A 113280-nucleotide genomic window follows, 5' to 3' on the forward strand; every position below is an offset into this window, starting at 1 on the left:
TTTCGGGGGATTTCATCAGGGTCCAGTCGATCATGCGACCACCTCCGGGGTATAGCTGGGCAGAGCCACCGGGCCGTCTTCGGTGACATGGATCGGGGCGGGATGGATCACCTCCTCGGCCTCGGGCGGCGCGGGCCAGGGGAGGATTACCGGCTGCTGAGCTTCTTGCGTGAGATTGACGACGACCAGATCATTATTCTCGTGTCCAAGCTTGACCGCCACCGGCAGGACGATGGTGGCCAGCCAGCGCGCGCGATCCAAAGAACCGCTTCGACGAACAGCCGTGGATCGGGGCCGGTGCGCCCGGGATCGCACTCCCGGCCAAGACAATGCGGAGCGATGGCAGCCCACTGAGTGTCGGTCAGAACGGTGCGGATCAAGCTTGCCTCCCCTGTTGGCAAGCTTGAATCAGACAGAGGCCGATTTGGGAATCCTCAAACATAAACAGACCCTAGTTCATTTGCGCTCGACCAGTAGGTAAGGTCTTGCCTCTCTCGACTCGAAAAGTTCCACTGTCATAACCGCCCTTCCTTGTTCGCCAGACGAAACAACCTAGGCGAAAAGTTGGGTTCCACGGCGTTGGCGGCCTCGATCTCGTCCCGCGCCTTGTCCCGTCTTTTTCGGGCCCCGGCGAAGCGCGGCCCTGTTCGCAAATGGGCAGGCCCGGTTTCGGACGCCCCCAACACTTGACCTTTGCCCTGACGCCACCGCGCAACGCAACCGTGAAGCATCATTCACAGCAGACATAGCTTTGTCAGGAAGGGGTAGTGCAAGTTCGCCCTAAAACGCAGCGTGACACAAGCGTTTCACTAAACAATGCATACAACGTGCGATGCCTGAATGGGGGAAGAGATGGGGGACTAAAAATCCAAGAGCCGCCCATTTTTCTGAAATATCATTAACTTACGTGTCAGGTCTGGTGGAGCAGAGGGGGATCGAACCCCTGACCTCGTCATTGCGAACGACGCGCTCTCCCAACTGAGCTACTGCCCCTCGACCTGACGGCTGTTTCGCCGATGGCGGTGGGATTGTCAAGGGTGCTCGACGTTTTTGCGCAAGGCGGATGGTGAAGCGGAAGCAGCGCGCAAGTACCTGCAGACTAACAAGGATTCACGCCCACCACCGCGAACGATGGTGGGCGTGAATGGGGCAGCGCACAGACCGCGCCCTTGAACGGCTCAGACAGAGGCCGGGGCGTTCTGGCGCACGAACGCAATGATGTCGGCGGCGGGGCGGGCACCAGCCAGCCGGGCCACTTCGCGGCCACGATGATAGAGCACCAACGCCGGGATACCTTGAATCCGGGCACGCCCGGCGATGTCGGGGTGATCTTGCGTGTTCAGCTTGGCCAAGCGTGCCTGGGGCGCCAAAGCCTTGGCCGCTTTGGAAAATTCCGGTGCCATCATCCGGCAGGGGCCGCACCAGGGCGCCCAGTAATCCACCAGCAGCGGCAATTCGTCACCGCGTATGGCCTTGTCATGGCCCGGCCCGTCCAACTCATGCACCCGGCCATCCAGCAGCGGCTCACCGCAGGATCCGCATTTCGGCGCCTCGGCCAGTCGCGCGCGGGGCACGCGGTTCATCTGGCCACAAGTCGCGCAGGTCAGTTTCACGGCATCGCTCATCGCACCCTCCAACACATTCTGTTACGCGAATATATTGGGATGTAAGCGCCGCGCCGCAAGGGGCTAGATCCCCGCGAAGGCGATCCCGTAGGCCAGCGCCCCGCCCAAGGTTGCCAGCACGACCGAGCGCTGCCAGACCCACAGCCCCAGCACCGCTGCACAGCCGATCCACAGCGGGCCCTGATCCATCAGTGGCCCGCGCAACAGCGGCAGGACCGAGGCCACAAACAGCGTGGCAATTGCGGCAGGCCCGGTGGCCGCCAGCAGGCGCGACAGCCAGCCGTGCGGCGCCAGCCCCGAAAGATCGAAGCGCAGCGGCAGATACCGGAAGGCCCAGGTCGCCGCACCGACCATGAGCGCCAGCGCCACAACGTCGGCCCTCATCGCGCCCTCCGCGCCAGCCCGGACAGTGCGCCCGCGATCATCCCCGCCAGAATCCCGGTGGTGGCCGATCCGGCCAGGGTCACAGCCACCGTCACCGCGCCCGCCACCGCGATCACCGGCAGGTGCGCCCGCGTCAGGATCGACAGCAGCAACGCCAGAAACAAGGCGGTGAGCATGAAGCCCAGCCCCGCCTCCACCGCAGGATAGCCCGCCAGCGCGCCACCCCCGGCCAAGGCCCCCGCCAACGTGCCCGAGACCCAGGCCGCATAGGCGCCAAGACCCAGGCCGAGCATGAACGGCTCGGAAAACCGCGCCCTGCCACGGGCCATTTCACCCAGCGCCGCGCCGAACACCTCGTCCGTCAGGCCAAAGGCCCAGACCCAGGCGCGCCGCGTGCTGGCCCCCTGCCCCGCCAGCTTCAGCAGCGCCGGTCCATAGATCAGATGGCGCAGCCCCATGGCGATCAGCGTGAAGGCCGCCACCAGCAACGGCGCCCCGCCCGCCACCAGCGCCACCGCCAGAAACTGCGCCGCCCCCGAATAGATGATGACCGAAAACACCATCGCCTCGCCCGCGCTCAACCCGGCATGGGTCGCCCCCACGCCGAAGGAAAACGCGATGGGAAAATAGCCAAGCGCAATCGGCAGCGCGGCAAGGATTCCGTCCAGAAAAGGGGGGCGTGACTGTGGCATGGCGGGGTGCTAACGCGCGGCGCAGGCCCGGTCAATCCATATGCAGGCATACAAATGGCAGGGGCGCCCGCAGGCGCCCCCCCCCCTCTGTCATTCTGCCGCCTCGGCATAGCTTTCGACCGGCGGGCAAATGCAGATCAGGTTGCGGTCGCCATAGACGTTATCCACCCGCCCGACGGGCGGCCAGTATTTGTCCACCCGGAAAGCGCCCGGCGGGAAGCACCCCTGTTCGCGCGGATATTTGCGCGTCCAGTCCGCCACCAGATCTTCCACCGTATGGGGGGCGTGGCGCAGCGGGCTGTCTTCGGCGGCAATCTCGCCCGCCTCTACCGCCTTGATCTCGGCGCGGATGGCCAGAAGGGCCGTGATGAAACGGTCGATCTCGGCCTTGGTCTCGCTTTCGGTCGGTTCCACCATCAGCGTGCCTGCCACCGGCCAGCTCATCGTCGGCGCATGGAAACCGTTGTCGATCAGGCGCTTGGCGATGTCATCCACCGTCACACCGGCTTCGGCGAAGGGCCGCGTGTCGAGGATACATTCATGCGCCACGCGACCGCGGTTGCCCATGAACAGCACCGGATAGGCGCCGCGCAGCCGGGCCGCGATGTAATTGGCGTTCAGGATCGCCACGCGCGTCGCCTGTGTCAGCCCCTCGCCCCCCATCATCAGGCAATAGGCCCAGGAAATCAGCAGGATCGAGGCGCTGCCATAAGGCGCCGCACTCACCGGCCCTTCGGAGCCACCCGTTTCAGGATGCCCCGGCAGATAGGGCGCCAGATGCGCCTTCACGCCAATCGGCCCCATGCCGGGGCCCCCACCGCCATGCGGAATGGCGAAGGTCTTGTGCAGGTTCAGGTGGCTGACATCGCCGCCAATCTCGCCCGGCTTCACCAGCCCGACCATGGCGTTCATGTTCGCGCCGTCGATATAGACCTGCCCGCCATACTGATGGGTGATCGCGCAGATCTCGCGCACGGTTTCCTCGAACACGCCGTGGGTGCTGGGATAGGTGATCATGCAGGCCGCCAGTGTGTCGCCCGCCGCCGCTGCCTTCTCGCGGAAATCCTCCACATCCACGTCGCCATTGGGCGAGGATTTCACCACCACAACCTTCATCCCCGCCATCTGCGCCGAAGCCGGGTTGGTGCCATGGGCGCTGACCGGGATCAGACAGACAGACCGATGCCCCTCGCCCCGCGCGCGGTGATAGGCCTGAATCGTCAGCAGCCCCGCATATTCGCCCTGCGCGCCGCTGTTGGGCTGCATCGACATCGCGTCATAGCCGGTGATCGTGCACAGCTTTTCCGACAGATCGGCAATCGCCTCGGCATAGCCTTCGGCCTGATTGGCGGGCGCGAAGGGATGCAGAGAGCCGAATTCCGGCCAGGTGATCGGCATCATCTCGGCCGCCGCGTTCAGCTTCATGGTGCAAGACCCCAGCGGGATCATCGCCCGGTCCAGCGCCAGATCGCGGTCCGACAGGCGGCGCATGTAGCGCATCATCTCGGATTCCGCGCGGTTCATGTGGAACACCGGATGGGTGAGATAGGGCGTCTGCCGCAGCATCGCTTCGGGGAAGCCCAGATCGCCCGACATTGGCGCCGCCTCGTGGATGCCAAAGGCATCCAGCAGCCGCGTGATCACATCTTCGCCCGTCGTTTCGTCCAAGCTGATGCCCACCCGGTCGCGGCCCACCTTGCGCAGGTTGATGCCGCGATGCCGCGCCGCCGCCATGATGCCTTGCTGGCCCACCCCCACCTCGACGGTGATCGTGTCAAAGAACGCCCCGGGAGCCACCTTCGCCCCCGCCGCCCGCAGCGCCTCGGCCACGCGGACGGTGTTGAAATGCACCCGCTCCGCAATCGCCCGCAAGCCGTTCGGCCCGTGGAACACGGCATAGAAGCTGGCCATCACCGCCAGCAATGCCTGCGCCGTGCAGACGTTGGAGGTGGCCTTTTCGCGCCGGATATGCTGCTCGCGCGTCTGCAACGACAGGCGATACGCCTTGTTGCCCCGCGCGTCGATGGACACCCCGACAATCCGCCCCGGCATCGACCGTTTCAGATCGTCGCGGCACGACATGAAGGCCGCATGCGGCCCGCCATAGCCCATCGGCACACCAAAGCGCTGCGCCGACCCCACGGCGATATCCGCCCCCATCTCGCCCGGCGATTTCAGCAGACACAGCGCCAGAAGATCCGTCGCCACCACGGCAATCGCCTTGGCCTCGTGCAGCGCGTCGATCGCATCGGCGAAATCCGTCACATGACCATAGGTGCCCGGATACTGGAAGATCGCACCGAACACCTCGCCAGGGATCAGCTCTTTCGGCGACCCAACGATCACCTCGATGCCCAGCGGCAGGGCGCGGGTGCGGATCACCTCCACCGTCTGCGGATGGCAGTTGCGGTCCACGAAGAACGCCCGCGCCTTGGATTTCGCGCTGCGCTCGGCCATGGTCATCGCCTCGGCCGCCGCCGTCGCCTCGTCCAGCAGGCTGGCATTGGCCACCGGCAGGCCGGTCAGATCGGCCACCATGGTCTGATAGTTCAGCAGCGCCTCCAGCCGGCCTTGCGCGATTTCCGGCTGATAGGGCGTGTAGGCTGTATACCAGGCCGGGTTTTCCAGAATGTTGCGCTGGATCGCGGGCGGCGTGACCGTCCCGTAATAGCCTTGTCCGATCAGGCTGGTCATCACGCGGTTCTTCGCAGCCACGGCGCGCATCTTCGCCAGCAGCTCATGCTCGGCCAGCGGCGCCCAATCCAGCGGCTCCTCCTGCCGGATCGCGGCGGGGATCGTCTCCTCGATCAGTTGATCAAGGCTTTTCACCCCTACCGCCTTCAGCATCTCGTCCATTTCCGAGGGCGAGGGGCCGATATGGCGGCGGTTGGCGAAATCATAGGGGTTATAGTCGGTCGGCGTGAAACGCATGGCAGCCCATCCCGTGCACCGGGGCCTGCAGGAATTTTCTGCGAAAATTCCTGCCCCCGATTTTTCGCAGAAAAATCGGCTGCTCAGCCGATCAGCTCATTGTACTCGTCTTCATCCATGAAATCGTCGAGCACGCTCAGGTCATCGAGTTTCATCTTGAAGAACCAGCCCGCGCCCAGCGGGTCTTCGTTCACCAGCCCCGGGTTGTCGGCCAGCTTGTCATTCACCTCGACGATCTCGCCATCGACCGGAGCCAGGATGTCCGACGCCGCCTTGACGCTTTCGATCACCACCACCTCATCGCCCGAAGCGACCATGGTTTCCGGCTCGGGCAGTTCGACGAACACCACGTCGCCCAACTGGGTCGCCGCATGTTCGGTGATGCCCACCACCACCACATCGCCCTCGACGCGCAGCCATTCATGTTCCTGGGTGTATTTCATCGTCTTGCCTCAGCGTTTGTAGGTTGTCGGGTTGAACGGCATGGCGGCCACCGTCAGCGGCAGCTTCTTGCCCCGCACCTCGCCTTGCAGCGGGGTGCCAATCTCGGCATGGGCGCGGGCGACATAGCCCATCGCAACCGGCGCCTCGACCGAAGGGCCAAACCCGCCCGAGGTCACGCGGCCGATCGGCGTGTCATCCGGCGCGAACAGATCCACCCCTTCGCGCATCGGCGCCCGGCCTTCGGGACGCAGGCCCACGCGCAGACGCTCTGGCCCTTCGGCCAGTTCGTGCAGGATGCGCGTCGCGCCCGGAAAGCCGCCCGCGCGCGTGCCACCGGCCCGCCGGGCCTTCTGGATCGCCCAGGTCAGCCCCGCCTCGACCGGGCTGGTGCTTTCGTCAATGTCATGGCCATAAAGGCACAGCCCCGCCTCCAGCCGCAGACTGTCACGCGCGCCCAGCCCGATGGCCTCCACCTCGTCCATCGCCAGCAGCGCGCGGGCCAGCCCTTCAACGCCCCCATCGGGCACCGAAATCTCGAACCCGTCTTCGCCGGTATAGCCAGACCGTGAAATCCACAGCGCGCCGAACAGCGTATCGACCACCGCCACATCCATGAAGCGCATCGCCATCACCTGCGGCACCAGCCGCGCCAGCGCCTCCTCGGCCTTCGGCCCCTGCAGTGCCAGAAGCGCCCGGTCGGTGATCGCCACCACCTCGGTCGTGGCCGACAGATGCGCCACCATATGGGCCACATCCGCCACTTTGCAGGCCGCATTCACCACGACGAACAGATGATCGCCCCGGTTGGCGAACATCAGGTCGTCCAGAATACCGCCCGTCTCGTTGGTGAACAGCCCATAGCGCTGGCGGCCCTCGGCCAGACCCAGCACATCGACCGGCATCAGCGCCTCGAAGGCACGTGCGGTCTCCTCATATGTGCCCTTGGGCCGCAGGATCACCTGCCCCATATGGCTGACATCGAACAGGCCAGCGGCGGCGCGGGTGTGAAGATGTTCCTTCATCACCCCCAGCCCGTATTGCACGGGCATTTCATAACCGGCGAAGGGCACCATCTTGCCCCCCAACTCTACATGCAGGTCATGCAGACCCAAGCGCAACAGATCGCTCACGCGCTCTCCCTTTCCGCCGGTCATGCGTCTCCGGCACCGAATGGACAGACCAATCCCTGCCCCACGATGCCCCCTCTGTCCCTACCCTTGCGGGCGCCTGAGATCGTTATCCCTTCGGCGGGCGCGAACGCCACTCTCCAGAGCTTCCTTGTCAGAACGGTCCCTTGCGCCTGAGAGTTTACCGGGGCGGTTGCTCCTTCGGCACCGGCCAAGGGGTTGGACCCCCGCCGGATTCTCCCGATCCTGACGGGGCAAGGGTTAGCCTGCCACCGCGCAGGCTGGCAAGCGAAAAATGCGAAACCGACCGGATGCAACGTAAAACCGACATTCAGAATGTCGCTGCCCGCCTGTCAATCACACGCAACGCCAGAAAAACCGCCAGAATCCCGAAGACGATCCCGCCCACCGCCTGCCCGATCAACACGCCCTGCGGCCCCCAATACATCGCCATCCACAGCGCAAACGGCACCGTGCCCAGCGTATGCCGCCCCCAGTTCACCAGCGTGGACTGGAAGGCCGCCCCAAGGTTGTTGCACAGCGCATTGGCCACGAAGATCAAGGCGTTGAAGAAGAACAGCAGGCTCAGCGGCCCGCAGAACAGATAGACCAGATCACGCGTCAACCCCTGCGCATGGAACAGATCGGCGATCAGCCCCCGGCACAGGAACAGCAGCGCCGACATGGCCAGAATCACCAGCCCCGCAAACAGGATCGCATCCCAGAAACCGCGGCGCACCCGGTCCATCCGCCCCGCCCCCATGTTCTGGCCGATGATCGGCCCGATGGCGCCCGACAGCGCAAAGATCATGCCAAAAGCCACCGGCGTCAGCCGCCCGGCAATCGCCATGCCCGCCACTGCCGCCTCGCCATAGCCCGCCACCATCCGCGTGATCACCGCCTGCCCGACCGGCGTCGCCAGTTGCGTCAGGATCGCCGCACCTGAAATGGCAAACAGCGGTGCCACACCCGCGCGCAGGCTGCGCCCGCTCACCGGCACAAAGCCGCCGCGATGCCTCCAGATCGGCCACAGCGCCATGCCCGCGATCACCGCGCGCGAGCCCCAGCCCGCCAGCGCCGCCCCGGTCAGCCCCAGATCGGCCCACAGGATCAGCACCGGGTCCAGCACCGCCAGCGCAATCGCCCCCCAGACCGTCACCATCATCGCCCGCCGCGCGTCGCCATGGCTGCGCAGGATGCCGCCGCCAATCATCCCGATCATCAGCAAGGGCTGCGAGGGCGTGACCAGCCGCAAATACCACAGCGTTTCCTCTGCCGTGCGCCCCTCGGCCCCCAGCAGGTTCACGATCCCCGGCAGCAGCAGCCAGACCACCGCCGCAAACAGCACCCCGAACAGAGCGCCCAGCAGCAGCCCCTCGGTCGCCCGTTCGCGTGCCAGCGCCATGTCGCGCCCGCCAATCGCCCGCGCCACCAGCGCCGACACCCCGACCGACAGCCCGATTCCGAAGGCGGTGGTGAAGAACAGCACCGCCCCGGCATAGCCGATTGCCGCCGTTTTCACCTCGTCCTGCAACCACGAGATATAGACCATGTTGATCAGATCGACGACGAAGATCGCCATCAGCCCGACCGAGGAGGTCAGCGACATCACCGCCACATGGCGGAACAGATTGCCTTCAACAAACTTCGCCTGCACCATCACACCCGTTCAAAACAGCAAAAGGGGCGTCCCAACGCCCCTTCATCTTGGTTCAAATATCCTCGGGGGGCGGGCCGCAGGCCCGTGGGGGGCAGACAGCCCCCCGTCCGCCCTTACAGCCCGCGCACCACCTGCAGCAGCGGCATCACGTCAGCCATTTCCGGCCCATGCGCCTGCCCGGTCAGCGCCTTGCGCAGCGGCATGAACAGCCCCTTGCCCTTGCGGCCCGTCGCCTCTTTCACCGCTGCCGTCCACTCGCCCCAGGTCTTTTCCGTCCAGGGCTGCGGCGGCAGCATCGCCAGCGCCTGCGCGATGAATTCGCGGTCCTCATCCTCCACCATCGGCTCGGCGCCGTTGCGGAACAGATCCCACCAGCCGGCCAGATCGTCCAGCACGGTGATATTGTCCTTGGCCACCCGCCAGAACGCCGCCGCCTTGTCGGCCGGCACGCCCAGTGCGGCGATGCGATCCGCCACCGCATCCAGCGGCAGGCCCTGCACATAGGCGCGGGTCAGCGGGAACAGGTCTTCGGCGTCAAACTTGGTCGGCGCGGTGCCGAAACTGCCCACCTCGAACCCCTCTGCCAGCTCGTCCAGATCGCTGACCAGCGCCACCGGCTTCGACGACCCCAGCCGCGCCATCAGGCTCAGCAGCGCCGCAGGTTCCACCCCCCGCGCCCGCAGATCGCGCAGCGACAGCGTGCCCAGACGTTTCGACAGCTCTTCCCCCTTCGCGCCGGTCAGCAGCGAGTGGTGGGCAAAGGCGGGCGGCGTGCCACCCATGGCCTCCATGATCTGGATCTGCGTCGCGGTATTGGTCACATGGTCGGCGCCGCGCACGATATGCGTCACGCCCATGTCGATGTCATCCACCGAACTGGCGAAGGTATACAGCACCTGCCCATCGGCGCGGATCAGCACCGGATCGGACACGCTGGCCGCATCAATCGACACCGGGCCGATGATGCCATCCGCCCATTCGATCCGCGTCTGGTTCAGCAGAAAGCGCCAATAGCCCTCGCGCCCCTCGGCCCGCATCTTTGCCTTTTCATCGTCCGACAGATGCAGCGAGGCCCGGTCATAGACCGGCGGCTTGTGCATGTTCAGCTGCTTCTTGCGCTTCAGATCCAGCTCTACCGGGCTTTCAAAGCATTCGTAGAACCGCGCCTTGGCCTTCAGATCCTCGGCTGCCTCACGATACCGCTCCAGCCGCAGCGACTGTTTTTCGATCCGGTCCCAGTGCAGGCCCAGCCATTCCAGATCGCGCATGATGCCATCCGCGTATTCCTGCTTGCTGCGCTCCTGGTCGGTATCGTCAAGCCGCAGGATGAACTGGCCGCCGCTTTTGCGGGCGATCAGATAGTTCATCAGCGCGGTGCGCAGATTGCCGACATGGATATAGCCGGTCGGCGAGGGGGCGAAGCGGGTAATGGTGGTCATGGGCATTCTCCTGAACCCGGCACCTGTCGCACGGGGCGGGCGTTTTGTCCATATCGCGCCCTTTCGCCGCGTGCAGGGCTGGCCTATCCTGCCTGCATGACCCATGCCTCTGCCGCCACCATCGCGCCCGACCTCGCCCTGATCGAACAGCTTGCCCATGCGGCGGTGATGGCCCTGCCCGAACCGTGGCGCAAGGCGGCCACGCATGTCGTGCTGCGGGTTGAGGATTTCGCGCCTCAGGACATTCTGGATGCCATGGAGATCGCCGATCCGTTCGAACTGACCGGGCTTTACGAAGGCACGCCGCTGACCGAGAAATCGGTGATGGATCAGCCGACCGGCCCCGATGTGATCTGGCTGTTCCGTCGCCCGATCCTGGATGAATGGCTGGACCGGGGCGATGTGTCGCTGGGCGAGATGGTGGCGCATGTCATGGTGCATGAACTCGCCCATCATTTCGGCTGGTCGGACGAGGATATTGCCGTGATCGACCCGTGGTGGGAATGACGCATCCGTGATTGGGCGGCACGAAAACCGCGCTACCTTTGGTCACATCAACCGAGGGAGAGCCGCCATGACCGACTTCCGCCTGACCCGCCGCACCGCCTTTCTGGCCGGGGCAAGCCTGCCCTTCGTGGGCGCTCTGGCCCCTGCGGCCCATGCTGCCGCCGGGATGCTGGGCGCCGCGCAGGCGCCGTTCCATCGCTTCAAACTGGGCGATTTCGAGGTGACGGCCCTGTTGGCTGGCACCCGTGTCAGCGACAAACCGCAGGAAACCTTTGGCCTGAACGCCACGCCCGAAGAATTCAAGTCCTTGGCGGAGGACAATTTCCTACCCGCCGACAAGACCCGAAACTTCTTTACCCCGACGCTGGTGAACACCGGCGCAGAGCTGGTGCTGTTCGATACCGGCCTTGCGCCAGAAGGCATCACCGGCGCGCTGGCGGCGGCGGGCTATACCCCCGATCAGGTGGATGTGGTGGTGCTGACCCATATGCACGGCGATCATATCGGCGGTCTTGCGGGGGATGCCGGACCCACTTTTGCCAAGGCCCGCTATGTGACCGGCGCGGTTGAACACAACCACTGGTCGGGCGCCGGGAACGAGGGGTTTGATGCCAAGGTCAGGCCGCTGAACGAAAAAATGGCGATGCTGGACGATGGCGGAACCGTCGCGCCGGGCATCACCGCGCTGGCAGCGTTCGGGCACAGCCCGGGCCATATGGCCTATATGATTGAAAGTGCCGGGAAATCTTTGGTTCTGACCGCCGACACGGTGAACCACTATGTCTTTTCGCTGCAACGCCCCGATTGGGAAGTGCGCTTTGACATGGACAAGGCGCAGGCGGCGGCGACGCGGGGCAAGGTGCTGGGCATGATCGCGGCGGACCGGCTGCCCTTCATCGGCTATCACATGCCCTTCCCCGCGCTGGGGTATCTGGAGCCGAAAGAGGCGGGCTTCCGCTTCGTTCCGGCCAGCTATCAGATGGCGCTGGAGGGTTGAAATGCAAAGGGGCGGCCCGAAAGCCGCCCCTTTTCAACATGTTGCCGGATCAGGCTTTCAGCTTGGCCGCCATTTCGACCAGACGCTTGGCCTGATGGCCGATCGCGGCCTTTTCGTTCTCGCCGAACTCTTTGCCCTGCGTGTGGCTGTAGCCATAAGGGTTGCCGCCTGCGGCAGAGATCGACGCATCGGTGAAGCCCGGTGCCACGATGACCGAGCCCCAGTGCATGAACGTGGTGTAAAGGCCCAGAATCGTTGCCTCTTGCCCGCCATGCGGGTTCTGCGCCGAGGTCATCGCCGACACGGCCTTGTTGGCCAGCTTACCCTGGAACCACACGCCGCCCAGCGTGTCGATGAAGGCGCGCATCTGCGAGCTGGCCTGACCGAAGCGGGTCGGGCTGGAGAACAGATAGGCATCCGCCCATTCCATGTCTGCCGCAGTGGCTACCGGAAGATCCGCAATCTTTTCAGCGGTTTGCTTCCAGGCATCCTGGCTGGCCACCACCGCTTCGGGCGCGGTTTCGGCGACGCGCAGCAGGCGCACTTCGGCACCGGCGGCGGTGGCGGCTTCGGCGGCGAGTTTGGCCATTTCGTAGTTGGTGGAGTAGGTGGAGTAGAAGATGACGGCGAGTTTGACAGCGGACATTTGAGATTTTCCTAACGCAGCGGGTGGGAGTGGATGCAGCCCGTTCCGGGGCCTGTGAGGGGAAACTAGGCTTGGGGGGGATTCGGTTCCATTCGGCACCGGCGCGAATGACTTGTGCAGCCATGCACAATGCGGCGATGCGGCGTTAGCGCCCGCATTGCAGGATGGCGCGGGCTCTGGCACTCTGCCTGCGAAAGGTGCCCGATGACCCCGATCCTGACCCTGACGCTGAACCCCGCGCTGGACCTTGCGACCCAGACCGCCGAGGTGATCCCCGGCCCCAAGCTGCGCTGCACGGCGCCGCGCGTCGATCCGGGCGGCGGCGGCATCAATGTGGCCCGCGCGATCCGCATTCTGGGCGGCACGGCGCGGGCGCTGGTGGCGCTGGGCGGCACCACCGGGCAGCGGCTGGCGCAGGCCCTGAAGGCCGAGGGCATCGCCCATACCTCGATCGCGGCCCCGGGCGAGACGCGCGAAAGCTTTGCGGTGACCGAAACCAACAGCGGACAACAGTTCCGTTTCGTGCTGCCCGGCGCGGAATGGGCGCGGGTGGATATAGATCATCTACTTGAAATGACGCGACAAACCGTGCCGGAAGGCGCGTTTGTGGTGATGAGCGGCAGCCAGCCGCCCGGCGTGCCTGCCCGCTTTGCCGCGGCGGTGCAGGCGGCGCTGCCGCAGGGCGCGCGGCTGGTGCTGGACACGTCAGGCCCGGCGCTTCATGCGGTGGTGGATCAGCCGATCCCCGGCCTTGCCCTGCTGCGGATGGATGATGCCGAGGCGGAGGAGCTGGCCGGGCGGCGCTTTGCCGACCGGCGCGATGCTGCGGATTTCGCGGCGGGGCTGGTGGCGCGTGGCGTGGCGCAGAGGGTGATCGTGGCGCGGGGGGCCGAAGGGTCGGTTCTGGCGGATGGCGCGGGGCGGCTGTTCGGCGCGGCGCCCCGGGTCGAGGTGGTCAGCGCGGTCGGCGCAGGGGATACGTTCGTGGGGGCGCTGGTGCTGGCGCTGGCAAGGGGAGAACCGCGCGACTGTGCATTGGCGCAGGGTGTGGCGGCAGCGGCGGCGGCCTGCATCACCCCGGCAACCGAGTTGTGCCATGCCGAGGATGTGGTCCGGCTGTTAACACAGGTTAACGTCGAAACGCTGTAAAATTAACACTTTCAGGGGGGTGACATCGGTACACCCCCTGTCGGCCTTCGGTGCTGCCCGCGTCGGACGGTTCAGCCGCGCGGCGCGAACAGGATGACGGCGGTTCCGGCCAGTGCGAGGGCGGCGCCCAGCAGATCAAACCTGTCGGGGCGCATCCCTTCGGCGGCCCACATCCAGATCAGGCTGGCCACGATATAGATGCCGCCATAGGCGGCAAAGCTGCGGCCCGCCGCCTCGGGTGGGGTCAGCGCCAGCAGGAAGGCGAAAGCGGCCAGCGACAGCCCGCCCGGCAGCAGCCAGAGCGCCGAGGCCCCGGCCCGCCACCACATCCAGACGGCGAAACAGCCCGCGATTTCGGCGGCGGCGGCGAGGGCGTAAAGCGCAAGCGTCACGACGGGTCGCGGAAACGGTTGGCGATGGGATAGCGGCGGTCCAGCCAGAAGGCGCGCGGGGTCAGGCGGGTGCCGGGGGCGGACTGGAAGCGCTTGTATTCGGAGATGTAGAGCAGGTGTTCCACCCGCTTCACCGTGGCGCGATCAAAGCCCTTGGCGACCAGATCGGCCACCGAGAGTTCGTGATCGACCAGCCCTTCGAGGATGGCATCCAGCACCTCATAGGGCGGCAGGCTGTCATCGTCGCGCTGGTTGGGGCGCAGTTCGGCGGTGGGGGGTTTGGTGATGACGCGTTCGGGGATCACGGCACCTGCGGGGCCCTTCATCCACGGGCGGTGATGGTCGTTGCGCCAGCGGCAGGTTTCAAAGACGCGGGTTTTATACATGTCCTTGATCGGGTTATAGCCGCCATTCATGTCGCCATAGATGGTGCAATAGCCCACCGCGACCTCGGACTTGTTGCCAGTGGTCAGCAGCATCGCGCCGAATTTGTTGGACAGCGCCATGAGCATGACGCCGCGCAGGCGCGACTGGATGTTTTCTTCGGTGATGCCGGGCTCGGTGCCTGCAAACAGCGGCGCCAGCGCCGCGCCCACCGCCGCCTGTGCGCCGCCGATCGGCACGGTATCAAGGCGGCAGCCAAGATTGCGCGCCACCTCGCCCGCATCCTCCAGCGAATGTTCGGAGGTATAGGCCGAGGGCAGCATCAAGCAATGCACGTTGTCCGGCCCCAGCGCATCGGCGGCGATGGTGGCGACGATGGCGGAATCAATCCCGCCCGACAGGCCCAGCACGACCTTGGTGAAGCCGGTTTTCGCCATGTAATCGGCCAGACCCATGACGCAGGCGCGGTAATCCGCCTCCCAGATCTTCGGGATTTCGGCCATCAGGCCGGGTTCGGCGCGCCAGCCTTCGGCGGTGCGGGTGAAATCGACATGGGTCAGGCAGGCATCGAATTGCGGCATCTGCACCGCCAGTTGCCCGCCGGGGTTCAGCACCATCGACGAGCCGTCGAACACCTGATCATCCTGCCCGCCGACCATGTTCAGATAGACCAGCGGCAGCCCGGTTTCGACCACGCGGGCCACCATCAGGTTCAGCCGCAGGTCGGGCTTGCCGCGATGATAGGGCGAGCCATTGGGCACCAGCAGGATCTCGGCCCCGGTTTCGGCCAGGGTTTCGGTGACATCGGGGTGCCAGGCATCCTCGCAGATCGGGGTGCCGATGCGGATTGGGCCGACGCGGTAGGGGCCGTTCACCTCGGCCGCCGTAAACAGGCGCTTTTCGTCGAAGACATCGCTGTTGGGCAGATGGTGTTTCAGCACCGTGGCGGTGATCGCCCCGCCTTGCAGGATGTAATAGGCATTGTGCAGCGTCAGGCCCGACAGCGCCGGGCCGCCGATGCCGATGGCCGGGCCGTCGGCGCAATCGCGCGCAAGCTGTTCGATGGCGGCGATGGCCTCGCGCACGAAGACCGGCTTCAGGATCAGATCCTGGGTCTGGTAGCCGGTGATGAACATCTCTGTCAGCGCCAGCATGTCGGCGCCTGCGGCCTTGGCCTGTGCCCAGGCCTCGCGGGCCTGCGCGGCATTGGCGGTGATGGCGCCCACCGTGGGGTTGAGCTGCGCAAGGGTGAGGCGGAAACGGTCTGCCATAGGCGGGCTCTCCGGCTGGGGCGGGAGCGGCGTCCCGAGGATTTGTCTTGCTTTCTAGCAGACTGACGGCCAAGGAAAAGGCAGAAGCTTCAGCGGGTCGCGGGGGATTGGGTCATGCGCAAGGTGGTGGGACGGGCGGTCATCGGGGTGGCGCTGGCGGGGCTTGTGGCCAGTGCGCAGGCGCAGGAGACCGCGGGCGCGGTGGTGACCAAGCAGTATGATGACGGATCTGTCTATGAGGGCACGTTCCGCGACGGGGTGCAGAACGGCACGGGCACCTACCGGCTGCCCAATGGCTATGAATACAGCGGCGCATGGGTGGCGGGCGAGATCCGCGGCCAGGGCGTGGCGCGCTATCCTGACGGATCGGTCTATGAGGGGGATTTTCTGGGCGGCAAGCCTTACGGGCGCGGCAAGATCACCTATGCGGATGGCGGCAGCTATGAGGGCGACTGGGTGGATGGCCAGATCACCGGCGATGGCGTGGCGCGCTATGCGGATGGATCGGTCTATGACGGGCAGTTCGAGGCGGCGGTGCATCAGGGCCAGGGCAAGCTGACCTCGCCGGGTGGCGCGGTGTATGAGGGCGGCTGGGTCGCCGGGCTGAAGGAGGGGGCGGGGGTGTTCCGCTATCCCGACGGCACGGTCTATGAGGGCGGCATGAAGGCCGGGCTGCGGGCGGGCAAGGGCAAGCTGACCCTGCCGGACGGGCTGATCTATGACGGCGACTGGGCCGAGGGGCAGATCAACGGGCAAGGCAAGCTGACGCAGCCGAATGGCGATGTGTATGAGGGCGGCTTTGTCGGCGGCGAGCGGCAGGGCCAGGGCCGGATGACCTACAAGACCGGTGCGGTTTATGAGGGCGGCTTTGCCGGCGATGCGCGGGCGGGCAAGGGCAGCTTCCGGGCGCCGGATGGCTATGCTTACACCGGCGACTGGGTGGCGGGCCGGATGGAGGGCATGGGCAAGCTGACCTATGCCGATGGCGCGGTCTATGAGGGCGCGTTCAAGGCCGATCTGCCCGAGGGGCGCGGCAAGATCACCTATCGCGACGGCGCGGGCTATGAGGGCACTTGGGTGGCGGGGCGGATCGAGGGCAAGGGCCGCGCCAGCTATGCCGATGGTGCGGTGTATGACGGCGCTTTCGTGAATGGCGAGGCGACGGGGCAAGGCGTGCTGACCCGGCCCGACGGCTATCGCTATGAGGGCACCTGGACGGCGGGCAAGCGCACCGGCAAGGGCAAGGCGACCTACCCCGATGGCAGCACATATTCCGGCGATTTTGTCGATGGGGTGCGGCAGGGCACGGGCGCGTTCGTGATGGGCGACGGGTTCCGCTATGTCGGCCAATGGGACAAGGGCGAGATGACCGGCAAGGGCATCGCCACCTATGCCAATGGCGATGTGTATGAGGGCGCGTTCGTGGCGGGCAAGCGGCAGGGCGCGGGGGTGCTGCGCTATGCCGATGGCAAGGAAAGCGCGGGCACCTGGCTGAACGGGATTCTGGTGGAAGCGCCGCCCGTGCCGGAGGGGGCCGCCGCCCCGGCCCCGGCTGCCCCCGGAGCAGCGGCTGCCCCGGCTGAGGCCCCTGCCCCGGCGAATCCGCCCCCGGCGGCAGACGCACCTGCCGCAGCGACGCCCGCCCCGGTGGAGACCGCGCCCAAGCCCTGATCCCGGGGTGCGCGGGGCCGGTCTGGCCCCGGCCGTTTTCGAGGGATCGGTGCCCCCGATGGTCAACGCAAGGTGGTCAATTGCGGGTGACGCGGGCGATCACCTCCAGCAAGCGCTGGCGCGAGAAGGGTTTGCTGACGTGATCGGCAAAGCCTGCGGCCAGATATTCGGCCACCTGATGGCGCATCGCATTGGCGGTGATCGCCACGGCGGGCGGCATGGCCCGGCCCCGCGCCGCATGATCGGCGCGGATGGCGCGCAGGGCGGCGATGCCGTCCACGGTTGGCATCGAGATGTCGAGCAACAGCAGGTTGAAATCATCGCGCGCCGCAGCAAGGATCGCCTCGCGCCCGTCGCCGACCAGCGCCACCCCGGCGCCGCTGCGCGCCAGCATCGCGGCGAGGATTTTGCGGTTGGTGGCATTGTCATCGGCGGCGAGGATGCGCAGCCCGGCCAGATCTTCGGGCGGTGGATCGGGTTCGGGCGGCGGGGTGGTCAGCATCGCCTCCTCGGCTTCGGGCAGCGGCAGGGTGATGCGGATGCGGGTGCCAAAGCCGGGCTGCGACAGGGCCGAAATCTCGCCCCGCATCATCTCGACCAGTTTCTTCACGATGGACATGCCCAGCCCGGTGCCGCCAAAGCGCCGCGTCACCGTGGCATCGGCCTGCTGAAAATCCTCGAACATCCGCGCCAGTTGGTCCGGCGTCATGCCGATGCCGGTATCCATAACGTCAATGAGCATCGGCCGCCCGGCCGGACAGGTGAGCAGCACGCGAATCTCGCCCGTCTCGGTGAACTTGATGGCATTGCCCAGCAGGTTGTGCAGGATCTGCGCGATGCGATGCGGATCGCCCAGCCGCAGCCGCGCGGCATCGGCGCTGGCGAGAATGGCGAAGGACAGGCCCTTTTCCTGCGCGCGCAGCGAATGTAGCGCCTCGACCCGCGCCACGATGTCGGCAGGGCGGAAGGGCACCGCCTCCAGCTCCAGCTTGCCGGCGTCGATCTTGCTGAGATCGAGAATGTCGTTCAGCACCCGCAGCAGCATTTCACCGGAATCGCGGATGGTGGCGATCATGTGCCGGTGTTCGGCATCGGTCAGCAAGCCGTCGAGCAGTTCGGCCATGCCCAGCACGCCATTCAGCGGCGTGCGGATCTCGTGGCTCATATTGGCGAGGAACATGCTTTTGGCAGCATTCGCCGCCTCGGCCTGCTGGCGCGCGCGATCCAGATCAGCGGTGCGCAGCCGCACCTCGGTTTCCAGATTGCGGGCCTGATCTTCCAGCGCGCGATTGGCCTCGAACAATTCGCGGCTTTTCTGTTCCAGCAGTTGTTCGGCCTCCTCTCGGGCCAGCAGCGCGCGGTCGTATCGTCGGCGCGAGACGGGATCGGTGGGGATGGCGGTCATCAGGTGTAGCGGATGGTGAATTCGGCCCGCGCGGCATCGGGGGTGGAGCGATCTGCGGTGGTGATGCTGGCCGGGGTGCCGAAATGATCGACGCAGCCTTCGATCAGCCCCTGACAGAAGGGCACCAGCGGGCGGGTGGAGCTGTAATCCATGCGCAGCGCATCGGGGGCGAGGCGTTCGGTGGCGAAGGTGGGCAGTTCGGCATTGGGATAGATCTTGCGCACCTCGACATGCACCTCGCCCTCGATCGCCTCCAGCATGGCCAGCACATCGGGTTTGCTGTCGAAAAAGCCGGGGTAATAGGTCTTGAAGGCGTTCATCATCCAATGGCCGAACTGGCGCTGCAATTCGGCGCCGGGCACGGTGGTGGCCTGCGAGAAGGCGCTGACCAGCGCCACCAGATCGGAGCAGGGATAATCGCCGACCGCCGTGAAGGCGCCGCCGGTGGACAGGGGTGTGGCATCCAGCACAGCATCCACCGCCGCCTCCCCCACCAGATCTTCGGCCATTTTCAGAAGTTCGACGAAAACGATGCCCTTCATGCCTGCCCCCTTTTGCTGTCTGACCCAGATCTCGCACGCGAAAGTTAAGGAAGCGCTAGCGGCGTCGGGTTTTCAGCGGCGGCGATCTGGTCTATCGCCACGCGCTTGCCGCAGGAGCCGCCCGTGACCCAAAGCCATGCCACCACCACCGTTGCGCAACTGATCGCCGAGGGGCTGGCCCCGCCCGAGGCGCAGGCGGCGTTGGAGCAGGTGGCAGAGACGTTTCGCATTCGTCTGACACCGCAGATGCGGGCGGTGGCGGGGGCCGAGGGGATCGCGCGGCAGTTCGTGCCGGGGGCGGAGGAGCTGGTGGTGCGGCCCGAGGAACTGGCCGATCCGATTGGCGACCATGCCTTCAGCCCGGCCCCCGGCCTGACCCATCGCTACCCCGACCGGGTGATTCTGGCGGCGACGCAGACCTGCGAGGTCTATTGCCGCTTCTGTTTCCGGCGCGAGACGGTGGGCAGCGATGGCGCCCTGCCCGAGGCCGATCTGGCGCAGGCGCTGGACCATGTGGCGCGGCACCCCGAGATCTGGGAGGTGATCCTGACCGGGGGCGACCCGCTGTCGCTGTCGCCCCGGCGCATCGCGGCGCTGCTGGCGCGGATCGCGGCGATCCCGCATGTGCAGGTGGTGCGCTTTCATACCCGCGTGCCGGTGGTGGCGCCGGAGCGGATCACGCCCGCGCTGATCGAGGCGCTGGAGGTGCGGCCTGCGGTCTATGTGGTGGTGCATTGCAACCACCCCGACGAGCTGACCGAAGCGGCGGGGGACGCGCTGCGGCGGCTGAGCCGGGCGGGGGTGCCGCTGCTGGCGCAGACCGTGCTGCTGCGCGGGGTGAACGACCGGGCGGAGGTGCTGGAGGCGCTGTTTCGCGGGCTGATCGCGCGGCGGGTGAAGCCCTATTACCTGCATCACTGCGATCTGGCCAAGGGCACCGGGCATTTCCGCACCACGCTGGCCGAGGGGCAGGCGCTGATGGCGGCGCTGCGCGGGCGGCTGTCGGGGATCTGCCTGCCGACCTATGTGCTGGACCTGCCGGGCGGCGCGGGCAAGGTGCCGGTCGGGCCGAACTATCTGGCGCCGGGGGACGCGGCGGGCGAACATCTGGTAACGGATTGGCAAGGCGGGGTGCATCGCTACCGCGATCCGGGGTGAGGCCTCAGCGGCGGCGGATGAACTGCTGTTCGATGACCTCGCGCCCCCATTGGCTGCCCGGCTTTTCATCGGCCAGCACGAAACCGGCCTGTTCATACAGATGCCGCGCGGCATCGAGCCCCCGGAAGGTCCACAGATGGGTTTCGCCGTAACCGGCGGCATCGGCGAAGGCCAGCGCCTGCTGCACCAATGCGCGGCCCAGCCCGGCGCCGCGCAGTTCGGCATCCAGGATGAACCAGCGCAGATGGGCGATGCCGGGGCCAAGATCTTCACCGTCGATGGCGATGGTGCCCAGCACGCGGTCCTGCCGCATCACCCGCCAGAACCGGTTGCAGGGCCGATCCATCCGCCCGGCGAAATCGGCCAGACCGGCGGCCAGAACCGCCTCGAACGGGCGGCCAAAACCGGCAAAAGCGGCATAATGGCGGGCGTGCAATTCGATGCAGCGGGCCAGCGCGCCGGGCAGATAGCCGGTTTCGATGACCGCAGGCGGCAGCGGCGCATCCGTCAGGGCCGTGGCGTAAAGGCCAAGCCCGGTGCGGACCTGAAGCGCCTCGGCCTCGGTCAGGCGGGCCAGCGCGCTGGCGACCTGGGCCCGGCCAAAGGCGTGGATGGCGGCGCAGCGGTCCTGCCCCTGCGGGGTCAGGCTCAGCCATTTCAGCCGCCCGTCCGCCTCGCCCGGTTCTTCGCGCACATCGCCCCGGGCCACCAGCCGCCGCAGCATCCGGCTGACCGACGAGCGGTCAAGCTGCAGCACCGTTGCCAGAACCCCCGCCGTCAGACGCCCCCGCGCGCCGATTTCCAGCAGGGCATGGACGGCAGAGGCCGGCAGATCGGTGCCCGCCAGCCCCGACCGCAGGAAGCCCAGGGCGCGGACCACCTGACGCGAGGCGTCGCGGATCGGTTCGATATGGGTGGCAGAGGGCTGGGTCATCGGCGGGCCAATCAGTTGCATCATGCAACAGTCTAGCGGGATGAAACAGAAAATCTACCGGATTTCTGCGCGGTATGGTCGGTGGGCGTGCGCCAGCCATGGGGCCAGACGCTGCGGACGCGGGAGGCTTGCGCGACGGGGGGAGGACGGGCACAACTGCGGGATGCGGGGGGGGCTCGGATGGCGCGGTTGAGGACGGTTCAGGAGTTTCTGGCGCTGGAAGGGGATGAGGCCCCGACGCCTGCGGAACTGAAGTTGGTTGAGGCGTGCCGGGCGGGGGAACAGTGTGTGCTGGGGGATGGCACGCGCCCCGAGGTGGACAGCCCGGAACGGCGGGTAAGGGCGGAATTGCTGCGGCTGCTGATTTTGGGCGGGACGGAGGGGTGTGGGCTGCATGAGTCCGGGGTCTGGATGGAAGGGGCTTGGATCACTGGGACGCTGGATTTGCGGTTTGTGCAAGGGCGCGGGAGGGTGGTGTTGAACGCGTGCTTTTTTGTGGAAAAGCCCGTTTTCGACCATTCAACGCTTTCTTTGCTGTCGATGAATGACAGCATATTCCCCGGCTTGTCAGCGTCAAACCTGAGAGTCTCAAGCGATTTCTTGCTGTGCAATGCGAAAGTGCGAGGGAACATCACGCTGACCAAGGCACAGATCGGCGGCAACGCAAGTCTGACCAAGGCTCACTTTGACGTAGACCACGTCGATTGGAATGATGTGAGCGCATTTTATGCGCAGGGGATCAGTATCGGAGGAAGTCTGATCCTTCAAGGTGTGAACATTCATAGTGGGTCTGTGGACATCAATGCTGCCGAGATTGCAGGCCAAGTTGATTTCTCTGGAGCCAAGATTTTCGGGAACAGGAAGGAAAAGAATCTATCTGGCAGGAACAATACAAACCAGCGCGTTGCAGCCAGAACAATTCGCCACGAAGGGAGTGTCACACACGAGGACAACACCATACGCGTCCTGACGCCGACCAAAACCCGGCTTCATTCTGATCCCGCCGGGAAGTCCATCTTCGCGCAGGCTGCTCAAATTGGGGGCAGCCTATTGCTCAACAGGGCACAACTTTACGGCAGCTTGGATTTGAACGCGGCAGTGATCGGTGGGCAGCTATCATGTACACGACTGAATATCGACGGACATGGAGGACTCGCAATCAATGCGCAGGGTCTGTGTGTAGCTGGTGATGTAATACTCTGTGAAGCCGAGATCGAGGCGGGGGACATTTACCTGGCGGCGGCTCAGTTCGGCGGCCTGACAGACGACGTGGCGAGTTGGGAGAAATCCAAAGGCAGCGCGATGCTCGATGGCTTCACCTATGGCAGGATTTCAGGCGCACCCGTTGATGCTGAGTCGCGGCTGAAATGGCTGGGCAGATTCTCGACTTACGAGGGCAAGTTCTTTCCACAACCCTACACCCAACTTGCCAAGGTGCTGCGTGAGATGGGCCACAATCGAGCCGCGAGGCGGGTGTTGGCAGAGCGTGAGCGATTGTTGGGAGAGGCACAGTTCCGCGAGGACAAGGCACAACTGGCACAGTTATGGTCTCGCAGTCAGGCGGACGATCAACGTCTGGCGCAGACTGTTAAGAGCAATATTGGCAACCAGTGGATCAAAACCTGGTCCTCCCGGTGCTGGAACAAGACCATCGGCGCCTTGGTCGGATATGGCTATCTGCCGGAACGCGCGTTGATCTGGGCAACGGGGGCCACATTTCTGGCAATGCTGATCTACTTCGTCACTTGGCGCGCGGGCGGGATCGTGCCGGATTCGGATGTTGTGATGGTGTCGGCGGAATGGCACGCCGCGATGAAGGCCGATCCGGTGGCGCCTTCGGTGGTCTGGGCCAACGGCCCCAGCGGCACGCATTACGAGACGTTCAACGCCGGGGCCTATGCGCTGGATATTTTTCTGCCGATCATCGAGTTGGGGCAGGATGCGGCATGGGCCTCGACCACGACCTCGTGGCCGAAAACGCTTGTCTGGGGCTTTACATGGGGGCTGCAACTGTTCGGCTGGATTGTCAGCGCCCTTGGCGTGGCGGCGATCACCGGGATCATGCAGCGGGATCGGGAGTGAGTTTTTTGGCTTTTCTTTTCCCGCCGCCTCCGTATAGTCCGGCCCCATGAACACGGGTTTCCATATCGCTTCCAGCGCGCGCATCGGCGCCCCGGCCACCCGTGGCCTGCTTCTCCTTAGCTGCCTCTGAGCGTGCCCTTGGGTGCGACCGCTCGGAGGTGACCAGCGCCCAGGGATTGAAGCACGAGACAGAGACCAAGGATCACAGACATGACCACCGACAAAAGCGCGCAGCCCCGCGTATTGATTTTTGACACCACGTTGCGCGATGGCGAACAGTCGCCGGGTGCCACCATGACCCATGCCGAAAAGCTGGAAATCGCCCAGATGCTGGACGAGATGGGCGTGGACATCATCGAGGCGGGCTTTCCCATCGCCTCGGAAGGCGATTTCGCGGCGGTGAGCGAGATTGCCAAACGCAGCCAGAATTCGGTCATCTGCGGGCTGGCGCGGGCGAATTACAAGGATATCGACCGCTGCTGGGAGGCGGTGAAACACGCCGCCAAGCCGCGCATCCATACCTTCATCGGCACCTCGCCGCTGCACCGCGCCATTCCGAACCTGACCATGGACGAGATGGCCGAACGCATCCACGACACCGTGACCCATGCGCGCAACCTGTGCGACAATGTGCAATGGTCGGCGATGGATGCGACGCGGACCGAGCATGACTATCTGTGCCGGGTGGTGGAGATCGCGATCAAGGCGGGCGCCACCACGATCAACGTGCCCGACACCGTGGGCTATACCGCGCCGCGCGAAAGTGCCGATCTGATCCGCATGTTGCTGGAGCGGGTGCCGGGCGCGGACGGGGTGATCTTCTCGACCCATTGCCACAACGATCTGGGCATGGCGACGGCCAACAGTCTGGCGGCGGTGGAGGCCGGGGCGCGGCAGGTGGAATGCACCATCAACGGGCTGGGCGAACGCGCGGGCAATGCGGCGCTGGAAGAGGTGGTGATGGCGCTGAAGGTCAGGAATGACATCATGCCCTACCGCACCGGCATCGACACGACCAAGATTTTGAACCTGAGCCGCCGGGTTTCGACGGTTTCGGGCTTTGCGGTGCAGTTCAACAAGGCGATCGTGGGCAAGAATGCGTTTCTGCATGAAAGCGGCATCCATCAGGATGGCGTGCTGAAGAATGTGGAGACCTTCGAGATCATGCGGCCCGAGGATATCGGCCTGTTCGCCAAGAACATCGCCATGGGCAAGCATTCGGGCCGGGCAGCGCTGCGCGCCAAGCTGAAAGAGCTGGGGTTCGAGCTGGCCGACAACCAGTTGAACGATGTCTTCGTGCGGTTCAAGGCTTTGGCCGACCGCAAGAAAGAGGTCTATGACGACGATCTGGTGGCGTTGATGCAGGATCAGGGCACGTCGGAGGCGCATGACACCTTGCAGGTGAAGCGGCTGCGCGTGGTCTGTGGCACCGAAGGGCCGCAGGAAGCCGAGCTGACGCTGAGCATCGACGGGGTGGACCATGCGATTGACGCCACGGGCGACGGGCCGGTGGATGCGGCATTCAATGCGGTGAAGATGCTGTATCCCCACGGGGCGCGGCTGCAACTGTATCAGGTGCATGCGGTGACCGAGGGCACCGATGCGCAGGCCACGGTGTCGGTGCGGATCGAGGAGGAGGGTCGGATTGCCACCGGCCAGTCGGCGGATACCGATACTGTGGTGGCCAGCGTGAAGGCCTATGTCAACGCGCTGAACCGGCTGATCGAGCGGCGCAAGAAGAGCAATCCGGGCGACGATACCAAGTCGGTCAACTACCGCGACGCCTCGTAAGGGGATCTGGCAGAGCGGGCAGGCAGGCCTGCCCGCGCGACTTTTCTCCGGGGGTGCGGCGTTGCCGCGCCCCCGGTTTCGTTTGAGTATTTGGGCCAGGGTGAAAGGGATTGGCGGAGGTTATTCGATTTGTGCAGTTTTGTAGCGATTATGGTGTCAGATTTTGGCTTTAATGTTTGAAAAATGCAGGCCCTTGCGGCACACGCGGAATTGTGCCGCAGGTGCAGGAAGCAGGGTTTCGCTGCGGCTGCGCTGTCTTTATATGAAGGCGCCCGGCTTGGAATGACCTGAGTCGCGGGCCAAACCGCTTTTGCAATTGAAGGACCCTGTCCGCATGTCACTCACCGGCCTGTTCTCGTCGGATATGGCGATCGACCTCGGCACCGCGAATACGCTGGTGTATATCCGCGGCAAGGGGATCGTTCTGAACGAGCCTTCCGTGGTCGCCTATCATGTGAAGGACGGCAAGAAACAGGTTCTGGCCGTGGGCGAGGATGCCAAGCTGATGCTGGGACGCACGCCCGGCTCCATCGAGGCGATCCGGCCGATGCGCGACGGGGTGATTGCCGATTTCGACAGCGCGGAGGAAATGATCAAGCATTTCATCCGCAAGGTGCACAAGCGCACGACCTTCAGCAAGCCGAAGATCATCGTCTGCGTGCCGCATGGCGCAACGCCGGTGGAAAAGCGGGCGATCCGCAATTCGGTGTTGCAGGCGGGGGCGCGGCGCGCCGGGCTGATTGCCGAGCCGATTGCGGCAGCGATTGGCGCAGGGATGCCGATCACCGAACCCACCGGCAGCATGGTGGTGGATATTGGCGGCGGCACGACCGAAGTGGCGGTGCTGTCGTTGGGCGACATCGTTTATGCGCGGTCTGTGCGCGTCGGCGGCGACCGGATGGATGAGGCGATCATCAGCTATCTGCGCCGCCACATGAACCTGCTGATCGGGGAATCGACCGCCGAGCGGATCAAGACCTCCATCGGCACGGCGCGGATGCCCGATGACGGGCGCGGCGCCAGCCTGACCATTCGCGGGCGCGACCTGCTGAACGGTGTGCCGAAAGAGACGGAAATCAATCAGGCGCAGGTGGCCGAGGCGCTGGCCGAACCCGTGCAGCAGATCTGCGATGCGGTGATGCAGGCGCTGGAAACCACGCCGCCCGATCTGGCGGCGGATATCGTGGACCGGGGCGTGATGCTGACCGGCGGCGGCGCGCTGCTGGGCGATCTGGATCTGGCGCTGCGCGAGCAGACCGGGTTGTCGATCTCGGTCGCCAACGAGCCGCTGAACTGCGTGGCGCTGGGCACCGGCAAGGCGCTGGAATATGAAAAGCAACTGCGCCACGTCATCGACTACGACAGCTGATCGCACCAGACCCCTAGCCGTGTGAGGGCCGAGAGTGGCACGCAACCGGACATCACCGGAAGATTTCGTCCGCCCGGTCCGGCGCATCCTGATCGGGTTGCTGGCGCTGGTGCTACTGGCGCTGTTCCTGCTGTGGCGCATCGACAGCCCGCGGGTGGAGCGGTTCCGCACCGCGCTGGTGGACCGGGTGGTGCCCAGTTTCGACTGGGCGATGCTGCCGGTAACCAAGGCGGCGGAAATGGTGCAGGGCTTTCAGTCCTATACCAAGCTGTATGAACAGAATCAGGATCTGCGGCAGGAATTGCAGCAGATGCGGGTGTGGAAAGAGGCCGCGCTGCGGCTGGAGCAGCAGAATGCCAAGCTGCTGGGCCTCAATCAGGTGCGGCTGGACCCGAAGCTGACCCATATCACCGGGGTGGTGCTGGCCGATAGCGGCAGCCCGTTCCGGCAATCGGTGCTGCTGAACGTGGGCGCGCGCGACGGGGTGCGCGACGGTTGGGCGGCGATGGATGGCATCGGGCTGGTGGGGCGGATTTCCGGCGTGGGGCGGCAGACCAGCCGGGTGATCCTGCTGACCGACTCCAACAGCCGGATTCCGGTGGTGGTGCAGCCTTCGGGGCAAAAGGCGATGCTGTCGGGCGACAACACCCCTGCCCCGCCGCTGGATTATCTGGAAAAGCCCGATCTGGTGCGCCCCGGCGATCAGGTGGTGACCTCGGGCGATGGCGGGGTGTTTCCGGCGGGCTTGCTGGTCGGCGCCGTGGCGCAGGGGCCGGACCGGCGGCTGCGGGTGCTGTTAAGCGCGGATTACGAGCGGCTGGAGTTTTTGCGCGTGCTGCGCAGCCATGAGCTGGCGCCGCTGACCGACCCCGGGAGCCTTGTCGCACCGCCGCTGGCGCCCGAGGTGATCGGGCCGCAGCCGCCCGAGGCGGAAGTGGATGCCGAGCAGGCCGAGGGCGACAATGGTTGACCCGCTGCGCCGCGACGTGCTGCTGCATCGCGGGATTTTTGTTGCGGTGGCGCTGGTGCTGATCTTCCTGCGGCTGCTGCCGATGGGCAGCGAGGCAGGGCGGTTGCCGGGGCCTGATCTGCTGATGTGCCTGATCCTGGCCTGGGTGCAGCGGCGCCCCGATTACCTGCCCGCGCTGCTGATCGTGGCGGTGGTGCTGTTCGAGGATCTGCTGCTGATGCGCCCGCCGGGGCTGTGGACGGCGATGATGTTGCTGGGCACCGAGGTGCTGCGCTCGCGGCTCGCACTGACGCGTGAGTTGAGTTTTCTCGTGGAATGGCTTTTCATTTCAGCGCTGATGCTGGCGATGTTTCTGGGCTATCGCATGGGCTTTGCGATGACCTTCCTGCCACAGGTCGGGTTTGGCTATGCGCTGGCGCAGGTGGTGGCCTCGATCCTGTTCTATCCGCTGGTCGTATGGCTGAGCCATGTGACGCTGGGGGTGCACAAGCCGGGGATGGGGGAAGTGGACGAGATGGGACGCAGGCTATGAGACGCACGCCGCGCGATACCGAGGAAAGCGCCCGCAAGATCCGCCGCCGCGCCCTGCTGATGGGTGGGGCGATGGCAGGATTCGTCGCCGTGCTGGGCGGGCGGATGCGCTATCTGCAGATCGACCAGGCGGATGAATTCCGGCTGCTGGCCGAGGAAAACCGCATCAACATCCGGCTGATTCCGCCGGCGCGCGGGTTGATTCTGGATCGCAACGGCAAGCTTATTGCCGGGAACGAGCAGAATTACCGCGTGGTGATCACCCGCGAGGCGGCGGGCGATGTGGAACTGGTGCTGAAGCGGCTGGCGACCATCGTGCCGCTGACAGAGGACGAGATCGGCAAGACGCTGAAAGAAGTGGAGCGGCGGTCGTCCTTCGTGCCGATCACCGTGGCGGACCGGCTGAGCTGGGACGATTTCTCGAAGATCTCGATCAACGCGCCCACCCTGCCCGGCGTCACCCCCGAGGTGGGGTTGAGCCGGGTCTATCCGCTGGACAGCGATTTCGCGCATGTGGTGGGCTATGTCGGCCCGGTGTCGGAAAAGGATCTGGCGGGGATCGAAAATCCCGATCCGGTGTTGCAGATCCCCAAGTTCCAGATCGGCAAGATCGGGGTTGAACGCTGGCAGGAAGATGTGCTGCGCGGCCATGCCGGGCAGAAGCGCATCGAGGTGAACCATGTCGGCCGCGTCATGCGCGAGCTGGAGCGGCAGGAGGGCACGCCGGGCGCCAATATCCGGCTGACCATCGACGCCGATATCCAGAATTTCGCGCAGGTCCGGCTGGGCGAGGAGAGTGCGGCGGCGGTGGCGATGGATGTGCAGAATGGCGACATTCTGGCCATCGCCTCGGCGCCCTCGTTCGACCCGAACCTGTTCGTGCGCGGCATCAGCCAGGCCGATTATTCGGTGCTGATGGAGAATGACCACCGCCCGCTGGCCAACAAGGCGGTGCAGGGCGCCTATCCGCCGGGATCGACCTTCAAGATGGTCACCGGGCTGGCGGCGCTGGCAGCGGGGGCGATCACGCCGCAGACCTCTGTCTATTGCCCGGGGCATTACGAGGTGGGCACGCGGCGCTTTCACTGCTGGAAGCGCGGCGGGCATGGCACCGTGGCGCTGAATGACGCGCTGGGGCAAAGCTGCGACGTGTATTTCTATGACATCGCGCAGCGGGTGGGCATCGACAAGATCGCCGAGATGGGCCGGTTGCTGGGGCTGGGGCAGCGCCATGCGCTGCCGATGTCGGCGATCACCGACGGGGTGATGCCGGACAAGGCGTGGAAGCAACAGCGCTATGGCCAGGACTGGCGGGTGGGGGACACGATCAACGCCTCGATCGGGCAAGGCTATGTGCTGGCCTCGCCGCTGCAACTGGCGGTGATGGCGGCGCGGATTGCCAGCGGGCGGGCGGTGGAGCCGCGGCTGATCCATATGGTGGACAATACGCCGGTGGCGGTGGCCGAGGCGGCGGTGCTGCCGGTGGAACCGGGGTTCCTCGATGGCGTGCGGCGCGGCATGTACGAGGTGATGAACGGCGCGCGGGGCACGGCGAAATCGTCGCGCATCGCCGATGACAGCCTGTTGATGGCGGGCAAGACCGGCACGGCGCAGGTGCGCAACATCTCCACCGCCGAACGCGCCTCGGGCGTGGTGTCGAACGACCAGTTGCCCTGGGAGCGGCGCGACCATGCGCTGTTCGTCTGCTATGCGCCCTATGACAATCCGCGCGTGGCGGTGTCGGTGGTGGTGGAACATGGCGGCGGCGGGTCAACCGTGGCGGCGCCGATCGCGCGGGATATCCTGCTGCGCTGCCTGACCGGCGGCATCCCGCCGCTGAGCGCCTATCCGGCGGCGCAGCGCGGGCGGATCGAGACGCAGTTCAAGGAAATGAAGCTGCGCGACACGGGCGAAGCGGCCCCCGTCAAATCGCGCGCGTGAGGCCGGCATGAGCTTTCTGGAATATCGCATCAAGACCGCGCCGACCGGGCTGCGCAAGGTGCTGCATCTGAACTGGCCGCTGGTGCTGCTGATCACCGCCGTCTCGTCGGTGGGGTTCCTGATGCTCTATTCGATTTCGGGCGGCCGGATCGAGGTCTGGGCCGAGCCGCAGATGAAGCGCTTCGGCGTGGGCATGGCGCTGATGTTCATCGTGGCCTTCACGCCGATCTGGTTCTGGCGCAACATGTCGGTGCTGGCCTATCTGGTGTCCCTGGCGCTGCTGCTGGTGGTGGAGTTCTTCGGGCGCGTCGGCATGGGGGCGCAGCGCTGGATCGAGCTTGGGCCGCTGGTCTTGCAGCCGTCCGAGATGATGAAGTTCACGCTGGTGATGATGCTGGCGGCCTATTACGACTGGCTGGACCCGAAGAAAGTGTCGCGCCCGCTGTGGGTGCTGCTGCCGGTGGTGCTGACGGTGGTGCCGACGATCCTCGTGCTGATGCAGCCGAACCTTGGCACCTCGATCATGCTGCTGCTGGCGGGGGCGGCGGTGATGTTCTGCGCCGGGGTCAGCTTCTGGTATTTCGCGGGGGTGGCGGGGCTGGCGGGCAGCGCGATCTTCGGGGTGTTCTATTTCCGCGGCACGCCCTGGCAGTTCCTGCATGATTACCAGTATCGCCGGATCGACACCTTCCTTGACCCCACGGCGGACCCGCTGGGGGCGGGCTACAACATCATTCAGGCCCAGATCGCGCTGGGATCGGGGGGCTGGGCCGGCAAGGGGTTCATGCAGGGCACGCAGTCGCGGCTGAACTTCCTGCCGGAAAAGCATACCGACTTCATCTTCACCACGCTGGCCGAGGAATTCGGGTTCGTGGGGGCGTTCTCCTTGCTGGCGCTGTATGCCGGGATCATCGCCTTCTGCGTGATTTCGGCGCTGCAGAACCGCGACCGCTATTCACAACTGCTGATCCTCGGCGTCGCCGCCAACCTGTTCTTCTATATCGCGGTGAACCTGTCGATGGTGATGGGCATGGCGCCGGTGGTGGGGGTGCCGCTGCCCTTGCTGTCTTACGGCGGCTCGGCCATGCTGGTGCTGCTGGTGGGCTTCGGGCTGGTGCAAAGCGCCCATGTGCATCGCCCGCGCTGAGCGGCGCAAGAAAGAATGAGTATTTGGGCCAGGGTGAATAGGCAAACCGCGTCCTTTTCATCCTGGCAAAAATACTCAAAAAAAGCGGGCCGGGCCGGGGGCGCCGGTGGCAGTGAGGGAACAACAGATGACAGTCGTGCTGTTTGCGGCGGGGGCGGCGCTTTGGCCGGAATATGAGGCGCCGCTGCGGCGGGCGCTGGCCGAGGCCGGGCTGGCGGTGGATCTGGTCTGCGCGGCGGCACCGGAGGCGGTGGATTACATCATCTATGCGCCGGGCAGCCCCGTGCAGGATTTCACGCCCTACACCCGCTGCAAGGCGGTGCTGAACCTCTGGGCGGGGGTGGAGCGGATCGTGGGCAATGCGACGCTGGTGCAGCCGCTGTGCCGGATGGTCGATCCGGGGCTGACCGAGGGCATGGTGGAATATGTGGTGGGGCATGTGCTGCGCCATCATCTGGGGATGGATCGTTATATTCTGGGCGCCAAAGGCTGGGAGCAGATCGTGCCGCCCCTGGCGCGCGAGCGTCGGGTGGCGGTGCTGGGTCTGGGCGCATTGGGGCTGGCCTGCGCGCGGGCGCTGGCGGCACTGAATTTCGCGGTGGAGGGCTGGAGCCGCAGCGCAAAGCCGGGGCTGGGGATTGCTGCGGCGCATGGTGACGCGGGGCTGGAGGCGGTGTTGCGCCGGGCCGAGATCGTGGTGACGTTGTTGCCGAAGACGGCAGAGACGGAAAACCTGCTGGATGCGCGGCGGCTGGGCTGGTTGCCGGAGGGCGCGGTGATCATCAATCCGGGGCGCGGCGCGCTGATCGACGATGACGCCTTGCTGGCGGCGCTGGAGGCCGGGCGGCTGGGCCATGCGACGCTGGATGTGTTCCGGGTGGAGCCCTTGCCCGAGGATCATCCGTTCCGCGCCCATCCGCGCGTGACGGTGACGCCGCATATCGCCGCCGACACGCGGGCCAGTTCGGCGGCGCGGGTGGTGGTGGAGAATATCCGCCGGGGCGAGGCGGGTCTGCCGCTGCTGCATGTGGTGGACCGCGCGCGGGGCTATTGAACGCGGCGCGGCGTGGGCCTAGATTGGCGCTGCGCAGGGTGCGCTGATGGAGCTTTGATGCCGGAGATTGTGGGAAACCTCTGAGCCCCTCGGGGAATTGAGGGGCAAGGACTGACGGGCCGGGCCGCGGCATGCGGGCGGGCGCGTGGTTTTGCATATCCACAGGCATCTTCCATGAATATCTCCAGACTTGAACAGCGGGTGCTTCATGCGCTCGCCCAAGGCGGTTGCATCCGCCACGAACGCGGCGCCGGGCGCCGGATCGCAGAGGTGTTGTGCGTCACGCGCGACGGGCTGATTCTGGCCGATTGCACGCTGGCGCTGTTTCACACGCTGCGGCGCAAGCGGCTGATCGGATCGGAACAGGGCGCGCCCTATCGCATCACGCGGTTGGGCCGGATTTCGGTGCGGTCACAACCCGACAACCGCTGACGCGGACGGGACAGACGCCCCCTGCCCTGCCCGCCATGGTGGCGGCGCGCGGCAGGGGGCGGATGATGCGATACGGAACGGGTGTGGCGTTGGTGGTGCTGGCCGGGGTGGTCTGGTCGGTGCAGGGGCTGATCGTGCGCAACATCGCCGAGGCGGGCACCTGGGCGGTGCTGTTCTGGCGGTCGCTGGGCATGGTGCCGGTGTTGGTGGCCTTTATCGGCTGGCGGTCGGGCGGTCGGGTGATCGCGGCGATGCGGGCGGCGGGGCTGACCGGGGTGCTGGGCGGGCTGGCGCTGGTCTTTGCCTTTGGTGGCGCGATCTATGCCTTGCAGACCACGACCGTCGCCATGGCGGTGTTCCTGTTTTCCGCCTCGCCCTTTGCGGCGGCGGTGCTGGGCTGGCTGGTGCTGCGCGAGCCGGTGCGCGGCGCCACCTGGGGGGCAATCGGGCTGGCGGCCTTTGGCATCCTGTTGATGGTGCGCGAAGGGCTGGCGATGGGGGCGATGGCGGGCAATGTCGCGGCGCTGCTGTCGGGACTGGGCTTTGCCGGGTTCACCGTGACGCTGCGCTGGGGCAAGCTGGCCGACATGATGCCTGCCGCCGTCTGGGGCGGGGTGTTTTCGGCGGCGAGCAGTGCGCTGGTGGTGCTGGCACTGCCGGGCGAGACGCTGGCCGCCCCGGTGCCTGATATTGCGCTGTCGATCGCCATGGGGGCGGTGACGCTGGCCGGGGGCATGGTGCTGTATACGCTGGGCAGCCGGGTGTTGCCTGCGGCGGAGTTGACGCTGCTGAGCCTGATCGAGGTGATGCTGGCGCCGGTCTGGGTCTGGCTGGCGCTGGACGAGGTGGCAAGCCGGGGCACGCTGATCGGTGGTGCGGTGCTGATGGCAGCGGTACTGGTCAATGCCGGGTCGGGGATGATGCGGCGCAAGTCCCCGGCGGCAGGGCTGACCTGACGCCGGTTCTGGCCTGCGCGGCCACTCGGCGCACGCATGGCTGCCCGAGATTGTATCGCAGGCTGAATCGGGCCATGCTGGTGGCGTGAAGATGCAGGAGAGCGCTATGGTCGAGGTCACGCTGCGGCTGAACAGCCCCGGATTTCATTTTGATGTCCGCCAGATCAATCTGAGCGAAGCCCATTTTCAGAGCGATGCGGTGTCGCTGACGGACCGGACCGGCGAGACCTTGGGGCCGGTGGATCTGGCCGGAGTTCTGGAATGGTCTTTCGTTGCGTCGGACAGTCTGACGCGCCAAGGGCTGTGGAATGTGCAGGACTTCGTGTTCGGCCCGGGCAATACGCTTGCCGGGGGCACGATCACCGAGTTTCTGACCCTGCGCCAGATCGGTGCCGCGCCGGTGACCGTGGTGGACATGGTGATGCGCGGGCTGTCGATTTCGGCGGTGGCGTTTCAGGCGGCGATCGACACGGTGGATGATCCGCTGGACGACCGGGCGCTGTTTGCGGCGGCTCTGGCCGGGGATGATGTGATCCGGCTGGGCGACCACAATGACCGTTTTGCCGGGATGGGCGGGGATGACTATCTGCGCGGGCATGGTGGCACGGATCGCCTGTTCGGCGGCGCAGGCGCCGATCTGCTGGTGGGCGACGGCGGCAATGACGTGCTGAAGGGTGGCAAAGGGTATGACCTGTTCGACGGCGGCGCCGGGGCAGATGTGATCGTGACCGGCGCCGGGCGTGACGATGTGCTGCTGTGGGCCGATAGCGGCTGGGATGTTGTGACCGATTTCACAGATCAGCGCGACCAGATCAGGATGGACATCCGCCGCGCGGATTTCGGTGATGTCCACATCGCAGACGGGGCCGAGGGCGCTGTCATCAGCTATGGCGCGGCGCAGCTGACGCTGCTGGGGGTTGATGCCGACCGTATCGACATACACGACTTCTTCTTCATCGGCTGAGCGTCTGGCGCGGCCGTGCCGCCGAAGGGTCAGCGCGCCCGGCGGAAGAAGCGCGAGCGGTCATACAGCGCCTCCAGCCGTTTCAGGCGGCCTTCGGTCTGATCCCATGTCAGGGTCTGCACCGAGGCGAGCAGGGTTTCCACCAGAACCGAGATCGACACCGTGCTGTCCCAGGCGCTTGGCGCCTCGATATGGCAGGCCAGGGTGTGGCGGGCATGGGCGGCGGCGGGGCTGACCCAGCGGTCGGTGAGCAGGATGACCTCGGCCCCCTGTTCCACCGCCAGTTCCACCAGTTGCAGGACAGAGTTTTCATAGCGGCGGATGTCGAACACCAGCAGCACATCGCCGCGCTGCATGTCCAGCAGCGCGGGCGGCCAGGTGTTGGACAGGCCCGACAGCAGCGTGACCGAGGGGCGGACCACCTTCATCAGCGTCACGAAGTAATCGGCCAGCGCATGGGTGATGCGCCCGCCCATGGCAAAGACCGCGCGGTTGCGGTCGGCCAGCAGGGCGGCGGCGGCGTCGAACTCGGCATGGTCGATCTGGCCCAGCGTGGCTTGCAGGTTGGACACCACGGCATCGGCGAAACGGTTGAGGATATGGGTATCGGGCACGCCCCCGGCCCAACGGTCATGCTTGGCAAGCGGCGAGACGAGCATCGCCTCCACCTCGCCGCGCAGGGCGTTCTGGTAATCGGGGTAGCCCTTGTAGCCCAGCTTCTGGCACAGGCGCACGACGGTGGGGGTGGAGACTTCGGCCGCCTTGGCCAGCGCGGTGATCGAGCCCAGCGCGGCGACGGGGAAGTTTTTCAGGATATGAGTGGCAAGCTGCCGTTCGGCCCGCGTCAGATCAGGCAGCGCGCTGCGCATGATGTCTTCGATGGTCAGTTCCACACCCATCGCGCCCCCTTTGCGCTGCGTTCTGCGGCCAGTCTGCACCGGCCAGTCTGCACCGGATCGGAAAACTTTGTAACAGAAAATCAGCAGAAGAAAAATTCTTGACAGAGACCGGGGCGACGGTGGACGCTGGGCAGGTCAACAGGGAAGACTCGCAGCAATGACTGCACCGGAACCGGATCAGAACGGGCTGTTTCAGCCCGTTATCGAGATATGCGCGACGGGCGGGGATGTGATCCTGGTCTGCGAGCATGCGTGCAACGCCTTTCCCGCGCCCTGGGGCGACCTGGGGCTGAGCGGCGCCGAACGGCAGGCGCATATCGCCTGGGATCCGGGCGCGCTGGGGCTGATGCGCGGGCTGGCGCGGCGGCTGGGGGCAACCACGGTTCATGCGACGGTCAGCCGGTTGATCTATGATTGCAACCGCGCGCCCGACATGGCCGGGGCGATGCCCGCGCGGTCGGAAACCTTTGCCGTGCCGGGCAATGCCGCGATCAGCGCGGCGGAACGGGCGGCGCGGACGGCGGCGATCTATGTGCCGTTCCACGCCGGGCTTCATGCGCTGATCGTGCAGCGGATCGCGCTGGGGCGGCGGCCGGTGGTGATCACCATCCACAGCTTTACCCCGGTCTATTTCGGGCAGCGGCGCGATGTGGAATTCGGCGTGATCCATGATGCCGACCCGGCGCTGGCCCGGACGATTCTGGCCGAGGCGGAGGCGCGCGGCGGTCTGGTCTGCGGGCTGAACGCCCCCTATTCGGCGGCGGATGATGTGACCCATACGCTGCGCCTGCAGGCCACGCCTTACGGGCTGGCCAATGCCATGCTGGAGATCCGCAACGATCTGATCGCCAGCCCCGCGGCAGAGGAGGCGATGGCCGAACGGCTGGCCCCTGCCCTTTCCGCGGCGATTGCCGCTTTGACCGCAACCGCAAAGGCAGGGTGACAGATGCCGCGATGGAGTGTTGCTTTCGTCAGGATCGTGGACCGGATGAATTACGGGGTCGGGCGGTTCGCCATGTACCTGTTGTTCGTGCTGATGGGCATCCTGATGTGGTCCACCATTTCCAAGGTGGCGTTCACGCCGTCTTACTGGACGCTGGAAATGGCGCAGTTCGCCATGGTCGCCTATTACATTCTGGGCGGGCCTTATTCGATGCAACTGGCCAGCCATGTGCGCATGGATCTGGCCTATGCGAAATGGAGCGCGCGCAAGCGGGCCTGGGTGGATGCCTTCACCATTTTCGCGCTGATCGTCTATCTGGGGGTGATGCTGTGGGGGGCGCTTGACAGCCTTGGCTATTCGCTGGGCCTGACCTGGGAGGGCGGGGTGCCGCAGATCGGGCGGCTGGAACGCTCGCCCACCGCGTGGCGGCCCTACATGTGGCCGATCAAGAGCATCCTCTGCGTGGGGTTCCTGCTGATGCTGCTGCAATCCATCGCCTATTTCATTCGTGACATCGCCACCCTGCGCGGTGCGCCCATCCCCGGAGGCGACATCTGATGCCGCAGGAAATGATTGCCCTGCTGATGTTTTCGACCATGCTGCTGATGATGATCACCGGGCAGCGGGTGTTCGGGATCATCGGCTTTGTCGCCGTGGTCGCCTCGTTGGCGCTGTGGGGCACCGGGGCGCAGACCATGGGCTTTTCGGCGTCGATGAAGCTGATGAAATGGTATCCGATGCTGACGCTGCCGATGTTCGTCTTCATGGGCTATGTGATGAGCGAGACGCGGCTGGCCGAAGATCTGTACCGCATGTTCCATGTATGGTTCGGGCCGGTGCCGGGCGGGTTGGCGATTGGCACGATCCTGTTGATGGTGCTGATTTCGGCGATGAACGGGCTGTCGGTGGCGGGGATGGCGATCGGATCGACCATCGCGCTGCCGGAACTGCTGCGGCGGGGCTATGACAAGAAGATGGTGTCGGGGGTGATTCAGGCCGGGTCGAGCCTGGGTATCCTGATACCGCCTTCGGTGGTGCTGGTGCTGTATGCGATGATCGCGCGGGCGCCGGTGTCGCAGTTGTGGCTGGCGGGCATCGTGCCGGGGCTGCTGATGGCGGGGCTGTTCATCGTCTATATCTGGCTGCGCTGCACCTTGCAGCCGCAGCTTGGCCCGGCCCTGCCGCCGGACGAGCGGGCGATGATCACCTGGGGCGAGCGGTTCCGGCTGCTGAGCGCGGGCATCCTGCCGCTGCTGATCTTTGCTGCGATGATGATTCCGTTCATCATGGGCAAGACGAGCCTTGTGGAAAGTTCCGTCGTGGGCGTGGTGGTGACGGTGATTGCTGCGGTGATCAAGGGGCGCTTCACCCGGCAGGTGTTCGAGATCGCCACGCGGTCCACCCTTGCGATTTCGTGCATGTTCATGTGGATCATCCTTGCGGCGCTGTCGTTCGGGGCGGTGTTCGATGGGCTGGGCGCAGTGAAGGCCATTGAAGGGCTGTTCGTCGATCAGTTGCATATGGGCCCCTGGACGATCCTGATCCTGATGCAGCTCAGCTTTCTGGTCATGGGGATGTTTCTGGACGATACGGCGATGCTGGTGATCGTGGCGCCGCTGTATGTGCCGCTGGTGGCGACGCTGGATCTGGGGCTGCCGCAGGATCAGGTGCTGATCTGGTACGGGGTGCTGTATACGATCACCTGCCAGATTGCTTATCTGACGCCGCCCTTCGGCTATAACCTGTTCCTGATGCGGGCCTTTGCGCCGCCGGAAATCACCATGGGCGACATCTACAGTTCGGTCACGCCCTTCGTGCTGCTGATGGTCGCGGCGCTGGTGCTGGTGATGGTGTTCCCGCAGACGGCACTTTGGCTGCCGCAATATCTTTACCCGAAATGAAACGCGAAGGGTGGGCCAACCGCCCCCGAGGCAATTGCAAACCAACGGAGGTTCACGATGACGACGAGACGGAAGTTCCTGACCACCGGCGCGCTGGCCGGGGCCGCATCCCTTGCCGCCCCCGCCGTGGTGCGCGCCCAGGCGCCGATCAAATGGCGGATGCAGACCTATGCGGGTGCCGCCCTGGGCGAACATGTGATCAAGCCCGCGATCGAGGCATTCAACACCATTGCCAATGGCCAGATGGAGATCGAGCTTTACTATGCCGACCAGCTTGTGCCCACCGCCGAGCTGTTTCAGGCGATGCAATCAGGCACCATCGACTGCGTGCAGTCGGATGATGACAGCATGGCCTCGCCCACCGATGTGACGGTGTTCGGCGGCTATTTCCCGCTGGCGCTGCGCTATAGCCTCGATGTGCCGGCGCTGTTCACCAAATACGGGCTTAAGGCGATCTGGGAAGAAGAATATGCCAAGGTGGGCGTCAAGCACATCTCGGCCGGGTCTTGGGATCCGTGCAACTTTTCCACCAAGAAGCCGATCAACAGCCTGAAGGATCTGGAAGGGCTGCGCATCTTCACCTTCCCGACGGCCGGGCGGTTCCTGACGCAGTTCGGCGTGGTGCCGGTGACGCTGCCGTGGGAGGATGTGGAGGTCGCGCTGCAAACGGGCGAGCTGGACGGGCTGGCCTGGTCGGGGATCACCGAGGTTTACACGGTGGGCTGGGCCAATGTGACCGACTACTTCCTGACCAACAACATCTCGGGCGCGTGGATCGGGCATTTCTTCGCCAATATGGACCGCTGGAACGAAGTGCCGCCGCATCTGCAGAAGATGCTGGAGACGTGTTTCGAGCAGTCGCACTACTATCGCCAGCACTGGTATTGGGCGGGCGAGGCCGATCTGCGGATCAATGGCGGCAAGCTGAAGCTGACCACGATCCCGGATGCGGAATGGGCGACGGTGCAGGATGCCGCCGTGAAGTTCTGGGACGAGATCGCCGCCGAAAGCCCGGTGAAGGCCAAGGTGGTGGAAATCATCAAGAAGTACAACGAGACGATGGTGCAGGCAGGCCCGCCCTATCGCTATTGAGCGCCGTTCTGAACACGAGGGGGTGCGCATTGATTGCGCGCCCTCGCATTGCAAGATATGATCAAATTCAGGCCACATCGCGTGGCCGGAGGAGAGGAAGATGGCCGCTGATCTGCGCCCGGCCTCGTGGCCGCGAAAGCCGGAATTCGGAGGGGGTGCGCCGCGCGTAACCCTGAACCCTTCCCTTTTCCTTTGAAATAAAGAGGCCAAGATGCCTGCCAACCTGACCCTTGACGCCCTGAAAGCCGCCGTTGCCAGCGGCGAGATCGACACCGTGGCCGCCTGCCTTGTGGATATGCAGGGCCGCCTGATGGGCAAGCGCTTTCACGCGCAGCATTTCCTCGACAGTGCGTTCGACGAGACGCATTGCTGCAACTACCTGCTGGCCACCGACATGGAGATGAACACGGTGCCGGGTTACCGGGCCACCTCCTGGGCGGCGGGCTATGGCGATTATGTGATGAAGCCCGATCTGGCGACGCTGCGCCGCCTGCCCTGGGTGCCGGGCACCGCGCTGGTGATGTGCGACGTGCTGGACCATCACACGCATGAGCCGGTGCCGCACGCGCCGCGGTCCATCCTGAAGAAACAGGTGGAGCGTGCCCGCGCCATGGGGTTCGAGCCGATGATGGCGACGGAACTGGAGTTCTTCCTGTTCGAGGAAAGCTTTTCCAGCCTGTTCGACAGCGGCTATCGCCAGATGACCGCGATGGCGCGGCACAATGTCGATTATTCGATCTGGGGCACCTCGCGCGACGAGCCGATCATGCGCGACATCCGCTGCAAGCTGTGGGATGCGGGCATCCCGATCGAATGTTCCAAGGGCGAGGCGGATGCCGGGCAGGAAGAGGTGAATGCCCGCTATTCCGACGCGATGGACACGGCGGACATGCACAGCATCATCAAGCTGGGGGTGAAGCAGATCGCGCAGGAGCATGGCGCGAGCGTCACCTTCATGGCGAAATATGACCATCGGCGCGCCGGATCGTCCAGCCATGTGCACCAATCGCTGTGGCGCGACGGCAAGCCCGCCTTCCGCGACGAGGCCGATGCCCATGGCATGAGCCAGGTGATGAAGCACTACATGGCCGGGCAACTGGCCCATGCGGCGGACATCACCTATTTTCTGGCACCCTATGTGAACAGCTACAAACGCTTCGTGGTGGGGATGTTCGCGCCGACCAAGGCGGTCTGGTCGCTGGACAACCGCACGGCGGGCTTCCGCGTCTGCGGTGCGGATACCAAGGCGGTGCGGGTGGAATGTCGCATTGGGGGCGCCGATCTGAACCCCTATCTTGCCTGTGCGGCGCTGCTGGCCGCCGGGCTGGACGGGATCGAGAAGGAAATGGCGCTGGAACCGGAAACCACCGGCGACATCTATCAGGCGGGGGCGGTGCGCGAGATTCCGAAAACGCTGGGCGAGGCGGCGGCGGCGCTGCGCGGATCGGCGCTGCTGCGGGCGGCGTTTGGCGACGAGGTGGTGGAGCATTACGCCCATGCCGCCGAATGGGAAATCGCCGAACACAACCGCGTGGTGACGGATTGGGAACGCGCGCGCGGCTTTGACCGGGCCTAAGCGTTCGGGCGTAAGAAATTCGGGCGGGGGTTCCCCGCCCCGGACAGAAATGGCAGGGAGGCCCCTGCCCTGTGAGGACGACGAAGATGAAACCCATTCAACTGATCTCGCCGGTGGACGGCTCGGTCTGGATCGAGCGGATGCCGCTGGCGCGCGAGGCGGCCTTTGCCGCTGCGGCCCGGGCGAAAGCCGCGCAAAAGGCCTGGGCCGCGCGCCCGCTGGAGGAACGCATCGCGCTGGTGAAGGCCGGTGTCGCCAAGCTGATGGAAAAGAAGGACCAGTTGGTCGAGGAACTGGCCTGGCAGATGGGCCGCCCGGTGCGGTTCGGCGGCGAATGGGGCGGCGTGAATGACCGCACCAACTATATGGCCGATATTGCCGCCAAGACGCTGGCCCCCGAAATCATCGAGGACGGCGCCACCTTCAAACGCTATCTGGCGCGCGAGGCGGTGGGCGTGGTGTTCATCGTGGCGCCGTGGAACTACCCCTATCTGACCACGATCAACACGCTGGCCCCGGCGCTGATCGCGGGCAATACCGTGATCCTGAAACACGCCTCGCAAACCCTGAGGGTGGGCGAGCGTCTGGCCGAGGCCTTCCACGCGGCGGGCATCCCCGAAGATGTGTTCCAGAATGTCGTGCTGGATCACGACACGACCGAGGCGCTGATTCAGGCGCGCTGCTTCAACTTCGTGAACTTCACCGGGTCTGTGCGCGGCGGCGTGGCGATGGAGAAGGCGGCGGCGGGCACCTTTACCGGGCTGGGGCTGGAACTGGGCGGCAAGGATCCGGGCTATGTGCGCGCCGATGCCGATCTGGACGCGGCGGTGGACAGCCTGATGGACGGCGCGATGTATAACGCGGGCCAGTGCTGCTGCGGGATCGAGCGCATCTATGTGCATGAAAGCCTGTATGACGCCTTTGTGGAAAAGGCGGTGGCCTGGGTCGGCGGATTGAAACTGGGCAACCCGTTCGATGCCGCCTCCACCCTTGGGCCGATGGCAAATGCCCGCTTTGCCGCCGTGGTGCGCGGCCAGATCGCCGAGGCGATTGCGGCAGGTGCCAAGCCGCTGATCGACCCTGCCGCCTTCCCCGCCGATGATGGCGGCGCCTATCTTGCGCCGCAGATTCTGGTGAATGTCGATCACTCGATGCGGGTGATGATGGAAGAAAGCTTTGGCCCGGTCGTCGGCATCATGCCGGTGAAGGATGATGCCGAGGCGATCAAGCTGATGAACGACAGCCCCTATGGGCTGACCTGTTCGATCTGGACCACGGATGCCGAGGCTGCGGCTGAAATCGGCGGGCAGATCGAAACCGGCACGGTGTTCATGAACCGTTGCGATTACCTTGACCCGGCACTGTGCTGGACAGGGTGCAAGGATACGGGCCGGGGCGGCTCGTTGTCCTATCTGGGCTTCCATTCGGTGACCCGGCCGAAATCCTACCATCTGAAAAAGGTGACGAAATGAGCCATAGCGTTCCGAACCGGAACTGGTCTTACCCGACGGCGATCAAGTTCGGCGTGGGCCGGATTGCCGAACTGGCCGAACATTGCCTGAGCGCGGGCATCCGCAAGCCGCTGCTGGTGACCGACAAGGCGCTGGCCGGGCTGCCGATCACCGCCGATGCGCGCGGGATTCTGGCGGCGGCGGGTCTGGGCGACGCCGTGTTTTCCGAGGTTGACCCCAACCCGAACGAGAAGAACATGGAGGCCGGGATCGAGGTCTACCTTGCGGGCGACCATGACGGGGTGGTGTGTTTCGGCGGCGGCTCGGCCCTTGATCTGGGCAAGATGATCGCGCTGATGGCCGGGCAACCGGCCAATCTGTCGGTCTGGGAGTTGGAGGACATCGACGACTGGTATACCCGCGCCGATGCCGACCGGATCGCGCCGATCATCGCGGTGCCGACCACGGCAGGCACCGGATCGGAAGTCGGGCGGGCGGGTGTGCTGACCAACAGCGCCACGCACAAGAAGAAGATCATCTTCCACCCCAAGCTGATGCCCGCCGTCACCATCTGTGACCCGGCGCTGACCGTGGGGATGCCGAAGTTCATCACCGCCGGCACCGGCATGGACGCGCTGGCGCATTGTCTGGAGGCCTATTGCAGCCCGTTCTATCACCCGATGTCGCAGGGCATCGCGCTGGAAGGGATGCGGCTGGTGTTCGAGAACCTTGTCGAGGTTTACGAGAACCCCGGCAATCTGGACGCCCGCGCGCATATGATGTCTGCGGCGGCCATGGGCGCCGTGGCGTTCCAGAAGGGGCTGGGCGCGATTCACAGCCTCAGCCATCCGGTGGGCGCGGTGTATAACACCCATCACGGCACCACCAATGCCGTGGTCATGCCGATGGTGCTGGAATTCAACCGGTCGGCCATCGAGGACCGGATCGTGAAAGCGGCGGCCTATCTGGGCTTTGACGGCGGGTTCGCGGGCTTCCACGACCAGATCATGGAACTGCGCAGCAAGCTGAACATCCCGGAAAACCTGAGCGCGATGGGCGTGCAGTTTGCCGATCTGGACATGCTGACCGACATGGCGCTGGAAGATCCGTCCTGCGGTGGCAATCCGATTGCGATGACGCGCGAAAATACCCGCGCGCTTTACGACGCCTGCATGTAAGAGGGAGGGCCGGGTGCCACAGGGGTGCCCGGCCTGACCGGATGAGGCCATGAGCGCACATTATACGACCGATATCGCCGTGATCGGCGCAGGCGCCGTGGGCATGGCTTGCGCGCTGCAGCTGGCCACTGACGGGCACGCGGTCGTGATGATCGACCCCGGCGCGCCGGGGATGGGGGCCTCTTACGGCAATGCGGGCACGATTGCCGACTATGCGGTGCTGCCCGTGGGCACGCCGGATGTGCTGAAAAACCTGCCGTCGCTGCTGTTCAACCGCAATTCGCCGCTGTCGATCCGCCATGCGGCGCTGCCCACGCTGATGCCATGGCTGCTGCGCTTTGCGCGGCAAAGCCTGCCTGCGGCGGCGGCGCGCAATGCAGCGGCGATTGCGGCGCTGCTGGCCAGCGCGAACGGATCGTGGAAGGAATTTGCCGCCGAGATCGGCGGGGCGGAGATTCTGCAGCATCGCGGCTGCCTGTATCTGTATGAAACCGCTGCGGCGTTTCGGGCGGCAGAGGCCGATATGGCCGGGCGGCGCGCCCTTGGCATCGCGGTGGAGCTGCTGCGCCCCGAGGCGCTGGCGGCGATGGAGCCGGGCCTGCCCGGCGTTGCGGGCGGGGCGGCGTTCTTTCCGCAGGCGATCTTTCTGGATGATCCCGGCGCGATGATGCGGCGGCTGGCGGCACGTCTGGCGCAGATGGGCGTGGCGCATCTGCCGCACCGGATTGCCCGGCTGGAACGGCAGGCGGCGGGTGTGGTGCTGGAGGGGCCGGGGCTGCGCGTCCATGCGCGGCGGGTGGTGATCGCGGCGGGCGCCCATTCGCGCGCGCTGGCGGCGCAGGCGGGCGACCGGGTGCCGCTGGATACCGAGCGCGGCTATCATGTGGAATGGGATATGGAAGTGCCGCGCCTGACGCGCCCCGCCTGCCCCACCACGCGCGGCTTCTATCTGTGCCCGATGGCGGGACGGTTGCGGGTGGCGGGCACGGTAGAGCTGGGCGGGCTGACCGCGCCGCCCTCGCCCCACCGGGTGCAGCGGCTGATCGAGGGCGCGCGGGCGATCTTTCCCGATCTGGGCGAACCGTCGCGCGACTGGATGGGGTTCCGCCCGTCGATGCCCGACAGCCTGCCGGTGATTTCGGCGTCAAGCAGCGGGCCGGATGTGATTCATGCCTTTGGCCATGGCCATATCGGCTTGACATTGGCGCCGATCACGGCACGGATCGTCGCCGATCTGATCGCGGGGCGGGGGCCGGAACTGGATCTGGCGCCCTATCGGGTGGGCCGGTTCTGAGACGGCGCCGCCGGGGGTTTCACACCCCCGGACCCCCGTGGGATATTTGGGCCAAGATGAAGGACGTCAGCGTGCGCAAGGCTTTTGTGACCGGCTCTGCCGGGTTTATCGGGTTTCATCTGTGCCAGCGGTTGTTGGCCGAGGGCTGGCAGGTGCTGGGCCTGGACGGGATGAGCGATTATTACGACGTGACGCTGAAGCAGCGCCGCCATCAGATGCTGCTGCAATCGCCGGGCTTCCGGGCGGTGGAGGGCTTGCTGGAGGCGCCGGGGCTGGTGCGCGGGCTGGTGGAGGAGTTTCGCCCCGATGTGATCGTGCATCTGGCAGCACAAGCGGGGGTGCGCTATTCGATCGACGCGCCGCGATCCTATGTCGAAGCCAATCTGATCGGCACCTTCGAGGTGCTGGAGGCGGCACGCGCCTTTCCGCCGGCGCATATGCTGCTTGCCTCTACCTCTTCGGTGTTCGGGGCGAATACCGAGATGCCCTATGCCGAGACGCACAAGGCCGACCATCAGATGAGCTTCTATGCCGCCACCAAGAAGGCGGGCGAGGCGATGGCGCATAGCTATGCGCATCTGTATGGGCTGCCGACCACGATGTTCCGCTTCTTCACCGTTTACGGGCCCTGGGGGCGGCCGGACATGGCGCTGTTCAAGTTCGTGAAGGCGATCTTGCAGGGCGAGCCGATCGACATCTACAACCACGGCGACATGCGGCGCGATTTCACTTATGTCGAGGATCTGGTGGAAGGGATCGTGCGGCTGATCGACGCCGTGCCGGGGGCGGCGCCGGTGGGGGATTTCGACAGCCTGTCGCCGGTGGCGCCGTGGCGGGTGGTGAATATCGGCAATGGCGCGCCGGTGCCGCTGATGGAATTCGTGGCGGCCATCGAGGCGGCGACAGGCCGGGTGGCCGAAAAGCGCCTGCTGCCGATGCAGCCGGGCGATGTGCCGGCCACCTGGGCCGATGCCACGCTGATCGAGGCGCTGACCGGCGCCCTGCCCCGCACCGACATTCGCGACGGCGTGGCGCGCTTTGTGGACTGGTATCGCAGCTATTACGCCGTCTGAGCCTGCGATTCGGCGGGGCGCGGCATGGCTTGCCGCCCCGCCCATAAATTCATCATTCAAATCATGGGGTTGCGCGCTACGGCTGTGGTGGCGCTAACAATGCTGGGCCGCCGCAAGATTCTTGCGCGTGCAGCATTGTTTCATCTTGCGGTCGGTATGCGAAAGTATACTGCGTCACATCGCATGATTTGAGAGGAGAAACCCCATGGACCCGATCCATGACAAAATCCTGGCCGACCCGAGGTTCCGCGAGCTGGTGAGCCGCCGCAACCGCTTTTCCTTCACCCTCGCCGTGATCGTTCTGGCGGTCTATGCGGGCTTCGTTTCGGTGGCGGTGTTCAACCCGGCACTGTTCGCCTCGTCCTTTGCCGGGCAATCGGCCTGGGCCTGGGGGTTGATCGCCGGGTTCTGCATCCAGGGCTTCGCCTTCGTGATGACCGGGATCTACACGCGCCGCGCCAATGGCGAATTCGACCGGCTGGCGCAGGATGCGATCCGGGGGGGGAAAGCCGCATGAAACGGAGTGTCACGCTTGCAACCGCCGCCCTGATCGCGGCGCCCGGTCTGGCATGGGCCGCGGGTGGTGCCATCGAGGGTGAGGTTGCCAAACGATCTGTCAACGTGACCGCCATCGGCATGTTCCTGTTCTTCGTGCTGGCGACGCTGGTGCTGACGGCCTGGGCGGCGCGGCGCACCAAATCGACCTCGGATTTCTACACCGCAGGTGGTGGCATCACCGGCTTCCAGAACGGGCTGGCCATCGCGGGCGACTACATGTCGGCGGCGGCGTTTCTGGGCGTGTCGGGCATGGTGTTCACCAAGGGCGTGGACGGCGTGTTCTACACGGTGGGCTGGACGGTGGGCTGGCCGCTGATCCTGTTTCTGATCGCCGAGCGGCTGCGCAATCTGGGCCGGTTCACCTTTGCCGATGTCGCCTCGTTCCGTTTTGATCAGAACCGCATCCGCACGCTGAGCGCGTTTGGCGCGCTGACCGTGGTGATCTTTTACCTGATCGCGCAGATGGTGGGGGCGGGCAAGCTGATCCAACTGCTGTTCGGGCTGGATTATGCCTATGCGGTGGTGCTGGTGGGCGTGCTGATGGTGGCCTATGTGACCTTTGGCGGGATGCTGGCCACGACCTGGGTGCAGATCGTGAAGGCGGTGCTGCTGCTGGGGGGCTGCACGATTCTGGTGGTGCTGGGGCTGGCGCAGTTCGGCTTTTCGCCCGAGGCGATGATGCAGGCGGCGCTGGACAATCATACGCTGCATGAGGCGATCCGCGCGCCTTCGGCCTCGATCTCTGACCCGATCACGGCGGTGTCGCTGGGGCTGGCGCTGATGTGTGGCCCGGCGGGGCTGCCGCATATCCTGATGCGGTTCTTCACGGTGCCCGATGCCAAGGCAGCGCGGAAATCGGTGTTCTTTGCCACCGGGTTCATCGGCTATTTCTTCGTGCTGGCGGTGACCATCGGCTTCCTGGCCATCACGCTGGTCGGCACGAACCCGGCCTATCTGGACCCGGCGGGCAAGATCATCGGCGGCGCCAATATGGCGGCGATCCACCTGTCGGAAGTGGTGGGGGGCAATGTGTTCCTGGGCTTCATTTCGGCGGTGGCCTTTGCCACGATTCTGGCCGTGGTGTCGGGGCTGGCGCTGTCGGGTGCCTCGGCGGTCAGCCATGATCTGTATGCCCGCGTGCTGATGAAGGGCAAGGCGAGCGACAAGTCCGAGATGAAGGTGACGCGCTTTGCCACGCTGGTTCTGGGCGCACTGGCCATCGTGCTGGGGCTGGCCTTCGAGGATCAGAACATCGCCTTCATGGTGGGTCTGGCTTTCGGTCTGGCGGCGTCGGTCAACTTCCCGGTGCTGATCATGTCGATCTTCTGGCGCGGCATGACGACGCGCGGCGCCTTTGTCGGCGGGCTGCTGGGCCTTGTGTCGGCGGTGGCCTGTGTGGTGCTGGGCCCGACGGTCTGGGTGACGGTGCTGGGCTTCGAGACGGCGATCTTCCCGTGGGAGCAGTACGCGCTGTTCTCGATGAGCATCGCCTTTGCCGGGATCTGGCTGTTCTCGGTCACCGACAGCAGCAAACGCGCGGCGCTGGACAGGGCCGGGTTCGATGCGCAATTCGTGCGGTCGGAAACCGGGCATGGCGCCTCGGGGGCCGTGGCGCATTGATCGCCACAGGATGAGACGGGACAGGCCCGGAGGGGAAACCTCCGGGCCTTTTCGTTTGGGCGGGCCGCCCGCGCCAAAGGAAAAGCGCGGCCCGTGCAGGCCGCGCTTCATCCGGTGCAGAAGGGTCAGGGGCTTACAGCATCCCCGGCACGACCTGATCCGGCGGGCGGTGGCCGTCGGCGAAGGTCTTGATGTTGAGGATGACCTTCTCGCCCATCTCCACCCGGCCTTCGACGGTGGCCGAGCCCATATGCGGCAGCAGCACCACGTTGGGCAGTTCGCGCAGGCGGGGGTTGATCTCGTGGCCATGTTCGAACACGTCGAGACCGGCGCCCGCGATTTCACCGGCGCGCAAGCCGCGCGTCAGGGCGTTTTCGTCGATCACCTCGCCGCGCGAGGTGTTCACCACCACGGCGGTCGGCTTCAGCAGTTTCAGGCGCCGTGCGTTCAGCAGGTGGAAGGTCGAGGGCGTGTGCGGGCAGTTGACCGAGATGATGTCCATCCGCGCCATCATCTGATCGAGGCTTTCCCAATAGGTCGCCTCCACCTCGGCCTCCACCTCGGGGCGCAGGCGACGGCGGTTGTGGTAGTGGATCTGCATCCCGAAGGCGCGGGCGCGCCGCGCCACTGCCTGCCCGATCCGCCCCATGCCGAGGATGCCCAGCCGCCGCCCGCCGACGCGACCGCCCAGGTGCCCCATCGGCGACCAGCCGGTCCAGCGGCCCGCCTGCATTTCCGCCATACCCTCGGGGATGCGGCGCACCACGCCGAGGATCAACGCCATCACCATGTCGGCGGTATCTTCAGCGCCCACACCCGGCGTGTTCGACACCAGAACCCCGCGGGCCCGTGCGGTGGCAACGTCAATGTGATCGACCCCGGCGCCGTAATTGGCGATCAGCTTCAACCGCTCCCCCGCCTGCGCCAGCAGGGTTGCGTCGATCAGATCGGTCACACAGGGCACCAGCACATCGCAACGCTTTACCGCATCGGCCAGTTCTTCCCGGGTCATCCGCGTATCGGGGTCGCGCAGTTCGACATCGAACAGTTCTTTCATCCGGGTCTCGACGACCTCAGGCAGACGCCGCGTGACGACGACACTCAGACGTTTGGCGGGCATTGGCTTCCTCCCAGGAGACTGCGACCGTGGCACTTCCAAATCGAAGCGCTTGCTGGCAAAGTGCCGTCTTGCGGGGCGAGGCACAAGCCCTCGGTAACAAAGTTGCGGCGCAAACATGCGGTGCAGGGGCAGAAGACCGGCTCAACCGACGCCCTTTGGGGTGGCGGGGGCCGGAAAGGGGCGAAGGACATGGTGAAATCCTTGTCGATCTTGGGCTTGGCGGCCTGTCTTGGGATGGCGCTGGTCAGCGGATCGCAGATGGGCGCGCTTTGGGCGCAGACGGTGGTGATGGATGAGGAGACCGGCGGCACAAGCTCGCAGGAGCCTGCGCTGAGCGAGGAAGATACCGGCGGGCTGGTGGGGGGCCCTGTGGATGTGGGTTCTGCCGCGCCTGCCGTCTCGCCCTTGCCCACGGCACGCCCGGTGCCGGGTGGTGCGGCGGCAGAGCCGCTGCCGCTGGAGACCCTGCCCGCCGACCCGCTGGCGCTGCCCGGCACGCAGACTGACCCCGGCAAGGGGCCGGTGACCAACCTGCCACTGCCGCGCTATGTGACGCTGAAGACCGGCGAGGGCAATGCGCGGCGCGGGCCGGGCCTGTCGAACCGCATCGACTGGGTGTTCACCCGCGCCGGGATGCCGCTGCGGGTGACGGCGGAATACGAGAACTGGCGCCGGGTCGAGGATACCGAGGGGCTGGGCGGCTGGGTGCATTATTCGCTGCTGTCGGGGGTGCGCTCGGTGCTGATTCAGGCGGAAATGGCCGAGTTCCGCGCCGCACCGGACAGCGAGGCCGAGGTGGTGCTGCGCGCCGAGCGCAATGTGATCGGCCGGATTCTGGAGTGCAATCCCGACTGGTGCCGGTTGAGCGTGGAGGGCGAAAAGGGCTGGGTCAGCAAGGCCGCCCTTTGGGGCGTGGACCCGGGCGAGGTGATCGAATGACCGGCCAAGCGGGGCTGAACGATGCGCTTTGATCTGGAGACGCTGGACCCGGGGATGGGCTACAAGCTGCTGGCGGCGACGGTGGTGCCACGCCCGATTGCCTGGGTGACGACGCAAAGCGCCGAAGGCGCGGTGAATTGCGCGCCGTTCAGCTTTTTCAACGCGATGGGGGGCAACCCGCCGATCGTGACACTGGGCCTTCTGGCCGATGCGGCGCGGGGCTGGAAGGATACGCCGCGCAATATCCTCGAAACCGGCGAGTTTGTGGTGAATCTGGTGCCCTATCGGCTGGCGGAACAGATGAACATCACCTGCGTCGATGCCCCGAACGGCGTGAACGAGCTGGAGTTGGCCGGGCTGACCGCAGCCCCTTCGGCCCATGTGCGCCCGCCGCGCATTGCCGAAAGCCCGATCAGCTTTGAGGCGCGGGTGATGCAGACGTTGGAAACCGGGCCGCATCAGTTGCTGGTGGTGGGTCAGGTGCTGGCGGTGCATGTGGACGACGATCTGGTGAAGGACGCCGCGCGCGGCCATATCGAAACACGCAAGCTGGACCTGATCGCGCGGGGCGGCGGGGCGGATTATTACCGCGAGGGGCCGACCTTCCAGATGACGCGGCCCCGCTGGGCCGATCTGGCGCCGAAGGGTTAAGGCCGCAGCAGTTTCGCGGCGCCCATCCAGCCCATCAGGATGGCGGGCGCATTGGTGTTGCCCGCGATCAGGTTGGGGAAGCTGGAGGCGTCGATCACCCGCAACCCCTCGACCCCGCGCACGCGCAGATCCGGATCCAGCACAGAAGTTGCCGGATCGGCCCCCATGCGGCAGGTGCAGGACGGGTGATAGACGGTGCCCGAGCGCTGGCGGAAATCGGCGATCAGATCGGCGTCGCTGGTGATCTGCGGGCCAGGGCGCAGTTCTTCGGCGATCAGCCGGGCCAAGGCAGGTTGCGCGGCCAGATGGCGCAGGAATTTCACCGCCAGCAGCATCTCGGCCACGTCATGGTCGGTGGCAAAGGCATTAGCGGTGATGGCGGGATGGGCCAGCGGATCGGGGCTGCGCAGCCGGACATGCCCGCGCGAGGTGGGGCGGCAGTTCGACAGGCCCAGCGACATGCCGGAAAACGGATCGGGGGTCAGGATCGGGCGCTCGCCCTCGCGCGGGATCAGGGTAGAAAACGCCTGCATGTAAAGCTGCATGTTGGGGCGCGGCTCGTCCGGCGCGGTGCGGAAGAACCCGCCCGCATGGTTGATGGATTTCGCCAGCGGCCCGGCCCCCGCCAGAACATACTGCAGCCCCGCCCGCAGCTTGCCCCACCACGGGCGCAGCGCGTCGTTATAGGTCGGCACATTCATGCGGAAGGTGTAGTTGATGCCCTGATGGTCTGACAGATGCGCGCCGACATCGGGGTTATCGTACAGCACCGGCAGGCCCAGCCCCTGCAACAGCGCGCCCGGCCCGATGCCCGACAATTGCAGAAGCTGCGGCGAGTTGATCGCCCCGCCCGACAGGATCACCTCGGCCCGCGCACGCGCTTGATGGGGCGTGCCATTGCGCAGGTATTCCACCCCCACGGCGCGGCGCCCGTCGAACAGCACCCGCGTCACCTGCGCCTGCGGGATCACCCGCAGGTTGGGCCGCATCATGGCAGGGCGCAGAAAGGCGCGGGCGGTGGAATTGCGACGGGCACCCTTGATCGTCATCTGATAGACACCGGCTCCCTCTTGCTGCGCGCCGTTGAAATCGGGGTTGGGCGGCAGCCCGGCTTCGGCACAGGCGCGCAGATAATCCTGCACCAGCGGATGCAGCCCCCGGCGATTGGCCGAAATGAACAGCGGCCCGCCCTGCCCGCGATAATCATCCGCCCCGGCCTCGGTATCTTCCAGCGCGCGATAGGCGGGCAGCACATCGTCCCAGCCCCAGCCGGGCGCCGCCTGCCCCCAATCGTCATAATCGGCACGGTGGCCACGGATCCAGACCATGGCATTGATCGAAGATGACCCGCCCAGCAGCTTGCCGCGCGGCCAGTGGTCGCGCTGCCCTGCCAGACCGGGGTCCGGTTCGGCCTTGTAAAGCCAGTTCACGGCGGGGTCGTAGAAGAGCTTGCCGTAACCCAAGGGAAGGTTGACATAAAACCGCCGGTCACTTCCCCCCGCCTCGATCAGCGTCACGCGGTATTTGCCGTTTTCGGTCAGGCGGTTGGCCAGCACACAGCCCGCCGAACCGGCGCCGACGATGATGAAATCGCTGTCTTCCATAGCCGCCCTGCCCTTGGGAATGGCCAAAGGTAACGTAAGGATGACAGGGGCCAATGGCTGCGGGCGACAGGTTGTGTCGGGAACGGCTCAGTCTGCAATCACGAAGCGCGGGGCGTAAGAGACCGGAAAGTTGACCGACCGGGCGATGAAGCAGACGGCATGGATGCGGTGATGGATCGCCTCGGCCTCGGCCAGATCAGCGCCCGGCGCCACGGTGATCTGCGGGCGCAGGGTTGCCGCGACGAAGCGCCCGGCGCCACCGGGGCCAACCTCGCCCTGCCCTTCCGGCGCATCTTCATAGGCGGTGACGGTGATGCCCGCCTCGGCCGCGTAATGCAGATACCACAGCATGTGGCAGGCCGAGAGCGCCGACAGCAGCAGATCCTCGGGGTTCATCTTCGCCGGATCGCCGCCCAGCAGCGGATCGTTGGAACAATGGACCACCGGCTTGCCCGGCACGGCAATATCCCAGGTGCGATCATAGCCGCGATAGCTGGCGGTGCCCGCGCCCCGGTTCCCGGTCCAGACCACCTGCGATGTGTAAACATGCCCGGCCATCTTGCGCCTCCTTGTGCCGCCCCCAGATTTCGTATACATGTATACATAAATCAGGACAGAGGCAAGCATGACCGCCCCCCAGATCGCCACTACCCTGCGCGCCGACATCCTTGCCGGGCGCATCACCCCCGGCGAGGCTTTGCAGCAAGAGGATCTGGCAGCACGCTTTGGCGTCAGCCGCATTCCGGTGCGCGATGCCTTGCAGCAACTGGCGGCGGCGCGGCTGGTCGAGGTGGTGCCGGGGCGCGGGGCGCGGGTGGTTCGCCTGACGCGCGACGAATTGGCCGAGGTGTTCGAACTGCGCCGGTTGCTGGAATGCAATGCGCTGCGCCGCGCCACAACCCGGGCCAAAGCTGCGGATCACGAGGCGGTGGACCATGCGCGCCAGCAATCGGATCTGGAGGCGGGGCGGCCCGGCTGGCAGGCGGGCGACTGGGCCTTTCATGCGGCGCTCTATGCCGCCGCAAACCACCCCCGCCAGATCGCCATGATCGCCGAATTGCGCGACACCTGCCAGATGCACATCGCCGCCTATGACCGGCTGAGCGATGACACCCCGCGCTGGCTTGCCGATCATCAGGCGATCAGCGCCGCCTTTTGCGCGGGCGATGCCGATGCCGCCGCCTCGCGCCTTGCCAAGCACATCATGGCGGCGCGCGACCGGCTGCTGACGCTTCTGGCGGATTGAGCGGTCAGCGCCCCTTCCACACCGGATCGCGCTTTTCGGCAAAGGCGCGGGCGCCCTCCAGTTGGTCTTCTGAAGAATACAGCCGGTCCACCGTCACGAATTGCCGCTTGGTGATGCGGTTGAGCGCATCCTGAAAGCGCAGCGCCTCGGCCTCGCGCACCACTTCCTTGATCGCGGCGTAAACCAGCGGCGGGCCGCTTTCCAGCAGCCGCGCCAGATCCCAGGCCTTGGCCAGCAGATCAGCAGGCGTGCAGATTTCCTTCAGCAGCCCCCAGCGCAGCGCCTCGTCGGCATCGAACCAGCGCCCGGTCAACAGCAGGTCCATCGCCACATGATAGGGGATGCGCTTGGGCAGCTTGATGCTCGCGGCATCCGCCACCGTGCCAGAGCGGATTTCCGGCAGCGCGAACGTGGCATTGCTGGAGGCGAGGATCAGGTCACAGGACAGCGCGAGTTCCAGCCCGCCGCCGCAACAGATGCCGTTCACCGCCGCAATCACCGGCTTGTTGAGGTTCGGCAGTTCCTGCAAGCCGCCAAAGCCGCCCACGCCATAATCGCCATCGACCGCATCGCCCCCCGCCGCCGCCTTCAGATCCCAGCCGGGGCAGAAGAATTTCTCGCCCTCGGCCCGCAGGATCGCCACGCGCAGGCTGTCATCGTCGCGGAAAGCGCGGAAGGCCAAGCCCATGATGCGGCTGGTGGCAAGGTCGATCGCATTGGCCTTGGGCCGATCAAGCGTCAGCTCCAGAATGGCACCTTCGCGGCGGGTGCGGATCGGGCCTTCGGTCAGCATGGTCATCGTGGTCATTCGGCGCTCCGGATCAGGGCATCCACGGCGACGGCACCAGACGGGCGCAGCAGCAGCGGATTGATTTCGATTTCTTCAAGCGTGTCATCGCCTTGCATCAGGGCGCAAAGCTGCGCGGCCACGGCAACCAGCGCCGCCAGATCTGGCCGCGCCCGCCCGCGATAGCCATCCAGCAGCGGCCAAAGCCGCAAGCGGCGCAGGCTGGCCGCGATCTCATCCGGCGTCAGCGGCAGGACCAGCGTCACCGTATCGGCCAGAACTTCCACCGTCACCCCGCCCATACCCAGCGTCAGCGTGACACCGTAAACCGGATCACGGCGCAGGCCGAGCAGGATTTCAGCGCAGGCATCGCTGACCATCTCCTCCACCAGATAGCCTGCGGCGCCCGGCATTTCGGCCTGCCCGGCCAGATCGGCAAGGCCCAGCCGCACCGCCCCGGCCTCGGTCTTGTGGGCAAAGCCCAGCCCTTTCAGCGCGAAAGGCGGGCGCAGATCGGCCAGCGCGGGCACCAGATCGGCCAGATGCGCCGCCGTGGCCCCGCGCGGCACGGCGATACCCGCCCGGGACAGCAGCGCCTTGGCCTCGACCTCCGACAGAAGGCGGGTCGGGCGGGCCGACGGCGCGGCCAGAGGCCGCCAGCCGGGCAGGCCCGGTTGCACCTGCGCCGCCCGCAATGCGGCCAGTGCGGTTTCCAACCCCATCAGCGGCACCACGCCCTGCGCCATCATCGCCACGGCGCGCGGCTCGTCGAAATTCTCGGGCAGCGAGGCGACGGGAAAGGCCGGTTTGCCGGTGGCCGCCTGTGCCGCGACAATGGCCGCCAGCGCGGGTTCGAAACTGGCAGGGTCGCAACGGTCGGGGCGCGGCGGGTCGATGATGAAGATCCCGGCATCGTAACCCGACAGCATGGTGGTGAAGACATCGGTGGTGCGCGGCCCGTCGCCCCAGATGAAGGTGTGGTAATCCAACGGGTTGGCGATGGAAACGATGGGGCCAAGGATCTCGCCCAGCCGCGCCGCCTTCGCTGCGGGCACCGGCGGGAAGGTGATGCCTGCCGGGGCAGCCAGATCGGCCACCAGCCCGGCCTCGCCCCCCGAACAGGACAGCGAACACAGCCGGGCGCCAAGGCCCGGCCCGTGCACATGGAAGATCTTCAACGTCTCGATCAGCGCCGAAAGCGTATCAACCTCGGCCACCCCGGCCTGCCGCAGAAAGGCCGAAGACGCCGCCCCGCCCCCCGCAAGGCTGGCAGTATGCGAGGCCGCCGCCGCCCGGCTCGCCTCGGTCTTGCCGGATTTCACCGCCACGATGCCCTTGCCCGCCGCCCGCGCCGCCTCGGCCAGCGCGGCGAAAGCCGGGGCGTCGTCGATCCCCTCGACATAGAGGCCCAGCGCGGTGACCCGCTCATCGGCCAGCAGCGCGGCGGCAAGCTCGGCCAGACCCACCTGCGCGGCATTGCCAAGGCAGGCGACATAGGCCACCGGCAGACCGCGCGCCTGCATGGTCAGGTTGATCACGATGTTGGAGGATTGCGACAGCAGCGCCACGCCGCGGTCAACCCGCCGGCCACCATGCTGATCGGGCCAGAGCAGCGCGCCGTCCAGATAATTGATCACCCCATAGCAATTCGGCCCGAGGATCGGCATCTCGCCCGCCGCTGCGACCAGTTCGGCCTGCAAGCCCGCCTCACCGGCCTCCTCCCAGCCCGAGGCGAAACAGATCGCGCCGCCTGCGCCCATCGCCGCCAGTTCACGCACCACATCGCGCGTGGCAAAGCGGTTGACGCCGATGAAGGTGGCATCCGGTGGCGCGGGCAGATCGGTGAGGCTGGCATAGGCCTTGAAGCCGCCCACCGTCGCCCGCTTGGGATGCACAGGCCAGATCGGGCCGTCAAAGCCCATCTTGCGGCACTGTTCGATGACGTTTTCGGCCCAGCCCGCCCCCAGAACGGCAATGGAACGCGGGCGCAGCAGGCGGTTCAAGCGGGTCATCGGCGCGCCCTCGCACCGGGCCGGGCTGCCCCCACCCTGCCCTCCCCCCCAAGGGGGGAGGGAAGCGCAGCGTCCCGGCGGCTGTCCCAGGCGGCGCGGTTGCGGGGGGCTGTCTGCCCCCCACGGCCCTGCGGGCCGCCCCCCGAGGATATTTTTGAACAGAAAATGGAAACACCCCGTCCGCGAGCCGCAGACGGGGTGCCATTTCCTGCTACGGCCATCGGCGTCCCCGCCTGTTCCGCCAGATCACTTTGGCCGATTCTGCCTAATGCCGGGTTAACGCGCATGACTGATCTCATTTTCTGTTCAAAAATATCCTCGGGGGTGAATTGGCCGCAGGCCAAGAGGGGGCAGACAGCCCCCTTTGCCCCCTGTCAGCCGCCGACCGCGCGCAGAAGTTCGCGCGAGATGATGTGGCGTTGGATTTCAGAGGTGCCCTCCCAGATCCGTTCCACCCTTGCGTCGCGCCAGATGCGCTCCAGCGGCAGATCGTCCATCAATCCCATGCCGCCATGGATCTGGATCGCCTCATCCGCCACCATGGCCAGAACCTCGGTGGCCTTCAGCTTGGCCATGCTCATGTCGGCCTCGGTCACCGTGCCCTGATCGAATTTCCACGCGGCTTCCCAGGTCAGCAGTTCCGCCGCTTTCAGCTCCATCGCCATATCGGCCAGCTTGAAGCTGACGCCCTGAAACTTGCCGATCTGCTGGCCGAACTGGCGGCGCTCTGCCGCGTAGCTGATGGCATGGCCCAGTGCGCGGTCGGCGCGGCCAAGGCAGGTGGCGGCGACTTGCAGGCGGGTGGCGCCGAGCCAGGTGTTGGCCACCTCGAACCCCTTGTGCGCTTCGCCCAGAACCGCCGAGTCCGGCAGGCGGCAATTGTCGAAGTCCAGCACGGCATTGGTATAGCCACGGTGACTGACGTTTCGATAGCCGTCGCGCACGGTGAAACCGGGGGTGCCTTTATCGACGAAGAAGGCGGTGATCCGTTTCTTCTTGCCGCGCGGAGTGTCTTCCTCGCCGCTTGCCATGAAGACGATGGCGAAATCGGCCAGATCGGCATGGCTGATGAAATGCTTGGTGCCGTTCAGCACCCAGTCGCCGCCGTCGCGCCGCGCGCTGGCGGTCATGCCGCGCAGATCAGACCCGGCGCCGGGTTCGGTCATGGCGAGGCAATCCCATTTCTCGCCGCGGATGCAGGGGAACAGGTATTTCTCGCGCTGTTCGGGGGTGCCAGCCAGCAGGATGTTCGACGGACGTGCGACGCAGGTCCAGTGCAGGGCGTAGTTGGCCCGGCCCAACTCGCGTTCATACAGCAGCCAGGACAGGGTATCGAGGCCCGCCCCGCCGACCTCTTCGGGCATATTGGCCGCATAGAGACCGGCGGCAATGGCCTTGGCCTGCAGGTCGCGGATCAGGTCAAGACGCAGATGGCCGCTGCGTTCGACCTCGGCCTCATGCGGGTAAAGCTCGGTCTCGACGAAGCTGCGCGTCGTCTCGATGATCATCTTCTGTTCGTCGGTCAGCCCGAACTGCATCATGCCCTCCGCTGGCCAACATGGCGCCCGGCGGCTTCGGGGCGGGGCAGCGCCCTGTGCGCCTCGGCGATGGGGGTCAGATTTGCCAAAACCTCGGGCGCAGCCGGGCAGGTCTTGTTCGCCGTCATGTCCACATGCAGCAGCATCTGTTCCAGGCTCGCGACCACCTCGGCGCCGCGCTGGATGCGGATGAAGATATGCAGGCGCTTTTCATCGGCGCCCAGCACCTGCAGCGTGCCTTGCAGCCGGTCGCCCAGCTTGCATTCGCCAAGGTGCATGATGTGGGTTTCGGCGGTGTAATAGCTGTGGCCGCCCGCCACATAGTCCATCCCCGCGCCGATCAGCCGCAGGAAGGCATCCGAGGTTTCCGAGGCCGCGAACAGATAGCGGCTTTCGGTCATATGGCCGTTATAGTCGATCCAGCCGGGCAGCACCTGCATCTGCGCCATGACCAGCGGTGCGCCGGTCGGCGCGGCATCGTGGAAGGCCACGGCGCGGCGCGCGTCATGGTCGCGCAGAACCTTGCCCGCGCCCCAGTTGCGCTCTTTCAGCGCGCGCAGGAAGCCGATCAGGTTGCTGTCGCGGATGCGTTCCAGCTCGCGGATCGTATGGTGGCCGGATTGCGCGTCGGATTGCCCGGCGATCAGATCCACCAGTTCGTCGTTGAAGTCGGGCACATCGGTCAGCTTGGTCCAGGGCCATTGCAGGCAGGGACCGAACTGCGCCATGAAATGCTTCATGCCCGCCTCGCCGCCCGCCACGCGATAGGTTTCAAACAGGCCCATCTGGCCCCAGCGCAGGCCAAAGCCCATGCGGATTGCCTCGTCGATTTCCTCGGTGGTGGCGATGCCGTCCTTCACCAGCCACAGGGCTTCGCGCCACACGGCCTCAAGGAAGCGGTCGGCGATATGGGCGTCGATCTCCTTGCGGATATGCAGGGGGAACATGCCGATCTCGCGCAGGATTTCCTTTGCTGCCTCGATCTTTGCGGGCGGGTTCTGCGGGCTGGGCACCACTTCGGCCAGCGGCAGCAGGTAGACCGGGTTGAAGGGGTGGGCCACGAAGATGCTGCCGGGGTTCGGCGCACGCTCTTGCAGTTCCGACGGTTTGAAGCCCGAGGTGGAAGAGCCGATCAACGTATCGGGCGCCACCTGCTGGATCTGGGCAAAGACGCGGTGCTTCAGGTCCAGCCGCTCGCTGACCGATTCCTGAATGTAGTCTGCCCCTTCCACCGCCTCGGTAACGGTGGCCGCGAAGGACAACTGCCCTTCGGCGGGCATCGGCACATCCGACAGCGCAGGCAAGGCGGCGCGGGCATTGGCCAGCACCTCGCCGATCTTGCGTTCGGCCTGCGGATCGGGGTCGAACACCGCCACATCCCAGCCATTGAGCAGGAAGCGCGCCGCCCAGCCGCCGCCGATGACCCCACCCCCGATGATTGCCGCTTTCCGTGCCATATCTTCTCCATGCCGGGGCGTGGCGCCCCCTCACCCTGCCCTCTCCCCCGAGGGGAGAGGGTGTGTTGTTCCGCTTGAAAGGCCGAGCGCCCTTTTCACCCCGGGAGACGCGCCCCCTCTCCCCTCGGGGGAGAGGGCTGGGGTGAGGGGGCGCTCACCGCCCCAGCGGCGCCCGTTTTTCCAGCTTCAGCTTGGCGCGCACCTCGGCCGGGGTCAGCACCCGCGCCCCAAGGTTGGAGATGATCGAAACCGCCCGCTCCACCAGTTGCGCATTGGTGGCCAGCACGCCCTTGTCGAGCCAGAGGTTGTCTTCCAGCCCCACCCGCACATTGCCCCCGGCCAGCACCGAGGCCGCGACATAGGGCATCTGATGGCGCCCGATGGCAAAGGCGCTCCAGTGCCAGTCGGCGGGCACATTGTTCACCATGGCAAGGAAGGTGTTCAGATCATCCGGCGCGCCCCACGGCACGCCCATGCACAGTTGCACCAGCACCGGATCGGGGATCACCCCTTCGCGCACCAGTTCTTTCGCCAGCCACAGATGCCCGGTGTCGAACGCCTCGATTTCAATGCGCACGCCTGCCGCCGTCATCCGCCGCGCCATGTCGCGCAGCATCCCCGGCGTGTTGACCATCACATAATCGGCCTCGTTGAAGTTCATCGTGCCGCAATCGAGCGTGCAGATCTCGGGGCGGCATTCGACCACATGCGCCACCCGTTCGGTGGCCCCCGCCATGTCAGAGCGCGGACCCATGCGCCCCATATCCTCGCTGCCCTCGAAATAGATGTCGCCCCCCATCCCGGCGGTCAGGTTCAGCACCACATCGGTGGCGCTGTCGCGGATGCGTTCCGTCACCTCGCGGTACAGCGCCGGGTCGCGGGCGGGCTTGCCGGTTTCGGGGTCGCGCACATGGCAATGCACCACCGCCGCCCCGGCCTTGGCCGCCGCGATGGCGCTTTCGGCGATCTGCGCCGGGCTGCGCGGCACATGCGGGCTGCGGTCCTGCGTGCCGCCCGATCCGGTCACGGCACAGGTGATGAAGACGTCGCGGTTCATGGCCAAGGGCATCGGCAAACTCCTGTTCTCTGCCCGGCAGCTTAGCGCCCTTGCGCGGCTGCGCTTTGCGATTTACGAAATACACATGGCAAAACCCGCAACGATCTTCGCTGCATCGCAGCAGCCGCTGACCATCGCCCTGCTGGTCCTGCCGCATTGCTCGATCCTCGAAGTCGCCTCGACGCTCGATCCCCTGCGCGCCGCCAACCGCCATCTCGGGCACGAAGCGTTCCGCTGGCGCGTCGTCTCGCCCGATGGCGCTGCGGTGCCGCTGACCTGCGGGATCGAACTGCCCTCCTCCGGTCCGCTGACCGCCGCCGCAGGCGCCGATGTGCTCATCGTGATCGCGGGCTATCGCCAATCCGAGGTCGCCACGAAACCGCTGCTGCGCGATCTGCGCCGCCTCGCCCCGCGCTTTGCCGCCATCGGCGGGATCGACGCGGGCGGCTGGGTTCTGGCCCGCGCGGGCCTGCTGAACGGCCACCGCGCCACCGTGCATTGGGAAGACCTGGAAGATTTCGCCGCCAGCTTCCCCGAGGTCGAGGCCGTCCCCGACCGCTTCACCCTGTCCGGCCCGCGCTTCACCGCAGGCGGTGCCGCCCCCGCCGCCGACCTCATGCTGCACCTGATCCGCACCCGCTATGGCGCCGCCCTTGCGCTGCAAACGGCGGCCAGTTTCGTCACCACCGCCCGCCCGGCAGACGAGCCGCAGATCACCGAAACCCGCCCCGACCCGCGCCTTGACCCGCGCGTGGCCCAGGCCATCGCCCGGATGGAGGCGCGACAGGAGACGCCCGAGACGACCGCCGAAACGGCGGCGGCGCTGCGCCTCTCGCCCCGCCGCCTCGAACAGTTGTTCCGCCAGAATCTCGGCCTGACCCCCGCCGCCTATGCCCTGTCGCTGCGCCTGGCCGCCGCCCGCCGCCTGCTGACAGACACCCGCCACCCGCTGGCCGAAATCGCGCTGCGCACCGGCTTTTCCTCGGCCGCCACCCTCAGCCGGGCCTTTCACAAACACTTCGGGGCGCCCCCCAGCAACCTGAGAAAGCGCCCCTGATTCATCCTGGTCCAAATACTCCGGGGGTCCGGGGGCAGCGCCCCCGGGGGTTCCGCCTCAGGCTGCGTCCAGCAGCCCACGGCCTTTCAGCAACGCCTCCACCCCCGGCATCCGCCCGCGGAACTGGGTATACAACCGCTCCGGCGGCTCGCTGCCTCCGGCGCTCAGGATGAAACGTTCCAGCTTCGCCGCCGTTTCCGGATCGAATGGGTTGCCCACTTCCTCGAAGGCGGCAAAGGCATCGGCATCCATCACCTCCGACCACATGTAGCTGTAATAGCCCGAGGAATAGCCGTCGCCCGAAAACACATGGGCGAAATGCGGCGTGGCGTGGCGCATCCGGATGGCGCGCGGCATCCCGAGGCTTTCCAGAACCTCGGCCTGTTTCTGCATCGGATCGGCGGGCGGCGCCCCTTCATGGAACGCCAGATCCACCAGCGCCGAGGCGACAAACTCCACCGTCGCAAAGCCCTGATCATAGGTGCCCGCATCCAGCAGCCGCTTCAGCATCTCGGCGGGCATCGCCGCACCGGTCTGCCAATGGCGCGCATGGGTTTCCAGCACTTCGGGCACTTCCATCCAATGTTCGTAAAGCTGGCTCGGCAGTTCCACGAAATCGCGCGCCACCGAGGTGCCGCTGATGAAGCCATAGGTCACATCCGACAGCATCTGATGCAGCGCATGGCCGAATTCGTGGAACAGCGTGCGCGCATCGTCATACGACAGCAGGCAGGGCTCGCCCTTGGCGAAGTTGCACACATTCACCACGATCGGCGTCACCTGCCCGCCCAGCTTGCGCTGCGACCGCATCGCGGAACACCACGCGCCGGAGCGTTTGGAGCCGCGCGCGAAGTAATCGCCGATGAACACCGCGATATGTTCGCCATCGCGGCTTACCTCCCAGGCGCGCGCATCCGGGTGATACAGCGGCACCTCCAGCGGCGTGAAATCCAGCCGGAACAGCCGATGCGCCACGTCGAACTGCGCCGCGATCATCGCATCGAGGCTGAGGTAAGGCTTCAGCGCCGCCTCATCCAGATCATGCTCGGCCTTGCGGCGTTTCTCGGAATAATAGCGCCAGTCCCAAGGCTCCAGCGGCCCGGCGATGCCATCGGCCTGCAGCATCGCCTCAAGCACCGCCGCATCGGCCAGCGCCTTGGCCCGCGCCGGTTGCCAGACCCGCATCAGCAGATCCCGCACGGCGGCGGGCGTTTTCGCCATCTCCGGCTCCAGCTTGAAATCGGCAAAGCTGGCATAGCCCAGCAGCTTCGCCCGTTCGTCGCGCAGCGCCAGAATTTCGGCGGCCACGGCCCGGTTGTCCTGCGCATTGCCATTGGCCCCGCGCGCCACCCAGGCCTCATAGGCCTTCTGCCGCAGTGCACGCCGGGGCGAGAATTGCAGGAACGGCACGATAAGCGACCGGCTCAGCGTCACCACCGGCCCGCCTGCCCCCTTCTCTGCGCCCGCCGCCCGGGCCGAGGCCACGACAAACTCCGGCAGGCCTTCCAGATCGGCCTCGTCCAGCGCCATGAACCAGTCCCGCTCTTCCGCCAGCACATTCTGGCCGAAGAGCGTGCCCAGCACGGCCAGCCGCGATTTCACCGCCGTCAGCCGCTCTGCCGCGTCCCCTTCCAGCTGCGCGCCGGATCGTATGAACATTTGCCGGTACAGATCCAGCACCCGCGCCTGCTCCGGCTCCAGCCCCAGCACCTCGCGGCCTTGCCACAGTGCCTCGACCTTGGCGAACAGCGCCTTGTTGTTGGTCACCTCCGACGAAAACGCGCTCATCTTCGGCGCCAGATCGCGCATCAGCGCCTCGCGCGCTTCGGTGCTGTCGGCCCCGGCCAGATTGTAGAACACCCCCGACACCCGGTCGAGCGTGCCCTCCGCCAGTTCCAGCGCGTCGATCACATTGGCAAAGGTTGGCGCCTCGGCGCTGTCTGCAATCGCCGCAATCGCCGCCCGCGCTTCGGCCAGCCCCTGATTGAAGGCAGGTGCGAAATCGGCATCGGTGATCGCGGCAAAGGGCGGCAGTTCGAACGGCCCCTTCCAGGGGCTCAGCAACGGATTGGACATGAGAAATCTCCTTTGCCCAGACCCTAGCAAGCCGGGCGGGAAGGTCCAGCCCCCTACCGCGCGTCCGGCCCGCGCAACCGCCGTTCCAGCCGCCGCAGTGCCAGCGACAGCGTGAGGGTCATGGTCAGATAGATCAGCGCCACCATGTTATAGGTTTCGAAATAGCGAAAGTTGCCCGCCGCCGTCACCTTGCCCAGTTGCGTGACATCGGCCACGCCCAGCACGGACACCAGCGAGGAATCCTTCACCATCGCCACGAAATCATTGCCCAGCGGCGGCAGGATGGTGCGGAAGGCCTGCGGAAACACCACCAGCCGGAAGCGCAGCCAGCCGGTCAGCCCCAGCGCCTGTGCCGCCTCGATCTGGCCCTTGTCCACCGAGGCGAGCCCCGCCCGGAACACCTCGGCCAGAAAGGCGGAATAGGCGATGGTCAGCGCGATCACCGCCCGCCACAGCAAGGACACGTCGCGCGCCTTCACCTCGGGCAGCCCCGTCGCATTCCACGCCCAGACCAGCGCCGGTGTGGCGGCGAAGGCGACATAGAGCAGCAGCACGATGATCGGCACGCCGCGCACCACCTCGATGTAGAACCGCGCCGCCTGCCGCAGCACGACATGGCGCGATTGCCCGGCCAGCGCCAGCGCCAGCCCCAAGACCGCCGCCGAGAAGAACCCGACCACCGTCACCAGCAGGGTGATCCAGATCCCCTTGGCCAGCGTCGCCATCACCCGCGCATAGACCGGGCTGGCCCAGACCTCGTAAAACAGCCAGAGGCCGATTGCGCCCAGCGCAACCAGCCACCACGGGAAATCCTTGTCAGGTGCAGAAGGGGGCATCGGTGGCACGGCGCAGCCCGGCAGGGCCGCGCCTGTCCTGTTGTGTCAGACGATCACTGGCCCATCTTGTATTCAAGGAACCATTTGGTGTTCAGCTTTTCCAGCGTGCCATCGGCGGCCAGATCGGCAATCGCCGCATTGACCGGCGCCACCAGATCCGAACCCTTGGGGAAGATGAAGCCGAAATCCTCGGCGCCCAGCTTTTCGCCCACGATCTTCAGCTTGCCTTCCGTGGCCGCGACATAGCCATTGCCTGCCGTGCCATCGGTCAGCACCAGATCCACATCGCCGGTCCGCAGCGCCTCGACCCCGGCGCCGAAGGTTTCGAACATCTTGATGCGCGGGTTGGCCTCGTTGCCATCCAGCACCTCATAGACGCCGACATAGAAGGGCGTGGTGCCCGGCTGCGCCGCCATCAGCAGATCGGCATTGGCGCCAAAGCTTTTCGCATCGGTGAAGCGCGTCTCGTCGCCGCGAACCAGCATGACCATTTCCGACCGCATATAGGCATCCGAGAAATCCACCTGTTCCTTGCGGTCGTCGCGGATGGTGATGCCGGTCATGCCGATGTCATACTGGCCCGAGGACACGGCGGGGATCATCGCATCCCAGCTTGTGTTCTCGTATTTCACCACCATGTTCAGCCGCTTGGCGATTTCGGCCATCGCGTCATATTCCCAGCCGACCGCAGCGCCGCTGGCATTAATGAATTGCAGCGGCGGATAGGCGTTTTCCGTCACCACGGTGACTTCGCGCCCGGCAAGATCCGGCAGGCCTTCGGCGAAAGCGGCGGTGGAAGCGGCGGTAAGCACAAGCCCGGCAAGCGCGGTGGCGATCTTCATGTGTGAACTCCCTGTCACAGAGTGGTGGCAGGACTATGACGCCCCACCCTGCCCCACGCAAGTGCCCGCAGCCGCAGCGGAAACCGCAGCGCCCTGTGCCCCGGCGTCACCCGGTCGCACCCTGCGCCCCACAACAGGCGCAATCGGCGCGCCGCTTCACCCCGATCACCCGGGTTTCGGCATAAAGCGCATCATGGATCATCAGACGCCCGCGCAGGGTTTCGCCCGCGCCGGTCAGGTGTTTTACCGCCTCCATCGCCATCATCGCGCCAATCACCCCAGGCAAGGGCGCCGCCACCCCCGCCTCGGCGCAAGACGGCACCATGCCCGGCGCAGGCCGCGTGGGGAACACACATTCATAACAGGGCCCGCCGCTTGCCGGGTGGTACAGCGACAACTGCCCCTCCCATTGGGTGATCGCCGCCGCGATCAGGGGCTTGCCCAGCCGCACCGCCACCCGGTTCACCAGATAGCGCGTGTCGAAATTGTCGGTGCCGTCCAGGATCAGGTCATAGGCGCCCATCACGCCCTCGGCCCCGGCCGCGTCCAGCCGCGCCTCATGCGTCTGCACCGTGACAAACGGATTGAGCGCGCGCAGCGCCACCGCCGCCGATTGCACCTTGGCCATGCCGATGCGCGCATCGCTGTGAATGATCTGGCGTTGCAGGTTGGAGCCTTCGACCACATCCGCGTCGATCACCCCGATGGTGCCCACCCCGCTCGCCGCCAGATACAGCAGCGCCGGGCTGCCCAGCCCCCCGGCGCCGACCACCAGCACCTTCGCCTCTTTCAGGCGCCGCTGCCCCGGTCCGCCGATTTCGCGCAGGATGATATGGCGGGCATAGCGGTCCAGTTCGGTCGCGCTGAATGGCGCGGCCTGTGCCGGGGCGACAGGCGCCGCGCGGCGGCGCAGCCGCGACAGCAGCGCACGATAGCCGAAAGCCAGCGCCACCGCGCCGCCCAGCACCAGCCAGCCCTGCGCCGAACCGCCGGTGGCCTGCCGCAGCGGGCTGCCTTCGGGCAACAGCAGATGCGCCAGCACCACCCCCGCCCAGATCATCCCAACCATCGCCAGCCGCCGCGCCACCGGCACCCCCATCAGCGCGCCGATGCCCCAGATCGCCGCCAGAACCGCCCCGACCAGCAGCATCAGCGCTTGCCCGTCGAACCGAAGCCACCCTCGCCGCGGTCGGTCTCGCTCAACCGTTCCACCACCGCGAAGCGCGCCTGCACCACCGGTGCCACGATCATCTGCGCGATGCGGTCGCCATGATGCACGGTATAGGCCTCGGCCCCGAGGTTGACCAAAGCCACCCCCAGCGGCCCGCGATAATCGCTGTCGATGGTGCCCGGCGTATTGGGCAGCGTGATCCCGTGTTTCAGCGCAAGGCCGGATCGCGGGCGGATCTGCATCTCGAACCCGTAGGGAATTTCCACCCGAAAGCCCGTGGGCACCACCAGCCGCTGCATTGGCGCCAGCGTCAGGCCAAGGCTGCGGATTTCCGGCGGAAGATTGGCGCGCAGATCCGCCCCCGCAGCGCCCGGTGTCTCGTAACTTGGCAAGGGCAGATCGCGGTCCGCCCAGTCCTCCCAGAGGATCTTCAGTTCCGGTGCCATCATGCCCTCCATTTCCCCCGTTATGAAGTGCAGCACCGGGTCGAGGCAAGGCACAACGCCCCTCATTTTCTGTTTGAAAATATCCACGGGGGAGGCGGCCGCAGGCCGACGGGGGGCAGACAGCCCCCCTGCTACGCCCGGATCACGATCTCGGCCGGGTCGCTTTCGCCCAGCACGCGCCGCGCATTGGGAATGTCATTCGACAACGCCCGCGCCCGCGCGGCCTCGGGCGTGTGGTCATGGTCGATCCAGCGCTGGATCAGACGGCGCTCCAGCTCTGCCTCGGGCACGTCCAGCGCGATGGTCAGCCCGTAATGCGGGCGCGCATGGGTCCAGGGGGCGGCGTTCAGCAACAGGTAATTGCCCTCGACGATCAGCAGCCGGTCTTCCGCCCGCACCACATCGCCGCCCGCCCGCGCCAGATCCAGCTTGCGGTCGAAAACCGGGATCACCACCTCGGCCTCGGTGGCCAGCCGCTGCACCATATGCACGAACCCCAGCGCGTCGAAGCTTTCCGGGCAGCCCTTGCGCGCCAGCAGCCCGCGCGCCTCCAGCACCGGATTGTCCAGATGGAAACCGTCCATCGGCACCACCCGCGCGCCTGCGCCCAGCTCCGCCACCAGCGCCGCCGCCAGCGTGGATTTCCCCGCCCCCGGAGCGCCGACAAGGGCGGTGATGAACCGCCCCTGCCCTTCTGCCCTGCGGCAGATTTCCTGTGCCAGCATCGCAGGCGTCATGCTGCTTCCGTCACGCCTTCGGGCAGTTTCGCCCCGGTCATGAAGGCCACCGCATCCGACATCGAATAATCGCCGGGCTTGATGACGCACAGCCGCTTGCCAAGGCGGTGGATATGGATGCGGTCCGCCACCTCGAACACATGCGGCATGTTGTGGCTGATCAGGATGATCGGGATCCCACGCGACCGCACATCGCGGATCAGTTCCAGCACGCGGCGGCTTTCCTTCACGCCCAGCGCGGCGGTGGGTTCGTCAAGGATCACCACCTTGGACCCGAAGGCCGCCGCCCGCGCCACTGCCACCCCCTGACGCTGGCCGCCCGAAAGCGTCTCCACCGCCTGGTTGATGTTCTGGATCGTCATCAGCCCCAGTTCGTTCAGCTTGGCCCGGGCGAATTTCTCCATCGCGGGTTTGTCCAGCTGGCGGAACAGCGCCCCCATGATCCCCGGTTTGCGCAGTTCGCGCCCCATGAACATGTTGTCGGCGATCGACAGCGCGGGCGACATGGCCAGCGTCTGGTAGACACATTCGATGCCATAAGCGCGCGCATCGAGCGGCGTGCTGAACTGGATGGGCTTGCCTTCCAGCGTGATCTCGCCTTCGTCCGGCTGGACGGCGCCCGAAAGCGCCTTGATCAGCGAGGATTTCCCGGCTCCGTTGTCGCCGATCACCGCAAGGATTTCGCCCGGATACAGGTCGAAGTCGCAATGATCGAGGGCGGTCACCTTGCCGTAGCGCTTTACCAGACCACGGCCTTTCAGGATGGGTTCTTGTGTCATGCTGCTGCCTTTCTGATCCACTGGTCCACGGCCACGGCGAAGATGATGAGCACACCGATGAGGAAGAAGGTCCATTGCGGGTCGGTGCCGACAAGGCGCAGGCCCATTTCGAACACGCCGACGATCAGCGCGCCGAAGAACATCCCCACGATCGAGCCGCGTCCGCCGAAGAGCGATATCCCCCCGATCACAACGGCGGTGATGGACTGGATATTGCCCATCTGCCCGGTCGAGGCGGTCGGCGAGACCGAACCGAAGCGCCCGATCATCACCCAGCCCGCGATGGCGCAGAAGAACCCGGCCAGCGCATAGACCTGGATCAGGATGGTCTTGGTCTTCACCCCGGCCAGTTCCGCCGCATCGGGATCGTCGCCCACCGCATAGACATGGCGGCCCCAGGCGGTCTGGCGCAGCACATAAGCCATGATCGCCACCAGCGCGATCAGCAGGAACACGGCGAACAGCACCTTGACCCCGCCCGGCTGGATGGATTGGCCCCAGAATTGCAGCGCGCCCGCCTGTTTCTCGATGTCAGAGGACCGGATGGTCTCGTTGGCCGAGAAGATGAAGTTGGAGGCGAGCAGGATCTGCCAGGTGCCCAGCGTCACGATGAAGGGCGGCAGCTTGACCTTGGCCACCAGCCAGCCATTCACAAAGCCCATCGCCGTGCCCAGCACCAGGCCGATCAGGATCGACAGTTCGGCCGGGATGCCATAGCGGAAGGTCATCTGCCCCATCAGCACCGACGAGAACACCGCGATGGCGCCCACCGACAGGTCGATGCCCGCCGTCAGAACCACCACCGACTGCGCACAGCCCAGAATGCCGACAATGGCGATCTGTTGCAGGATCGTCGAAAGCGTCGTCGCCTTGAAGAAGTTCTCCGACAGGACGCCGAAAATGATCAACGCAATCACCAGAACGATCATCGGCACCGCCGAGGGCGTCTGGTGCAGCCAGGTCTGCAGGCGCTTCAGCGCGCCCTTGTCTTCATGAAATTCGGCCACCTTCTCGGAGGCGCCTTTCAGGCCCTCTTCGAAACTGGTCGCCCCCTTTGCATCGGATGCCATAGTCACATTCCTCCTTTGCCCTGTGCCCGGTGCGACCGGGTTCGGCTTGTGACAAGGGCGGCGCGATGGCCGCCCTTGGATGAGTGTGTCGAATGTCTTGAGTCGTCTCAATGATTTAGACGACGCGGCTCAGGCGATCAGCCCCAGCAGAGCTCGGTGCCCTTGGTGGTGTCGATCGACTCGACGCCGTCAACCGGCTTGTCGGTGATCAGCGCCACGCCGGTATCGAAGAAGTCCTTGCCTTCGGTCGGCGCGGGCTTGGAGCCATCGGCCGCGAATTTCGCAATCGCTTCGATGCCGAGCGACGCCATGAGCAGCGGGTATTGCTGCGAGGTGGCACCGATCACGCCATCCTTGACGTTCGCCACACCCGGGCAGCCGCCATCGACCGAAACGATCAGCACGTCCTTTTCGCGGCCCACGGCCTTCAGCGCCTCATAGGCACCGGCGGCGGCGGGTTCGTTGATCGTGTAGACGACGTTGATTTCCGGGTCTTTGGCCAGCAGCGATTCCATCGCCTTCAGTCCGCCCTCTTCGTTGCCCGAGGTGACTTCGTTGCCCACGATGCGCGGGTCGGTTTCGTCGCCCCATTTGTTGGCATCGCCCAGCTCGATGCCGAAGCCTTGCAGGAAGCCCTGATCGCGCATCACGTCCACCGACGGCTGTGCAATCGCAAGGTCCAGCATGGCGATCTTGGCGGTAGCGGCGGCATCGCCCAGCGAAGCCTTGGCCCATTGCCCAATCAGCAGGCCGGCGCGGAAGTTGTCGGTGGCGAAGGTGGCGTCAGCGGCATCAACGGGGTCCAGCGGCGTATCCAGCGCGATGACCAGCAGACCAGCGTCGCGGGCAGCCTTGACCGAATCGACGATCGCCTTGGTATCCGATGCAGTCAGCAGAATGCCCTTGGCGCCATCGGCGATGCAGGCCTCGATCGCCGCAACCTGGCTTTCATGGTCGCCATCCACCTTGCCGGCATAGGATTTCAGCGTCATCCCCAGTTCGGTCGCCTTGGCCTCGGCGCCCTCTTTCATCTTCACGAAGAAGGGGTTGGTGTCAGTCTTGGTGATCAGGCAGGCAGACACGCCCTCCGCCAGCGCCGGAGCGGCGGACATCAGGGCGAGAGCCGCAACGCCCACAAGGGCCTTGGCTTTGAATTTCATCGTTTTTTCCTCCCAAGGAAAGCAAGGGGCAAGCCCCGTTGTCGTCAGGCAACCACAGCGCCTCACTCGCTGCGATGCCGTTACATCGCCTGATTCCCCGGCTTGCGTCAAGATAAATAATTCAGTGTGATTTATTATTGACAGCACTCCCATCCAGTCGCAGTCTGCGGAACATCCCTTCGCAAACCGCCCACGCCTTCGGCACAGACATTCCAAAAAGGACAAAGATCATGCTGATCGGACTTCCCGCGCTGCTCGGCCCGGAAATGCTCTTTACTCTCAGATCCATGGGTCATGGCGACGAGATCGCGCTGGTCGATGGCAACTACCCCGCGCAGGCCCATGCCGGGCGGCTGGTGCGGGCCGATGGCCATGGGCTGCTTGCGGTGCTGGAGGCGATTCTGCAGGTGCTGCCGCTGGACGATTTCACCCCCTGCGCAATCTTTCGCGCCGCCGAGGGCAATGACCCGGCCCGCAGCGGCCCGATTCATGCGCAGATCGACGCACTTTGCGGCAAACACGCGCCCGGTTTTGCCGTGCAGCCGCTGTCGGGCGAACAGCTCTATCCGCGCATCCGGGGCGCCCATACGATCATCGCCACCAGCGAACCCGCACTTTATGCCAATGTCATCCTGCGCAAGGGGGTGATCCGTCCGGCTGACGCGTGACAAGCCGCCGGGCGACGTGCTAGCGCGACCAGAACAACACGGCAACTAGAGGAGTGGCCACAGTGGCAAACGGAGCCGACACCGCACTGGACAAAGTGCCGGGCGAGCCCTTGCCCGGCGCTCTGTCAGGCACCCGCGGCTCCAACCAGTCCGGGATGCGCGCCCATAACGAACGGCTGGTGCTCAGCCTCGTGCGGCAGCATGGTGCACTGGCCAAATCCGACATTGCCCGCATGACCGGGCTTTCCGCGCAGACGACTTCGGTCATCATGCGCGCGCTGGAACAGGACGGCCTGCTGCTGCGCGGCGAGCCGGTGCGCGGGCGGATCGGCCAGCCCTCTGTGCCGATGTCGCTGGCCCCCGACGGGGCGTTCTTCTTCGGGCTGAAGATCGGGCGGCGGTCCGCCGACCTGAGTCTGGTGGATTTCATCGGGCAGGTGCGGGGTACGCGGCGGCGCTTCTACCGCTATCCGACCCCCGATGCCGTTCTGGATTTTCTGCGCAATGCGCTGCCCGATTTGTTGGCATTGCTGCCTGCCGCCTTGCGCGAACGGGTCAGCGGGCTGGGCGTGGCGATGCCGTTCCAGTTGTGGAACTGGGTGCAGTTCATCGGCGCCCCGCAAGACGAGATGGACGCCTGGCGCCTGCGCGACATTCAGGCAGAGATCGCGGCGGTAGCCGCGATGCCCGTCACGATCCAGAACGACGCCACCGCCGCCTGCGGCGCCGAGCTTGTGTTTGGACAAGGCGAAAAACCCAAGGATTTCTTGTACTTCTACTTCGGCTATTTCATCGGGGGCGGGCTGGTGCTGAACGGCCAGCTGTTCACCGGGCGCACCGGCAATGCCGCAGGCGTGGGGCCGATGCTGGTGCCGGGGCCGGATGGGCGGATGCGTCGGCTGCTGACCGTCGCCTCGCTGTCCGTGCTGGCCGAGGCGATGGAAGCTGCGGGCGAGCCGTCGGACGGGCTATGGGAAAAGCCCGACCACTGGCAGGTCAGCCAGCCGGTGCTGGACCGCTGGATGGACGAGGCCGCCGAGGGGCTGGCTGCAGCGGCGCTGACCGCCTCGGCACTGATGGAACTGGGGGCGGTGCTGATCGACGGATGGATGCCCGAACAGGTGCGCACCGAACTGACCCGGCGCACCCATGCCGCCTTTCACCGGCTGGACCTGGCCGGGATCGAGCCGCCGGTGATCCGCGAAGGCAGCGTGGGCGCCAATGCCCGGTCGCTGGGGGCGGCGGCAATTCCGCTGTCGCAGCGCTATCTGCTGGAACAGGGCACGGTGCTGACCGAGGGCTGAAACGCGGGCAAGAACGGGCAAACCCCGCTGCCGCCTTGACATTGCAGGCCGGTTTGCCCGACTAACTTGCAGGTCGCAACCGACCAGAGACGCCCCGAGATCGGCCCGAACAACGGAAACGCCAGAGGTCATGTCCCCTGCCCTGATCGCCGCGCTGCCCTTTCTGGGCGCGCTTCTTCCCGGTCTGCTGATCCGTGCCGGGCGCAATGCCTGCGCCACGGTCACCGGATTTGTCACCCTGCTGGCGCTGATCGGCCTCGGCCTGCACATCCCCGCCGTGTTGCGCGGCGAGGTGATCCGCACGCAGATCGACTGGCTGCCCGCGCTGGGGCTGAACGCCAATTTCATGCTGGACGGGCTGGGGCTGCTGTTTGCCGGGCTGATCCTGGGCATCGGGTTGCTGATCATCCTCTACGCCCGCTTCTACCTGAGCCCGCGTGACCCGATGGGGCAGTTCTACACCTACCTCATGCTGTTCCAGGGCGCGATGCTGGGGATCGTGCTGTCGGACAACATCCTGCTTTTGCTGGTGTTCTGGGAGCTGACCTCGCTGTCCTCCTTCCTGTTGATCGGCTATTGGAAACACCTGCCCGAAGGGCGGCAGGGCGCGCGCATGGCACTGGCGGTCACGGGCGCAGGCGGCCTTGCGATGATCGCGGGGATGCTGATCCTTGGCCAGATCGCCGGGTCTTATGATCTGAGCGACATCCTGCAGGCGCGCGACGCCATTCAGGCGTCGGACTGGTATCTGCCCGCGCTGATCCTGATCCTGCTGGGCGCCTTCACCAAATCGGCGCAGTTCCCGTTCCATTTCTGGCTGCCGCACGCCATGGCCGCCCCCACCCCGGTTTCGGCCTATCTGCATTCGGCCACCATGGTGAAGGCGGGCATCTTCCTGATGGCGCGGCTGTGGCCGGTGCTGGCCGGCACGCCGGAATGGTTCTGGATCGTGACCTCGGCCGGGTTGATCACCATGGTGCTGGGCGCCGTGATCGGCTTGTTCAAGGATGATCTGAAGGCGCTGCTGGCGTTTTCCACCGTCAGCCACCTTGGCCTGATCACCATGCTGCTGGGCTTTGGCACCAAGGCGGCGGCCATGGTGGCGATGTTCCACATCCTCAACCACGCCACCTTCAAGGCCGCGCTGTTCATGGTGGCCGGCATCGTGGATCACGAGGCGCATACGCGCGACATCAAGCGCCTGGGCGGGCTGCGCAGGCTGATGCCGGTGACCTTCACCATCGCCACGCTCGCGGGCCTGTCGATGGCGGGGATTCCGCCGCTCAACGGCTTCCTGTCGAAAGAGATGATGCTGGAACAGGCCGCCCATACCCCGCCGGGGCTGATCGGCCTGCTGGCGACGCTGGGCGCGCTGGTCTCGGTCGCCTATTCGTTCCGGCTGATCGCGCATACCTTCCTTGGCCCGCAACGCACGGATTATCCACACAAACCGCATGATCCGGGCTTTGGCCTCTGGGCTGCCCCGGCCCTGCTGGCAGGGCTGGTGGTGGCCATCGGGCTGATGCCGATGACGGTGGCGGGCTGGCTGGTCGATGCCGCCGCAGGTGCGGTGACCGGCACCGCCGCCCATGCCCATATCGCCCATTGGCACGGGCTGGCCAATCCGGCGCTGTGGATGTCGCTGGCCGCCATAGGCGGCGGGCTTGTGCTGCTGGGCCTGCATCCGACGCTGGATCGGCTGTGGACCGCCCTGCCCCGCCCCGAGGCGAAGCGCATCTTCGACGGGCTGATGGAGCCTTTGGCCGCCCTGTCGCGCCACCTGACCGCCGCACTGCATCCTGGCATGCTGAGCCGCTATCTGTGGATCGCCACCGCCACGATCATTATTGTGAGCTATTACGCCTTCCGCAGCGGCAGCCACCTGCCCGGCGCCCGTGCGCTGACCGAGGTGGAGCCCATCGCCGCCATCGGCTGGCTGCTTCTGATGGCCGCCTCGGTCGCGGTGGTGCTGTGCCATCACCAACGCCTGCTGACGCTGATCCTGATTGCGGTCGTGGGGCTGATGGTCTCGGTCGGCTTTGCCTATCTGTCGGCCCCCGATCTGGCGCTGACCCAGATCTCGGTCGAGGTGGTGACGGTGATCCTGCTGCTGCTGGCGCTGAATTTCCTGCCGAAAACCACACCGCGCGAAAGCTCTGTCCCCCGCAAGGTACGCGATCTGGGGCTGGCGGCCTTGGGCGGGCTTGCGGTGGGCGGGCTGATCTATGCACTGATGACCCGGGATTTCGCCTTCCCCAGCATTGCCGACTATCACCTCGCCAATTCCAAGACGCTGGGCGGCGGCACCAATGTGGTGAACGTGATCCTCGTCGATTTCCGCGGCTATGATACTTTTGGCGAGATTACCGTGCTGGGCATCGCCGCCCTGCTGATCTTCGCGCTGACCGAAAGCCTGCTCAGCCCCGGGGCCGCCAATGACCGGCTGCGCGGCTGGGTCAGCGATACGCCGGATGCGGGCGACCGCCATCCGCTGATGATGGTGGTGGCGACGCGGATGATGTTGCCCATCGCGCTGATGGTGGGCATCTACATCTTCCTGCGCGGCCATAATGTACCGGGTGGGGGCTTCATCGCCGGGCTGGTCGTCGCCATCGCGCTGGTCATGCAATACATGGCCTCGGGCTTTGGCTGGACGGCGGCGCGGCAGCGGATCGACTATCACGGGCTGATCGGCGCAGGTGTGCTGGTCGCTGCCGCGACCGGCATCGGATCGTGGTTCGCCGGGCGGCCTTTCATGACCTCGAACTACGGGTATTTCGAGATCTGGCCGCTGGAAGAGTTTGAGCTTGCCACCGCCGCGCTGTTCGATCTGGGCGTGTTCCTGACGGTGCTGGGCGCGGTGATGCTGGCGCTGTCATCGCTGACCCGCCTCGCCGTACGGGCAGGGCAGACGGTGAACACCGAGGCCTTTGACATGCAATCGGAACTGGAGGCGGAGGAGCCATAATGGAACTGCTCGTCGCCTCTGCCGTGGGTCTGATGACCGCCGTCGGCATCTACCTGATCCTGCGGTTGCGCATCTTTCCGGTGATCGTCGGGCTGTCGATGATCTCTTACGCCTGCAACGTGTTCATCTTCGCCTCGGGGCGCATCGTGCCCGGCCTGCCGCCGATCCTGTCGAAAACCGCCGTGGCCTATACCGATCCGGTGCCGCAGGCGCTGGTGCTGACCGCCATCGTGATCTCCTTCGGGATGACGGCGGTGATCGTGATGATGGGCCTTGGCGCCTTTCTGTCGGCGGGCGATGACCGGATCGACCTGAGCGAGGACTCGGAAGAATGATGGGCCACTGGATCATCGTGCCGGTGGTGCTGCCCGCCGTGATGGGCGCCTTCACCGTGCTGGTGCTGCGCAACAATCTTGGCCTGAGCCGGGTGTTTTCCACCGCGGCTACCGTGATGCTGCTGGCGGTTGCGCTGGCGCTGCTGGTCGGGGCCACGCGGAACGGGCCGGAGATCTATTTCCTCGGCAACTGGCCCGCGCCCTTTGGCATCGTGCTGGGGCTGGACCGGCTGTCGGCGCTGATGGTGGCGCTGACGGCCTTTCTGGCGCTGGTGGTGCAGCTTTACGCCATCGGCACCGGCTGGGACGGGCGGGGGCGGCATTTCCACGCGCTGTGGCAGTTCCAGTTGATGGGGGTCTGCGGCGCATTTCTGACCGCCGACGCCTTCAACCTGTTCGTGTTCTTCGAGGTGCTGCTGATCGCCTCTTACGGCCTGATGATCCATGCGGGCGGGCGTGACCGGCTGAAGGCGGGGGTGCAATATGTCGCCTATAACCTTGTCGGGTCTACGCTTTTCCTGTTTGCGCTGGCCACGATCTATTCCGTCACCGGCACGCTGAACATGGCCGATCTGGCGGTGAAGCTGCCGCAATTGCCGGCGGGGGATTTCGCGCTGATCCGGGTGGCGGGGGTGATGCTGCTGATGGTCTTTGCCATCAAGGGCGCGCTGGTGCCGCTGCATTTCTGGCTGCCCGCCACCTATGCGCAGGCGCCCGGCCCGGTTTCGGCGCTGTTCGCGGTGATGACCAAGGTTGGCGCCTATGCGGTGATCCGCTGTTTCACCCTGTTCTTCCCCGCCGATCTGCCTGCCACCGGCGCGCTGTTTGCCGACCTGCTGCTGCCCGCAGCCCTGCTGTCGCTGGCGGTGGGGTCGCTGGGCGTGCTGGGCGCGAAAGACCTGCCCCGGCTGGCGGCCTTTGGCGCCATCACCTCGATGGGCACGCTGTTCGTGGCAGTGGCGCAGTTCACGCCGCAGGCGACGGCGGCAGCGCTGTATTACGCGATCCATTCGACACTGGCGGCGGGGGCGCTGTTCCTTGTGGCAGATCTTGTGGTAGCACGGCGCGGCACCGGCAATCTGTTGCGGGCGCTGCCGGTGATGCCGCAGCACGGGCTGATTGCGGCACTGTTCATGGCGACGGCCATTGCGGTGGCCGGCATGCCGCCGCTGTCGGGCTTTCTGGGCAAGCTGCTGGTGCTGGATGCCACGCGCGGCGCCTCCATGGTGCTGATCTGGTCGGCCATCCTGCTCAGTTCGCTGATCACCATTCTGGGCATGGCGCGGGCCGGTTCGACGCTGTTCTGGAAGGCCCATGCGGCAGAGGGTAGCCTGCCGCCCCACCCCGCCCAGCCGCTGGCCTTTGTGGCGGTATTCGCGCTGCTGGCGGGGCTGGGGACGCTGACGCTGGCCGCAGGGCCGGTGACGGGCTGGCTGGCCGAAACGGCGCGGCAGTTGCACGACCCCGCCGCCTTCATCGCCGCCAACAAGCTGGGAGCCCCGTGATGCTGCGCAAACTGCTGCCCCATCCGGGGCTGACGCTGCTGCTGATCTTGACCTGGCTGATGCTGGTGAACGAGTTCAAATGGGGCAGCCTTGTCTTCGGCGCGATGCTGGGCGTGGCGCTGCCGCTGCTGACGGCGCCGTTCTGGCCCGACCGGCCACTTATCAAAAACTGGCTTCTGGCAGCCGAGTTCGTAGCGATCGTGCTATATGACATAGCAAAATCGAACATCACCGTGGCGCTCATCGTGCTGTTCCGCCCGCGCGCCAAACTGCAACCGGCCTGGGTGACGGTGCCGTTGGACCTGCAGACGCCGGAGGCTATCACGGTTTTGGCGGGCACGATCACCATGACGCCGGGCACGGTAACGGCGGATATTTCGGCCGATGGGCGGGCGCTGCTGGTGCATTGTCTGGACGGGGCCGACCCGGATGCGGTGCGGGATGACATCAAGGCGCGCTACGAATCCCGGCTGAAGAGGATCTTCGAATGATCACGCTTGCGCTATATTACGCTTTCGCCTGCTTCGGGTTGGGCCTGCTGATCACGCTGTGGCGGGTGGTGTTCAGCCCCTCGATCCCCGACCGGATTCTGGCGCTGGATACGATGGTGGTCAACGTGATCGCGTTGATCGTGCTGTTCGGCATGATCACCGGCAGCGGGCTGTATTTCGAGGCGGCGCTGCTGTTCGCCATGACGGGATTCGTGTCTTCGGTGGCCTATGCCAAATTCATCCTGCGCGGCGACATCATCGAATAAGGGGCTGACATGATTACGGAAATCATCATTGCGGCCCTGCTGGCCATTGGCGGAACCTTCGGGCTTGTGGGCAGTTACGGGCTGGTGAAACTGCCCGATCTGATGACGCGGCTGCACGCGCCCACCAAGGCCTCGACGCTGGGGGTGGGCGGGGTGTTGCTGGCCTCGATGGCGGATGCGGCGTTGCGGCAGGGCACGGTGAGCTGGCACGAGCTGCTGGTGACGCTGTTCCTATTCCTGACGGCGCCGATCACTGCAAATTTCATCGCCAAGGCCCATATCGCCCGGGCGATGCCGCGCGAACCCCTGCCGCCCACCGGCACGGCGCGCGACTGGGCAACGCTGGATCTGAGCGACGAGCCGGTGATGCCGCAACTGACCCCGCCGGGGCGGCCCGGGCGACCTTCCTGACCCAATCGGGGGGGCACCCCCTGTACACCGGGGGTACACCGGGCGTGCTGCCGGTGTGCTGACAGATGTACACCGTCTGTGCCGCATCGGTCGGCGCGGCGCAAAAACGGCCCCCCTGCCCCGAATCCCTGCCGAATCCGGGGCCGATCAGGACGGCGCGCCCGATCAGAACGCCTTGAAGGTCATCGTGGTCAGCGTGCGCTGGATGCCCGGAATGTCGAACAGCGCCTCGCTGAGGAAATGGCCGACATCGGCCTCGTCCGGGATATAGACCTTGGCGATCAGATCATATTCGCCAGAGGTCGAGAACAGCTCGCTCACCACCTCGCGGTCATAGATGGCGGTGGCGACCTGATAGGTCTGGCCGGGGGTGCAGCGGAACTGGACGAAGACGCATTGCATGGGGGTGCTCCTTTCGCGGCAGCTTAGGCGGGCGGGCGGGGCTTGCCAAGATCAGCCCTCGGGGTCGGCGGGCTTCAGGGCCAGCGGGGCAGCAGCTTTGGGCAGATCGTCGATGCCCAGCGCGATGCGCGGACGGGCAAGGCGGTTGCGCACCACCCAGAGCAGGCGCTTTTCGGCGCGGGTGATGGCGACATAGGCAAGGCGCTTCCACAGGGGGATGCCCGCCTCCATCCGTCCGGCCTGCGAGGCGGCCCACAGGTCCGGCGCAAAGACCTGCACGGTGTCCCACTGGCTGCCCTGCGCCTTGTGGATGGTGACGGCGGAGCCATGCAGGAAGGCCGCCCCCATGGTGGCGGCAGAGGGGATGAAGGGTTCTTCTTCATCGGGGCGTTCGATCTTGATGATCGAGGCGGCAGACAGTTGCGGCTCTTCGGCGCCGATCACATGCAGGCGGGCAAAGCCGGGGCGGCTGCCGGGGCCAAGGTAGATGACCTGCGCGCCTTTGATCAGGCCCCGCGCCTCAAGGTCGATCCGCTTCTTGCGGTGCTTCAGCGGCAGTTCTATGCCGTCGCAGATCAACGGCTCGCCGGGGATCAGCGCATCGCTGGGCGCTCCTTGCGCGGCGCGGAAGGCGGTGATCAGGCGGATGCGGGTGGCATTGCGCCAGACCAGCACCGGGCTGCGCGCCATCAGATCGCTGTCCACCCGTTCGGCCATCACCACCCGGTCATCCTCGCGCGCGGCCTTTTCGACCATGCGTTCGAAACTGTCGAAGGTCAGATCGGGGTCGGCCAGCGCATGGGCCAGATCGAGGATCGGGTTGCCCTCGGCCTGCCGGTGGATGCGGCTGAGGATCAACTGCCGGGTTTCGCCCAGCTTCTGGAACACCATTTCGCCCGACTGGCCGACGGGGGCCAACTGCGCCGGATCGCCGAACAGCACCAGCGTCGGGAAAATGGCGCGCAGGTCGTCAAGCTGGCGTTCATCCAGCATCGAGGCTTCATCGACGAAGCCGACATCCAGCGGCTCTTCCCGCCGCTTCCAGCCCTTGATGAAATCGCTGCCGCGCAGCCCCGCCGCCGCCAGCGCGCCGGGGATCGAGGCGACCTGATCGTAGAAGGCTTTCGCCCGGTCCAGCGCCAGTTCGGTCAGCCCTTCCACCTCGGGCCGTTTGCCGTTGCCGGCCAGCCATTCGGCGATCAGTTCATATTGCGGGTCATAGACCGGGGTATAGAGGATGCGGTGGATGGTGGTCGCGGGCACGCCGCGCATCCGCAGCACCGAGGCCGCCTTGTTGGTGGGCGCCAGAATCGCCAAGGTGCGGCGTTCCTTGCGCTTCTTGCCCTCGTAATCGCCCGAGACGATATCGACCCCGGCCCCCTGCAAGGCCTTGTAAAGCTGCGACAGCAGCATGGTCTTGCCCGATCCGGCCTTGCCGATCACCGCAAGGACGGAAGATTTGCCCTCCACCGCGGGAACCAGGGTTCCCTCATGCAGGTCGATCCCCATGCCGCGAAGCTGGTCGGAGACGCGATCCCAGGCCTCGGCCTGATCGTCGGAGAAGGGCAGCGGAGCGTTTTGCATGGCGCGGACCATAGTGCAACGCTTTGGCCAAGGCGAGGGGGCGCGCGCGGATCAGTTGGGGCGCGGCCTGCCCCCGGTCATCGTCGCGCGGGCGGCCAGTTCCACCTCGGCCACGCGCATTGCAGTTTCCACTTGCGCGGCCAGCGCGGGCAGGCCGTTCGTCAGGGCAAAGCTCCTGAGATCGGACAGCACATCAAAGATCCAGTCCTGGCGCATGACGCCCCCATATCCTTACAACAAACCCACCGGCGACCTGTGCCCGGCAGCCTGACACTATTGGAGGATTGGTCAACAGATCGTCACTAAACCCAAGGGTGAAATGCAAAGCGCCGCCCCGAAGGGCGGCGCAGGCCGGGACAGGTGCACGACCGATCAGCGGCCGCGGCTGGCTTCCAGCGTGTCTTCAAAGGTGCGCAGCCCGGTATGGGGCGCCTGCACCAGCACGGCCATGTTGCCGGGCTTGTGCTGGTTGCGCAGCATCTTCACATGGGCCGCCGGGATTTCATCCCAAGGGAAGACCTCGGACATGCAGGGGTCGATCCGGCGTTCCAGCATCATCTTGTTGGCCGCCGCCGCCTGTTTCAGGTGGGCGAAGTGGCTGCCCTGCAGGCGCTTCTGGTGCATCCACATATAGCGCACGTCGAAGGTGCAGTTGAAGCCCGAGGTGCCGGCACAGATGACGACCATACCGCCCTTCTTGCAGATCAGCGCCGAAACCGGGAAGGTGGCCTCGCCCGGGTGTTCAAACACCATATCGACGTTGACGCCCTTGCCGGTGATGTCCCAGATCGCCTTGCCGAACTTGCGGGCCTCTTTCAGCCAGTCGTTGTATTCCGGCGTGTTGACCTTGGGCAGTTGCCCCCAGCACTTGAAGTCCTTGCGGTTGATCACGCCCTTGGCGCCCAGAGACATGACAAACTCGCGCTTGTCTTCCTCGGAGATCACGCCAATCGCATTGGCGCCTGCCGCGTTGATGAGCTGGATGGCGAAAGAGCCAAGCCCGCCCGAGGCGCCCCAGACCAGCACGTTCTGGCCGGGTTTCAGGTCATGCGGTTCGTGGCCGAACAGCATCCGGTAGGCGGTGGCCAGCGTCAGCGTGTAGCAGGCGCTTTCTTCCCAGGTCAGGTGCTTGGGGCGCGGCATGAGCTGCTGGGCCTGCACGCGGGTGAACTGCGCGAAAGAGCCGTCCTGGGTTTCATAGCCCCAGATGCGCTGGCTGGGCGAGAACATCGGGTCGCCGCCGTTGCATTCCTCGTCGTCGCCGTCATCCTGGTTGCAGTGGATCACCACCTCGTCGCCGACCTTCCAGCGCTTCACCTTGTCGCCCACGGCCCAGACGATGCCCGCGGCATCGGAGCCTGCGATGTGGTAGGGCGCCTTGTGCACGTCGAAGGGCGAGATCGGCACGCCGAGGCCAGCCCAGACGCCGTTGTAGTTCACGCCAGCAGCCATGACGAGCACCAGAACCTCGTGGCTGTCGATGGCCCAGGTGTCCACCACCTCGACCTGCATGGCGACATCGGGTTCGCCATGACGCTCGCGCCGGATGGCCCAGGCATACATCTGCTTGGGCACATGGCCGAGCGGCGGCATTTCACCGACTTCATAGAGGTCTTTGACGGGCGCATCGTAAGCCGCGATTGCGGGGTGCGTATCCAGAGCCATGGGGGCCTCCTGCCAGAAAGATGCCGCGCCGCAGAATCGGCGCGGTATGGAGGCAAGAAATACCCCGATTGCGCAACATTGCAACTGGAAAGAGGTCTATCTTGTAATTTTATGTCCGCCGCGTCGCAGCGTTAGCGCAGGGCTTACCGCTTGCGCACGAACTCGGTCAGGATGACGATGCGCTGGCCTTCCACCCGGCCTTCGATCTGGGCGGCATTGTCGGCGACGAGGCTGATTCCGCGCACCGCCGTGCCGCGTTTGGCGGTGAAGCCTGCGCCCTTCACCGGCAGATCCTTGATCAGCACCACGGTATCGCCCTGCGCCAGCAAAGCGCCGTTGCTGTCACGATGTTCCACGGCGCCGGCGATCTGGGTCCAGCCTTCCACCTCGGGCGGCAGGATCATGGCATCGCGCGCCTCATGCGCCCAAGGCTCGGACAGGGCGCCCAGCTTGCGCCAGACGGCCAGTTGTACCGCAGGCACGGCCGACCAGGCAGCCCCTTCCAGACAGCGCCAGTGATCCGCCGCGACATCCTCTTCGCCGCGGCAGGCCGGACAGAGCAGAACCTCGCCCGCAGGCGGCACATCGACCGCCTCCAGCCCCGCATCCGCCCCGCAGAATTCGCAAACCCCGCCCGCGCGTTTCAGCAATTCCTTCATGGTCCGCTCCTTTTCACTTTGCTTCGGCTTAGGCTCCCGACGGGCTGCGGGCAATGGCCGATACCGCCTTTGCCCTTGCTTTCAGGGCAGAAAACACGCATATATTGGCACGCTAGTTAACTCACTCGACCACTGTCTCCCTCACCGGCCACAGCTATCGACTTGCGCTGACGACGCCGGGCCGCCGCACTCTCGCGGGCGGCGTTCAAAAATGGAGACATCACGATGGCCAAGGGCACCGTGAAATGGTTCAACGCCACCAAGGGTTACGGCTTCATTGCACCGGAAGGCGGCAAGAAAGACGTGTTCGTTCACATCACTGCGCTGGAACGTGCCGGCATCCGGGCTCTGGCTGATGGTCAGGCTGTGACCTTCGATATCGAATCCGGTCGTGACGGTCGCGAATCGGCGACGAACCTGTCGGTTTCCTGAGATCGCGCGCGCGATGCGGCGTCCGGCGCGGGCGCTGCGTTGCACCAGATAGCAAAAGGGCGGGCGCGTCAGGCCCGCCCTTTTCGCATGTGGGATGGCGTTCAGGCCGCCCGCAGCAGCAGCCGTTCGCGCAGCGCATGTTCAAAGCCGACGCGCAGCGACACCGACGAGGCGGGCGCGCGCAGTTGCACCGGGGCGCCATGTTCCTCGGGGAAGATCTGGGTGGTGCAATCGCGCGAGATCAGCATCACCGGCACGCTGACGCCACTGCTGCGCAGCAGGTTGATGTTGCGCAGCACCGCGTCCAGCCCGCCGAAACTGTCACATTCGATGACGAACAGGCCAAAGGCGGTGGGATCGTCGATCAGCCCGGCCATGGCGGAATAGATTTCCTCTTGCCATTCGATCAGCCCGCCCATCCCGGCAAGGCGTTTGGCCGTCACCTCGGCCAGCGGCGCGCCGGGTTCGGCCAGAAACAGCACCCGTGCGCCCCAGCCCACAAGCGTGGCGTCCTGTTCGATCGTGCGGAACATCTGCATGGCAACCTCCACTGGTGCTTTAGGGCGTTACCCAAGGGGTAGCGGCGAATCTTGTCGAGATTTGGGAAAGAACGCGGCCATTCCGTCGCAAGCGGACCGCCATTCAGGCCGCCCCTGCCCTAGGCTGATGCAAGATCCGCCGGGGCATGGGCCGAAGATGACAGCGACAGATTACGAAATCCTTATCGACGCCCCGACATGGGCTTTCATCGACGCAACCAACCGCTGGTATCCACCGGAAACCGCCAGCTTTACCGTGGCGCAGCAGCGCGCGGTCTATGACCGGATGTGCGCGGCCTTTCGCCAGCCGCGCCCGGCAGGCGTGCAGGTGGTGGACCGGGCTTTGGGCGGGGTGCCGTGCCGGGTGTATGAGGCCGGGCCAAGCCGCGCCACGGTGCTGTATTTCCACGGCGGCGGCTTTGTGGTGGGCGGGCTGGACAGCCATGATGATGTTTGCGCGGAACTCTGTGCCGCGACCGGGCTGCGGCTGGTGAGCGCCGATTACCGGCTGGCGCCAGAGCACCCCCACCCCGCCGCGTTTGACGATGCCTGCGCCGCGACGCGGGCGGCGGCGGCAGAGTTTGGCGGGCCGGTGCTGGTGATGGGCGATTCGGCGGGCGGGTCGCTGGCAGCCAGTGTCGCCCATGCGCTGCGCGGGCGGCTGGCGCTGCGCGGTGTGGTGCTGATCTATCCGGCGCTGGGGGGCGACCGCAGCCGGGGCAGCTATCTGACCCATGCGCAGGCGCCGATGCTGACAACGGCGGATGTGGAGGCTTATGCCGCCCTGCGCCATGGCGGGGCGGAGCCGTTGGCCGACCCGCGCGCCGATGCACTGCGCGACACCGATTTCAGCGGCCTGCCGCCCGTGGTGATCTTTGCGGCGGAATGTGACCCGCTGGCCGATGACGGCCCGGACTATGCGGCGCGGATCGCGGCGGCGGGCGGCACGGCGCGCTGTGTCACCGAGCCGGGGCTGGTGCATGGCTATCTGCGCGCGCGCCATTCGGTGCCGCGCGCCGCAGACAGTTTCGCCCGCATCATCGCCGCGTTGGCAGCGCTGGCCTAGTTGCCAGCGCCGACCATGCGGCGGTGGGCCAGAACTTCCTCCAGCCAGCCCAGCCGCATTTCGGGGACCGAAGACAGCAGCAGGTCGGTGTAATCGTCATAGGGGGGCGAAAGCACATCGGATTTGGTGCCGTAGCGCCGCACCTCGCCCTTGTACATCACGGCGATCCGGTCGGCGATGGCGCGGACGGTGGCCAGATCATGGGTGATGAACAGATAGGCCACCCCCGCCTCGGCCTGAAGGTTCAGCAGCAGTTTCAGGATGCCGTCGGCCACCAGCGGGTCAAGGGCCGAGGTCACCTCGTCGCAGATGATCAGCTTGGGCTGGGCGGCAAGGGCACGGGCGATGCAGACGCGCTGCTTCTGGCCGCCGGACAGTTCGGCGGGGTAACGGTCGGCATAGCCGCGGCCCATTTCGATCTGATCCAGCAGGTCCTGCACGCGCTGGCGCTTGGCGGCGCCGCGTAGGCCGAAATAGAACTCCAACGGGCGGCCGATGATGGTTTCCACCGTCTGGCGCGGGTTCATCGCCACATCGGCCATCTGGTAGATCATCTGCAACTCGCGCAGGTCATCGCGGGTGCGCCCGGCCAGATCGGGCGAGAGCGTGCGCCCGTTGAAGGTGATGCGGCCCTGCGTGGCGGGCAGCAGGCCGGTGATCACCCGGGCCAGCGTCGATTTGCCCGACCCGCTTTCCCCCACCACCGCCAGCGTCTGCCCGGCAGGCAGATCGACCTGCACGTTTTTCAGCACATCAAAGTTGGTGCCCTTGTAGCGGGCAGAGATGTTCTGCACACTGAGCACCGGCGCCGATCCGGCAGGCTTTTCGGCATGGTCAATGGAACGGACGGAGACGAGCGCGCGGGTATAATCCTGACGTGGGGTTTCGATGATCTGCGCGCAGGTGCCATATTCGACCATGCGGCCATGGCGCAGCACCATGATATGGTCGGCCACCTGCGCCACCACGGCCAGATCATGGGTGATATACAGCGCGGCGACGCCGGTTTCGCGGATCGCGCGTTTGATCGCGGCCAGAACCTCGATCTGGGTCGTGACATCCAGCGCGGTGGTGGGTTCGTCGAACACCACCAGATCGGGTTTCGGGCACAGCGCCATGGCGGTCATCACCCGCTGCAACTGCCCGCCCGATACTTGGTGCGGAAAGCGTTTGCCGATGGTTTCGGGGTTGGGCAGGCCAAGCTGGCGGAACAGATCGACGGCGCGCGCCTCGGCCTCGGCCCGGGCCATGCCGGTGGCGAGCGTGGTTTCGATCACCTGTTCCATCAGCGGCTTGGCCGGGTTGAAGGCGGCGGCGGCGCTTTGGGCGACATAGGTCACCTCTTTGCCGCGCAGGGCGCGCAGGCCGCCGGGGCCGGATTGCAGGATGTCGCGCCCGTTGACGAACACCTCGCCCCCGGTGATGCGCACCCCGCCCCGCCCATAGGCCATGGAGGACAGGCCGATGGTCGATTTGCCCGCGCCGCTTTCGCCGATCAGGCCCAGCACCTTGCCCTTCTCGACCGTCAGCGACACGCCGTGCACCAGCGTCACCTCTTTCGGCGCCTCGCCCGGTGGATAGGCGGTGGCGCCGATCTTGAGGTTGCGGATGTCCAGCAATGCGCTTGGCAGGGTATCCTTAGGCACCGCGGCCTCCTTTCAGGCTGGAGGTGCGGTTGAGCACCCAGTCGGCCACGAGGTTGACCGAGATGGCCAGCGTGGCGATGGCGAAGGCCGGGATCAGGGCGGCCGGGATGCCGTAGACGATGCCCTCTTTGTTTTCCTTCACGATGCCGCCCCAATCGGCCAGCGGCGGTTGCACGCCAAGGCCAAGGAAGGACAGGGTCGAGATGAACAGCACGGCAAAGATGAAGCGCAGGCCCATTTCGGCGACCAGCGGCGACAGGGCGTTGGGCAGGATTTCACGGAAGATGATCCAACCCTGTTTCTCGCCGCGCAAGCGGGCGGCCTCGACATAGTCCATCACCGCGACATCGACGGCGACGGCGCGGGCCAGGCGGAAGACGCGGGTGCTATCGAGGATGCCCATGACGAGGATCAGCACCGGCAGGGTGACCGGCATCACCGACAGCACCACCAGCGCCGAGATCAGCGAGGGGATCGACATCATCAGATCGACCATCCGCGACAACGCCTGATCGACCCAGCCGCCCTTGACGGCGGCAAAGAAGCCCAGGGTGGAGCCGAGGCCGAAGGACAGCAGCGTGGCGCAGGCGGCGACGAAAATCGTGGTGCGCCCGCCCCAGATCATCCGTGACAGCAGATCACGGCCAATACTGTCGGTGCCCAGCCAGAACTGCGCCGAAGACGGCTCCCAACTGTCGCCCACCACTTCGGCCATGCCGTAGGGGGCGATCAGCGGGGCAAGCAGGGCCGCGCCGAAATAGGCGCAGGTGAAGGTCAGCCCCAGCAGGGCGGCAAGGGGGTAGCGCCTCATTTCGGGTGCCTCAGTCGGGGATTGGCGAGGATCGACACGAGGTCGGCGATCAGGTTCAGGCCGATATAGACGCCGGCGAAGACGAGGCCACAGGCCTGCACCACCGGCACGTCACGTTTGGCGACGTGATCGACCAGATATTGCCCCATGCCGGGATAGACGAAGACCACCTCGACCACGACCACACCGACCACCAGATAGGCGAGGTTGATCATCACCACATTGACCACCGGCGCCACCGCATTGGGCAGGGCATGGCGGGCGATGATCAGGAAGGGGCGCAGGCCCTTCAGCTCGGCGGTTTCGATATAGGCCGATTGCATCACGTTCAGGATGGCGGCGCGGGTCATCCGCATCATATGGCCCAGCACGGCCAGAACCAGCACGATCACCGGCAGGGAAATGGCATAAAGCCGCTCGCCAAACGCCATCCCGTCATAGACGGCGGCCAGCGAGGGGAAGACGCGGAACTGCACCGACAGGAAGTAGACGGCGATATAGCCCACGAGAAATTCGGGCACCGAAATGGTGGCCAGCGTGACGGTGGAGATCAGCTTGTCGGGCCAGCGGTTGCGATAGCGCACCGACACAAGGCCCAGCAGCACCGCCAGCGGCACTGCGATCACGGCGGCGCAAGAGGCGAGGAACAGCGTATTGGCCAGCCGTTTGCCCAAGGCGGGCGCGATGGGTTCGCCATTCGACAGCGCGGTGCCCAGATCGCCCTGCACCACCCCGGCCAGCCAGCCGAAATAGCGGCTGAGCGCCGGTTCGTTCAGGCCCAGCTGTTCGCGCAGGTTGGCCAGCGTTTCCGGCGTGGCGGATTGGCCGAGGATGGATTGCGCCACATCGCCCGGCAGGATCTGCGTGCCGACGAAGATCAGCACCGAGGCCGCCCACAGCAGCAGGAGGCCCAGCGCAAGGCGCTGGGCAACCAGTGTCACGACAGGATGAGCCATGCCCTCATGCCATCCAAGTCTTGGATGTGGCAAGGCCGTTCATCATCTCCTGCTCGCCATTCGGAAGCCAGCCGGCAATGGCCTCGGAATGCGCTTCGACCCAATCGTTGAACATCGGGCAGATCACGCCGCCTTCTTCCCACAGGATCTTGGCGATCTTGCTGTAGAGTTCCTTGCGCTTGGCCAGATCGGTTTCGCTGCGGGCTTGCAGCACCAGATCGTCGAATTCCTTGTTCGAGAACTTGGTGTCGTTCCAATCCGCCGTGGAGACATAGGCGGTGGAATACATCTGGTCCTGCACCGGGCGGCCGCCCCAATAGCTGGCGCAGAAGGGTTTGACGTTCCAAACATCCGACCAATAGCCGTCATCCGGCACGCGCTTGATTTCCAGCGGGATGCCCGCCGCCTTGGCGCTGGCCTGAAACAGCGCCGCCGCATCCACCGCGCCGGGGAAGGCGCCGTCGGCGACGATCAGCTCGATCGGGCTGCCGTCATGGCCGGAGGCCTTGTAATGTTCGGCGGCCTTTTCCAGCGAAAATTCGCGCTGCGGCAGGGTTTCGTCGAACAGCGGATAGGCCTTGTTGATCGGGATGTCGTTGCCGACCGAGCCGAAGCCGTCGAGGATCTTGTCCACCAGCTCTTGCCGGTTGATGGCGTATTTCAGCGCCAGCCGCAGATCCTTGTTGTCGAAGGGGGCGGTGTTGCAATGCATGATGAAGACATAATGCCCGCGGCCCGACACATTGGTGACCGACACGCCCGGCGCGCGGGCCAGCAGTTTGGCGACCTTTGGGTCAACCCGGTTGATCATGTGGACCTGACCGGATTGCAGCGCCGCGGTGCGGGCCGTGCTGTCATTGATGATGAGGAATTCCACCCCGTCATAATGGCCGCGCGTGGTATCCCAGTCTTCCGCGAACTTCTCGAACACATAGCGCACGCCGGCTTCGGCGGAGACGACCTTGTAGGGGCCGGTGCCGATCGCCTTGTTCGGATCATCGACGCCGCCCTTGGGCTGGACCAGCAGGTGATAATCGGCCAGCAGATAGGGCAGATCGGCATTGCCGGTGGCGAGGGTGACCACCACGCTGTCGCCTTCGGCCTTGATGTCGGTGATGGCCTGCATCACGCCATAGGCGCCGGATTTGGCGTTTTCGTCGGAGTGGCGCTTGAAGGTGGCGACCACGTCCTCGACCGTCATGTCGCTGCCGTCGTGGAATTTCACGCCCGAGCGGATCTTGAAGGTCCAGACCGTGCCATCTTCATTGGGGGCAAAGGATTCGGCCAGACGCGGTTCGATGGAGCCGTCGGGCAGTACGTTGACGATGGTATCGCCCCATTGGCGGTTGACGTTGAACGCCACCGGACCATCGGCCAGACCGGGGTCCAGCGCATCGGTGCTTTCGCCGCCGCCCAGACCGACCTTCAGCACACCACCCTTCTTCGGCTCTTCCGCCCGTGCCATTTGTGGCAGCAGCGTCGTGCCCAGCGCGGTGGCCATGCCCAGCGCGGCGGCGCGGCCCATGAATCCGCGGCGGGTCAAACCAGCGCTGTCGATCGCGTCGAGCAGCTTGCTGAGATCGTCTTTCATCCGAGTCTCCCTGACAGTTTTTATGTGATTATTTGCTCAAGCATGGCGGGAAAGCCGTGTTTGCGTAAACATTTTTTTTGGGCTTTTCCTGTCGGTTTCCCGTCATATGTGGTCGCGTTTGACGGGCGCATGGAATTGGCGGGAAAACACCTGCGCCGCGCCCTCCCATGCCTGAAGCTGCGCATCCATCTGCAGATTTTGCGCTGCGGCGCTCATCTGGCAGGTGGCGAGGCTGCGCACCGACCAGTCGCCCCGCGCCAGACGCTGTTCATAGGAAATCTCCACCCGCGCAGACAGCGGATCGTCGGGATGGATCGACCAGACCTCGCGCAGGGTTTCGCCGGTGATCAGGCCATGGGTCAGGTTTTCGGCATCGCCGGTGTCTTCTTCGACAATCAGCGCGATGCGGCCGGTGATCAGGTCATGTTCGATCCGCCGGGCGGCGGCGGGGGCCCGCAAGACGCGGTGTTTCCAGCCCGGCGCGGCCTCGGGCACCGGGGGCAGCCATTCGTCGCCGCGGCTGCCGGAATGGCGCGGCAGATCCAGCGTGCCGGACTCGAGCGTCAGCGTCGCCGCCTCGGGCGAGGGCCACAGGAACGGCCAGTAGGTGGTGGACAGTGCCAGCCGCAGCCGATGGCCGGGGGCCAGCCGGTAGCCCATCTGATCGAGGGTCAGCGCGATGTCGAACGCCTCGGCCACCGGCACCGGGGTCGGCTGTTCCATGCTGTCGCGGTGGCGCAGGTTCAGGATGCCATGGCAGATGCGCACCGAAGCGCCATCGGGCGCCACGTCGCAGAGCCGCGCCACGAGGAAGGCCATCGGCTTGTCGCTGCGCAGCCGCAGGTGAAGGGTGGCTTGCCCCAGCAGGTCCATGCCTTCGGCCAGCGGATCGGTGTCGAAACAGACCGACAGCGCATCGTCAGCGCGCTGGTCGCCGGGCATTTCGGCGTGCAGGCCCATCGGGAAGAACTCGCCGGTGTGCAGCCCCAGATGCTGCGGCGTGGCAACGGAGAGGCCCAGGGCCGCGGCACCCTGCCCCAACCGCCCCGGCGAAAGCGCCAGAACCGCGCGCGTCACGCGGGGGCTGGGCCATTGCTCCTCTACCACCCAATGGCCAGGGCGATGGGCGGCGCAGGCATCGGGCGGCGCGGAATGGAGCATATAGGCGCGGTAGCGCGGCCCCTGCGCCACGCCGTTGTCGATGCCCTTCAGCCAGCAATCCCACCAGCGGATCGCCTCTTGCAGAAAGCCGATCTGCGGGCCGGGCACGGCGGTATGGGGGTATTGGTGCACCCATGGCCCCATGACCCCCTGCCCCACGCCGGGATGGTTGGTCATCACATGGCCCAGCGTGTTCATGTAATTGTCGGCCCAGCCGCCGAAATTCAGCACCGGCACCTGCATCCGGCCCCAGTCTTCGCAGATTGAGCCGTGTTTCCAATAGGCGTCGCGGGTCTGGTGGCTGGCCCAGCGCGGGGCGAGCCAAGGCTCGGCCTCCAGCCGCGCCAGCCAGTCTTGCCGCCAGTCGGGGCGCAGCGCCGGATCGGCGGGGCGCGAGGAGAAGGACAGCATCACCGCCCCCCAGCCGAAATTCTCGCCCAAGAGGCAACCGCCCTTGAAATGCACGTCATCGGCGAAACGGTCGGCGGTGGAACAGACCGAAATCACCGCCTTCAGCGCCGGGGGCTGGTTGAAGGCGGCTTGCAGGCAGTTGAAGCCGCCCCAGCTTTTGCCCATCATCCCGACCGCGCCGCTGCACCATGGCTGGCGCGACAGCCAGTCGATGACGGCCACGGCATCATCCATTTCCTGCTGGGTGTATTCGTCCGCCATCAGCCCTTCGCTGTCGCCATTGCCGCGCATGTCCACCCGGATGCAGGCATAGCCATGGCCGGCGACGTAGGGGTGCATCAGCTCATCCCGCACCAAGGTGCCGTCGCGTTTGCGGTAGGGGATGTATTCCAGCACGGCAGGCACCGGGTTTTCCCCGGCATCCTCGGGGCGCCAGATCCGGGCCGACAGGCGCACGCCATCGGGCATCATGATCCCCTCGTCCGGCAGGTCGATGATCTTGCGGGGGAAATCGGTGACGGTGCGCATGGTGTTCTCCGGGTTCGGGCGGGGCCTCTGGCGCCAGCCTAGCGGTGGCGGTGCGGGCTGCTGGCCCAATCCCGACATGACGGGCGCTGGCGCCGCCCCGCCGGTCAGGCCGAGTCCTGCGCGGTGGCGGCCAGCCAGTCGGTCAGCGCGCGGGGGATGCCCGGCAGATCGGGCCGGGTGACCAGCCAATAGCCACAGTCCGCCCGCTCCACCTGAGGGCCGACGGGGACGAGCGTGCCGTTGGCGAGATGGCTGGCGATAAGCTGCACCCAGCCCAGCGCCACGCCCTGTTCGGCCAGCGCCGCCTGAATGACGAATCCATAGGTGTTCAGCACCATATCGCCCGGCGCGGGGGCGCGGGCGATGCCCTGTGTGTGCAACCAACTGGCCCAGGTAAACCAGCGCGAGGGGCCTTCGTTTTCCAGATGCAGCAAAGGCGCCTGCGCCAGATCGGCCAGCGTGGCAAACGGCCCGTGCCGCGCCAGAAAGCCGGGGCTGCAAACCGGCACCACGCGTTCGGGCATCAAAAGACGCGCCCCCTCGGGCATGTCGCTGCGGCGCCCGAACAGGATGGCGGCATCGGCGCTGCCATCCAACCCCTCGTCGATCCCCTGCGAGGCGATGATATGCACCTGAACCTCGGGGTGCAGAGCGCGAAACTCGGTGACGCGCGGCATCAGCCAGAAGGCGGCGAACCCGTAATCGGTAAAGATGCGGATCACCGGCGCCTTGGCCAGCGCCCGCGCCTCTTGCGTGGCGGCGTCGATCCCCGCCACCCCGGCCTGCACCGCCGCCAGCAGCAGGTGCCCCGCCGGTGTGGGCTTGCTGCCGCCAGAGTGGCGCTGGAACAGCGGCAGGCCGACCTGTTCCTCGATCCGGCGCACCTGGTAGCTGACAGCGGGCTGCGACAGGCCCAGTTCTGCCGCCGCAGCGCTGAGCGAGCCGTGCCGCCCCACCGCCGCGAAGATGCGCAGCCAGCCCAGATCGAGTTTGCGCGGAGCCATAAGTAGCCTTTATGGTTTGGATCGAAAATAACCGTCTATACAGACCATGGCATACAGATACCTGATAGGGGCACAAGAAAAACCTCCTCTCCCGACAGGAAACCGCGCCATGACCCGAACCCGCATTGCCCTCGCCCTTGCCACCGCCCTGCTGCCGCTGGCGGCGCAGGCCGATGATGCCGCCCAATGCGGCGCCGTGCGGCTGTTCGATCCCGGCTGGACCGACATCAACGCCACCAATGCCGTGGCGACCACGCTGCTGTCGGCGCTGGGCTATACGCCCGAGGTGAAGACCCTGTCGGTGATCGTGGGATATGAGGCGATGAAGGCGGGCGAGATCGACGCCTTTCTGGGCAACTGGATGCCCGCCCAGCAGAAATTCATCGACGATCTGAACGCCGCCAAGGCGGTGGAGGTGCTGGGCCAGAACCTTGAGGGCGCCAAGTTCACCCTGGCGGTGACCAGCGCCGCCGGGCAGATGGGGGTCAAGGATTTCAAGGATCTGGCGCCGCTGGGCGAAGCCTTCGACCGCAAGATCCATGGCATCGAAGCGGGCGCCCCGGCGAATGAAAGCATCCAGAAGATGATCGACGCCAATGATTTCGGCCTTGGCGACTGGGAGCTTGTCGCCTCCAGCGAGCAGGGGATGCTGGCGCAGGTGGCGCGCGGGCAGGACAGCGATGCGCCGGTGGTGTTTCTGGCCTGGGCGCCGCATCCGATGAACACGCGCTTCGATCTGACCTATCTGGCCGGGGGCGACGCCTATTTCGGCCCGGATTATGGCGGTGCCGATGTCTATACGCTGGCGCGCAGCGGCTGGTCGGGCGCCTGCCCCAATGCCGCGCAACTGCTGCGCAATCTCGTCTTCACGATCGAGGCGGAAAGCACCATCATGGGCGGGATTCTGGACGACGGCCAGACCCCGGACGAAAGCGCCAAAGCCTGGCTGAAGGCCAATCCCGCCACGCTGGAACGCTGGCTGACCGGCGTCACCACGCTGGACAGCGCCCCGGCGCTGCCCGCGGCTCAGGCGGCGCTTGGCCTCTGACCCCGAACCGTGGCAGGGGACGGCAAACGCCCCCTGCCCCAAGGCGCTGCTGAAAGGACCGACATGAGCCGCCCCAATATCCTGATCCTGATGGTGGACCAGCTGACCGGAACCCTGTTCCCCGATGGCCCCGCCGACTGGCTGCACACGCCGAACCTGCGCAAGCTGGCCGACCGATCGGTGCGCTTCGCCAACAGCTATACCGCCTCGCCGCTCTGCGCCCCGGCGCGGGCCTCGTTCATGTCGGGGCAATTGCCGCGCCGCACGCGGGTCTATGACAATGCCGCCGAATTCACCTCGGACATCCCGACCTATGCCCATCACCTGCGCCGCGCGGGTTATCAGACGGCGCTGTCGGGCAAGATGCATTTCGTCGGCCCCGACCAGTTGCACGGGTTTGAAGAACGCCTGACCACCGACATCTATCCCGCCGATTTCGGCTGGACCCCGGATTACCGCAAACCGGGCGAGCGGATCGACTGGTGGTATCACAACCTCGGCTCCGTCACCGGTGCGGGCGTGGCGGAAATCACCAACCAGCTGGAATATGACGACGACGTGGCGCATCAGGCGGTGCAGAAGCTTTATGATCTGTCGCGCGGCATGGATGCCCGGCCCTGGTGCCTGACCGTCAGCTTCACCCACCCGCATGACCCGTTCGTGGCGCGGCGCAAATACTGGGATCTCTACGAAGGCAGCGCCCATCTGGAGCCGCCCGAGCCGCTGGCCTACGAAGACATGGACCCCCATTCGCAGCGCCTGATGGATGCCTGCGACTGGCGGTCGCTGGAGGTGACGCCCGACCATATCCGCCGGGCGCGGCAGGGTTATTTCGCCAATATCTCTTACGTCGATGACAAGATCGGCGAAATTCTCGCCACGCTGGAGGCGACGCGGCAAGAGGCGATCATCCTCTTCGTGTCGGACCATGGCGAGATGCTGGGACGCAAGGGGCTGTGGTTCAAGATGAATTTCTTCGAAGGCGCCGCCCGCGTGCCGCTGATGGTCGCCGCCCCCGGCCTGCCAGCCGGGCGGGTGGATACGCCGGTCTGCACCATCGACGTGACGCCCACGCTCTGCGATCTGGCCGGGATCTCGATGGCGGAGGTGATGCCCTGGACCGATGGCGAAAGCCTGGTGCCGCTGGCCAAGGGTTTTGATCGTACGGCGCCGGTGGCGATGGAATATGCCGCCGAGGGCACGATCACCCCGATGGTCGCGCTGCGCGATGCAAGGTTCAAATACATCCGCTGCGCCGCCGACCCGGAACTGTTGTTCGACCTTGAGACGGATGTGGAGGAAACGAAAAACCTCGCCACCGATCCGGCCCATGCCGACACCATGGCCCGCTTTCGCACCGAGGTGGAAATGCGCTGGGATCTGGCCCGCTTCGATGCCGAAGTGCGCGAAAGCCAGGCCCGGCGCTGGGTCGTCTACGAGGCACTGCGCAACGGCAATTATTTCCCGTGGGATTACCAGCCGCTGCGCGCCGCCTCGGAACGCTATATGCGCAACCATATGGATCTGAACGTGCTGGAAGAAAACAAACGCTTCCCGCGCGGGGAATAGGGCCAATCAGACAGCGCCTGCGCAAGGCGCAGGCCCTCCCTTTTATCTCACCGCCCGCGCTGCGCGCAGGCGGCTCGGTCATGCCTCCGGCGGGGATATTTGGACCAAGATGAAAACAGGCGCCACTCTTCACCTTTCATCTTGGCAAAAATATCCCCGGGGGTCCGGGGGCAGGCAGCCCCCGGCGCTGCCGCAAAAGCAAAGGCCCGGTCGCGCTGACCGGGCCCCGCCATCTTCCGTGGCAACGCCTTTGGCGGGGGCTCGATGCCCCGGCCAAAGGCGCCCTGTTTCAGGTCAGACCGCCGCTTTCAGCGCCTCCACCAGATCGGTGCGTTCCCAGCTGAACCCACCATCCGCGTCCGGTGCGCGACCGAAATGGCCGTAAGCCGAGGTGCGGGCATAGATCGGGCGGTTCAGGCTGAGATGTTCGCGGATGCCGCGCGGCGTGAGGTCCATGCAGGCCGCGACGGCCTGTTCGATCCGTTCCGCCTCGACCTGACCAGTGCCATGGGTATCGACATAGATCGACAGCGGCTTGGCCACGCCGATGGCATAGCTGACCTGCAGGGTGCAGCGATCCGCCAGACCGGCGGCCACCACGTTCTTCGCCAGATAGCGCGCGGCATAGGCGGCGGACCGGTCCACCTTGGTCGGATCCTTGCCCGAGAAGGCACCGCCGCCATGCGGCGCGGCCCCGCCATAGGTATCGACGATGATCTTGCGGCCGGTCAGGCCCGCATCCCCATCGGGGCCGCCGATCACGAAGGTGCCGGTCGGGTTCACCCACCATTCGGTGCGCTCGGAAATCCAGCCCGAGGGCAGCACTTCGCGGATATAGGGTTCCACGATGGCGCGGATGTCATCCGAGGTCTGGCTTTCATGCGCGTGCTGGGTGGAGAGCACGATCGAGGTCACCTCCACCGGCTTGCCACCTTCGTAGCGCAGCGAGATCTGCGACTTCGCATCGGGGCGCAGCGTCGGTTCCTGCCCGGATTTGCGCACCTCGGCCAGACGGCGCAGGATGGCATGGGCATACTGGATCGGCGCCGGCATCAGTTCCGGCGTCTCGCGGCAGGCATAGCCGAACATGATGCCCTGATCGCCGGCCCCGTCCTTGTCCACGCCCTGCGCGATATGGGCGCTTTGCTTGTGCAGGTAGTTCTTCACCTTCAGGGTGTTCCAGTGGAACTCGTCCTGTTCGTAGCCGATATCCTTCACGCAATCGCGCACGATGTCTTCGACGCGGCCCAGCATCTCTTTCAGGGCCTTCTTGTCGGACAGGCCGACCTCTCCGCCCACGATCACCCGATTGGTGGTGGCGAAGGTTTCGCAGGCGACGCGGGCATTCTGCTCTTCCGTCAGGAAGGCATCAAGCACCGCATCGGAAATGCGGTCGCACACCTTGTCGGGGTGTCCTTCGGAAACGGATTCCGAAGTGAAAATATAGTTCTGTCTGCTCATGGGGAAGTGCTCCGTTGGGGTATCCCCGTCACGCCAGGAAGCCGTTGTGACGGTTCGATGAAACCCGTTACGCCCCATGCTGCGGCGCGTCAAGCAAGCCCTTTGCCGCGGCGCCGGAACAAAAGCGCCGCGAGTCCCGCCAGCAACACCAGCAGCGGTGCCTCGCCCCAGCGGGCATAGGGGGTTGGCGGCAGCGGCCCCGGCAAGGCGGCGTCAAGATAGGCCGCCACACCGAAGGGCAGCGCCGCCGTCACCCGGCCCCGGGCATCGGTCACCCCGGTCACGCCGGTATTGGCGACGCGCACCAGCGGCAGGCCCATTTCCACCGCGCGCAACCGCGCCTGTGCCGCGTGCTGGAACGGGCCGGTCAGCGTGCCGAACCAGGCGTCATTGGTGATCTGCAGGATCCAGCCCGCGCGATCCGGCGCCGCGCGCAGGTCGCGGGCGAACACCGCCTCGTAGCAGATCAGCGGCAGAATCTTGCCCAGATGCCCCAGATCCAGCACCGCCGCCCCAGGCCCCGCCGCATAGCCATAACCCTGCCGCGCCGCGAAGGCGCGCAGGCCGAAGGTGCGATAGGCCAGTTCGCCCATCGGCACATATTCACCGAAGGGCACCAGATGATGCTTGTCATAGACATGGGTGACCGTCGCCTCCGGGCCGATCACCACCAGGCTGTTGAAGGCCGCCGCCCCCTCCATCCGTTGCGCGCCCAGGGCCACCGGCACGCCCTGCCCGGCTGCCGCCACGGCATCGACCACGCGGCTGCCTTCCTCCAGCAGATAGGGCAGCGCGGTTTCCGGCCAGATCACCAGATCGGGGCGCGGCAGGGCGGCGGTGTAATCAAGCTGCAACTGCAGCAAGCGTTCGGCCTGATCGGGATCCCATTTCAGGCTTTGCGCCGCATTGGGCTGCACCAGCCGCAGGGTAAGACCGGGGGCCGCAGGGTCCGGCTGCGCCAGACGCCACAGGCCAAAGCCCCAGACGGCGGCCAGCAGCGCAGCCGCCCCCGCCACCCCGCGCCAACCCAGCAGCACCGGCAAGGCGGCCAGCACCAGCACCAGCAGCGTCAGCCCGTTGGCCCCGCCATAGGCCGCCAGTTGCGCCACCGGCGTGTCGATCCAGATATGCCCCGGCAAGGCCCAGGGAAAACCGGTGAAGATCACCCCGCGCAGCATTTCCGCCCCGGTCAGCAGCGGCACGATCAGCCCGGCGCGCCCGAATCGCGCGGCAAGCCAGGCAGGCAGCGCCCAGAACAGCGCCAGACCGAAGCCCATCAGCGCCAGCGCAAACGGCGCCATCCAGCCATAGACCTCGGGCTCCACGAAAAATGGCTGCACGATCCAGCTCAGCGCCGCGCCGAAATGCCCGGCCCCGGCCAGCCAGCCGCGCCAGGCCGCCTGACGTGGGCTTGCCGCCCACGCCACCAGCGCCATGATCCCGGCATAGGCGGGCAGGGCCAGATACCACGCGCCCAAGGGCGCCTGCCCCGCAGCCGCCAGAACCCCCAGCCCAAGGGCCAGCCCCGCCGCGCGCCAGCCCTGCATCATTCAGCCTTCAGCCGCCTGCGCCGCCGCCACCCCGGGCAGGCGCAGTCGCAACCGCTTGATCCGGCGCGGATCGGCATCGACCACCTCGAATTCGGCCCCGCTTTCATGCGGCACGATCTCGCCCCGCGCGGGCACACGGCCCGTGCGCAGGAACACAAGGCCGCCCAGCGTGTCGATGTCCTCGTCATCCTCGCCGGTGCGCAGGCGCATGCCCACCTCGGCCTCCACCTCGTCCAGCGGCGCATTGGCCTGAATCAGCCAGACGCCCGGCTTTTCCTGCTTCCACTGCGCGGCGTCGGCCTCGTCATGCTCGTCCTCGATCTCGCCGATCACCGTCTCGATCAGGTCTTCGATGGTCACAAGCCCGTCCACCCCGCCATATTCGTCGATCACCAGCGCCATATGGACACGTTCTTTCTGCATCTTCTGCAGCAGCACGTTCAGCGGCATCGAAGGCGGCGCATACAGGATCGGGCGCAGCAGCTTTTTCAGGCTGAACCGCCCGCCTGCGCCGAACCCATGCTGCAAGGCCAGATCCTTCAGCAGAATCAACCCCTGGGGATGGTCCAGCGTGCCCTTGTAGACCGGCAGGCGCGAAAAGCCCTGGGCGCGGAATACCTCCACCAGATCATCCTTGCCGATGTCCAGCGGCACCGCCACGATGTCCACCTTGGGGATCGCCACGTCATCCACCCGCAGCTTGCGCAGATTGGCCAGCCCCGGCAGTTGCGGCACCGCAGATTGTTGCGGCACGGCTGGCCCGGCCTGGGACGGCGTTTCCGCCCCCGGGCTCAGAGCCGACAGCAGCCTGCCGAAGAACCCCTTCGGCGCCGGATCAGAGAGCGGGTCTTCAGCCTCCGAGGAACCTGTGGTGTCAGACGGCGCCACTTGCGCCGGACTCGATCCTTCGTAACTACTGCCCATTGGTCCTTGTCCAGTTCCCCGCGCGCCGTCGCGCGCCTTCAATATGGATCGGCAATGCCAAGCTGCGCAAGTATCTGCCGCTCGGTCTCTTCCATCAACTCGGCATCGTCATCGTCGATATGGTCGTATCCCAGCAGATGCAGCACGCCATGTACCAGCAGATGCAGCACATGATCGGCCATCGGCTTGTCCTGCTCGGCCGCCTCGCGCGCGCAGGTTTCCCAGGCGATGGCGATATCGCCCAGCTCGGCCGGCTCTTCCGCCGTGCCCGGCGCGGGCAGGTCCGGCGCCTCGCCGGCAAACCGGCTGCCGCGCTCTTCGGTGGGCCAGCTCAACACATTGGTCGGCGCGGGCTTGTCACGGAATTCGGTGTTCAGCTCGGCGATGCGCGCATCGTCGCAGCCCAGCACCACCACCCGAAACAATTCCGGCTCCAGCGCCAGATGCGTCAGCACCGCGCCCGCTGCCCGTTCCGCCTGCGCTTCCAGCCCGTAAGCCGCCCAGCGCTCTTCCTCGATCACGATATCCACAATGCTCATGCGCGCCCCCATAGCGCCCCGCGGCGCAAAACACAAATCCCCTTCTTCTTTGCCCAAATACCCAAAGGGGGAGTCGCCGCAGGCGACGGGGGCAAAGCCCCCACGCCCGCGCGCAGGCGCGGGCCCCCAAAAGCAGTGCGCGGGCCGCAAGGCCCGCGCTCCGGTTGGCTCACCCTGATCACCCAGATCAGCCCTGTTTCGCCTCGTCGGCCTCGTAAGCCTCAATCACCCGCGCGACCAGCGGATGGCGGACCACGTCCTTGGAGGTGAAATAGTTGAAGGTCACGCCCTTCACCCCTTTCAGGATCCGCTCGGCATCCTGCAACCCGCTTGGCACGCCGCGCGGCAGGTCCACCTGCGTGCGGTCGCCGGTGATCACCATGCGGCTGCCCTCGCCCAGACGGGTCAGGAACATCTTCATCTGCATGGTCGTGGCGTTCTGTGCCTCGTCCAGCACCACAAAGGCATTGGACAGCGTGCGTCCGCGCATGAAGGCCAGCGGCGCGATCTCGATCCGCTTTTCTTCCAGCAGTTTCTGCACCTGTTTCGCCGGCAGGAAATCGTTCAGTGCATCATAGAGCGGCTGCATGTAGGGATCGACCTTCTCCTTCATGTCGCCGGGCAGGAAGCCGAGCCGTTCGCCCGCCTCCACCGCCGGACGGCTGAGGATGATCTTGTCCACCATGCCGCCGATGAACATGGTCACGCCCACCGCCACCGCCAGATAGGTCTTGCCGGTGCCTGCAGGCCCGATGCCAAAGCCCAGTTCATTGGCGAACAGATTGGCGACATAGGCCTTCTGCGCCTCGGTGCGCGGTTCGATCGGCTTCTTGCGGGTGCGCAGTTCCACACCACTGCCCGCCTGAAACATCTCGATCTGTTCGCCGGGGGCGCGCAGCGCGTCGGGCATCGGTTGCCCCATGCGGATCGCACCTTCAATGTCGCCTGCGGCGACGCTGCGCCCTGCTTCCAGCCGGGCATAGAGCGCGCGCAGCACGGCGGCTGCCTGCTCCCGCGTGCCCTTGTCCCCGATCACCGCCAGACGGTTGCCCCGTCGCAGGATGTGAACCCCCATCTGATGCTCGATCTGTGCCAGATTGCGGTCGTATTCGCCGCACAGGTCGATCAGCAGACGGTTGTCGGGAAATTCCAGAAGCGTTTCCACAACGTCGTCCGAACGGGTCGGGGGAGTCAGCGCGCTGATGCCCAAGTGCTGTTCCTTTGCTTCAGAAGGGCCATAAGGAAAGTCTGCGCTTCAATGATTACCGAAACAAGACAAAGCTGGGCGTTGCGGTTTCATTTGCAAGGGTGTGCCAAAAAAATCAGCACTTCCACCGCAGCCCTTTCCGCTCAGCGCTAGCCATAGTGGCAGATGCCGCCCGGATCGCAGTCTATGGGCCTGTTTTCAAACCTCCGCAGCGTCTTTGCCGATTCCGCTGGCACTGCCCGTAATTCAGGCACCCCAAAAGCGAACGGGGGCCCGAAGGCCCCCGCGTGATCCGTATCGCCCGAAGATCAGTTCGTGGCGCGCCCCGCATAGGGGACGTAATCGTTGATGCCCGCATCCTGCGTCTGGTAGTTGCGCACCACGGTGCCCGGCGGGAAGTGGTTGTTGCAGACCGGCAGACCCGAAACCGGATCGAAGCGGCGGCCCGAATAGCCTTCGACACCATCGTCGATGATCCAGCCCTGGCACCCATCGGGATCATAGGCGATGGCCCCGCCGCCCGGCGCCAGCGGAACATTGTCGCGGCCATGGTCGCTCGCGGTGGCGATCACCGTGTCGGGGCTTTGCACATAGGGGGTCAGGCCATCGGTGCAGGCACCCAGAGCCGTCGCGGCAAGAAGGGCAAGGCCCGGAAGAATACGATTGGTCATGGGGATCACCACCTGTAGCAGACGACTTCGACGCGACGGTTCTTCTGCATGTTGGCCGCAGAATTGTTCGGCGCCACCGGCTGGCGTTCGCCAAAGCCGATCTCACGCTCCACCACCGCCCCGGTCGAACGGGCCACATCGGCCACAGATTTGGCCCGGCGCTGCGACAGGGCCATGTTGTATTCATCCGAGGCGCGGCTGTCGGTATGGCCATAAACGGCATAGCCGAAGGCCCCGGCCTGCTGGAAGAACCGCGTGAGATACGACCGGCCATAAGAGGTCAGCGTATGGCTGTCTGTGGCGAACAGCGTGTCGGTGTTTTCCACCAGACAGGTGTTGCGCTTCAGGCAGACGGGCTTGCCGGTCTGCGGGTTGACGCGGTCGAGCATGTAGCCCTCCAGCCCGCCATCGGCCCACCAGTGCATGCAGCCGTCATCGTCGATCCACGCACCCCATTCAATCTTTCCGGCGACCTCCGGGGTGCCCTGTGCCAGCCCCCCCTGTGCGAGCCCGACGGAAACGGCGAGCCCCCCGATCATCAACCGTACTGCTTTGGAAAAAAGCTCCACGTCGCAGCCCCCTTCATTCCACCAAGTGACTTGATTTTATTGGGTTCAGGATTGCCGTCGGCGCCCTGCGATGTAAAGCAAAATCTATGCGTTCCACACAGGTGAAACGACTAATTGTTGCGCGCATCTTCGCGCCGGCGAAGGATTTGGCGCATTGATGAGCGGCTGGAAACAGGCGCTGTGCCGGGTCACCCCGGCAGCCGTTCCGCCGCAAGCGAATTGGGCGCGGCGGCGATCACCCGCACCCGCACCAGTTCGCCCACTTTTCCGGTCGGGTCCATCACATGAACCGCATGGAGGTGGTCGGATTTTCCGACCATCTGCCCCGGCATCCGGCCCGGCTTTTCATACAGCACCCCGACCTCGCGCCCGACCATCGCCGCCTGTGCCGCGCGTTGCTGATCGGTGATCAGCGCCTGCAGCGCGTGAAGGCGGGTGTCGCACAATTCAGCAGGCAATTCGGGCTTTTCTGCGGCAGGCGTGCCCGGGCGCGCGGAATATTTGAAACTGAACGCAGCCCCAAAGCCCACCGCGCGGATCAGATCCATCGTATCCTCAAAGTCCCGATCGGTTTCGCCGGGGAAGCCCACGATGAAATCCGAACTCAGCAGGATGTCGGGCCGCGCGGCGCGAATCCGCTCGATCAGGCGCAGATAGTGTTCGGCGGTATGCTTGCGGTTCATCGCCTTCAGGATGCGGTCGCTGCCCGATTGCACCGGCAGATGCAGATAGGGCATCAGTTGCGGCAGATCGCCATGCGCGGCGATCAGGTCATCATCCATGTCGTTGGGGTGGCTGGTGGTATAGCGCAGCCGCTCCAGCCCCTCGATCCCGGCCATTTCGCGCAGCAGGCGGCTCAGCCCCCACACCCCGTCCTCGCCCGCGCCGTGATAGCCGTTGACGTTCTGCCCCAGCAGGGTGATCTCGCGCACGCCGCGCGTCACCAGATCGCGCGCCTCGGCCAGCAGCCGCGCCGCCGGGCGGCTGACTTCGGAACCGCGGGTATAGGGCACCACGCAGAAGGCGCAGAACTTGTCGCAGCCTTCCTGCACCGTCAGAAACGCCGTCGGCCCGCGCAGGGCCTTGCGTTCGGGCAAATGGTCGAACTTGTCTTCCAGCGGGAAATCGGTGTCGATCTGCTGCCCCTCGGCCGCGACCATCTCGGGCAGGCGATGATAGCTTTGCGGCCCCACCACCAGATCGACCAGCGGCATCCGCCGCAGGATCTCGGCCCCTTCGGCCTGCGCCACGCAGCCCGCCACGCCGATCTTCATCCCCGGCTTCGCCGCCTTCAGCGGCCGCAGCCGCCCCAGATCGGAATAGACCTTTTCCGCCGCCTTTTCGCGGATATGACAGGTGTTGAGCAGCACCATGTCGGCCTCTTCGGCGTTTTCGGTTGTGACATAGCCATTCGCGCCCATCGCCTCGGCCATGCGCTCGCTGTCATAGACATTCATCTGGCAGCCGTAGGTCTTGATGAAAAGCTTCTTCGGCGCAGTGTCGCTGCTGTCGGTCATCGGAGGGGCCCTGACTTCATGCTGAGTGCGGCCTTCTAGCGAAATTGCCGCCCGCGTGCAACGCGCGCCGCCATGGGCTTGCATTGAGCGAAACATTAACGGATTCTGCGGCAAAAAGAACAGGCACGCAGCGGGGCACGGGCATATGCGCTACAAAAGTCTGCCGGATTTCATCGCAAGCCGCGGCACGGCGCTGGATGTCGGGCCGGTGGCAATGATCTTCGCCGAAGACCCGGTGGAGGTGGCCTCGACCCTGCGCCACCATCTGGATACCGGCTTTCGCACCGTCCTGCTGTTCATCCATGACGAGATCTTCGTCGATCCCGCGCTGGAAGACCGCGTGCACCGCATCCGCCACGACGTGCATGCCGAAGAGGCCGTCACCGGCGCCGTCGATGCCGTGACCGCCACCGCCGCGCCGGGCATCTGGCTCTATTACTGCTTCAACGCCGAATACCTGTTCTTCCCCTTCTGCGAAAGCCGGACGGTGCGAGACATGCTGTCCTTTCATACAGAAGAGCGGCGCGATGCGATGCTGACCTATGTCGTCGATCTCTATGCCGGGGATCTGGAGCGTTTCCCCGATGCCGTCAGCCTTGAGGATGCGCATCTGGATCGGTCCGGCTATTACGCGCTGGGGCGCACCGATCCCGAAAAGAACTGGGCCGCGAAAGAGCGTCAGCTCGATTTCTTCGGCGGGCTGCGCTGGCGGTTCGAGGAACATGTGACCTGGAGCAAGCGCAAGATCGACCGCATCTCGCTGTTCCGGGCGAAGACGGGGCTGCAATTGCGGGGCGACTTCACCTTTACCGACGAGGAATACAACACCTACGCCTGTCCCTGGCACCACAACATCACCGCCGCGATCTGTTCGTTCCGCACCGCCAAGGCGCTGAAAACCAATCCCGGCTCGCGCTATCAGATCCAGACCTTCCGCTGGCACAGCTCGACCGAGTTCCGCTGGCACAGCCAGCAACTCATGGAACTGGGCCTGATGGAACCGGGCCAGTGGTTCTGACACCCGCACGGCATGGTGTCTTGGCCTCCGGCGTTTTTCTTGGCAGATTGCGGGAACCACAAGCGCCCTGTGCCGTTCTGCGTCACGACGGGTCTTGCCGCGCCTCAATCCAATGGAGCTTTTCATGTCGTTTGTCCGAAACCTCGTTTGCGCCGTGCCGCTGGTTGCCCTGCTTGCAGCCTGTCAGACCGGCAATCCCAACACCACGACCGGCGCGCTGACCGGGGCCGCGATCGGGGCGATGGTCACCAGTGACGGCGACAAGCTGAAAGGCGCTGCCGCCGGGGCGGCACTGGGCGCTCTGGCCGGATCGACGATCCCGCCGGAACGCAAGCAATGCATCTACACCTATCCCGACGGGCGCCAGTATCGCGCCGATTGCCCGTAAGCCTTGGCAAAGGGGGGGCAGGCGCGTCCTGCCCCGGCTCTGCCGGGCAAGCCGGGCCTCAGCGCCGCCGCAGGCGGATCACCACATCGACGCGGGCGATCTCGGTCCCGTCCGGCGCCTTGGGCAGATGCGCGATCACCAGCTCTTCCGCCGGGGCATCGGTCAGTCGCGCCTCGTCTTCCCAGTAGAAATGCGGGTGATCATCCATCCGGGTGTCGAAATAGCTTTTCGACCCGTCCACCACCACTTCCTGCATCAGCCCGGCATCGCAAAAGGCGCGCAGCGTGTTATAGACGGTGGCAAGGCTCACCTTCTCGTCGCCGCTGACACAGGCCGCGAACAGGCTTTCCGCCGTCACATGCCGGTTCTCGCCATCCCCGACCAGCAGCGCGGCCAGCGCAACCCGCTGCCGCGTCGGCCGCAAGCCGCCCCGCACCAGCCAGTCCGTGCCCCGTTCCATCGCCGTCATTGCCATAGGCCGCCCGTGCCCCGATCAGGAAGAATTCCCTTATCATAGGGCCTGCCCCCCGCCTTTTCAAACCCCCATCGCAATTGCAGGGCACCGCAGGGCCGCCTCGCACCCTTGCCATGCTGCAAAGCGGGGTGTTACAGGGGGCAAAAGCAGATGCGGGAGACAAAGGCCAGATGGCGGCATATCCGACGAGTTTCGACCGGGAAGACCTTCTGAAATGCGCGCGGGGCGAACTGTTCGGGCCGGGCAATGCGCAGCTTCCGGCGCCGCCCATGCTGATGATGGACCGCATCACCGAAATCTCCGAAGATGGCGGCGAACATGGCAAGGGCCATGTGGTGGCGGAATTCGACATCACCCCCGACCTGTGGTTCTTCGACTGCCACTTCCCCGGCAACCCGATCATGCCGGGCTGCCTCGGCCTTGATGGCCTGTGGCAACTGACCGGCTTCAACCTCGGCTGGCGCGGCTGGCAGGGGCGCGGCTATGCGCTGGGCGTGGGCGAGGTCAAGCTGACCGGCATGGTGCGGCCTGACCGCAAGATGCTGCGCTATTTCGTCGATTTCACCAAGGCCGTGCAGACGCGCCGCCTGACGATGGGCGTGGCCGATGGCCGCGTCGAAGCCGATGGCGAGGTGATCTACCTCGTCAAGGACATGAAGGTCGCGCTCTCCGCGAACTGACCGGGAAAGAAGGAGCTAGCTCATGCGTCGCGTCGTCATCACCGGGATCGGCATCGTCTCTCCCATCGGCAATACCGCAACCGAGGTGGAAGCCTCGCTGCGCACCGGCAAGTCGGGCATCGTCTTCGCCCCCAGCTATGCCGAGCATGGCTTCCGCAGCCAGGTCCACGGCATGCCGCAGATCACGCTGGAAGACCATATCGACAAGCGCGACCTGCGCTTCATGGGCCCCGGCGCCGCCTACAACTTCATCGCCATGCGTCAGGCGATCGAAGACAGCGGCCTTGCCGCCACCGATGTCTCGAACGAACGCACCGGCCTCGTGATGGGCTCGGGCGGGCCGTCCACCTCCAACTTCTTCCTTGCCCATCAGACGGTGATCGAAAAGGGCGCGCCCAAGCGCATGGGCCCCTTCATGGTCACCCGCTGCATGTCCTCGACCAACTCGGCCTGCCTTGCCACGCCGTTCAAGATCAAGGGCGTGAACTACTCGATCACCTCCGCCTGCTCCACCTCGGCGCATTGCATCGGCAACGGCACCGAACTGATCCAGATGGGCAAGCAGGACATCGTGTTTGCTGGCGGCGGCGAGGAACTGGACTGGACGCTGTCTTGCCTGTTCGACGCGATGGGCGCCATGTCGTCGAAATACAACGACACCCCCACCACCGCCTCGCGCGCCTTCGATGCCACGCGTGACGGCTTCGTCATCGCCGGCGGCGGCGGTGTCGTGGTGCTGGAAGAACTGAACCACGCCCTCGCCCGTGGCGCCAAAATCTATGCCGAAGTCACCGGCTACGGCGCCACCTCCGACGGGCACGACATGGTCGCCCCCTCGGGCGAAGGCGGCGAACGCTCGATGCGGCTGGCGGTCGCCACCCTGCCCGAGGGCCGCAAGGTCAGCTACATCAACGCCCACGGCACCTCGACCCCGGCAGGCGACGTGATGGAGGTCAAGGGGATCCGCCGCGTGTTCGGCGAAGGCAATGTGCCGCCGATCTCCTCCACCAAATCGCTCACCGGCCACTCGCTCGGCGCCACCGGCGTGCATGAGGCGATCTATTCGCTGCTCATGCTGCAAGGCGGCTTCATCACCGCTTCCGCCAACGTGACGCAACTCGACCCGGAACTGAAACCGGAAGAGATCGCCACCACCTACCGCGAGAATGTGGAGATGGATTCGGTCCTGTCCAACAGCTTCGGCTTCGGCGGCACCAATGCCACGCTGCTGATGAGCAAATACCACGGCTGAGCCGGGCACCGATTTTTCGCAGAAAAATCGCATTCAGGGAGAGGCCGCATGGCTGAACTGATGAAGGGCAAACGCGGCCTCGTGATGGGCGTTGCCAACGAGCGGTCGATTGCCTGGGGCATCGCCAAGGCACTGGCGGATGAAGGCGCGGAACTGGCCTTCTCCTATCAGGGAGACGCGTTCGGCAAGCGTGTGCAACCGCTGGCGGCTTCGGTCGGCAGCGATTTCCTCGTCGATGTCGATGTGACCGACGATGCCAGCCTCGACGCCTGTTTCGGCGCGTTGAAGGATCGCTGGGGCACGATGGATTTCCTGATCCACGCCATCGCCTTTTCCGACAAGAACGAACTGACCGGCCGTTTCATCAACACCAGCCGGGCGAATTTCAAACATTCGCTGGATATCTCCTGCTTCTCCTTCATCGACGTGTCGCGCCGCGCCGCCGAGATGATGCCGCAGGGTGGCAGCCTGATCACGCTGACCTTCCAGGGCTCCAACCGCGTCACGCCGAATTACAACGTGATGGGCGTGGCCAAGGCGGCGCTGGAAAGTGCGACACGCTATCTGGCCAATGACCTCGGGCCGCAGGGCGTGCGGGTGAACGCCATTTCGCCCGGCCCGATGAAGACGCTGGCCGGGGCGGCCATTGGCGGCGCCCGCGCCACCTATCGCCACACCGAAGCCAACGCCCCCCTGCGCTCCAACGCGACGCTGGAGGCGGTGGGCGGCACCGCCGTCTGGCTCTGCTCCGATTACGGCGCCTTCACCACGGGCGAGGTGGTGCGCGTCGATGGCGGCTTCCATGTGCTGGGGATGCCGCAGGCCGACAACCTCTGACCCCTGCCGCAAAACCGCTTCCACCAAAAGTTTAGGCCGCCCGAAGGGGCGGCCTTTTGCATGGAACCATGGGTATAAAACAGGAAAAATCCCGCTCGGGTAAGGATTTACCAACGTTGACCCCTGCCCGCCCCCCGCACAGTCTGGCGGCACAGCGGCGCCCGCAGCCTGCGGCGCACCATCCCTTTCAGCCAGTTCCTTTGGAGGCCCCATGCGCATCATCGACGAAACCGTCGCCAACGATCTCAGCGGCAACAGCAATATCTACACGCCGATCACCGATCTGACCTCGATCCCCGGCGCGCAGATCGGCGAAATCGACGTGAATGGCAGCACCCAGGCCTATGCCCATGTCAGCCTGTCCAGTTTCACCGATTACGACACCTTCCGCACCGATCTGACGGCAGGCGAGAAATACCGGCTCGTCTTTACCCCCGATGATGAAAGCAAGTTCTACGCCAATGCCGTCGCCTGGGCGCAGGATGCGTCGGGCAGCGATTCAGAGCTGATCATGAACCTGATCGGCAGCGGCAGCACCTATATCAACGGCTCGCTCTATTCCGAGGTGTTTCAGGTTGCGGCCTCGGGCGCGCATTACTTCTCGTTCCAGCTCGGCGTGTCCAGTTCGGTGCTCCTCAATCCGGTCATCGCGCAACTGGGCTACACCCTGACGCTGGAACGGATCGGGCCGAAGCTGATCACCGGCACTGCCGATCCCGAACGGCTGGTGGGCAGCGACGGGTCCGACCGGATCACCGGGCTGGGTGGCAATGACACGCTGCTGGGTAACGACGGGCGCGATACGCTGGATGGCGGTGCTGGGTCCGATGTGCAGGACGGCGGCAGCGGCAAGGATGTGCTGCTGGGCCTTGGCGGCAATGACCGGCTGCTGGGCGGCGACAGCGACGACCGGCTGGGCGGCGGCAAGGGTGCCGACACGCTGGACGGCGGCGCGGGCCATGACAGGCTGACCGGCGGCACCGGCGCCGACACCTTCCGCTTTGCCGATACGCCAACCGCAGCCAATGCCGATGAGATCACCGATTTCAATCTCCGCGCCGATCACATCGCGCTGGCCCGGCAGGCCTTCACCGCCTTTGCCAGCACCGGCAACCTCGAATCTTCGGCCTTCGTGCAGGGCAGCGCCGCCCAGACCGCAGACCAGCACATCATCTACAACCGCGCCAACGGCCAGATCTTCTACGATGCCGATGGCGTGGGCGGCGCCGATCAGGTGCTGATCGCCACGGTCACGGCGGGCCTCAATCTGACCGCCGATGATTTCCTGATCTACTGAGCGCCCCATCCCCCGCGCCCTGGCCGCCATTCCCCGGAATGGCGGCTTTTTTGCGCGCGCCCGGCGGCAAAACGGGCCCATGATGCACAGACCGCCGCAAGCCATGGTTGGCCCTTGCACAGCGCCGCGTTCGACGATAGGTAATCCCCCGTTGCGGGCGTTGTGTAATGGTAAGACCCCTGCCTTCCAAGCAGGAGACGCGGGTTCGATTCCCGCCGCCCGCTCCATCCTCCCTTACAGGTTCCCGGCCTCTCCGTTTCCCGGACAGGCGCGCCGCCGCAAGAGGCATCCCGCCCCCCTCCCCCCGCTTTCTCGGACCTTGGTCCGATGCAAATCCCCGCCCTTTGGCGCAAACAGGGAGAGAGAGGTCTGAGGCCCCGGCGCAAAGGTCCGGCGCGGATATGCCAGCGCAACAGGGCGTGAGACACAGGGGCATCCCCGCCAGCACGGCCGGGACAACCCTTCCCGCCAAGACGGTCGGGACCATCGAGGAGACACGGATATGACAGCCCACTTCCCGCGCCTTGCCCTTCTGCTCGGCACCGCCGCCATGCTCGCCGCAGCGCCGGTCAGCCTGCAATTCAACCCGGCCTCGGGCGCCTTTGCGCTGAAACCCGCCATGGCGCTGGCGCGCGGCGGCAATGATGACGGCCCCGGCCATGACGCCAACGACGACCGTGGCGGCGACCGGAACGACGACCGGAACGACGATGACAGCCACGATGACGGCGATGACGACAGCCATGACGACGACGGCACCGATGACCGGAACGACGACGACAGCAACGATGACGACAGCCACGACGGCACCGATGATGACAGCAATGATGATCTGAACGACGACGACAGCAACGATGACGGCCCCGGCGATGACCTGAATGACGACGACAGCGACGATGGTCTTGCGGATGACAGCGACGATGACAGCGTGTCCACCGGCCCCACCAAGGGCAAATCGCTGATCGCACTGGCTGGCGCCCGCAAGGTGGCCAAGGTCGAAGTCTCGCGCCGCGGCATCGAAGTGACCTATCGCAACGGCTCCAAGGAACAGATCGAAGGCCGTTGGTATGAACGCAAGGACAAGACCGGCCGCACCGTTGAACAGCGTCTGGCGACGCAGGCCGATATCGACCGCCTCAACGCCCTGCGCTAAGTCTGACACAGCGGGGGGCGGTTTCGCCCCCCTTCCCCTTTGACCCAAGGTTCGCAGACCCGCATCATGCCCCGCCTCACCCCGCTCCTTCTGGCGCTTTTCGTCTGTGCCACCGGCCTGCCGCACCTGCTGGCGCCATGGGCTGTGGCGGGCCTCGCCGCCTATGCCAGCGATGATGGCGGCGACGACCGGGGGGATGACCGGGGGGATGATCGCGGCGACGACCGGGGGGATGACGGTCAGGGCGATGATGGCAGCGACGATGACGGTCAGGATGACGACGGTCAGGACGATGACGGTCAGGACGATGACGGTCAGGACGATGACGGCACCGGCAATTCCGGCACCGGCCTCAGCGGCACTGGCAAGTCGGCCAAAGCTCTGGGCGACACCGCGTTGCGCCGCCTCGGCCCGGCGGGCACAAGGCGCCTGTTGCTGGATGGCACGGTGGAGCGGGTCATCGGCCAGACCTATGAACGGCTCGACGCCAAGGGCCGCGTGCTTGAACGCCGCACCGCCACCAGCTCCGATACCGCACGCCTGCGCACGATGAAGGGCGCATTGGCCATTGTCAGCCTGAGCCGCAGCCGCGCCGTGGTGATCGACAATGCCGGCTGGCGGGAAGAGCTGACCGGCACCCGCTATCAGCTTACCGATCCGCGCGGCAATCTGGTGGTGCGCCGCCGTGCCACCGCCGCCGATCTGAAACGCATCCAGCAGATCCTGCCCGGCGAATAGCGGCTCAGCGCGTCAGATGTTCGCGCGCCAGCACCGCCGCCTCCACCCGGTTGCGCAGATGCAGCTTCTGCAGGATCGAGGTCATGTAATGCTTGACCGTTTTCTCCTGCAGATCCAGCGCCAGCCCGATTTCCTTGTTGCTCTTGCCCTCGGCGACATGGCGCAGGATTTCCTCTTCGCGCTTTGACAGATCATCCAGCGGGTTGGCCGGTTTCGCCTTGCCGCCCCGCATCGCCGCCAGCAGCCGCGCCGCAAGGGCGGGCGAGACATAGGTCTGCCCGCGCGCCAGATCCTTGACCACCGCCACCAGATCGCGCGCGCCGACACCTTTCAGGATATAGCCCAGCGCCCCGGCCTTCAGCGCCTGCATCACCACATCGTCTTCCTCGGAAGCGGTCAGCATCGCCACCTTGGGCGGCGCGTCCCAAGCCATCACCGCACGCAGCGCCGCCAGCCCGCCCCCCTCGGGCATCGAGATGTCCAGCAGCAGCAGATCGGGGCGCAGCCGTTCGGCCAGTTCCACCGCCGCTTTCGCATCCTGCGCCTGACCCACGACCGACAGCCCGGCATCCTCGTCCAGCGTGCGTGCCACGCCTTCGCGGTACAGCGGGTGGTCATCCGCAATCACGATCCTGATTTCTTCGCTCATCTCGCCCCTCATCCCTGCCCGACCGGCAGGATCATCCGCAATTCCGCCCCGCCCCCCGGGCGGTCGCCTGTCTCGAACGTGCCGCCCAGCGCTTCCACCCGGTCACGCAACCCGGCCAGCCCCAGCCCGCCATCCTCGTCCGGCAGTGCCGCCGCGCCAAAGCCCGGCCCGGCATCCTGCACCCGCAGCACCAGCGCCCCGTCTTCCACCGCCAGCCGCACCGCCTGCCCCCGGCCCTCGCCATGGCGCCAGCCATTGCTCAGCCCCTCCTGCACAAAGCGGTAGAGGCAGGTCTTCTGCGCCGCATCCAGCGCCGGCAACCCCTCGGGCGCACAGTCCACCTCGACGGCACAGCCGCTGCGGGCGCGATGTGCCTCGGCCAGCCCCTGCACGATCTCGCAGGGGTCGCGCGCCGCAATATCCGGCAGCGACACCCCGCGCGAGATCGAGCGGATTTCCCGCATCGCATCGCGCAGCGCACCCTCCACCTCGGTCAGCACACCCTGCCGCGCCGCGTCCAGCCCGTCGCGCAACCCGTCCAGCCGCAGCGCCGCATAGCCCAGCAACTGC

107 protein-coding genes, 2 tRNA genes and 2 riboswitches (1 of these 111 only partly in view) are annotated in these 113280 nt (G+C 65.8%); of the genes, 52 read left to right on the forward strand and 57 right to left on the reverse strand.

Translation table 11 applies throughout. The annotated features are described in order from the left end of the window. Positions 1 to 30: 30 nt before the first annotated feature. The 10 genes from BMX43_RS19830 to gltX all read right to left on the reverse strand — a co-directional run bounded on the left by BMX43_RS19830 (position 31) and on the right by gltX (position 10302). Positions 31 to 261 carry a hypothetical protein gene (locus BMX43_RS19830; RefSeq protein ID WP_217643964.1) on the reverse strand — a complete coding sequence of 77 codons (231 nt, stop codon included), beginning with the start codon at positions 259 to 261 and terminating at the stop codon, positions 31 to 33. Between the two features lie 656 nt (positions 262 to 917). Beyond that, a tRNA-Ala gene (locus BMX43_RS12530) sits at positions 918 to 993 on the reverse strand. 185 nt (positions 994 to 1178) lie between these two features. Then, a complete protein-coding gene (locus tag BMX43_RS12535) occupies positions 1179 to 1625 on the reverse strand; it encodes a thioredoxin domain-containing protein (protein WP_091301900.1) in 447 nt (148 codons plus the stop codon). Positions 1626 to 1688: 63 nt separating this feature from the next. Next, positions 1689 to 2009, reverse strand: coding sequence for an AzlD domain-containing protein (locus BMX43_RS12540; RefSeq protein WP_091301902.1), 321 nt, complete (start codon positions 2007 to 2009; stop codon positions 1689 to 1691). Next, positions 2006 to 2701, reverse strand: coding sequence for an AzlC family ABC transporter permease (locus BMX43_RS12545; protein ID WP_091301903.1), 696 nt, complete (start codon positions 2699 to 2701; stop codon positions 2006 to 2008). The genes BMX43_RS12540 and BMX43_RS12545 overlap by 4 nt, the downstream gene beginning before the upstream one ends. A gap of 90 nt (positions 2702 to 2791) precedes the next feature. After that, positions 2792 to 5632, reverse strand: a complete 2841-nt coding sequence (gcvP, locus tag BMX43_RS12550) for an aminomethyl-transferring glycine dehydrogenase (RefSeq protein WP_091301906.1) — start codon at positions 5630 to 5632, stop codon at positions 2792 to 2794. An 83-nt stretch (positions 5633 to 5715) separates the two neighbouring features. Further along, positions 5716 to 6075 (reverse strand): glycine cleavage system protein GcvH, encoded by a 360-nt coding sequence (gene gcvH, locus BMX43_RS12555; protein WP_091301908.1) that lies wholly within the window; start codon positions 6073 to 6075, stop codon positions 5716 to 5718. A gap of 9 nt (positions 6076 to 6084) precedes the next feature. After that, on the reverse strand, positions 6085 to 7149 hold the full coding sequence (gene gcvT / locus BMX43_RS12560; protein ID WP_483863934.1) for a glycine cleavage system aminomethyltransferase GcvT: 1065 nt from the start codon (positions 7147 to 7149) through the stop codon (positions 6085 to 6087). Between the two features lie 204 nt (positions 7150 to 7353). Further along, positions 7354 to 7456: riboswitch (glycine riboswitch) on the reverse strand. Between the two features lie 78 nt (positions 7457 to 7534). Then, positions 7535 to 8863 (reverse strand): MATE family efflux transporter, encoded by a 1329-nt coding sequence (locus BMX43_RS12565; RefSeq protein WP_091301912.1) that lies wholly within the window; start codon positions 8861 to 8863, stop codon positions 7535 to 7537. 113 nt (positions 8864 to 8976) lie between these two features. After that, entirely contained in the window at positions 8977 to 10302 is a 1326-nt protein-coding gene (gltX, locus tag BMX43_RS12570; protein ID WP_091301914.1) for a glutamate--tRNA ligase, read from the reverse strand. Between the two features lie 96 nt (positions 10303 to 10398). Between gltX and BMX43_RS12575 the strand changes: the two genes are divergently transcribed. Further along, positions 10399 to 10809, forward strand: a complete 411-nt coding sequence (locus BMX43_RS12575) for a metallopeptidase family protein (RefSeq protein WP_091301915.1) — start codon at positions 10399 to 10401, stop codon at positions 10807 to 10809. Positions 10810 to 10876: 67 nt separating this feature from the next. Next, positions 10877 to 11806 carry an MBL fold metallo-hydrolase gene (locus BMX43_RS12580; protein WP_091301917.1) on the forward strand — a complete coding sequence of 310 codons (930 nt, stop codon included), beginning with the start codon at positions 10877 to 10879 and terminating at the stop codon, positions 11804 to 11806. A gap of 49 nt (positions 11807 to 11855) precedes the next feature. Here BMX43_RS12580 and wrbA read toward each other — a convergent pair whose 3' ends face one another. Continuing rightward, positions 11856 to 12452, reverse strand: a complete 597-nt coding sequence (gene wrbA / locus BMX43_RS12585; RefSeq protein WP_091301919.1) for an NAD(P)H:quinone oxidoreductase — start codon at positions 12450 to 12452, stop codon at positions 11856 to 11858. A 204-nt stretch (positions 12453 to 12656) separates the two neighbouring features. Here wrbA and BMX43_RS12590 point away from each other — a divergent pair, with 204 nt between their 5' ends. After that, positions 12657 to 13601 (forward strand): 1-phosphofructokinase family hexose kinase, encoded by a 945-nt coding sequence (locus tag BMX43_RS12590; protein ID WP_091301921.1) that lies wholly within the window; start codon positions 12657 to 12659, stop codon positions 13599 to 13601. Between the two features lie 71 nt (positions 13602 to 13672). On the opposite strand, the gene BMX43_RS12595 is transcribed toward BMX43_RS12590, so the two are convergent. Together BMX43_RS12595 and BMX43_RS12600 are read right to left on the reverse strand one after the other, a co-directional pair. Continuing rightward, positions 13673 to 13993, reverse strand: coding sequence for a YnfA family protein (locus BMX43_RS12595; RefSeq protein ID WP_091301924.1), 321 nt, complete (start codon positions 13991 to 13993; stop codon positions 13673 to 13675). Beyond that, on the reverse strand, positions 13990 to 15648 hold the full coding sequence (locus BMX43_RS12600) for an NAD+ synthase (RefSeq protein ID WP_091301926.1): 1659 nt from the start codon (positions 15646 to 15648) through the stop codon (positions 13990 to 13992). Before BMX43_RS12600 ends, BMX43_RS12595 begins: the two co-directional genes overlap by 4 nt. Before the next feature lie 114 nt (positions 15649 to 15762). On the opposite strand from BMX43_RS12600, the gene BMX43_RS12605 reads away from it, so the two are divergent. After that, entirely contained in the window at positions 15763 to 17319 is a 1557-nt protein-coding gene (locus BMX43_RS12605) for a 2-isopropylmalate synthase (protein ID WP_091301928.1), read from the forward strand. A 76-nt stretch (positions 17320 to 17395) separates the two neighbouring features. Here BMX43_RS12605 and BMX43_RS12610 read toward each other — a convergent pair whose 3' ends face one another. Together BMX43_RS12610 and BMX43_RS12615 are read right to left on the reverse strand one after the other, a co-directional pair. Then, on the reverse strand, positions 17396 to 18724 hold the full coding sequence (locus BMX43_RS12610; protein WP_091301930.1) for an ATP-binding protein: 1329 nt from the start codon (positions 18722 to 18724) through the stop codon (positions 17396 to 17398). Beyond that, positions 18724 to 19266 carry a heme NO-binding domain-containing protein gene (locus BMX43_RS12615; RefSeq protein WP_091301933.1) on the reverse strand — a complete coding sequence of 181 codons (543 nt, stop codon included), beginning with the start codon at positions 19264 to 19266 and terminating at the stop codon, positions 18724 to 18726. Before BMX43_RS12615 ends, BMX43_RS12610 begins: the two co-directional genes overlap by 1 nt. A gap of 123 nt (positions 19267 to 19389) precedes the next feature. Between BMX43_RS12615 and BMX43_RS12620 the strand changes: the two genes are divergently transcribed. Then, on the forward strand, positions 19390 to 20424 hold the full coding sequence (locus BMX43_RS12620; RefSeq protein ID WP_091302199.1) for a lysine-2,3-aminomutase-like protein: 1035 nt from the start codon (positions 19390 to 19392) through the stop codon (positions 20422 to 20424). 4 nt (positions 20425 to 20428) lie between these two features. On the opposite strand, the gene BMX43_RS12625 is transcribed toward BMX43_RS12620, so the two are convergent. Continuing rightward, the gene (locus tag BMX43_RS12625) at positions 20429 to 21382 is read right to left on the reverse strand and encodes a bifunctional helix-turn-helix transcriptional regulator/GNAT family N-acetyltransferase (RefSeq protein ID WP_091301935.1); all 954 of its coding nucleotides are present in this window, start codon (positions 21380 to 21382) and stop codon (positions 20429 to 20431) included. Between the two features lie 156 nt (positions 21383 to 21538). Between BMX43_RS12625 and BMX43_RS12630 the strand changes: the two genes are divergently transcribed. The 11 genes from BMX43_RS12630 to BMX43_RS12680 all read left to right on the forward strand — a co-directional run bounded on the left by BMX43_RS12630 (position 21539) and on the right by BMX43_RS12680 (position 34595). Further along, on the forward strand, positions 21539 to 23440 hold the full coding sequence (locus tag BMX43_RS12630; protein WP_091301938.1) for a hypothetical protein: 1902 nt from the start codon (positions 21539 to 21541) through the stop codon (positions 23438 to 23440). Between the two features lie 210 nt (positions 23441 to 23650). Next, the gene (locus tag BMX43_RS12635) at positions 23651 to 25231 is read left to right on the forward strand and encodes a 2-isopropylmalate synthase (RefSeq protein ID WP_091301943.1); all 1581 of its coding nucleotides are present in this window, start codon (positions 23651 to 23653) and stop codon (positions 25229 to 25231) included. Between the two features lie 334 nt (positions 25232 to 25565). Then, positions 25566 to 26600, forward strand: a complete 1035-nt coding sequence (locus tag BMX43_RS12640) for a rod shape-determining protein (protein ID WP_091301945.1) — start codon at positions 25566 to 25568, stop codon at positions 26598 to 26600. A gap of 34 nt (positions 26601 to 26634) precedes the next feature. Beyond that, positions 26635 to 27570, forward strand: coding sequence for a rod shape-determining protein MreC (mreC, locus tag BMX43_RS12645; protein ID WP_091301947.1), 936 nt, complete (start codon positions 26635 to 26637; stop codon positions 27568 to 27570). Continuing rightward, positions 27563 to 28102, forward strand: coding sequence for a rod shape-determining protein MreD (locus BMX43_RS12650; protein ID WP_091301949.1), 540 nt, complete (start codon positions 27563 to 27565; stop codon positions 28100 to 28102). The genes mreC and BMX43_RS12650 overlap by 8 nt, the downstream gene beginning before the upstream one ends. Continuing rightward, positions 28099 to 30042: a penicillin-binding protein 2 gene (gene mrdA / locus BMX43_RS12655; protein WP_091301951.1), complete on the forward strand. Its 1944-nt coding sequence runs from the start codon at positions 28099 to 28101 to the stop codon at positions 30040 to 30042. Before BMX43_RS12650 ends, mrdA begins: the two co-directional genes overlap by 4 nt. A gap of 7 nt (positions 30043 to 30049) precedes the next feature. Beyond that, entirely contained in the window at positions 30050 to 31189 is a 1140-nt protein-coding gene (gene rodA / locus BMX43_RS12660) for a rod shape-determining protein RodA (RefSeq protein WP_091301953.1), read from the forward strand. Positions 31190 to 31316: 127 nt separating this feature from the next. Then, entirely contained in the window at positions 31317 to 32243 is a 927-nt protein-coding gene (locus tag BMX43_RS12665; protein ID WP_091301955.1) for a 2-hydroxyacid dehydrogenase, read from the forward strand. Positions 32244 to 32417: 174 nt separating this feature from the next. Beyond that, positions 32418 to 32675 carry a YjhX family toxin gene (locus BMX43_RS12670; RefSeq protein WP_091301957.1) on the forward strand — a complete coding sequence of 86 codons (258 nt, stop codon included), beginning with the start codon at positions 32418 to 32420 and terminating at the stop codon, positions 32673 to 32675. 65 nt (positions 32676 to 32740) lie between these two features. Then, a complete protein-coding gene (locus BMX43_RS12675; RefSeq protein WP_091302201.1) occupies positions 32741 to 33631 on the forward strand; it encodes a DMT family transporter in 891 nt (296 codons plus the stop codon). 91 nt (positions 33632 to 33722) lie between these two features. Continuing rightward, a complete protein-coding gene (locus BMX43_RS12680; protein WP_139201580.1) occupies positions 33723 to 34595 on the forward strand; it encodes a calcium-binding protein in 873 nt (290 codons plus the stop codon). A gap of 29 nt (positions 34596 to 34624) precedes the next feature. On the opposite strand, the gene BMX43_RS12685 is transcribed toward BMX43_RS12680, so the two are convergent. Next, a complete protein-coding gene (locus BMX43_RS12685; RefSeq protein WP_091301961.1) occupies positions 34625 to 35494 on the reverse strand; it encodes a MurR/RpiR family transcriptional regulator in 870 nt (289 codons plus the stop codon). A gap of 157 nt (positions 35495 to 35651) precedes the next feature. Between BMX43_RS12685 and BMX43_RS12690 the strand changes: the two genes are divergently transcribed. The 11 genes from BMX43_RS12690 to BMX43_RS12740 all read left to right on the forward strand — a co-directional run bounded on the left by BMX43_RS12690 (position 35652) and on the right by BMX43_RS12740 (position 48180). Continuing rightward, positions 35652 to 36437, forward strand: coding sequence for an N-formylglutamate amidohydrolase (locus BMX43_RS12690; protein WP_091301963.1), 786 nt, complete (start codon positions 35652 to 35654; stop codon positions 36435 to 36437). 3 nt (positions 36438 to 36440) lie between these two features. Continuing rightward, positions 36441 to 36995: a TRAP transporter small permease subunit gene (locus tag BMX43_RS12695; RefSeq protein WP_091301964.1), complete on the forward strand. Its 555-nt coding sequence runs from the start codon at positions 36441 to 36443 to the stop codon at positions 36993 to 36995. Continuing rightward, on the forward strand, positions 36995 to 38338 hold the full coding sequence (locus tag BMX43_RS12700) for a TRAP transporter large permease (RefSeq protein WP_091301966.1): 1344 nt from the start codon (positions 36995 to 36997) through the stop codon (positions 38336 to 38338). The genes BMX43_RS12695 and BMX43_RS12700 overlap by 1 nt, the downstream gene beginning before the upstream one ends. 57 nt (positions 38339 to 38395) lie before the next feature. Then, on the forward strand, positions 38396 to 39430 hold the full coding sequence (locus BMX43_RS12705; RefSeq protein ID WP_091301967.1) for a TRAP transporter substrate-binding protein: 1035 nt from the start codon (positions 38396 to 38398) through the stop codon (positions 39428 to 39430). A gap of 211 nt (positions 39431 to 39641) precedes the next feature. Then, on the forward strand, positions 39642 to 41006 hold the full coding sequence (locus BMX43_RS12710) for a glutamine synthetase family protein (protein ID WP_091301968.1): 1365 nt from the start codon (positions 39642 to 39644) through the stop codon (positions 41004 to 41006). A gap of 86 nt (positions 41007 to 41092) precedes the next feature. Further along, positions 41093 to 42478, forward strand: coding sequence for an aldehyde dehydrogenase family protein (locus BMX43_RS12715; protein ID WP_091301969.1), 1386 nt, complete (start codon positions 41093 to 41095; stop codon positions 42476 to 42478). Beyond that, a complete protein-coding gene (locus tag BMX43_RS12720; protein ID WP_091301970.1) occupies positions 42475 to 43635 on the forward strand; it encodes an iron-containing alcohol dehydrogenase in 1161 nt (386 codons plus the stop codon). Before BMX43_RS12715 ends, BMX43_RS12720 begins: the two co-directional genes overlap by 4 nt. Before the next feature lie 49 nt (positions 43636 to 43684). Further along, positions 43685 to 44929 (forward strand): NAD(P)/FAD-dependent oxidoreductase, encoded by a 1245-nt coding sequence (locus BMX43_RS12725; RefSeq protein WP_091301971.1) that lies wholly within the window; start codon positions 43685 to 43687, stop codon positions 44927 to 44929. 56 nt (positions 44930 to 44985) lie between these two features. After that, the gene (locus BMX43_RS12730) at positions 44986 to 46002 is read left to right on the forward strand and encodes an NAD-dependent epimerase/dehydratase family protein (protein ID WP_245749468.1); all 1017 of its coding nucleotides are present in this window, start codon (positions 44986 to 44988) and stop codon (positions 46000 to 46002) included. 205 nt (positions 46003 to 46207) lie between these two features. Continuing rightward, positions 46208 to 46519 (forward strand): DUF485 domain-containing protein, encoded by a 312-nt coding sequence (locus tag BMX43_RS12735; RefSeq protein WP_091301972.1) that lies wholly within the window; start codon positions 46208 to 46210, stop codon positions 46517 to 46519. Then, positions 46516 to 48180: a cation acetate symporter gene (locus tag BMX43_RS12740; RefSeq protein ID WP_091301973.1), complete on the forward strand. Its 1665-nt coding sequence runs from the start codon at positions 46516 to 46518 to the stop codon at positions 48178 to 48180. Before BMX43_RS12735 ends, BMX43_RS12740 begins: the two co-directional genes overlap by 4 nt. 133 nt (positions 48181 to 48313) lie before the next feature. Here the strand turns inward: BMX43_RS12740 and BMX43_RS12745 are convergent, their stop codons facing one another. Continuing rightward, complete coding sequence (locus tag BMX43_RS12745) at positions 48314 to 49300, reverse strand: 2-hydroxyacid dehydrogenase (protein WP_091301974.1); 987 nt, start codon at positions 49298 to 49300, stop codon at positions 48314 to 48316. 423 nt (positions 49301 to 49723) lie between these two features. Between BMX43_RS12745 and BMX43_RS12750 the strand changes: the two genes are divergently transcribed. Both BMX43_RS12750 and BMX43_RS12755 read left to right on the forward strand, forming a co-directional pair. Next, positions 49724 to 50239, forward strand: a complete 516-nt coding sequence (locus tag BMX43_RS12750) for an SH3 domain-containing protein (RefSeq protein ID WP_425431807.1) — start codon at positions 49724 to 49726, stop codon at positions 50237 to 50239. A 21-nt stretch (positions 50240 to 50260) separates the two neighbouring features. Beyond that, entirely contained in the window at positions 50261 to 50890 is a 630-nt protein-coding gene (locus BMX43_RS12755) for a flavin reductase family protein (RefSeq protein WP_091301975.1), read from the forward strand. On the opposite strand, the gene BMX43_RS12760 is transcribed toward BMX43_RS12755, so the two are convergent. Then, positions 50887 to 52494, reverse strand: a complete 1608-nt coding sequence (locus BMX43_RS12760; RefSeq protein WP_091301976.1) for a GMC family oxidoreductase — start codon at positions 52492 to 52494, stop codon at positions 50887 to 50889. The genes BMX43_RS12755 and BMX43_RS12760 overlap by 4 nt on opposite strands. Positions 52495 to 52581: 87 nt before the next feature. Continuing rightward, positions 52582 to 53052: an OsmC family protein gene (locus BMX43_RS12765; protein ID WP_091301977.1), complete on the reverse strand. Its 471-nt coding sequence runs from the start codon at positions 53050 to 53052 to the stop codon at positions 52582 to 52584. A gap of 67 nt (positions 53053 to 53119) precedes the next feature. On the opposite strand from BMX43_RS12765, the gene BMX43_RS12770 reads away from it, so the two are divergent. Continuing rightward, positions 53120 to 53740: a GntR family transcriptional regulator gene (locus BMX43_RS12770; protein ID WP_091301978.1), complete on the forward strand. Its 621-nt coding sequence runs from the start codon at positions 53120 to 53122 to the stop codon at positions 53738 to 53740. A 4-nt stretch (positions 53741 to 53744) separates the two neighbouring features. Here BMX43_RS12770 and BMX43_RS12775 read toward each other — a convergent pair whose 3' ends face one another. The 5 genes from BMX43_RS12775 to bcoG all read right to left on the reverse strand — a co-directional run bounded on the left by BMX43_RS12775 (position 53745) and on the right by bcoG (position 60603). Next, a complete protein-coding gene (locus tag BMX43_RS12775) occupies positions 53745 to 54548 on the reverse strand; it encodes a carnitinyl-CoA dehydratase (protein WP_425431804.1) in 804 nt (267 codons plus the stop codon). Then, positions 54545 to 56539: an acetate--CoA ligase family protein gene (locus tag BMX43_RS12780; RefSeq protein ID WP_091301980.1), complete on the reverse strand. Its 1995-nt coding sequence runs from the start codon at positions 56537 to 56539 to the stop codon at positions 54545 to 54547. Before BMX43_RS12780 ends, BMX43_RS12775 begins: the two co-directional genes overlap by 4 nt. A gap of 374 nt (positions 56540 to 56913) precedes the next feature. Then, positions 56914 to 58077 carry an acyl-CoA dehydrogenase family protein gene (locus BMX43_RS12785; protein WP_091302208.1) on the reverse strand — a complete coding sequence of 388 codons (1164 nt, stop codon included), beginning with the start codon at positions 58075 to 58077 and terminating at the stop codon, positions 56914 to 56916. Beyond that, on the reverse strand, positions 58077 to 59534 hold the full coding sequence (locus BMX43_RS12790) for a carnitine 3-dehydrogenase (protein WP_091301983.1): 1458 nt from the start codon (positions 59532 to 59534) through the stop codon (positions 58077 to 58079). The genes BMX43_RS12785 and BMX43_RS12790 overlap by 1 nt, the downstream gene beginning before the upstream one ends. Positions 59535 to 59688: 154 nt before the next feature. After that, positions 59689 to 60603: a 3-dehydrocarnitine:acetyl-CoA trimethylamine transferase BcoG gene (gene bcoG, locus BMX43_RS12795; protein WP_091301985.1), complete on the reverse strand. Its 915-nt coding sequence runs from the start codon at positions 60601 to 60603 to the stop codon at positions 59689 to 59691. 73 nt (positions 60604 to 60676) lie between these two features. Between bcoG and BMX43_RS12800 the strand changes: the two genes are divergently transcribed. Then, a complete protein-coding gene (locus BMX43_RS12800; RefSeq protein ID WP_091301986.1) occupies positions 60677 to 61648 on the forward strand; it encodes a GlxA family transcriptional regulator in 972 nt (323 codons plus the stop codon). A gap of 57 nt (positions 61649 to 61705) precedes the next feature. Here BMX43_RS12800 and BMX43_RS12805 read toward each other — a convergent pair whose 3' ends face one another. From BMX43_RS12805 to BMX43_RS12845, 9 genes are all read right to left on the reverse strand, one after another. Further along, on the reverse strand, positions 61706 to 63724 hold the full coding sequence (locus BMX43_RS12805; RefSeq protein ID WP_091301988.1) for a M3 family metallopeptidase: 2019 nt from the start codon (positions 63722 to 63724) through the stop codon (positions 61706 to 61708). A 53-nt stretch (positions 63725 to 63777) separates the two neighbouring features. Then, positions 63778 to 64560 (reverse strand): amino acid ABC transporter permease, encoded by a 783-nt coding sequence (locus BMX43_RS12810; protein WP_091301990.1) that lies wholly within the window; start codon positions 64558 to 64560, stop codon positions 63778 to 63780. Positions 64561 to 64613: 53 nt separating this feature from the next. Beyond that, positions 64614 to 65402: a transporter substrate-binding domain-containing protein gene (locus BMX43_RS12815; protein WP_091301992.1), complete on the reverse strand. Its 789-nt coding sequence runs from the start codon at positions 65400 to 65402 to the stop codon at positions 64614 to 64616. A 106-nt stretch (positions 65403 to 65508) separates the two neighbouring features. Then, complete coding sequence (locus tag BMX43_RS12820; RefSeq protein ID WP_091301994.1) at positions 65509 to 66552, reverse strand: HesA/MoeB/ThiF family protein; 1044 nt, start codon at positions 66550 to 66552, stop codon at positions 65509 to 65511. After that, on the reverse strand, positions 66552 to 67019 hold the full coding sequence (gene dut / locus BMX43_RS12825) for a dUTP diphosphatase (RefSeq protein WP_091302210.1): 468 nt from the start codon (positions 67017 to 67019) through the stop codon (positions 66552 to 66554). The genes BMX43_RS12820 and dut overlap by 1 nt, the downstream gene beginning before the upstream one ends. Positions 67020 to 67150: 131 nt before the next feature. Further along, positions 67151 to 67756, reverse strand: coding sequence for a nucleoside/nucleotide kinase family protein (locus BMX43_RS20010; RefSeq protein ID WP_091301995.1), 606 nt, complete (start codon positions 67754 to 67756; stop codon positions 67151 to 67153). Then, a complete protein-coding gene (locus BMX43_RS12835) occupies positions 67753 to 68535 on the reverse strand; it encodes an ATP-binding cassette domain-containing protein (RefSeq protein WP_091302212.1) in 783 nt (260 codons plus the stop codon). The genes BMX43_RS20010 and BMX43_RS12835 overlap by 4 nt, the downstream gene beginning before the upstream one ends. Continuing rightward, entirely contained in the window at positions 68532 to 69605 is a 1074-nt protein-coding gene (locus tag BMX43_RS12840; RefSeq protein WP_091301997.1) for an ABC transporter permease, read from the reverse strand. Before BMX43_RS12840 ends, BMX43_RS12835 begins: the two co-directional genes overlap by 4 nt. 137 nt (positions 69606 to 69742) lie before the next feature. Next, on the reverse strand, positions 69743 to 70765 hold the full coding sequence (locus BMX43_RS12845) for a sugar ABC transporter substrate-binding protein (RefSeq protein ID WP_091301999.1): 1023 nt from the start codon (positions 70763 to 70765) through the stop codon (positions 69743 to 69745). A 230-nt stretch (positions 70766 to 70995) separates the two neighbouring features. On the opposite strand from BMX43_RS12845, the gene BMX43_RS12850 reads away from it, so the two are divergent. From BMX43_RS12850 to BMX43_RS12885, 8 genes are all read left to right on the forward strand, one after another. Continuing rightward, the gene (locus tag BMX43_RS12850; RefSeq protein WP_091302001.1) at positions 70996 to 71433 is read left to right on the forward strand and encodes an RbsD/FucU family protein; all 438 of its coding nucleotides are present in this window, start codon (positions 70996 to 70998) and stop codon (positions 71431 to 71433) included. Between the two features lie 62 nt (positions 71434 to 71495). Next, positions 71496 to 72737: an ROK family transcriptional regulator gene (locus BMX43_RS12855; protein WP_425431805.1), complete on the forward strand. Its 1242-nt coding sequence runs from the start codon at positions 71496 to 71498 to the stop codon at positions 72735 to 72737. A gap of 130 nt (positions 72738 to 72867) precedes the next feature. Then, on the forward strand, positions 72868 to 75705 hold the full coding sequence (locus BMX43_RS12860) for a monovalent cation/H+ antiporter subunit A (protein WP_091302005.1): 2838 nt from the start codon (positions 72868 to 72870) through the stop codon (positions 75703 to 75705). Then, on the forward strand, positions 75705 to 76040 hold the full coding sequence (locus BMX43_RS12865) for a Na+/H+ antiporter subunit C (protein ID WP_091302008.1): 336 nt from the start codon (positions 75705 to 75707) through the stop codon (positions 76038 to 76040). Before BMX43_RS12860 ends, BMX43_RS12865 begins: the two co-directional genes overlap by 1 nt. Beyond that, positions 76040 to 77545, forward strand: coding sequence for a monovalent cation/H+ antiporter subunit D (locus BMX43_RS12870; RefSeq protein WP_091302214.1), 1506 nt, complete (start codon positions 76040 to 76042; stop codon positions 77543 to 77545). Before BMX43_RS12865 ends, BMX43_RS12870 begins: the two co-directional genes overlap by 1 nt. Then, the gene (locus BMX43_RS12875; protein ID WP_091302010.1) at positions 77545 to 78036 is read left to right on the forward strand and encodes a Na+/H+ antiporter subunit E; all 492 of its coding nucleotides are present in this window, start codon (positions 77545 to 77547) and stop codon (positions 78034 to 78036) included. Before BMX43_RS12870 ends, BMX43_RS12875 begins: the two co-directional genes overlap by 1 nt. Continuing rightward, positions 78033 to 78302 carry a K+/H+ antiporter subunit F gene (locus BMX43_RS12880; protein WP_091302012.1) on the forward strand — a complete coding sequence of 90 codons (270 nt, stop codon included), beginning with the start codon at positions 78033 to 78035 and terminating at the stop codon, positions 78300 to 78302. Before BMX43_RS12875 ends, BMX43_RS12880 begins: the two co-directional genes overlap by 4 nt. Positions 78303 to 78311: 9 nt before the next feature. Beyond that, entirely contained in the window at positions 78312 to 78713 is a 402-nt protein-coding gene (locus tag BMX43_RS12885; protein ID WP_091302014.1) for a Na+/H+ antiporter subunit G, read from the forward strand. Positions 78714 to 78878: 165 nt separating this feature from the next. Here BMX43_RS12885 and BMX43_RS12890 read toward each other — a convergent pair whose 3' ends face one another. The 5 genes from BMX43_RS12890 to BMX43_RS12905 form a co-directional block, all read right to left on the reverse strand. Continuing rightward, positions 78879 to 79115, reverse strand: a complete 237-nt coding sequence (locus tag BMX43_RS12890; protein WP_091302016.1) for an Lrp/AsnC family transcriptional regulator — start codon at positions 79113 to 79115, stop codon at positions 78879 to 78881. Between the two features lie 51 nt (positions 79116 to 79166). Beyond that, complete coding sequence (locus BMX43_RS12895; protein ID WP_091302216.1) at positions 79167 to 80699, reverse strand: ATP-dependent DNA helicase; 1533 nt, start codon at positions 80697 to 80699, stop codon at positions 79167 to 79169. A gap of 51 nt (positions 80700 to 80750) precedes the next feature. Then, complete coding sequence (locus BMX43_RS19835) at positions 80751 to 80915, reverse strand: hypothetical protein (RefSeq protein ID WP_175482108.1); 165 nt, start codon at positions 80913 to 80915, stop codon at positions 80751 to 80753. A 156-nt stretch (positions 80916 to 81071) separates the two neighbouring features. Next, positions 81072 to 82364: a crotonyl-CoA carboxylase/reductase gene (gene ccrA, locus BMX43_RS12900; RefSeq protein WP_091302018.1), complete on the reverse strand. Its 1293-nt coding sequence runs from the start codon at positions 82362 to 82364 to the stop codon at positions 81072 to 81074. Positions 82365 to 82507: 143 nt separating this feature from the next. Beyond that, a complete protein-coding gene (locus tag BMX43_RS12905; protein ID WP_091302020.1) occupies positions 82508 to 83023 on the reverse strand; it encodes a PhnA domain-containing protein in 516 nt (171 codons plus the stop codon). A gap of 225 nt (positions 83024 to 83248) precedes the next feature. Between BMX43_RS12905 and BMX43_RS12910 the strand changes: the two genes are divergently transcribed. Beyond that, the gene (locus tag BMX43_RS12910) at positions 83249 to 83455 is read left to right on the forward strand and encodes a cold-shock protein (protein WP_091302022.1); all 207 of its coding nucleotides are present in this window, start codon (positions 83249 to 83251) and stop codon (positions 83453 to 83455) included. 101 nt (positions 83456 to 83556) lie between these two features. Here BMX43_RS12910 and BMX43_RS12915 read toward each other — a convergent pair whose 3' ends face one another. Next, a complete protein-coding gene (locus BMX43_RS12915; RefSeq protein WP_091302024.1) occupies positions 83557 to 83994 on the reverse strand; it encodes a hypothetical protein in 438 nt (145 codons plus the stop codon). Positions 83995 to 84151: 157 nt separating this feature from the next. Here BMX43_RS12915 and BMX43_RS12920 point away from each other — a divergent pair, with 157 nt between their 5' ends. Then, positions 84152 to 85060 (forward strand): alpha/beta hydrolase fold domain-containing protein, encoded by a 909-nt coding sequence (locus BMX43_RS12920; protein WP_091302218.1) that lies wholly within the window; start codon positions 84152 to 84154, stop codon positions 85058 to 85060. Here the strand turns inward: BMX43_RS12920 and BMX43_RS12925 are convergent. The 6 genes from BMX43_RS12925 to BMX43_RS12950 all read right to left on the reverse strand — a co-directional run bounded on the left by BMX43_RS12925 (position 85057) and on the right by BMX43_RS12950 (position 93168). After that, the gene (locus BMX43_RS12925) at positions 85057 to 86691 is read right to left on the reverse strand and encodes an ABC transporter ATP-binding protein (protein WP_091302220.1); all 1635 of its coding nucleotides are present in this window, start codon (positions 86689 to 86691) and stop codon (positions 85057 to 85059) included. The two genes, BMX43_RS12920 and BMX43_RS12925, sit on opposite strands and share 4 nt — an antisense overlap. 7 nt (positions 86692 to 86698) lie before the next feature. Continuing rightward, positions 86699 to 87517, reverse strand: coding sequence for an ABC transporter permease (locus BMX43_RS12930; RefSeq protein WP_091302026.1), 819 nt, complete (start codon positions 87515 to 87517; stop codon positions 86699 to 86701). Then, positions 87514 to 88473 carry an ABC transporter permease gene (locus BMX43_RS12935; RefSeq protein ID WP_091302028.1) on the reverse strand — a complete coding sequence of 320 codons (960 nt, stop codon included), beginning with the start codon at positions 88471 to 88473 and terminating at the stop codon, positions 87514 to 87516. Before BMX43_RS12935 ends, BMX43_RS12930 begins: the two co-directional genes overlap by 4 nt. 4 nt (positions 88474 to 88477) lie before the next feature. Next, a complete protein-coding gene (locus BMX43_RS12940) occupies positions 88478 to 90064 on the reverse strand; it encodes an ABC transporter substrate-binding protein (protein WP_091302030.1) in 1587 nt (528 codons plus the stop codon). Between the two features lie 102 nt (positions 90065 to 90166). Next, on the reverse strand, positions 90167 to 92164 hold the full coding sequence (locus BMX43_RS12945) for a CocE/NonD family hydrolase (protein ID WP_091302031.1): 1998 nt from the start codon (positions 92162 to 92164) through the stop codon (positions 90167 to 90169). Between the two features lie 104 nt (positions 92165 to 92268). Beyond that, positions 92269 to 93168, reverse strand: a complete 900-nt coding sequence (locus tag BMX43_RS12950; protein WP_091302033.1) for a LysR substrate-binding domain-containing protein — start codon at positions 93166 to 93168, stop codon at positions 92269 to 92271. Between the two features lie 109 nt (positions 93169 to 93277). On the opposite strand from BMX43_RS12950, the gene choX reads away from it, so the two are divergent. Beyond that, positions 93278 to 94216: a choline ABC transporter substrate-binding protein gene (gene choX / locus BMX43_RS12955; protein ID WP_091302036.1), complete on the forward strand. Its 939-nt coding sequence runs from the start codon at positions 93278 to 93280 to the stop codon at positions 94214 to 94216. 63 nt (positions 94217 to 94279) lie between these two features. Next, the gene (betC, locus tag BMX43_RS12960) at positions 94280 to 95785 is read left to right on the forward strand and encodes a choline-sulfatase (protein ID WP_091302037.1); all 1506 of its coding nucleotides are present in this window, start codon (positions 94280 to 94282) and stop codon (positions 95783 to 95785) included. A gap of 294 nt (positions 95786 to 96079) precedes the next feature. Here the strand turns inward: betC and metK are convergent, their stop codons facing one another. The 8 genes from metK to miaB form a co-directional block, all read right to left on the reverse strand. Then, positions 96080 to 97246 carry a methionine adenosyltransferase gene (metK, locus tag BMX43_RS12965; protein WP_091302039.1) on the reverse strand — a complete coding sequence of 389 codons (1167 nt, stop codon included), beginning with the start codon at positions 97244 to 97246 and terminating at the stop codon, positions 96080 to 96082. Positions 97247 to 97253: 7 nt separating this feature from the next. Further along, a riboswitch (SAM-SAH riboswitch) is annotated at positions 97254 to 97302 on the reverse strand. Between the two features lie 33 nt (positions 97303 to 97335). After that, complete coding sequence (gene lnt, locus BMX43_RS12970; RefSeq protein ID WP_091302040.1) at positions 97336 to 98796, reverse strand: apolipoprotein N-acyltransferase; 1461 nt, start codon at positions 98794 to 98796, stop codon at positions 97336 to 97338. Then, a complete protein-coding gene (locus BMX43_RS12975; RefSeq protein ID WP_091302042.1) occupies positions 98797 to 99720 on the reverse strand; it encodes a hemolysin family protein in 924 nt (307 codons plus the stop codon). A 38-nt stretch (positions 99721 to 99758) separates the two neighbouring features. Then, the gene (gene ybeY / locus BMX43_RS12980) at positions 99759 to 100259 is read right to left on the reverse strand and encodes an rRNA maturation RNase YbeY (RefSeq protein ID WP_091302222.1); all 501 of its coding nucleotides are present in this window, start codon (positions 100257 to 100259) and stop codon (positions 99759 to 99761) included. 187 nt (positions 100260 to 100446) lie between these two features. Then, positions 100447 to 101469 carry a PhoH family protein gene (locus tag BMX43_RS12985; protein ID WP_091302044.1) on the reverse strand — a complete coding sequence of 341 codons (1023 nt, stop codon included), beginning with the start codon at positions 101467 to 101469 and terminating at the stop codon, positions 100447 to 100449. A gap of 305 nt (positions 101470 to 101774) precedes the next feature. Beyond that, on the reverse strand, positions 101775 to 102137 hold the full coding sequence (locus BMX43_RS12990; protein WP_139201581.1) for a hypothetical protein: 363 nt from the start codon (positions 102135 to 102137) through the stop codon (positions 101775 to 101777). 5 nt (positions 102138 to 102142) lie between these two features. Then, positions 102143 to 102676: an OmpA family protein gene (locus BMX43_RS12995; protein WP_091302049.1), complete on the reverse strand. Its 534-nt coding sequence runs from the start codon at positions 102674 to 102676 to the stop codon at positions 102143 to 102145. Between the two features lie 218 nt (positions 102677 to 102894). Further along, positions 102895 to 104223, reverse strand: a complete 1329-nt coding sequence (gene miaB / locus BMX43_RS13000; RefSeq protein ID WP_091302051.1) for a tRNA (N6-isopentenyl adenosine(37)-C2)-methylthiotransferase MiaB — start codon at positions 104221 to 104223, stop codon at positions 102895 to 102897. Positions 104224 to 104368: 145 nt separating this feature from the next. Here miaB and BMX43_RS13005 point away from each other — a divergent pair, with 145 nt between their 5' ends. Continuing rightward, entirely contained in the window at positions 104369 to 105241 is an 873-nt protein-coding gene (locus BMX43_RS13005) for a hypothetical protein (protein ID WP_091302053.1), read from the forward strand. A gap of 124 nt (positions 105242 to 105365) precedes the next feature. After that, entirely contained in the window at positions 105366 to 105629 is a 264-nt protein-coding gene (locus BMX43_RS13010; RefSeq protein WP_175482109.1) for a glycine zipper 2TM domain-containing protein, read from the forward strand. Between the two features lie 58 nt (positions 105630 to 105687). On the opposite strand, the gene irrA is transcribed toward BMX43_RS13010, so the two are convergent. Beyond that, on the reverse strand, positions 105688 to 106104 hold the full coding sequence (gene irrA / locus BMX43_RS13015; RefSeq protein WP_091302056.1) for an iron response transcriptional regulator IrrA: 417 nt from the start codon (positions 106102 to 106104) through the stop codon (positions 105688 to 105690). A 170-nt stretch (positions 106105 to 106274) separates the two neighbouring features. On the opposite strand from irrA, the gene fabA reads away from it, so the two are divergent. The 7 genes from fabA (at position 106275) to BMX43_RS13050 (ending at position 112061) form a co-directional block, all read left to right on the forward strand. Further along, positions 106275 to 106784, forward strand: a complete 510-nt coding sequence (gene fabA, locus BMX43_RS13020; RefSeq protein WP_091302224.1) for a bifunctional 3-hydroxydecanoyl-ACP dehydratase/trans-2-decenoyl-ACP isomerase — start codon at positions 106275 to 106277, stop codon at positions 106782 to 106784. Positions 106785 to 106806: 22 nt separating this feature from the next. Further along, a complete protein-coding gene (gene fabB, locus BMX43_RS13025) occupies positions 106807 to 108036 on the forward strand; it encodes a beta-ketoacyl-ACP synthase I (protein WP_091302058.1) in 1230 nt (409 codons plus the stop codon). Between the two features lie 48 nt (positions 108037 to 108084). Beyond that, a complete protein-coding gene (locus BMX43_RS13030) occupies positions 108085 to 108873 on the forward strand; it encodes an enoyl-ACP reductase FabI (RefSeq protein WP_091302060.1) in 789 nt (262 codons plus the stop codon). A gap of 211 nt (positions 108874 to 109084) precedes the next feature. Further along, positions 109085 to 110170 (forward strand): calcium-binding protein, encoded by a 1086-nt coding sequence (locus BMX43_RS13035; RefSeq protein ID WP_091302062.1) that lies wholly within the window; start codon positions 109085 to 109087, stop codon positions 110168 to 110170. Between the two features lie 153 nt (positions 110171 to 110323). Then, a tRNA-Gly gene (locus BMX43_RS13040) sits at positions 110324 to 110397 on the forward strand. 275 nt (positions 110398 to 110672) lie between these two features. Then, positions 110673 to 111323 carry a hypothetical protein gene (locus BMX43_RS13045; RefSeq protein WP_091302064.1) on the forward strand — a complete coding sequence of 217 codons (651 nt, stop codon included), beginning with the start codon at positions 110673 to 110675 and terminating at the stop codon, positions 111321 to 111323. Between the two features lie 66 nt (positions 111324 to 111389). Continuing rightward, positions 111390 to 112061 carry a hypothetical protein gene (locus BMX43_RS13050; RefSeq protein ID WP_091302066.1) on the forward strand — a complete coding sequence of 224 codons (672 nt, stop codon included), beginning with the start codon at positions 111390 to 111392 and terminating at the stop codon, positions 112059 to 112061. A 4-nt stretch (positions 112062 to 112065) separates the two neighbouring features. Here the strand turns inward: BMX43_RS13050 and BMX43_RS13055 are convergent, their stop codons facing one another. Together BMX43_RS13055 and BMX43_RS13060 are read right to left on the reverse strand one after the other, a co-directional pair. After that, positions 112066 to 112710, reverse strand: coding sequence for a response regulator (locus BMX43_RS13055; protein ID WP_091302226.1), 645 nt, complete (start codon positions 112708 to 112710; stop codon positions 112066 to 112068). A gap of 8 nt (positions 112711 to 112718) precedes the next feature. Then, on the reverse strand, positions 112719 to 113280 hold the final stretch of the coding sequence (locus BMX43_RS13060) for a sensor histidine kinase (protein WP_091302069.1). Its footprint extends 827 nt past the window's final position; only the last 562 of its 1389 coding nucleotides appear in the window; its start codon lies beyond the right edge, outside the window — the gene reads right to left on this strand; it ends in the stop codon at positions 112719 to 112721.

Origin of the sequence: Gemmobacter aquatilis (genome assembly GCF_900110025.1) — a bacterium.
Taxonomy (GTDB): Bacteria; Pseudomonadota; Alphaproteobacteria; order Rhodobacterales; family Rhodobacteraceae; genus Gemmobacter; species Gemmobacter aquatilis.

Coding starts and splice junctions, on each gene's coding strand:
- BMX43_RS13050 (WP_091302066.1), top strand. CDS start 111,390: ATGCCCCGCCTCACCCCGCTCCTTCTGGCGCTTTTCGTCTGTGCCACC.
- BMX43_RS12975 (WP_091302042.1), bottom strand. CDS start 99,720: ATGGGCAGTAGTTACGAAGGATCGAGTCCGGCGCAAGTGGCGCCGTCT.
- dut (WP_091302210.1), bottom strand. CDS start 67,019: ATGGCACCGGAACTGAAGATCCTCTGGGAGGACTGGGCGGACCGCGAT.
- miaB (WP_091302051.1), bottom strand. CDS start 104,223: ATGACCGACAGCAGCGACACTGCGCCGAAGAAGCTTTTCATCAAGACC.
- BMX43_RS12540 (WP_091301902.1), bottom strand. CDS start 2,009: ATGAGGGCCGACGTTGTGGCGCTGGCGCTCATGGTCGGTGCGGCGACC.
- BMX43_RS12895 (WP_091302216.1), bottom strand. CDS start 80,699: ATGCAAAACGCTCCGCTGCCCTTCTCCGACGATCAGGCCGAGGCCTGG.
- BMX43_RS12605 (WP_091301928.1), top strand. CDS start 15,763: ATGCGCAAGGTGGTGGGACGGGCGGTCATCGGGGTGGCGCTGGCGGGG.
- BMX43_RS13045 (WP_091302064.1), top strand. CDS start 110,673: ATGACAGCCCACTTCCCGCGCCTTGCCCTTCTGCTCGGCACCGCCGCC.
- gcvT (WP_483863934.1), bottom strand. CDS start 7,149: ATGGTGCCCTTCGCCGGTTATGAAATGCCCGTGCAATACGGGCTGGGG.
- BMX43_RS12990 (WP_139201581.1), bottom strand. CDS start 102,137: ATGACCAATCGTATTCTTCCGGGCCTTGCCCTTCTTGCCGCGACGGCT.
- BMX43_RS12695 (WP_091301964.1), top strand. CDS start 36,441: ATGCCGCGATGGAGTGTTGCTTTCGTCAGGATCGTGGACCGGATGAAT.
- BMX43_RS12785 (WP_091302208.1), bottom strand. CDS start 58,077: ATGCAGTTCGGGCTGACCGACGAACAGAAGATGATCATCGAGACGACG.
- BMX43_RS12630 (WP_091301938.1), top strand. CDS start 21,539: ATGGCGCGGTTGAGGACGGTTCAGGAGTTTCTGGCGCTGGAAGGGGAT.
- BMX43_RS12705 (WP_091301967.1), top strand. CDS start 38,396: ATGACGACGAGACGGAAGTTCCTGACCACCGGCGCGCTGGCCGGGGCC.
- BMX43_RS12740 (WP_091301973.1), top strand. CDS start 46,516: ATGAAACGGAGTGTCACGCTTGCAACCGCCGCCCTGATCGCGGCGCCC.
- BMX43_RS12610 (WP_091301930.1), bottom strand. CDS start 18,724: ATGACCGCCATCCCCACCGATCCCGTCTCGCGCCGACGATACGACCGC.
- BMX43_RS12885 (WP_091302014.1), top strand. CDS start 78,312: ATGATTACGGAAATCATCATTGCGGCCCTGCTGGCCATTGGCGGAACC.
- BMX43_RS12725 (WP_091301971.1), top strand. CDS start 43,685: ATGAGCGCACATTATACGACCGATATCGCCGTGATCGGCGCAGGCGCC.
- BMX43_RS12755 (WP_091301975.1), top strand. CDS start 50,261: ATGCGCTTTGATCTGGAGACGCTGGACCCGGGGATGGGCTACAAGCTG.
- metK (WP_091302039.1), bottom strand. CDS start 97,246: ATGAGCAGACAGAACTATATTTTCACTTCGGAATCCGTTTCCGAAGGA.
- BMX43_RS12700 (WP_091301966.1), top strand. CDS start 36,995: ATGCCGCAGGAAATGATTGCCCTGCTGATGTTTTCGACCATGCTGCTG.
- BMX43_RS12670 (WP_091301957.1), top strand. CDS start 32,418: ATGAATATCTCCAGACTTGAACAGCGGGTGCTTCATGCGCTCGCCCAA.
- BMX43_RS12875 (WP_091302010.1), top strand. CDS start 77,545: ATGCTGCGCAAACTGCTGCCCCATCCGGGGCTGACGCTGCTGCTGATC.
- BMX43_RS13055 (WP_091302226.1), bottom strand. CDS start 112,710: ATGAGCGAAGAAATCAGGATCGTGATTGCGGATGACCACCCGCTGTAC.
- BMX43_RS12625 (WP_091301935.1), bottom strand. CDS start 21,382: ATGATGCAACTGATTGGCCCGCCGATGACCCAGCCCTCTGCCACCCAT.
- BMX43_RS12815 (WP_091301992.1), bottom strand. CDS start 65,402: ATGAAGATCGCCACCGCGCTTGCCGGGCTTGTGCTTACCGCCGCTTCC.
- BMX43_RS12905 (WP_091302020.1), bottom strand. CDS start 83,023: ATGAAGGAATTGCTGAAACGCGCGGGCGGGGTTTGCGAATTCTGCGGG.
- irrA (WP_091302056.1), bottom strand. CDS start 106,104: ATGGCAATGACGGCGATGGAACGGGGCACGGACTGGCTGGTGCGGGGC.
- BMX43_RS12935 (WP_091302028.1), bottom strand. CDS start 88,473: ATGGCTCATCCTGTCGTGACACTGGTTGCCCAGCGCCTTGCGCTGGGC.
- BMX43_RS13005 (WP_091302053.1), top strand. CDS start 104,369: ATGCGCTACAAAAGTCTGCCGGATTTCATCGCAAGCCGCGGCACGGCG.
- BMX43_RS12675 (WP_091302201.1), top strand. CDS start 32,741: ATGCGATACGGAACGGGTGTGGCGTTGGTGGTGCTGGCCGGGGTGGTC.
- BMX43_RS12715 (WP_091301969.1), top strand. CDS start 41,093: ATGAAACCCATTCAACTGATCTCGCCGGTGGACGGCTCGGTCTGGATC.
- BMX43_RS12840 (WP_091301997.1), bottom strand. CDS start 69,605: ATGGCATCCGATGCAAAGGGGGCGACCAGTTTCGAAGAGGGCCTGAAA.
- gcvH (WP_091301908.1), bottom strand. CDS start 6,075: ATGAAATACACCCAGGAACATGAATGGCTGCGCGTCGAGGGCGATGTG.
- BMX43_RS12940 (WP_091302030.1), bottom strand. CDS start 90,064: ATGAAAGACGATCTCAGCAAGCTGCTCGACGCGATCGACAGCGCTGGT.
- BMX43_RS12845 (WP_091301999.1), bottom strand. CDS start 70,765: ATGAAATTCAAAGCCAAGGCCCTTGTGGGCGTTGCGGCTCTCGCCCTG.
- BMX43_RS12580 (WP_091301917.1), top strand. CDS start 10,877: ATGACCGACTTCCGCCTGACCCGCCGCACCGCCTTTCTGGCCGGGGCA.
- ybeY (WP_091302222.1), bottom strand. CDS start 100,259: ATGAGCATTGTGGATATCGTGATCGAGGAAGAGCGCTGGGCGGCTTAC.
- BMX43_RS12615 (WP_091301933.1), bottom strand. CDS start 19,266: ATGAAGGGCATCGTTTTCGTCGAACTTCTGAAAATGGCCGAAGATCTG.
- rodA (WP_091301953.1), top strand. CDS start 30,050: ATGAGCTTTCTGGAATATCGCATCAAGACCGCGCCGACCGGGCTGCGC.
- BMX43_RS12950 (WP_091302033.1), bottom strand. CDS start 93,168: ATGGCTCCGCGCAAACTCGATCTGGGCTGGCTGCGCATCTTCGCGGCG.
- BMX43_RS12640 (WP_091301945.1), top strand. CDS start 25,566: ATGTCACTCACCGGCCTGTTCTCGTCGGATATGGCGATCGACCTCGGC.
- BMX43_RS20010 (WP_091301995.1), bottom strand. CDS start 67,756: ATGACGCCTGCGATGCTGGCACAGGAAATCTGCCGCAGGGCAGAAGGG.
- BMX43_RS12790 (WP_091301983.1), bottom strand. CDS start 59,534: ATGGCACGGAAAGCGGCAATCATCGGGGGTGGGGTCATCGGCGGCGGC.
- ccrA (WP_091302018.1), bottom strand. CDS start 82,364: ATGGCTCTGGATACGCACCCCGCAATCGCGGCTTACGATGCGCCCGTC.
- BMX43_RS12535 (WP_091301900.1), bottom strand. CDS start 1,625: ATGAGCGATGCCGTGAAACTGACCTGCGCGACTTGTGGCCAGATGAAC.
- BMX43_RS12745 (WP_091301974.1), bottom strand. CDS start 49,300: ATGCCCGCCAAACGTCTGAGTGTCGTCGTCACGCGGCGTCTGCCTGAG.
- BMX43_RS12850 (WP_091302001.1), top strand. CDS start 70,996: ATGCTGATCGGACTTCCCGCGCTGCTCGGCCCGGAAATGCTCTTTACT.
- BMX43_RS12880 (WP_091302012.1), top strand. CDS start 78,033: ATGATCACGCTTGCGCTATATTACGCTTTCGCCTGCTTCGGGTTGGGC.
- BMX43_RS12800 (WP_091301986.1), top strand. CDS start 60,677: ATGGCAAAACCCGCAACGATCTTCGCTGCATCGCAGCAGCCGCTGACC.
- BMX43_RS12680 (WP_139201580.1), top strand. CDS start 33,723: ATGCAGGAGAGCGCTATGGTCGAGGTCACGCTGCGGCTGAACAGCCCC.
- BMX43_RS12650 (WP_091301949.1), top strand. CDS start 27,563: ATGGTTGACCCGCTGCGCCGCGACGTGCTGCTGCATCGCGGGATTTTT.
- BMX43_RS12685 (WP_091301961.1), bottom strand. CDS start 35,494: ATGGGTGTGGAACTGACCATCGAAGACATCATGCGCAGCGCGCTGCCT.
- BMX43_RS12775 (WP_425431804.1), bottom strand. CDS start 54,548: ATGACCACGATGACCATGCTGACCGAAGGCCCGATCCGCACCCGCCGC.
- BMX43_RS13030 (WP_091302060.1), top strand. CDS start 108,085: ATGGCTGAACTGATGAAGGGCAAACGCGGCCTCGTGATGGGCGTTGCC.
- gltX (WP_091301914.1), bottom strand. CDS start 10,302: ATGACCACCATTACCCGCTTCGCCCCCTCGCCGACCGGCTATATCCAT.
- BMX43_RS12995 (WP_091302049.1), bottom strand. CDS start 102,676: ATGATCGGGGGGCTCGCCGTTTCCGTCGGGCTCGCACAGGGGGGGCTG.
- BMX43_RS12690 (WP_091301963.1), top strand. CDS start 35,652: ATGACTGCACCGGAACCGGATCAGAACGGGCTGTTTCAGCCCGTTATC.
- BMX43_RS12780 (WP_091301980.1), bottom strand. CDS start 56,539: ATGACCCGCTTGAACCGCCTGCTGCGCCCGCGTTCCATTGCCGTTCTG.
- BMX43_RS12920 (WP_091302218.1), top strand. CDS start 84,152: ATGACAGCGACAGATTACGAAATCCTTATCGACGCCCCGACATGGGCT.
- BMX43_RS12805 (WP_091301988.1), bottom strand. CDS start 63,724: ATGTCCAATCCGTTGCTGAGCCCCTGGAAGGGGCCGTTCGAACTGCCG.
- BMX43_RS12860 (WP_091302005.1), top strand. CDS start 72,868: ATGTCCCCTGCCCTGATCGCCGCGCTGCCCTTTCTGGGCGCGCTTCTT.
- mrdA (WP_091301951.1), top strand. CDS start 28,099: ATGAGACGCACGCCGCGCGATACCGAGGAAAGCGCCCGCAAGATCCGC.
- gcvP (WP_091301906.1), bottom strand. CDS start 5,632: ATGCGTTTCACGCCGACCGACTATAACCCCTATGATTTCGCCAACCGC.
- BMX43_RS12760 (WP_091301976.1), bottom strand. CDS start 52,494: ATGGAAGACAGCGATTTCATCATCGTCGGCGCCGGTTCGGCGGGCTGT.
- BMX43_RS12890 (WP_091302016.1), bottom strand. CDS start 79,115: ATGCAATGCGTCTTCGTCCAGTTCCGCTGCACCCCCGGCCAGACCTAT.
- lnt (WP_091302040.1), bottom strand. CDS start 98,796: ATGATGCAGGGCTGGCGCGCGGCGGGGCTGGCCCTTGGGCTGGGGGTT.
- BMX43_RS12820 (WP_091301994.1), bottom strand. CDS start 66,552: ATGCTGCTGGTCGGGGCGGTTCTGGCGGCGATCTGGGGCATCGGCGCG.
- BMX43_RS12945 (WP_091302031.1), bottom strand. CDS start 92,164: ATGCGCACCGTCACCGATTTCCCCCGCAAGATCATCGACCTGCCGGAC.
- BMX43_RS12575 (WP_091301915.1), top strand. CDS start 10,399: ATGACCCATGCCTCTGCCGCCACCATCGCGCCCGACCTCGCCCTGATC.
- BMX43_RS13010 (WP_175482109.1), top strand. CDS start 105,366: ATGTCGTTTGTCCGAAACCTCGTTTGCGCCGTGCCGCTGGTTGCCCTG.
- BMX43_RS12665 (WP_091301955.1), top strand. CDS start 31,317: ATGACAGTCGTGCTGTTTGCGGCGGGGGCGGCGCTTTGGCCGGAATAT.
- choX (WP_091302036.1), top strand. CDS start 93,278: ATGACCCGAACCCGCATTGCCCTCGCCCTTGCCACCGCCCTGCTGCCG.
- BMX43_RS12545 (WP_091301903.1), bottom strand. CDS start 2,701: ATGCCACAGTCACGCCCCCCTTTTCTGGACGGAATCCTTGCCGCGCTG.
- BMX43_RS12910 (WP_091302022.1), top strand. CDS start 83,249: ATGGCCAAGGGCACCGTGAAATGGTTCAACGCCACCAAGGGTTACGGC.
- BMX43_RS12770 (WP_091301978.1), top strand. CDS start 53,120: ATGACCGCCCCCCAGATCGCCACTACCCTGCGCGCCGACATCCTTGCC.
- BMX43_RS12590 (WP_091301921.1), top strand. CDS start 12,657: ATGACCCCGATCCTGACCCTGACGCTGAACCCCGCGCTGGACCTTGCG.
- BMX43_RS19835 (WP_175482108.1), bottom strand. CDS start 80,915: ATGCGCCAGGACTGGATCTTTGATGTGCTGTCCGATCTCAGGAGCTTT.
- BMX43_RS12870 (WP_091302214.1), top strand. CDS start 76,040: ATGGGCCACTGGATCATCGTGCCGGTGGTGCTGCCCGCCGTGATGGGC.
- fabA (WP_091302224.1), top strand. CDS start 106,275: ATGGCGGCATATCCGACGAGTTTCGACCGGGAAGACCTTCTGAAATGC.
- fabB (WP_091302058.1), top strand. CDS start 106,807: ATGCGTCGCGTCGTCATCACCGGGATCGGCATCGTCTCTCCCATCGGC.
- BMX43_RS12730 (WP_245749468.1), top strand. CDS start 44,986: ATGAAGGACGTCAGCGTGCGCAAGGCTTTTGTGACCGGCTCTGCCGGG.
- BMX43_RS12915 (WP_091302024.1), bottom strand. CDS start 83,994: ATGCAGATGTTCCGCACGATCGAACAGGACGCCACGCTTGTGGGCTGG.
- BMX43_RS12735 (WP_091301972.1), top strand. CDS start 46,208: ATGGACCCGATCCATGACAAAATCCTGGCCGACCCGAGGTTCCGCGAG.
- BMX43_RS13035 (WP_091302062.1), top strand. CDS start 109,085: ATGCGCATCATCGACGAAACCGTCGCCAACGATCTCAGCGGCAACAGC.
- BMX43_RS12710 (WP_091301968.1), top strand. CDS start 39,642: ATGCCTGCCAACCTGACCCTTGACGCCCTGAAAGCCGCCGTTGCCAGC.
- BMX43_RS12565 (WP_091301912.1), bottom strand. CDS start 8,863: ATGGTGCAGGCGAAGTTTGTTGAAGGCAATCTGTTCCGCCATGTGGCG.
- BMX43_RS12810 (WP_091301990.1), bottom strand. CDS start 64,560: ATGCCCCCTTCTGCACCTGACAAGGATTTCCCGTGGTGGCTGGTTGCG.
- BMX43_RS12720 (WP_091301970.1), top strand. CDS start 42,475: ATGAGCCATAGCGTTCCGAACCGGAACTGGTCTTACCCGACGGCGATC.
- BMX43_RS12635 (WP_091301943.1), top strand. CDS start 23,651: ATGACCACCGACAAAAGCGCGCAGCCCCGCGTATTGATTTTTGACACC.
- BMX43_RS12835 (WP_091302212.1), bottom strand. CDS start 68,535: ATGACACAAGAACCCATCCTGAAAGGCCGTGGTCTGGTAAAGCGCTAC.
- BMX43_RS12865 (WP_091302008.1), top strand. CDS start 75,705: ATGGAACTGCTCGTCGCCTCTGCCGTGGGTCTGATGACCGCCGTCGGC.
- wrbA (WP_091301919.1), bottom strand. CDS start 12,452: ATGTCCGCTGTCAAACTCGCCGTCATCTTCTACTCCACCTACTCCACC.
- betC (WP_091302037.1), top strand. CDS start 94,280: ATGAGCCGCCCCAATATCCTGATCCTGATGGTGGACCAGCTGACCGGA.
- BMX43_RS12765 (WP_091301977.1), bottom strand. CDS start 53,052: ATGGCCGGGCATGTTTACACATCGCAGGTGGTCTGGACCGGGAACCGG.
- BMX43_RS12600 (WP_091301926.1), bottom strand. CDS start 15,648: ATGGCAGACCGTTTCCGCCTCACCCTTGCGCAGCTCAACCCCACGGTG.
- bcoG (WP_091301985.1), bottom strand. CDS start 60,603: ATGCCCTTGGCCATGAACCGCGACGTCTTCATCACCTGTGCCGTGACC.
- BMX43_RS12930 (WP_091302026.1), bottom strand. CDS start 87,517: ATGAGGCGCTACCCCCTTGCCGCCCTGCTGGGGCTGACCTTCACCTGC.